Source organism: Polyangiaceae bacterium (genome assembly GCA_015075635.1).
GTDB lineage: Bacteria > Myxococcota_A > Polyangia > Polyangiales > Polyangiaceae > JADJKB01.
In genome coordinates this window covers 339328-454670 of sequence record JABTUA010000001.1, presented here as the reverse complement: position 1 = coordinate 454670, position 115343 = coordinate 339328, and the positions used below count along the sequence as shown (strand labels likewise).

The following is a 115343-nucleotide window of genomic DNA, read 5'->3' as shown; positions in this document are numbered from 1 at the left end:
CACGCTCTTCGACAAGAGCACGGGAGAGCACGAGATCTGCGCGGTCAGCGGCGATGGGCAGGACGAGCTGGTGGGCCAGCGTTTCCGCCACAACTCCGGGCTGGTTTCCATGGTCGTCGCGAATCGCCACCCGCTGCCGTACCGCGGCGACTACGATCCGGAGCGACAGGTCGTGTTCTCGCGCCGGCTGACGCCGCCCCCGATGCCGTCGCTCTTGGTGCTGCCGCTGGTGGTCCACGAGCGCGCGCTCGGTACGCTGGTGCTCGGCTCGCAACGGCGCGCGGCCTTCGGCGAGAGCGTGCGGCCTACGCTGGAGGTCCTGGCCAGCCACGTGGCCGTGTCGCTGGCCAACGCCCGGATGTTCAAGCGCCTCGAAGAGATGGCGACCACCGACGGGCTCACGGGCCTGTTCAACAAGCGGGCGCTGGTCGAGATGGCGACGCAGAAGATCAAGAGCTCCACGCGCTTCAAGAAGCCCCTGAGCGTCTTGGTCTGCGACCTGGATCACTTCAAGCGGGTGAACGACAACTACGGGCACGACGTCGGCGACATCGTGATCCGCGGCTTCGGCGACGTGCTCAGGCGTACGAAGCGGGACACGGACATGGTGGCGCGCTTCGGCGGCGAGGAGTTCGTGGTCGTGTGCGAGGAGACCGACGCGGAGGGGGCGGCGCTCCTGGCGGAGCGCATCCGCAGCGAGATAGAGGCTGCCACCTTCCACAGCACGGAAGGCCCGCTCAAGGTCACCTGCTCGGTCGGGGTCGCGACCTTCCCGGCGGCGGGCCGCGACTGGGACGCGCTGTTCAAGGCCACCGACGAGGCCCTCTACGTCTCCAAGCGCGGCGGGCGCAACCGGGTCACGGTGTGGTCGTCGCGGCTCAACGCCGCGGCCTAACGATACGCCCCGGAGCGCTTCTGCGGCGCTAGCCTCCCGGCGACGCCGGTCAGCTGCTCGATCAGGTCGCCGAGCGCGTCGCGATCCGACAGCGCTTCGTCCACGGCGACCTCGAGCTCGGTCGGGGACAAGCTGAGCGCGCTCACGTCCTCGTGGAGCGCGAGCAGCTGCTCGCGCAGCGCCTCGTCGAGCGCGGCCCGGACCTCTTCCTCCGGTTCGCCCATCACCACGAACACCTCGTCGAAGCTCGGGTCTCCGAGCTGGATGTCCTTGTGGCGGAAGCGCTCGAAGCGCGAGCGCTCGGACTCGAGCCCCAGCCGGAGGTCGAGGGACAGCGGCCTGGCGAACACCAGGCAGAGCCCGGTGCGGAACTGCTTGCCGGCTACGCGGTCCACGTGGGCGGTGAGCTCGCCTTCCTCCAAGTCCAGGCGCAGTACGTCGCCGTCCACTCTGCCGCCCAGGCTCTTCGCCAGGTCGCTGAAGCTGTCCAGCACACGCTGCTGGAGCTCCGGCCGGGGCAGCTTCGCGCGCGCCGCCGAGATCGCGGTCGCCGTCTGCACCAGCCAGCTCGCCGCCTCCACGCCGCGCTCGGTGCCGAGGTCGGCACCGACCGCCATCGTCAGCTCGTGGTCGTCGAGCTCGACCCGGAAGCCGCGGCCGACGCCCTTCAGCATCGCCTCGCCCGCAGGACCGTCGAGCAGCGCGCGAGCCTGATCGGCGTGAAGCGCGTCCACGCGGAACTCGTGATCGAAGTCGTCGGAGACGACAGCCTCGCCGGCGCGCCCGCCGAGCGCGCCGCGCTTTCGCACCGAGAGCTCGAGGCCGAGGGAGCGCGGGAAGCGAGCGACGCCCCTGAATTCCACCGGGCTGGTGCCGTCCGGCACTGCGGCGAGCTCCACCCGCAGCTCCCCGACCCGCCCGCTGGCGACGTCCACGTCGTGCTTCAAGCCGTGTTGCTTCGCGGCCTGAGCCAGGACCCTGTCCCCTACCGTGTACACGCGTGCCACGCGTTCGCGGGGAGGGTTCGGCTCGATGGGCGCGTTGGCGCCCTTCTTGGCCACCGCCCACAAGATGGCGGTGAGAGCGCCGACGTAGGCGAGGATGGGCAGAACGACTTCCACGTCACACCTTTCGGAAGGCCATGCCCGCCGCGCGCGCGGCGGCGCCGTCGGCGTCTTCGCGATCGCCGATCACCAGACACTCGTTCGGGGGCACGTTCAGGCGGCGCGCGGCCTCCAGGTACCCGTCGGGGTGGGGCTTGAGCCGGCGCGGGCCACCCGCTTCGCCGCTGGCGACCACTGCGTCGAACAGTCCGGAGGCTTCGAGCGCCGCGAGCTTGGCGCTCGCCGGGTAGTCGCTGACCAGGGCGGTCTTGCCCCCGGCCGCGCGGAAGCTCGAAATCTCGTCCAGCAAGCCTTGGCGTTTGAAGCGTCGGATCCACTTCTGCGGCCGCTCGATCATCCACTCCGTGACGTGGCGCTCGACCAGCACGCGATCGACCGAGAGCGCGGCGGCGGTGCGCTCGACCTGAAGCGAAAACGGGCTCTCGACGTCTTGGTCGAGCTCGTCCCGCAAGAGCTCGTGCTCCCGGCGAAAGCGGCGCAGCGTGCTCACCGCGCCCCAGCCGCCCAGGGCCAGCTCCGCCGCCATCGCGAGCTTGACCCAGCGCGCCGTGTAGAGCGTGCCGTCCAGATCCACCAGCCAGGCTCGCGCGCTCATCGGCGGAGCTCCGCGATGCGCCGGAGCTCCGGGACGGTGACGCCCAACCGTTCGGCCTTCGACAGTGCGCGGCCGAGGCGCGCTGGTGCGCTCCTGCCGGTGCAGGCGTGCCCGGGGTCGGCGGCGATGGCCGCCTCGAGGCCGGCCAGCAGCGGGGCTTCGGCCAGCTCGGCGCCGGTCTGGGCGCGCTCCAGCCGGAGCACTTCCCTTGCCACCGTGAGCGCGAGCGGCCGGTGGCGTTCCCAGAGCTCGCCCACAGTGCCGCCCTGCTCCATGCCCGCGATGTTGGTGGTCAGGATGTAGAGGTTCTTGCGCGTGAGCTCGAACAGGAGCTCCGCTTCACTCTCGACCGTGCGGGTGACGACACCGACGGCGCCGAGCGCGGCTGCGAGCAGGTCGGCGCGCGGCCCGAACAGCACGGTGGGCAAGAGCTCCTTGAGCAGGCTGGTCGGCTTCTTCTCGAACCACACCACGGCCAGCGTCGGATCGACGATGTCGTGAGCGAGCCAGCTCGCGGGCAGGAGCTCGTTCTGAAGGAGCCCCACGCACCCCCGCCAGCCCGCAGGCATGCTGCGGAGCACGCCGTCGAGATCCGTCTCGCCCACCGCGACCAGCGCCAGATCCGGCGCCGGGACGGTGCGCGCGACCTCCTCCAGTCGCGTGCTTCGCGTCACCGGGAACACGGGGTGGCCAGACTTCAAGAAGCCGCGGGCGAAGACCGCACCCAGCTCGCCGATTCCGACCACGACCACGGCGCCCATGCGGCGCCGAGTCGTAGCACGGCTCAGGCTGCGGCGGTGCGGTAGGGGCCCTCGTTCTTCACCTTCTTGGGGAAGAAGCCGGCCCCGCGCGTGGCGATCAGCGCGCCGATGCCGACGAGCACCACCCCCGCCGTCACGAAGCCGCCGATCCACGGCAGCCAGGACGCGATCAGGAACACGACGCAGCCGACGGCCAGGTGAACGTAGGGGCTCTTGCTCTTGTGGTGGGCGAGCGCGGCGCCGATGGTGGTCAGCGTGGCGCAGATGCCGGCGTAGGCGCCGATCACGCCGAGCAGGAGCGCGACGATGGCGATCGGGATGCCGATGACGGTCACGCACAGGGCCAGGAAGGCGAGCGCGGCGACCAGCGAGCCGACGATGCCGAGCGCGAACGTCCGCATGGGGCGAGCGGCTACCTCGCCCTGCATGGCGTCCATGCGACCGGTCGCCAGCGCCAGGAGCACCGTGCCGAACACGAACAGGAGCGCGGTGCGCGTGACGCTGCCGCCGAAGTCGCTGACGCGATCGACGAACGTCGGCCTCTTGTCGCGGTCGCCGCGGCCGAGCTGGATGCCGATGTTGCCGTCGCCGCGGCGGGCCTTGCCCCCGACGACGTCGACCTTGCCTTCGACCTCGGCGCCGTCTTCGGCATCGAAGGACCCGCCGACCACGCTGACGTCGCCCTTCACCCGCGCGCCCTTCTTCACCACCACGGAGCCGCCCATCACCGACACGTCGCCGGTAACGACTCCGTGCACCTCGGCGGACCCGCCCATCACCACCAGATCGTGGACGACCTCGCCGGCTTCGACTCGGGTGCTACCGCCGGTCACGACGCGATCTTCGGCCTTCGACTCGTCGACCTCGACCTTGGCGGCCGGCGGCGCTTGGCTCGGCGCCGGCGCGGCCGCGGCGCTCGGGGCGGGGGCGGGCTCCGCCATGGCGGTCACGGTGGGCTCCGGCGCCGGCGCGTCGGCGGCGCGCGCGATGGAGATCAGCTTGCCGTCGCGCTTGGCCACGTAGCGCGCGTCGGACAAGAGCAGCTCGAGCACCTTGTCCGCCGGTTGGTCCTTGACCTCCACGTCCACCGGCGCCGACGGCGGTGACTCGATCACCACGCTCCAGCCCGCCTTCTGGGCCAGGCGCTTCACGGCCTCTGCCCGGGGCAGCTCCTTGACCGAGAGCGAGACCTTGGGCTCGTCTGCGGGCCAGTTGCCCTCGCGCAACACCTCGGCGCCGGCGGTGCCGGCCAGACACAGGACGGCGACAGCGGTGAGGACTCGACGAGAATTCATGCGCGTGCTCCCTTCCACTCCGTGCGGCGCGGCACCTGGCGCGCGACCAAGAAACCCAACGAACCGAGCACCAGCGTCGCGGCCACCCAGACCACGAGCAGCGACGGACCCGCGTTCGACGCGGCTTTGATCAACGAGCCGAGCACGCGGAGCGCGATCGGCGTGCTCTGGACCAGCGCGCGGGGAAGCTCGGTGAGCCAGAGCGGCAGGTCCCAGAGCGCGGGGACAGCGCCGACACCGGCCAGCACCAGGCCGACCACGACCGCCCAGGCCGGGAAGGGCTCCGGGGCGCGCACCGGCAACGGGTTCTCGAGCAAGGCCTCCGAGACGGAGACGCTGAGCAGCGCGAGCTGCCCGAGCCGCGCGGTGCAGGCGTCGCAACCCTCGGCGTGCTCCTCCGCCGCTGCCGATAGAAGCGCGCGCTCGCCGTCGGCGAACGCGGTCAGCGCGAGCTCGCTCAGGTGTCCGTCGGACTGCCAGAGCACTTGGTCCGAGAGTCGGTCGTCGCTTCTCATGCGAAGTTCCCTTCGTCCCCCAGGGCGTCGGCGATGGCGCGCCGAGCGCGCGAGATCCAGGTGCAGACCGTGCCGATGGGCACGTCGAGCTTGGCGGCGATCTCGCGGTAGGCGAGGCCGTCAAGGTGGAACATCTCGATGGCGCGCCGGTGCTCCTCCGGCAGCTCGGCCATCGCCGCCCGGATGGAGGCCAAACGTCGCGCGCGCTCGAGTCGCACGTCCACTCCCGGAGTGGAGTCCGGGACCCGGTCCAGCGGGTCGTCGCCGTCCGGCGTGGGCTGGGCGATGCGCGCGCGCGCGCGGGCTCGGACCCTGACCGCGTCGAGCGCGACATGGCGCGCGATGCCCAGCAGCCAGGGACGCAACGGTTCACCGGGGCGCAAGCGCTCCTGGCCCTCCAGCGCGCGCTTCAGCGTTTCGTTCGTGCAGTCTTCGACGTCCGGGTGCATGCGGCTCTCGCGAAGGACGCTCGCCGCCACGGCGCGTACCAGGGGGCGGAGCTCTTCGGCCCGGATCCCGAGGTCGCCGGCTGGCGCAGGAAGTCCCCTTCGGGCCTCGGTCGGTGCCATCCGGACGGCGAGCATCCTCGCCCTTCTTTCGCGGCTCGGGCTCGGATTATTTCGCGGCCGGGCTCCGCGCGGCGACCAGCGGGAAGGCCGGGTTGAAATGGGCCCTTTTTGGCGTGATCACCCGGACGATCTCGCGTTCATCGAGCTCCGACGGGCGACCGGGGATGGCTCCCCGGGCATCGACTAGGCCAAAGAGCACGGGCCGGCCGGGCTCCGCGGCCGGCTGAGGGCCCGCCACGCCCCAGGCACCGCTCGCGAGCTCGACCACCGTCCCGACCGGAACGTAGCCGATCGCGTCCGCCAGGAGCCGCACGGCGACGGTGTCCGCGCCGGGCTTCGACGCGAGCTCGCGGAGGGCGTCGAACGGTGACAGCTCCGCGTCGTAGGTCCTGGGCGCCGTGCGCATGAGGAGAGCGCGACACGCGAGCAGCACGCGCGACGAGAGCCGCGGCTCGTGCTCCCCTTGGTACAGCGCGCCGAGCCGTGGTCGCTCGAGCCAGGCGACCTCGAAGGCGGTGAGCGCGGCCGCTTCCCTGAGCGGCGAGCGCTCGCCGCCCACGGCCAGGGCAGCGGTGGCCGCGGGGGCCAGGTGGTTCAGCGAGTCGGGCAGCTCGCTGAACACGTCCAGATCGATCGCCGAGGCGGTCGCCAGTCGAACGCGTCCCGAGTCCACGAGGAGCGCAGCCAGCGCCATCCCGGTCAGGTCCTGCTCGCGCGTGGACGCCCGACGCGCGACGCGCACGGCCAGGCACGCGGACTGGACCGCCAGCGCCGCGTCGTCGCGCGCCGCTGCCGCCAGCGCCACGGTGATCGCGAGCGCCGGGTTCGACGCGGAGCGTGCGACGCACGCGGCGACGTGCTCGAGCTCCGCCATGGGAGGGTTGGCCTGCGCGAGCGCGGCGTAGCAGCGCCGGGTCGCGACGACTGCGGCGGCGTAGAGCTCCAGGGCCAACGCGCCGTCGGCGACGCCATCGGGAACCACGCTGTCGCCCTCCTCGCTCACCTGCGCCTCCGCTCCGGCGCGTGGGTTTCGCGTGCGGACGAGGCCAGACGCGCGCGCACCGCCTCGGCGGCAGCGAGCGCGGCGTGACGCACGCGATCGCTGGTGCCGAAGTGCCGCTCCGCGTGGTGGGCGAGCGCGTCGAGCGCCTCCTGGCTGCTGGCGATCTCACCCAGAGTGCTCGCGGCCAGCGCTCGCGTCTCCTCGTGCGCGCCCGTGCTGAGCAGCTTCTTGTGTCCCAGGAGCTCGATGGCGACGCTCTCCGCGCGGGCCGGCGCCAGCACGGAGAGCGCGTGGAAGAGCGAGCGGCGCTCTTCGAACGGAAGCGAGTCCAAGCTCGAGGCTCTCAGTCGCAGCGCGAGGAACGGCGCCGCGACGCGCACCTCGTGGTCCGCCAGCGCGCGCAGCGTCTGGATGCGCGCCGTCCCCGAAGCCTCTTCCAGTCGGGCCTTGAGCTCTCGCCGGAGCCGCTCGCTCGAGGCGCCTTCGCCGAGGCCCAGCGCTTCGATGCGCACCACGGCGTGGTGGCTCTCGGCCGCCATCGCCAGGGCGTCTCGCGCCGCCAGCGTGTCGATGCGCGACAGGATGCGCGCGATCTCGATGCCGAGCCGCGCGTCCGAGGTCTTGGCCAGCTCGCCGAGCGAGGCTTCGTGGCCGGAGAGCTCCGCCTCCAGGTGATGGAGCACCTGCGCCTGGAGCGACATGTCCGAGATCTGCGGCAACGCCACGGCGAGCTCGGCAGCAAAGGTAGGCCCGAGCGCGGGCAAGAGCGACGTCAGCGACTCCAGCGCGTGGGCATCGGAGACGTGGGCACCGAGCCGTGCGTACAGGGCGCGCACCACCCCCGGGACGGCGACGGCCTCGAGCACTCGGCCGCGCTCGGCGGCCAGCATGCTCTTCGGCGCGCGGACGCGGTCGTGCAGCAAACGGAGCAAACGCAGCGTCGTGTGCGGCTCGTGCTCCAGCGTGCTCTGGACGTGCTCGCGCAGCGCCGGACCGAAGGCTTCCAGCGTCGGACCGAGGGCGGGGCCTTCGAGCGAGCTGGCGGTCACGTGGACCAGTCGCTCCGGATCCGGCGCGCGGAGCGCGGCGAGCTCCAGAGCCAGGTCGCTGACGCCGTCGTCCCCAGCGAGCGCTCGCGTGACGCCGGCGACCAAGTCTTGGAATCGCTCCGTCGACGCAGGCGAGCTCCGGGCCGCCTTCCAGGCCTCTTCCAGCGACAGCGCCGAGTCGAAGGCGGACAGCGCTACCAGCCGGTCTCTCTCGGCGGAGAGCGCGTCGCGGTCGGCGCCGTCGTAGGAGGCCAAAGGATCTTGCTCTGCCAGGAGCACGGGGCGGCGGCGCTCGGGACCCGCCTGCGCCGGCGCCACACCGCTGGGTGGCGTGGTGCCGCGGGGTGCCGAGCCAACGACGTCCACTTGCAGCGCGGGAGGCTTCTCGGAGATGGCCGGCGCGTCCTCGACCGGAGGCAGCGTCGGGACCAAACGCGAGCGCGGAGTCTCCGGTGGCAGCGATGCCGGACGCGAAGGCGGCGTCAGGTGGGGGCTCGCCGGGGGTGTCGAGCTCCACCCCGGATCCATTGGCGGGGGCTGCGTGACGCGGGCCGGATCGAACCAAGCGTGGCTGCCAGACTCCGCCGCGAGCGCGCTGCCCAGCGGGTGCGCGTACTGGACCTCGCGCGTGTGCGCGACCTGGCGAAACGCCGCCAGCATGGTCCCGGCGTCGCGAAACCTCCGCTCGGGCTGCGTCGACATCGCGCGCTCGGTCAGCTGGATCAGAGCGTCCGGCGCGTGTTTGGTGACGCTGGCGAGCGAACGCTGCTTGCCCGCGTTGTCGCGCGGAAAGACGCCGCTGGACAGCACGAACAAAAGCGCCGCGATCGCCCAGAGGTCCGCGCCTTCATTCGGCGTCCGCGGATCGTGCCACGGAGCGGTGAAGCTCCGCTCCGGGACCAGGCCGAGCTCGGCCCTGAGACGTGCCTCCCCGAATCCGAGCAGATGCGTCGAGCCAGCGTCGTCGAGCAGCAGATGAGAGAGCGAGAGCGCGCCGTGACGGACCCCGTGAGCGTGCGCCGTTCCGATCAGCTCCAGCGCGTCGCAGCTGATGCGCAGCGCCTCGGACGGCGGGATGCGACCGCGCCGGCGTGCATGGAGCGCCGCCGCGCTCTCGCCGCCGATCAGGCGCGTGGCGATCGCGTACCCGTCCGCGAGCTCCAGGACTTCTAGGGGAGCGACGGCGCGTGGGTGGCCGACCTGGGCGGCCTGCTCCAGCGAGCGCAAGAGCTCTCTCTTGATGTGGGTCGAGAGATCGGGATGGAAGACTTTGACGGCGATCTTCCCGCGGGGATGGCCGTCGGCGGCGTAGACCGCGCCCAGGTCGCCCACGCCGAGCAGCCGGTCGAGGCGCAGGCCGGGAGCAATCTCGCTTCCGACGCGCCCCCGAGCACGCGCGTCCGGCTCTCCGTGCTCTGGTCGTCCCAACCTCGCCCCTCTCGCGAGAGCTCCGTCAGCGCGCTCCGAGAGCTGCCGGCACGAGCTCGAAATACTTGGCGAACGTCTTCATTCCGCCCGAGGCCTGTCCCCAGTCGAAATACTCGTTCGGGGCGTGGTAGCCATGATCGGGCAGCGAGAGCCCGACGAACTGGATGGGGCAGGAGAGGTGCCGCTGCATGGTCACGACGGCGCCGATGCTGCCGCCTTCGCGGACGAACACCGGCTTCTTTCGGAAGCCGAAGCGCAGCGCCTGGGCGGCGGCGGCCGCGAGCGGTCCTGTCGTCTCGCCCCGGAATGGAGCGAGCGCGCTCTGCCCGGTGACCACGACGTCCGGGTTCAGGCGTTTGACCTCTCGGGTGAGCAGCGCGAGGGCCTTCGCTGGAGTCTGGTTCGGCACCAACCGCAAGCTGACCTTGGCCTCGGCGAAGGGGGGCACCACGGTCTTGATACCGGGGCCTTGGTAGCCGCCGGCGATGCCGTGCAGCTCGAGGGTCGGGCGCGACCAGATGGCCTGCATCACCTCGAGCGGATCCGAAGCGCGCAGCGACTTCAGCCCGTAGACCTTCTTGAAGCGGGACACCGAGAAGCCGGAGGCGGCGAACGAAGCGAGCTCCGCCTTCGAAGGCTTCACCACGTCGTCGTAGAACCCTTTGATCTGGACCTTGCCGGTGCCGCCGTCCTGGAGCGCGGCGATCACGTTCGCCAGCTCGACCATGGGATTCCGTGCGGCGCCGCCCGTGAGTCCGGAGTGGACGTCTTGGGTCCCGGTCTCGAGGCGCAGCGTCGCGCCTTGAAGCCCGCGCAGCCCGCTCGAGATCGCCGGCTTTCCGGGCGCGAGCCACACGGTGTCGGACACGACGACGACGTCGCTCCGCAGGCTCTTGGCGTGCTTCTTCAGGAAGCCGTCGAAGTTGGGGCTGCCGATCTCTTCCTCGAGCTCCCAGAGGAACTGGATGTTGACGGGCAGCCCGGAGTCTCGCGCGTGAGCCGCAGCGAACAACACCGAGAGCGCCGGACCCTTGTCGTCGGTGGCGCCTCGCGCGTAGTAGCGGTCGCCCTCGATCGACATGCGGAAAGGCTCTCGCTTCCACTCCTCGCGTTCGGCGGGTTGCACGTCCAGGTGGTTGTAGATGGTCACCGTGGGGTGCTTGGGATCGCTGGTGAAGCGCCCAATCACCACCGGGTTGCCGCGAGTCTCGAGCACCTCCGCCGTGCCGCCCCGCTGCACTACCGCCTTCGCAGCTGCCTCGGCGCCGCGCAGGATGTCCGCCTTGTGCTCCGGCGCCATGCTGATCGTGGGGATCTCGACGAGGCGCCTGAGCTCGGACTCGAACTCCGGGCGCGCGCGGCTCACGAAACGGTCCAGTGCCTTTGGATCCAAGCCGGCTAGCATGGGGCGCATACTAGCCCCGTGCTGCGCACTTTGGCGCAGCGAAAGACGCGGCCGCTCGCGTCAGGCAAAATTTGCGATCATGATCTACGGGCAGTCCCACTTCAGCCCGTTGTCCCAGCGACAGCGGCAGAACGAGCCCTGGTAGGCACAGATCGCGCTCTGATCGTTGCACGCGCTCTCGTCCGTGGGCTTCGTCGTCGGGCAGGTGAGGCACGCCCAGTCGGTGGATCCGAACGAGCAACCACAGGCGTTGTTGCCGTAGTTGCAGGCATAGCCGAAGGTGCCGCAGTTCGAGCCCTCGCTCGGCTGGCTCGTCGGGCACGGGTTGCAGTGCCAGGTTCCGCCCCAGCACGTGCACTGGTTGTTGCCGTAGTCGCACATCGCGCCCGGGGCCGAGCAGTTCGAGTTGTTGGCGGGCTGACCCGAGGGACAGACGCTGGTGCCTCCGCCGGTCCCGCCGGTAGCGCCGCCGGTTCCACCGGTAGCGCCGCCGGTTCCACCGGTAGCGCCGCCGGTTCCGCCCGTTGCGCCGCCGGTTCCACCGGTAGCGCCGCCGGTTCCGCCCGTTGCGCCACCCGTTCCGCCGGTCGCGCCGCCGGTTCCGCCGGTCGCGCCACCCGTTCCGCCGGTCGCGCCGCCGGTTCCGCCGCTCGCGCCGCCGGTTCCGCCGCTCGCGCCACCGGCTCCGCCAGTGGTGCCGCCCGCACCACCCGTTCCGCCGGTCGCGCCGCCGGTTCCGCCCGTGGTGCCGCCTGCGCCGCCGCTGGTAGTTCCGCCGCCGCTGGTAGTTCCGCCGCCGCTGGTGGTTCCGCCGCCGCTGGTGGTTCCGCCGCCGCTGGTGGTTCCGCCGCCGCTGGTGGTTCCGCCGCTCGCGCCGCCCGCGCCGCCGGTGTTGCCCGTGCCACCCGTGTTGCCCGCGCCGCCCGCGCCGCCTGCGCTCGTGCCGCCCCCACCGGTGTTGCTACCGCCGGTGTTGCCTTGCCCGCCGCCGCCGCCGGTCCCGAACTCGAATTCCTCGTAGTCGTTCGTACACGCTGCAGCGAGCGCGAGCGCCGCTGCGCAAACCAAGAGCTTGCGCTTGTAAGTCATGGTCAACCCGTAACCAGAGTCGCACGCGTCCAGGCAAAGAACCAGCAGAGTCCCAACATCCCACTCCGACACACACGCCCGCCGACTACTTCTTCATGGTCGGGGGCGGCAGCGGATCGGGGGGCGGCGGCGGCGGTGGCTTCGGCTTGGTCGTGGGGGGTGGCGGCGGGTCGGGAGGCGGCAAGTAGACGGGACCGGCATCGGGGCGCAGGTCCGGCGGCGGCTCCGCGAACTCGGAGGCGTCGGGCTGTCCGCCGGTCTGCTCGTAGGGAGGGCCCTCGTGCTGCTCGCGCATGTGCGGCGGCGGCAGCGGGTCCGGCGGTGGCGGCGCCAGCGGGTCGCAGGCGAGCGGCGAGAGCGCGATGGCCGCGGCGGCCGCGGCGCTCCAACGAGCCAGCGGTCGAGGTCGCACGACGCCCCGCGCGGCGTTCAGGATGTCCTGGCTCGCCTCGGCGACGCGAGCTTCCAGCTTGGCGTTCGCGCGCTCGATCTCCTCCGCCACGATGCCGGCGAAGTCGTCGAACGCGGCCGGGGCCAGGGAGCGCGGCGATTCGGCGAAGTCCACCAGCTCGCTCAAGCGCGCCACCGAGTCCAAGTTCACCTGCCGGATGGTCTCGAGCGTGCTGGCATGCAGCGCCGGTGTGAGCGCCTTCGGGTAGAATTGGCGCAAGAGGTGCCAGTAGTAGCCGAGCGACAGGTTCGAGTTCATCAGCCCGTCGCAGCGGAAGTTGCGGTCGAGGAAGGCCCGCGCGAACAGACGGAAGGCCCGCTCCGCCGCCGGCTCTCGGATCTCGTAGTCCCAGCCGAACACGTCGCCGATCAGCCGGCCCTCGCGCGCGAGCTTCCGGTGGAGTGGCGTGCCCGGGTAGATCTCGGTGCGGCAGAAGTTCATCGGCACGTCGGCGTTGCGCTTCAGGAACGCCAGACTCTCACGCAGCGACGCGACGCGGGTCTCCGGATCGAAGATCAGCATGTTGAAGCAGGCGTAGACGTCGATGCGGCGCAGGAAGTCGAGCGCCCGCTGGTTCGCGCGGATGTCCACGCCACGGCCCAGGGTCTTGAGCCCTTGGCTCGAGCCGGCCTCGATGCCGATGTAGACGCGGAGCAGGCCGATCTCCCGGAGCACGCGGAAGACCTCGTGGTCGAGGTCGTCCGGGCGCGCCTTGAGCACCAAAGCGACGTCGTCCACGCCGCGGCGGCGGAAGGCGTCGCGGAGGCTCGTGACCCGGCGGAGGTCGCGGCCGGCGTCGCGGGTGAAGAAGTCGTCGTCGTGGAACACCAGCATGCGAGCGCCGCGTTCGCGCCTGAGCCAGGCGACCTCGTCGGCGACGTTGTCCGCGCTACGGGAGCGGTAGCGCTCCCCACCCGCGTCGTCGATGTAGGCGTTGATGCAGCAGAAGGTACAGTGGCCGTAGCAGCCGCGGGTGCCGATCAAGAACGCCGCGGGAACGCCCATGTGGAGCTGTGGCTCGCCCACGCGCTTCGGGAAGCGGATGGCATCCAGGTCCGACGCGAGCGGACGCGGCGGCGCTACCTGGAGCGAGCCGTCCTGCCGGCGGGACACCAGCCCGAGCACGTCGCCGAGCGGCGCCGAAGTGGCCAAGCGCTGGCACAGCTCGACCAAAGTGACCTCGCCCTCGTGGCGCACGACGCTGTCCAGCGCGGGATAGCGTTCGAGCACCTCCCGCTGAGCGAAGGTCGGGAAGTGCCCGCCGGCGGTGATGTGCCCGCTGAAGCCAGCCTGACGCAGCGCCGTGGCGAGCTCGCCGAACTCTTCCGCGCGGCGCTGGAAGGTCATCGACAGCCCGACCACGTCCGGGCGAGAGCGTCGCGCTGCTTCGACCACCTGCGCTCCATCGCCGACGCTCGAGAACGGACGCAGCTCCGCCTCGTGACCGGCCGCTTCCAGCGCGGACGCGAGGTAACGAATCGCCAAGTTCTCCTCGAGCTCCGACCCCACCAACAGCACCCGCATGACCGACCTCCGGCGCGGGCGAGCAGCAAGAGGCATGCCTACTCGAGCAGTGCGATGGTCAGACCCACGAAATCGTAGTCGGTCACGACCCCCACCAAGCTCCCGTCTGCCTCCGTCACCGGCAGGCAGCCGAACCTGTGCTCGCGCAGCAGCTTGGCGGCTTCGAGCAGGGGCGTGTCGGGACGGACGCTGACCACGTCGCGCGTCATGATCTCGGCTACGAAGATGTTGCGCTTCAGGTTGTCGTTCTTGAGCGCGAAATCGGGGTCGAGGTCGCTGACCGAAGCGCGCAGGTAGTCCCGCTGCGAGACGATCCCGACTAGCTTGCCTGCGTCGACCACCGGCAGGTGACGGAACTTGAAGCGCTCCATCCCCTTGCCGATGCGCTCGAGGTTCTCCTCCTCGAGCATGTAGACGACCTTGGCTGTCATGATGTCTCGGACCACCCGCGGTGCCATGCCCGGGTCAGGCGGCAAGCGCCGTGCCGGGCGGTTTGCGGCGCGCGAGCGCCGAGCCGTGCCTCGCAGGGGGTGCGTCAGCAGCCAGTCCGGCCGCAGCGAATGCGCGGAGCCTCAGCCGTCGGCCCCGTCGCAGTCCTGGTCCACGCCGTCGCCGACGCTGTCGGCCGCTCCGGGGTGCACGGACGCAGCCGAGTCGTCGCAGTCGCCGCCTCCGGTGGCCTTCGAGGCGTGACCATCCCCGTCGCCGTCCACCCCATCCACGCCGTCGCAGTTGTCGTCCTTGCCGTTCGCGGGCGCGCCGGAGGAGGCGAGCCTCAGCGTCGTCTGACCGACGATGTAGAAGATGTGAACGCGCCCGTCCGAAGCTCGGAGCATGCTCGCCGAGCTCGCGAACGTCCCCTTGTCCACCGTCACCGTCTTCCAGCTCGAGCCCGCCTGGCGCGCGTGACGGAGGACCGCGGTCGTGCTCGGGGTGCGCACCGCCGCCACATGCGTGGTCGCCCCGTCAATCAGGATGGAGGGCCAGTAGTTGGCGCCGGTCAGCTCGTCGAGCTTCTGGTTCTGCCAGCTGCCGCTCGCGTTGGTCAGGTAGAGCAGCGTGAAGCTGGCTCCTTGAACGGCCAGGTGGCGGTTGCCCGCGGCGTCGAGGGCGAACGCGGGAGAGATGCCGGTGAGCGGCTTCTCGATGGCCCACGTGGAACCTCCGGTGCGGCGGGCGATGGTCAGCGGGTCGCCGGCCACGACGTGCGGCACCCCGGCGGAATCGAGCTCCATGCGGACCGGGTCGTTCCCCACGTCGCTGTTCGAGTTTGGGCTCTCGACCACCCAGCTGCTCCCCGGCTTGGTGGCGTAGCGCAGCGCCGAGACCGACGAGGTCACGCGCTCGGCCCACGCGACGTGCGGCACGCCGTTCGAGTCCAACCGAAGCGCCGACGCATAGTCGGTGTTGGTGTCGCCCGGCTCGATCTCCTCGGTGCTCCAGCTGCCCGCGGACTTCTTGGCGTAGGTCAGCTTGGCGCTCGCGCCGGGGTAGACCAAGTGCGGGCTTCCGCCGGTGTCCACGGCCAAGCCGACGTGCACGATGGAAGCGGTTGCGGTGATTTGCTCGCTGACCCAGCTGCCGCTCGCGTTGGTCGCGTACACCACGTGGGTACCGGAGGAGACGGCGGCGTGCAGCGCGCCACCCGCTCCGGTGACCGCCACCACGCGGTGGCTCGTCGGCATCGCCGTGACGACCGACTGGAGCTGCCACTCGTTGTCTTGTGCCTCGGGGTTCACGGCGGCGTCGCCGTCGTCGCAATCGGAACCCCCCGACGTCTTGGAGGCGAAGCCGTCCTTGTCGGCGTCCACGCCGTCCGCGCCGCTACAGTCCTGGTCCTTGCCGTCGCCGAACGCGTCCGCCGCGCCCGGGTACGTGTCCGCGAGGCTGTCGTTGCAATCGTCGCCTCCGCTGGCCGTGGAGGCGTGCTTGTCCCCGTCCTTGTCGGTGCCGTCCACGCCGTCGCAGCTCTGGTCCTTGCCGTCGCCGACGCTGTCCGGCTTGCCCGGCGCGATGGCGGCGTCGTCGTCGTCGCAGTCGTCGCCACCCGAGGCCGTGGAGGCATGCCCGTCCTCGTCGGCGTCCACGCCGTCCACGCCGTCGCAGTCTTGGTCTTTCCCGTCCCCTGCGGTGTCCGGCGCCCCGGCGTAGACGTTGGGGTCGGCGTCGTTGCAGTCGTCGCCCCCGCTCGGGACCGTGGCGTGCCCGTCTTGGTCGAAGTCCACGCCGTCGATGCCGTCGCAGTTCTGATCGACGCCGTCCCCGACGACCTCCGAGGCATCGGGGTTGCGCTTCGGATCGCCGTCGTCGCAGTCGTCGCCGGCAGAGAAGCCATCGCAGTCGGCGTCGTTCGCGACGCAGGTCCCTGCGTCACCGCCGGTCCCGCCGGTCCCGCCGCTTCCGCCGGAGCCGCCGCTTCCGCCGCCGCCCCCGCAGGCCCAGATCAGCGCGCACGGGAGGACGACCCATGAGCTGCGAACGAAGTTTCTGCGCATGGGTACCGCTCCAAACCGTAACACGAGCACGTCTCGGGCTTCGCCATCTGCCCGAGGCTCCCCCGGGACTTGGCGGGAATCACGGCGTTCCGTGCCGCATGCGTCATTCGACGGATTGAGCGAGTGGCTCGAACCGGACACGAGTGACGCACCGCGCACGGCGCTTGCTCTTCTCCCCGTCCGGCACCCGAAGATGCGACTCCTCCTGGCTCTCGCGCTCACGACCATGACCGGCGCCGCGTCGGCGTCCCCTGTACGCATGGACCTGGCGGAGGCGATGCGCCGCGCCGAGCAGGCGGCTCCGGCCCTGGGTCCGAAGCGGGCGGCGGTGCAGGCCAGCCGGGAGCTCGGACGGGCGGCGGACCAGAAGCTGTCCGTGCCCCCGCGGGTCGAGATCGAGGTCGGCCCGCGCTTCCGCTCCGACCCGAGCCGGGTCGGTGTGGATGCGACCCTCGGGCTCTGGCAGGACCTTCCGCTCGGCGGCCTCGGGGCGTCTCGGCGGCGCTGGGCGTCGGCGGCCGGAAGCGAGGCCGCCGCGCGCCTCGGCGTCACGCAACACGACGTGCGTGCGGAGGCCGCGCTGGCCTGGATCGACGTCCGTCTGGCCCAGGAGCTCGGGAGGATTCGCCGAGAGTCCCTCGAGCACGCGTTGTCCATCGCGAAGCTGGCCGGCGCGCGCGTGCGAGCCGGCAGCGTGCCGCCCTCCGAAGAGGCCACCGCCAAGGCGCTGGTGGGGCGCGCTCGCACCGACGTGCTCGACGCCGAGGGGCGGCGCTTCGTGGCCGAGACCGCGCTCGGTCATCTCACCGGGACCCGCGGCTCGAGTATCGAGGTCGTCGGTCCGCTGGATCTTCCCGACCAGAGGCTGACGCTTCCGCCGCTGCTCGCGCGAACGCGAGGCGGACAACCCGACGTCCTGGCGGCCGACGCGGCGGCCGCGCGCGGCGAGCGCGCCGTGGAGATGACGCGCGCTCACGGCAAGCCGTCGCTCTCGATCGGGCCCAGCGTGACGCGCGAGGCGACGGGCGACTGGCTGGTGCTGGCGCGCGCCTCGTTCCCGCTGCCCTTGGTGAGCCCGGCGCAGGTGGACACCGCGCGCGCCCGCGCCGAAGCCGCGGTGCAGCGAGCCGAGGCCCTCCAGGTGCGGAAGGCCGTGGAGCGCGAGCTCGATCTGGCGCTGCACGAGCGCCAGCACGCGCGCGAGGTCCGAGATGCCCTGCGCGAGGGGGTGATCGGCCCGGCACGAGAAGCGCTCCGGCAATCGCTCGCGCAGTACGAGGCCGGCAGCGTGGACACCGCCTCCGTCTTGGCCGCACGCCGCGAGCTCCTGGCGGCGGAGGAACGCTGGGCCGAGGCCGCCGCCGACGTGCGGCGCGCCGACATTCGTTTGATGCGCCTCCTGGGCGCGAAGGGACCCCGATGACGAAGCTCCTCCTCCTGCTGTCGCTGCTCGTTCTGCTCTCGTGCTCCAAACACGAACCAGAAGCGGTGGGCGTAGCGAGCGAGCCGAAGAAGCGCAGCATCGGGATCGATCAGGCGCTGCTCGACACGGGGCGCATCAGCGTCATCCGTGCGGAGCGCCGCGCCGTGAGCGGGTTCGTCATCGCCACCGGACAGGTCGAGCCCCCACCCGACGGCGCCGCCGCCGTCACCTCTCCCATCGCCGCCCGCGTGAAGGAGATCGCGGTGCGGCGCGGCGACGCGGTCAAGAAGGGCGACAAGCTGGCGGTGCTCGACGCCGGGGAGGTGGCGCGCGTGCGCGCCGAGCTCGCGCGCGCCAAGTCGCGGCGCGTCCACGCCGAGCGGGTGCTCGCGCAGGAAGAGAAGCTCTCGGCCGAGAAGGCCACCAGCGAGCGCGCGTTGTCCGACGCCCGGAGCACGCTCGAGACGGCGCGCGCCGACGAGCGCGGGGCCGCCTCGCTGCTCTCGAGCTTCGGCGCCGCGGGTGGCGCTCAGTTGGTCCTGAAGGCGCCCATCGACGGCACGGTCGTGGCGGTGGACGGCGTGGTGGGCGCGCCGGTGGAGGCGACCGCGCCGCTGTTTCGCCTGGTGGACACCAAGCGGTTGTTGGTGCGGGCGGACGTGCCGGAGAACGACGCGGACCTGGTGCCGGAGGGCGCCAGAGCGACCCTCTCCATCGGCGGCAAGGAGCTCGCGTGCGAGGCCAAGGTCGAGTCCCCCTCGCCCCACGTGGACGCTGCCACGCGCACCGTCCCGTTCCGCATCAGCCTCGGCGAGAAGTGCGGGGACTTCCGCTCCGGCGCGTTCGTGGACGTGGCCATCGAGCGGGCGTCGCAGGACGGCAAGCGACTGGTGAGCTTGCCGCGGGACGCGGTGGTCAGCGTGGACGACGTGCCGATGGTGTTCGTCGCCGTCGAGCGCGGCGAGTTCGAGCCACGCAGCGTGCGCGTCGCGGAGTGGGCCGGTCCTCGGGTCTTCCTGGAGGACGGCGTGAACGAGGGCGAGAGTGTGGTGGAGCGCGGGGCGCTGCTCTTGAAGGGCGAGCTGATGCGCTCGCGGCTGGAGTGAGCCCATGATCGGTCGTCTCGCTCGCTTGGTCGTCGAGTTCCCGCTGCTCACCATCCTGGGTGTGGTCGCGCTGATCGTGGTCGGCGTGAGGAGCTACCAGACCCTGCCCATCGACGCGGTGCCCGATCTGACCAACGTACAAGTGCAGGTCCTCACCAGCGCGCCGGGGCTCTCGCCGACCGAGGTCGAGCGGCTGGTCACCCAGCCCGTCGAGCTGGCGATGACCGGGGTGCCCCACGTCACCCGCATCCGCTCGGTGTCGCGCTCAGGCGTGAGCGCGGTGACGCTGGTGTTCGACGACGACACCGCGCTCGCCACTGCCCGCGAGCTCACGGCGCAGCGCTTGCCGGCGGCCCGCGAGGTCATCCCGCCGAGCGCCGGGCGGCCGGAGCTGGGGCCGCTCACCACCAGCCTCGGCGAGGTCTACCACTTCACGGTGCGCTGGCCCGGCCACTCGCTGCGCGAGATCCGCACGCTGCTCGACTGGGACATCGCCTACCGGCTGCGCTCGGTGCCCGGCGTGGTCGAGGTGAACTCGTGGGGCGGCGACACGCGGCAGATCGAGGTGCGCCTGCTCGAACGCTCGATGCTGGCGAACGGCGTCACCGCGCAGATGGTCGAGGAGGCCGTGCTCGGGGCGGGGCAGAACGTCAGCGCCGGCTTCGTGGAGCGCACCGAAGAAGGCACCTTCGTCCGCGCCGAGGCCTCGTACCGCACCCGCGAGGACGTGGCGCGGCAGGTCGTGGCGACGCGGGCCCACAACGGCACCACGAGGCCGGTGCTGGTGCAAGACGTGGCCGAGGTCGTGGACGGCAGCGCGCCACGCTTCGCCGCCGCGACCGCCGACGGCAAGGGCGAGACCGTCTACACCATGGTGCAGATGATCGCCGGCGGGAACGCGCACCAGGTGGTCGCACGCGTGAAGGACAGGCTGGCGGAGGTCGAGAAGAGCCTGCCCGAGGGCGTGGTGATCGAGCCCTTCTACGACCGATCGGCCTTCGTGGACGAGGTCCTCGGCACGGTGAAAAAGAACCTGCTCGAGGGCGGCGCGATCGTGGCGCTGGTGCTCCTGGTGATGCTCGGCAACCTGCGCGCGGGCCTGGTGGTCGCCTCCGTCATCCCGCTGTCCATGCTGGGAGCCTTCATCCTGATGCGCTACTTCGGCGTGAGCGGGAACCTGCTCAGCCTGGGCGCCATCGACTTCGGGTTGGTGGTGGACGGCTCGGTGGTGGTGATCGAGGGCGCGCTGGCGGCCATGGCCACCCACCACCTCTCGGGCAAACAAGCCATGGGGCGCATCGCCGGCGAGATGGGGCGCGCGGTGACGATGGCGGTGCTCATCATCGCCATCGTCTACGCGCCGGTGCTGCTGCTCCAGGGCGTGGAAGGCAAGATGTTCCGGCCCATGGCGCTGACGGTGCTGTTCGCGCTGGGCGTGGCGCTGATCCTGACCTTCACCTGGGTGCCCGCCATCGGCGGCTTGCTCCTGACGGGCGCGCACCACGACGAACCGCGCATCGTCAAATGGCTGAAGCGCGGCTACCGGCCCGTGGTCACGGCGCTGGTGGACCGCTGGCGGCTCGCGGGCGTGGGCGTGGCCGTGCTGATCCTGGCCGGCGCGCTCGTGGCCAGCACGCGCGGCGCGGAGTTCATCCCCCGGCTCGAGGAAGGGGATCTCGCCATCCAGGTCACCCGGCCGCCCAGCGTGACCCTGGGCGAGGCGTCCCGGGGCACCACCGCCGTCGAGCAGGTGCTGATGCGCTACCCGGAGGTGGAGCGCGTGGTGAGCCGCACCGGCAGCCCGGATGTCGCCACCGACGTGATGGGCCCGGAGCAGAGCGACGTGCTGGTGATCCTGAAGCCGCGCAAGGAGTGGAAGACCGCTGAGGACGCCGCGGGCTTCGCCGAGGTGCTCGGTCCCGAGCTGCACAAGGCGCTGCCGGGGGCCGCCTTCGGCTTCACGCAGCCCATCGAGATGCGCGTGGACGAGCTGATCGGCGGCGTGAAGGCCGACGTGGGCGTGAAGATCTTCGGTGACGATCTGGGCAAGCTGCGCAAGGTGGCCGAGGAGCTGACCCAGGTCATCGGCGCGACCCGCGGCGCCGCCGACGTGCGCGTCGAGCCGATGAGCGGGCTCAGCATGCTGACCCTGACGCCGGACACGCGCGAGATGGGCCGGCGCGGCGTGCGCTCGGCGGAGCTCACCGCCTTCGTCGAGACGCTGAAGAGCGGCCGGCACGCCGGCCACCTGATCGAAGGCGAGCGGCGCTTCGACGTGATGCTCCGCGCGGCCAGCGTGCCCGCCGCGGACGACGGCCCGATCCAGCGCGTGCGCGTGCCGCTCGGCGAAGGCAGGTCGGTGCTGCTCGGCGACGTCACCCGCGTGAGCATGTCCGACGGCCCGGCGCAGGTCAGCCGCGAGCAGGGCCGGCGCCGCGTGCTCATCGAGGTCAACGTGCGCGGTCGCGATCTGGCGAGCTTCGTCCAAGAGCTCCGCACGCGCATCGACGCCGTGAAGCTGCCGCCCGGCTACTACGTGGAGTACGGCGGTGAATACGAGAACCTGGCGAGCGCCAGCGCGCGCCTGGCCGTGGTGGTGCCGCTCACCCTGGCCGTGGTGCTGGTGCTGCTCTACCTGGCGTTCGGCTCGATCCGCCCCGCGCTGCTCATCTTCGTCAACGTGCCGGCGGCGGCAACCGGGGGCTTCGTGGCCCTGGCGCTCCGCGGCCTCGACCTCAGCGTGAGCGCCGCGGTCGGCTTCCTGGCGCTGTTCGGCGTCGCCACCCTGAACGGCGTGGTGCTGCTCGCCTCTGTCCGCAATCGGCAGCTGCACGGCGAGGAGACCCGCGCCGCGGTGCTGGGCGCCGCGGACGAGCGCGTGCGCCCCGTCCTGGTCACGGCGCTGGTCGCCGCGCTGGGCTTCGTCCCCATGGCCATCGCCACCGGCACCGGCGCCGAGGTGCAGCGCCCGCTCGCCACGGTCGTGATCGGCGGCCTGGTGACCGCCTCGCTGGTCACGCTCTTGGCGCTGCCGGCCTTGTACGTGCGTTTCGGCGGCAAGCCGGAGCACGCGGACGGGTCGGAGGGCTGACCGGGTCGGTCAGTCGCAGAGGTTCGGCCCGACGAAGCGCCCGTAGATGCTCTGGGCCGCGGCCCAGACGACCGCGTACCCGCCGGCGCCCCCGGCGATGCTCCCGGTGCGCACGCCGATCCCCGTCCCGAAGGTCTGGGAACCGATCGTGAGCTCGTCGAGCTTCGTGCAGTTCTTCGCGCGCACGAGCTTGATGTCGAAGATGTTGGACGCGCCGGTCAGGGCGGCGACCAGAGCGCCGTCCTTGTGGCTGGCGACGCCCATCACGTACATCTCCGGGTAGCTCGCCAGTGAAGCGGCGGTGCAGACCGTGCTCCCGCCGCCGGTGCGCTCCACGTATTCGATCTTGGCGCTGGAAGCAGTGCTGGTCCTCCAAGCGATGGCGAGGTTGCCCAGGTGCGTCGCGATGGCCGCGTCCTTCGAGACCTGGCCCGTCGGCGCAGGCTTGGGGCTGAGCGCCTGGGTCGAGGACAGGGTCAGCGCGGAGTCGATGCGTGCCCACTCCACCACGTTGTTCGTCAGCTCCCAGGCGAACCCCACGTGGGTGGTCGTGGCTGCCGACACGATCTGGTAACGGAGCCCGGTCGACTCGCTGACGAACTGGGTGCTCGTCTTCAGCGTTCCATCGGCGCCGACGACTCGATAGGCCGCAGGCTGCCCCATGGCGTCTTTCTCGAGGAAGCTCACGATCCAGTCGTTGCCGAACCGCACGACCGACGGACTCAGGTTCAGACCACCAGGCGTTTCGCTCACGTTCACCTTGGCGCCTACCATCGCCGCGTCGCAGTCGAGGCGCTGGAAGAACACGTCGATGGGCAACTCGGTTTGGCGCCAGACCACCGCGCACTCGCTCCCGTGGCAGGCGATGCGCGGCTCGACCGCCTCGCCGGCGACCGTCCCCGACACGTTCTTCTGGAGGCCAACGACCCCGCTGGGCGTCACCGACGCGGCGTAGATCCGCGGGCTGCCCTCGCGGGTGTCGGTCCAGACCATGACGAACTTGGAGCCCCCGGGGCACCACGCGATCTCCGGCGAGTAGTGGTCCTTTCCGGCCTCACCGACGAGTTTCTTCGTGACGCCGCTCAGCGTCAGCCCGTCCTGGAGGTCGTCCTTCCCGTTGCAATTGTTGTCCTTGCCGTCGCACAGCTCCGTGGCGCCCGCGTAGGTGGAGGGGTTCGTGTCGTCGCAGTCGTCGCCGGGATCCGCGGCGCAGTTCGCCTTGTGCTGGTCTCCGTCCGCGTCGTTCCCGGTGACGGCGCAGGTCCCGCCGGGTTCCTTGCAGCCGGCCGTGCAGTTGGCCGGATCGGGGTTGTTGCAGGTCACCGGGGTGCCCGCCTGGCACTTGCCCCCGCTGCACGTCTCCTTGCCGGTGCACGCCTTGCCGTCGTCGCACTCGCTGTCCGTGGTGCACTCCGGCGCGCCACCGGAGCCACCCGACCCGCTGGCGCCGCCTGCCGGCGAACCCCCCGTCCCGCCGGCGCTGCTGCCACCGGTGCCGCCGCCGCCGACTCCTCCGGTGCTGCTGCCACCGGTGCCGCCGCCGCCGACACCCCCGGCGCTGCTGCCAACAGTGCCGGCGCCACCGTCGGTACCCCCGGTGCCACCGCCCGACGACGGCTCGAACTCTTCCCCGCACGCTACTGCGCCCGCTGCCGCCCCCAGCATCAAGCAGACAGCGAACGGAAGGCCCCTCGTGTCACGTCGCACCATGGGCGGCAGCGTACCATCCGCAGCCGGAGAGCGACCAGATCGACTCGACGCCGCCCGGCGATCGCGCCAGGCTCCGCGCATGAAGCGTTGCTTGGTGCTCGCGATCGGCTTGGTTTCGCTCGGCTGCGACGACGAGCGCCTGGACCGGGGCCCGCTTCTCGTCTCCGAGGGCGCCAGCGTGCAGGTCCGGCTCTCGCCGTTTTCGCTGGAGCTCCGGGACGCGGACGGCAAGACGGTGCTGGAGACGACGCGAGGCGAAGGCCGCGACGGCTATGGTGGCCCCGCGGCGACGCTCGACACCCCGGACTTCATCGCCCAGAGCCTGCCCGGCTGGGACGGGTATCGCGCCAACGAGGAGCCCTGGCGGAGCGTGTCCCGCGCGACGCTGCGCGAGTCGGGTGAGAGCTGGGCGTTCCTGGACCTCGAGGGCGACGGCGCGCGTTTGACGCTGCGCGTGAGCGTCGAGGGCGCGCGCGTGCGGCTGTCGCTCGCGATGGATGACCCCGGAGAGCTGAACAAGACCACGCTCGGCTTCCGCTCCGGCCCGGACGAGAGCTTCTTCGGCATGGGCGAGCGCTTCGGCAGCGTCGATCACCGCGGCTGGCCGATCTACAGCTGGGCCGAGGAGGGCGCGCTCGGCAAGGGCGAGAAGACGCCGATCGGGCCGGAGAACCCCTGGCCCAACGGGCCGAGCATGACCTACTTTCCGGTCGCGTTCTTCCTGTCGAGCCGCGGCTACGCGCTCCACGCGGACACGACCTACCGGACCGAGCTCCACTTCGCGTCCGATCGCGAGGACGCCTGGCGGCTGGCGGCGAACACCACGCAGTTCGACGCGACCATCTACGTCAACGCCGATCCGCTGAAGAGCCTCGATCAGTACACCGAGGACACGGGCCGGCCGCCGGTGCCCGCGCAGTGGGTGTTCGGACCGCGCCGCCGCGTCGGCTCGGGCTCGCTGGTGGACGGCGTGCTGGAGTGGCAGCTGATGCGCGACAAGGACGTGGCGTGCACCGCCGTGGACGACGCCGTCCACTTCCTGCCGGCGCTGTCGCACAAGGGCAAAGAGCAGGCCCTCGCGGACTGGACGAAGGCCGCGCACGCCGCGGGTTACAAGGTGATGGCGTACAACAACCCGTACGTCGCCGAGAACCACCCGAACGCCGCCGCGGACTACGCCTACGGCAAGAGCCAAGGTTACTTCGTCAAGGGTCCGGATGGCGAGCCCACGCTCACCGAGTTCATCTCAGGGCAACTGCTCTCGATCGCGGCGATCGATCTGACCAACCCTGCCGCCGTCAGCTGGTACCAGGGACTGCTGAAGCGCACGCTCGACCTCGGGTACGACGGTTGGATGCACGACTTCGGCGAATACACGCCGCGCGACGCCGTGTTCCACGACGGGCGCCGCGGCGACGAGGTCCACAACGAGTACCCGGTCCTGTCCGCGAAGGCGGCCCACGATCTGATGGAGAAGGAGCGCCCGGGCGACTACCTGTTCTTCGTGCGCTCCGGCTACAGCGGCACGCAGAAGTACGTGCCCGCAGTGTGGGGAGGCGACGCCGAGGCGACCTTCGACGAGAGCCAGGGCCTGCCGTCGTCGTTGCGCGGCGGCGTGAACCTGTCGATGAGCGGCGTGCCCTACTGGGGCAGCGACGTGACCGGCTTCAAGTGCATCACCGACGTGCCGCGGGACAAGGAGGTGTTCCTGCGCTGGGTGGAGCTGGGCGCCGTCTCGCCCATCATGATGGAACAGAACGCCTGCGCGAACCCGCTGGGCAAGCAGACCAAGTGGACGCTGTGGAGCGACGCGGAGACCACGGAGGTGTACGCGCGCTACTCGCGCCTGCACACCCGGCTTCAGCCGTACTTCCTGACGCTGGCGCGCGAGGCGAGTGCGAGCGGGCGCCCGCTCACCCTGCACCCGTTCTTGCTGCACCCGGAGGCAGCGGCCGCCCGCGCCGTAGACGACGCCTTCTACCTGGGGCCGGCCCTGTACACTTCGCCGGTGGTGCGTCGCGGCGTGGTGGAGAAGAAGACCTGGCTCCCACCGGGTCGCTTCGTGCACTTCGAGAGCTACCGGCTCTTCACCGGCGATCAGGTCGTGAGCATCCCCGCGCCGCTCGGACAGCTGCCACTTCTCTTGGTCGAGAACCAGATCCTGCCGCTGCTCGATCCCAGCATCGACACCCTGGCGCCCGCCACGGATCCGGACGTGGTCAGTCTCGACGACGTCGCCGATCGCCTGGACGTGAAGGTGGTGCTCGGCCCGCTCGGGCAGGCGCGCCTCGAGCTGGCGGACGGCACGCTGCTCGAGGCGTTCCGCCTGGGCAGCGACTCCGGCAATCCCGCCAAGCTCGTCGAGGTCGCAGAGGCCGATCTGGCGAGCTGTTCCGGCTGCTTCGCGGCGGACGAGAAGGGCGACGTGAAGCGCCTGCGGGTGAGCACCAGTCTCGCTACCGGGTCGGAGCTCAGCTTCGGTGACGTGCGCCTGGTGGTCAGCGGCGGCCCCGAGCGCCGGGTGCGCTGGGAGGTGCTCAGGCTCTGAGCGCCAGACTACAGCCCGGTCGCGTACTTGGCGTCGAGCTTCCACTCCGCGTCGAAGAAGCCGGCCACGGTCGCGCCACCTGCGTCGAAGACCAGGTAGTCGGGCATGCCTGCCCGCGACGAGAACGGCACGTAACGGTGGAGCAAGAGCTCGCTGCCGGCGGTGGCGAAGAGGTAGGCGCGTAGGCGTTCGCCCTTCGGGTACACGAAGGCCAGGGCCGAGTCGCCGAGCTTCTTCTGCCCGACGCTGATCTCGTTCGCGGTCCAGCTGATGGGCAGGCCCGCCGGAGCTGCCACGCCGACGAACACCAGGTTCCGCTCGGCCTCGAGGGCGGGCGTGAGCTTCGAGAGCGGGAGCCCGCAGGCGTGCCCGTTGCCGATGGTGGACCACCAGGAGGTCAAGAGCGCGACGTAGTCGCGGTACACGATCGAACCGGCGTCGTCCCACACGAAGCAGAACGGCCGCTGAAACACCTGGTTCAGCGGGCCGGACAGGTCCGGGCGTTTGCCCGTGGTCGGACCCACGCTGATGGGGCTGGCGCCCACGGCGTGAGCGGTGCCGTCCACGCTGACGCTGGTGATGCCCTTCGTCGCGAGCGCCGCCGCATCGAGAGTGAGCGAGCGCACGTTCTTGGTGACCAGGTCCACCGCGGTGCCGTTGACGCTGGAGGTGACCTCGAAGTTCTGCATCGGGCTCGTCACCGAGAGCACCTTCACGAAGCTGCGCGTCGAGCTGACCCAGGGACCCGGGCTCACGAAGCGGAAGTCGAGCCAGGTCGGATCACGCTGTTTCTGCTCCATCAGCGAGATCATCGGCGCCCAGTCCACGCAGTCCGCGCCTTCTTCATTGGGATCGAGATCCCACCAGTGATCTTGCCCGGGCTCCTCGTGATACGTGAGCTCCTTCACGATCGGGCCGAGCTCCGCGAACATGGTCTGCGCTTGCGAGACGGGCACGTTGGTGTCGGCGCTGCCGTGCAGGATGTAGACGGCGTCGTTGGCGAGGTTCTCCTTGAAGTCGAGGGTCTTGCTGGCGGCGCGCGCCTGGCCGATGGGCCCGCTCGGGAGCGGTTGCCCGCCGTAGGTGTCGAAGGAGATCCAGCCCGCGCTCGGGCCGATCACCGCGAAGCGATCGCTGAAGTGCACGCCCACGTGCCAGCTGCCGTGCCCGCCCATGGAGTGCCCGGTCAGGTGCGTTCGCAGCGGATCGACCGGCAGCGTGGCGAGCGCGTGCTCGAAGGCCTCGAGCGCGTCGAGGCGTCCCCACTCCTCCCAGTCGAAGCCGAAGCGCCGGCGGTTGGTCGCGGCGATCAGGTAGGCCCACGAGGTCGGGCCGTAGGCCTCGGCCTGGCCCTTCGCCTCCACGCCGGCGCCGTGCAGGCTGAGGATCAGACCAGGCTTGGCGCCGGGCGTGCCCTTCGGCTGGAGCACCGCGTAGTACTGGGTCGAGCCGTCCACGTCGGAGCGGCGCGTGCGGCGGTAGCGGTCGCCGTCGGGCACCACCGGGATCTTCAGCTCCGCGTCGTAGCCGTGGGCCAGCGAGGGCGACTCGACCCGGAGCTTGGCGGTGAGCTCCGTCTTGGTCGTCGGCTTCGGCACCAGATCGAACGAGAGCTGGGTGACCGCGGCGCCGGCGAGGTAGGGATGGAGCACGCTCGTGGCCTGGAAGTCCTCGCTCTCCAGCACCTTGGCCGACACGTCGGCCAGCGCGTGATCGGTGAGGTTCAACACCGCGACGCCGGCGGGGCGGTCCTCGGTAGAGCCCGCGACGAAGTCGGGGATGGTGGCGTCCTCCGTGTTGAGGTGGAGCTCGCTGGAGGTGGACCAGAGCTCCACCTGCGGCGCGCCGCGGCGACCGAGCGTGCGGACCACCACGAGCCCCTGGCTGCCCCGCGTGAGCACCGGCACTCGGAGCTGGTGCGAGGCGTAGAAGTCCCCGGGCTGCCGGTAGCTCTTGCCGACCAGGAAGCTCGCCACCGTGTCGCCGCGCGCGAACACGTGATGGCCCTCCGGGACCTGGACCTGTGCGACCGCGTAGGCGAGGTCGCCGTTGACGTCGACGAGCTCGCCGTTCTCCCCGGGCACCACGTCGCTCCAGTCCAGGCCCAGGTACTCGCCGACGGGCGGCATGCTGAAGGAGCCGTCCGAGACCGCGCCGATCACCGTGTCGTCGGCCGAGCTCTGCACGATGGCCATGCGCCACGCCGGGATCGCGACCTTCACCGGCGGGCTCGGCGGCAGCGTGCTCGCGTCGCCTGCGCTTCCGGCGGCGCCGCCGAGCCCTGCTTCGGTGCCGCCGCTGCCGGCCGCACCGCCGGAGGCCGCGCCTCGCTCTTCGTCGTCGCTGCAAGCGCCCGTCGCGACGATGCCCAACACCAGCAAAGCAGAAAGCACCACGCCGCGCATACCCGAGAGGATAACCTGACCGGATGCGCCTTTGGGTTCTCCTGCTGATCCTCTCGTGCCTCGCGCCGCGTCCGGCCCGTGCCTGCGGCGCGTTTCCCTCCGGCACCTGGGTGAAGGCGCCGCCCCGCCTCGGCCTGGAGCGCACGCTGATCGTCTGGGACAGCGCCACCAGGATGCAGCACTTCGTCCGCGAGCTGCGCTTCGCGCACGCGGGCGGCGCGTTCGGCTTCGTGGTGCCCACGCCCAGCCGCCCCAGCGTCCACAGCGTCGAGAAGTCCCCGTTCGACGCGCTGGAGAAGAGCTTCGGCTCCCGGCTGCTCAGCCAGTGGGTCACGCTCGGCACCGTCTCCGGAGTCGGGTACGGCGCGGGTCTCGGCGCCGGGCGTGGCGCCAAGCCGCCGCCGGTGCAGGTCGTCGAGACGAAGCGCGTCGGCGACTTCACCGCATTCATCCTCACGGCGACGGACGAGAGCGCGCTGGGCGCGTGGCTCGAGAAGCACGGCTTCAAGTCCAGCGACTCCGGCAAGGCCTGGATGGATGGCTACATCCGGCTCGGCTTCCACTTCGTCGCGCTGCGCTACGACGGCACGCCGAATGCCGACGAGGAGATGACCAGTCGCACGCTTCGCATCAGCTTCGAGAGCGAGCTGCCGTATTACCCGTACCGCGAGCCCAGTGACGCGCCCGAGCAGAAGAACCGCGAGCTGTCGCTGTGGGTGGTGAGCGACGCTCTCGTGGTTCCCTATGCCGGCGTGACCCACCAGGCCGAGTGGCGCCTGCGCCGTCCCTTCAGCGAGGGCGATCGCTACGTGCCCGCGGTCGGAGAGCTGGAAGAGAGCCTGGGCAAGGAGCTCTCGGGCCTCTTGCCGCGCAGCCGCTTCGTGCAGACCTTCGGGGACTTCAAGCCGAAGCGCCACGGCTGGGAGGACGTGCTGTTCGTGCCGTCGAGCGACTGCGACGACGCCTGCCGGTCGGCGCGCGCGCGCCTCCTGCCCCTGCTCGACGCGCGCCTCGAGGCAGCTCCGAGCGCCGCGGTCCCAGCTCCGTCCGCGAGCGCGAACGCGCTGTCCTGCGGGCTATCGCGCGCGGGCGCGGGAGCATGGTGGCTGCCCGTTGCGGCGCTCTTGTGCCTGCGTCGCCGGCGCTGGGTCGGACTGCTGGTGCTGCTTTGGACCGTTCCGTTGGCCTGCGAGCGTGGCGCGCCGTCCCCCGCTCCGGCGGCGAGCACCTCGGCGGCGCTCGCCGCACCTTCCGCCAGCGCGTCGTTCGCGGCGCTGCCGGAGGCGTTCATCGCGCCGCGGGATCCCGAGGCGCGAAGGCAGGCTGTCCTGGACGTGTTGGCGAACCGCTTCGACGGCTACGTGCCGGTTTGGTCGTTGCCGGAGCCGGGCGGGCTGGGCGCCTCGGAGCACGAGGAAGACAGCGCCTTCACGGAGACCCTGAAGCTGGCTGGCGAGTGCGCCGCGGGGCTGGACGTGGTGGTGACGCTGGAGGCCGACTTGGACGCGAAGGGCGCCGTCAAGAAGGCTCGTGCGCTCGGCCCGCTGCCGAAGAAGACCCGCGAGTGCATCGAGAAGCGCATCTCGGAGACCGTGTTCTCTCCGGAGGGAGGTGAGCGCACGGAGCGCACGCACGGCTACTTCGGTGCGCGCAGCGAGGAGGCGCAGCGCGTCGCGCGGAGCTTCGTCAGCGCTCGGAGCCGGGTCACCTTCGTGCGGCGGCCGCGGCTGCGCACGGCCAACCCGAAGGTCTCCGATGGCCTGCTGGAGGCGATCGTGTTGCGAGTGATCCGCTCGCGCCACGGGCTCTTGGTGGCTTGCCACGCCAAGCACGCGGCGCAGCAGCCAAACCCGCGGGTTCTGCTCCAGCTCAGCATCGACGCGGAGGGGGTCGCGACTGGGATCCGGGCGACCGTCAAGCAGGCGCCAGCCCTGGGGACCTGTGTCGCCGACGCCTTGCGCCCCATGACCTTCCCCAAGCCGACCCGGGCCCCCGTGAGCGTGTCGGTCGAGCTGGTTTTCGCTACGGATTGAGGCGGATCGCGCTGGCCCGCGGGCCGAAGCAGGCACTGAATTTTTTCGGAATAGGTCCCCCGCCGGCGATGTTGACCCAAGTGAACCGCCAAGGAGGTGTCCGAGGGATCACGAACCATCAGTCCTGCGTGGAACATCGAGAACGAGCCGTTGCGCGCCCTCCTCCCGAGCCCGCCCAACCGCATAGAAGGCGCGACCGCCGCTCATGAAGCGGTGAGGCTCCTCTCGCCCGCGCAGAGCTGTCTCCAAAACCCCTGGTGCTCGTCACCAGGGGTTTTTTTTATTTCCAGTCCACCAACAGGCGGCGCGCGCGGCCCTGGTTGCCGGCGCGATCGGCCAGCAGGACCTCGGGGCCCAGCACGGCGGGGGGGATCGTCAGGGGCACGCCCGAGGTGAGGCCCAACAAGCGCCGCGGAGCGCCCAGCTTGCCAGCCGACCAGTCGGCGACCCAGAGCTCCGGTCCGCGCTCGCGTTGCACGAGCAGGAGCACGCGACAATGCGCGTCCTCGCAGTCCACCGCGACGGCACCCGGCGGACCGGCGCTCGCGGATACACCCACCGAGGAGCCGACCGGCCGACCGTCGGCGCCGAGCTCGACGACGCGTGCTTCTGCATCGCCGGGCTCACCGCTCGCCGAGACGCTCTCCTCGATCCATGCCAGCAACGCACCCTTGCCCAGGGCGCTGAGCGCGGGGGAGCGCGAGTGACGCGGAGTCTTTGCGACCACTTGCTCGGCGCCCAAGAGCGAGGCATCCGCGCCCTTGAGCAGCGCGACGTAGATGTCGCCGACGCCCGGGTGCTCCTTGTCCCGAGCGTCGGACCAGGCCACGAGCGCGTCTTGCCCTCGGGGCAAGAGCGCCACCTCGGCGGCGCCACCCGCGGCGCTGGTGATGCGCTTCTCCGGGCCTGCGTTCTGCAGCAAGCGGTTGACCCGGGCGGCGTAGAGCTCCGGATCACCGCTGCGTTCGTCGATCCAGGCGACCAGCCAGCCGTCGCCGACCCCGGTCGCGGCGACGTCCGACTTCTCGCCGGGCGCGCGGGTGAGCATGCGCTGGCGCAGCTTCTTGGCCTTGTCGTCCACCACGGTGACGAAGACCTGGGGCAGCTTGAAGTCCATGGCCGTCCAGGCGAGCAGGGCCTCGGCTGAACCGGAGGCGCTCGGGCCGAGGGCGACGCCTCCGAGCGAGCGCGCGCGGATCGAGATGGTCTCCGGCGGCAGCGATCCGGCCCGGACCTGCAAGAGCGCGCGCGGCGGATCCAGCCGACCATCCGCGGCGGGCTTGGTCAGCTTCTCCCAAGGTGCGGTCGGATCGAAGTAGGTGACCCAGGCCGCGAGGGAGGTCGAGCCGAGGCGCCCGAGCGCCAGATCCGCGAGCGGCTCGGTCTTGGCCACGACCTCGAGGGACGCCACGCGTGGCGGCCCGGAGCGCTCCGCCCGACGCGCCGCCGGGACGAAGCTCGTCGCGCGCGGGGTGGCCCTCACGGCCCAGATCGGCGTCGGGCTCAGCGCCTGCGCCGCCATCACCAGGCACGGCTTGGTCGCGCACGAGAGTCCCCACGCCAGGTCCGGCACCTCGCCGCGCAGCGCGCTGATGCCGAGCGGCTCCGACGCCTTCACCTCGAGGGCGCCATCGAGCTCCACGAAGGTCGGCAGAAGCGGCGCCTTCGCGCAGTCCTCGCCCTTGCGACAGGCGCGAGCCAGCGTGAGCGCAGCGAGCCCGTCCGCCGTGGCCGCCAGCTCCGGCAGCGAGCCGTCGCTGGCCGCGTGGTCGAGGATGGTGCGCGCGGTTCCCAAGCTGCCGTCGGCGGCGACGGGCGCGAGCACGATGGCCCGCCCGGCGGCCGGCCGCTCCAGCAGGTTTTCCCAGGCGAGATACGCGCTGCCGCGACCGCTCTCCGGTGGCACCAACCGCACGAGCACCTGGTCGCCGAGCACACCGGCGAGCGGAGTGGGCGGCAAGGTCAGGTTTCGGGAGCCGTCCAGCCGGGCCAACACCACGCGCGACTCGGCGCTGCCGTGATCCGACCAGGCCAGGAGCAGGCCGCGCTCGCTGCTCACCATGTCGAGATCTGCGGCCGCCGACGCCGCGGCGCTGACCTCCACTCGCTCCGCGGGCGCGCCGTGCTCGTCCAATGTTTGGACCTCGACCTGGCCCTTGTCCCGAACCAGACCAACGGCCGCTCCGCTGCCGAACGCTGCCGCCTGCCAGGCGCTCACGCCTCTGGCGAAAGGCTTCGGCTCGACGCGCTCGCCGCCCACCAGCGCTGCGAACAGATCCGCGCCGCCGGGACCCTTCACGCCCCAGAAGGCGAGGGAGCCACGCGGGGTCGAGACGTGATCGATCCACACCACCTCGCCCTTGATCGCGGCGAGGGGAATCGGCGCACCTCGCGGCTTGCCCCGCGCGTCGAGCTCCAGCGACTCGAGCAAGGTGCCCGCGGTGTCGCTCCGGGTCCAGAGCAGCGTGAAGCCCGCGGCGGCGGGCTCGACCACGGCGAGGCCGACCTCGTCGGGCGCGACCGCGAGGCGCTGCGGTCCGCCGCGATGTTGGCCCCGCTCGTCGAAGGTGACTCCCAGCCACGCGCGTCCTTTCTCGGCGGTCTGCGCCCAGAGCGCGACGCCGCCGGTCGGGGTGATCGCGACGTATGGACCGAAGGTGCCGGCGGGAACGCTGGTGAAGCGCACGCTCTCGAAGGAGCTCGGAGCCGGGCGCGCACTGGAATTCGGAGCCTTCCGCTGCGGGCGCTGAGCTTCGGGCAGCTCTGCGCCGCCGGTGCAACCGAGAGCGAAGAGAGCGAGCACGAAGGCGCTGCGCATGGGCCCGGGAAGCTACGAGCGCGCGCGCCTCTCTGCAACCGGGAAGGAGCGGACCGGTTTCGGCGTTCTGGAACAATCAGCTAGGATCCGACGGTGACGCTGGCGCAACGCCTGCTCGTGGCAACTCTCCTGCTCACCGTCGTCACCACGGTGACGCTGGGGTTCGGTGTGCGCGAGGCTTGGAGGCGTACCGAAGAGGAGCGCTTCCGCGAGCAAGGCGCTGCCGCGTTCCAGAGGCTGGAGCGCCAGCTCGGGACGGCGGTGCGAGACCTGCCGGAGCTGGTGGGGCCTCTGTGCAAGCACGACCCCATGGTGGACAGCGCGCTGGTCGGGCTGAAGGCGCGGGACCTCGACTCGCGCAGGTTGTCGCTCAGCCTGCGCGTGCCCGAGCTGATGAAGGCGTTGCGACTGGACGAGCTCACGCTCGTGACGAGCGAGGGCGAGGTGCTCGGCGCGGGGCATGCCGATGGGCTCACCGGCAAGCGTGACAAGAAGCTGGCAGAGCGCCTGCAGGGCGCCGGCGGCTCCGCGCGCTTGCGCACCGGGGCGCCGCCCCTCGCCGTCGAGGCCGGGTGTCTGGTGCGAGACCAGGAGAACAAGAAGCTCTGGGTCGGGCTGTACGCTGCGCGCCACCTCGATCCGATGCTCCAGGCAACTGCCGAGGCACACGGCGTGCGGCTGTCCTTGTCCAGACCCAGCTCCGGCGGCGACATGATCACGGCGGTCACCATCCAGGAGCTGGGCGGCATGACGCTGTTCGCGAGCCAGTCGCGGGTGCCGCTGGCCCGGGCGCTGCAAGCCTTGGACTCCACCATCATCGTGATCGGCGCGGGCTCGTTCGGCGCGGCTCTCTTGATGGCGATGCTGCTCTCTCGGGGCCTGGCGCGACCCATCGTCAAGATGGCCGCGCAGGCGCGCGAGGTCGCGGTGGGGGAGCCGAAGCCGGTGAAGGGCGAGGGCGGCAAGGAGCTGGTGGAGCTGGCCAACGCCTTCAATCAAGCCATCGCCGACCTGACCCAGCTGCGCAAGCGCCTGGCGGCCACCGAACGCATCGCCGCACGCCGCGAGATCGCCCGGCGCGTGGCCCACGAGATCAAGAACCCGCTGGCGCCGATCCGCGCGGCGGTCGAGACCCTGCGCCGGCTGCGCGCGCGCGACGATCCGGCCTTCGACGAGTACTTCGACGAAGCGACGCGTACGGTGCTCGAAGAGGTGACGCGGATCAGCAACATCGTCTCGGAGTTCACCCGCTTCGCCCGGCTGCCCCCCCCGAACCCTGCGCCCACGGAGCTCGCCGAGGTGGCGAAGAAGGTGGTGAACCTGCACGCGAGCAGCGGCGCGGAGCTCGAGCTCGTCGTGTCACCGGTGCCGATCGTGAACGCCGACGCCGATCAGATGGTGCAGGTCTTGACCAACTTGATCCAGAACGCGATCGACGCGGCGAAGGCGCGGCCCGACCCGCGCGTCACCGTCGAGCTTCGGCCCCACGGGCCCGACAGAGTCGTGCTCTCGGTGCGCGACAACGGACCCGGCGTCCCGCCGGAGCTTCGCGATCGCCTGTTCGAGCCCTACGTGACGACGAAGCCGGAGGGCACGGGCCTGGGTCTCGCCATCGTGCACCGCATCGTCGTCGAGCACGGCGGGGAGATTCTGCACGCCGACGCGGCCGGCGGCGGTGCCCTGTTCACGGTCGTTCTGCCCGTGGCCGGCCCGACGCTGCTCTCCGAGGCCCCCGTGCCTTCTTCGGCCTGAGGGAAGAGTCGAGGGCTCGCCGACGTGTAATCGGGTAGAGCATGACGAGATTTGCCCTCTGCCTGGTCCTGGGTGCCTTGGCCAACGGCTGCACGATTTCGGCCAGCGTGGGCAGCGGACCCGTCGCCCCGGCCGGCCCGAACGTGGCCTACCTGCCGCCCGGCACTGCACATTCGCCCCCTGCCGTGAGCCCGGCCCCGCAGCCTGCCGCGCCGGCCGCTGCACCGATGGCACCGCCAGCGGTCGAGGCCGCTCCGCAGCCCGCCCGGCCGAGCACGGCCCCGGTGCCGCAACCCGCGCCGGCTCGGGCCGACCACTCGCCGCCTCGCCCCGCGGGCCCGCCCGCCGTTCGACCGAGCCACGAAGCTCCCCAGACCAAGCACCCGCCCCAGAAGAAGAAGAAGCTGCGCTTCAAAGACATCTGGGTCGAACAGGCGCATCCCGACTCCGTGCCGCACGCGGAGCCGCCGCCCCGCCGCGTCGTCTCCCAGCGCTGACTCGGGTTTCGGCCTCTCGTGGCCGCCTTTGCTGCTGATCCCTGCGCAGTCCGGCGTTCTTGCCGAGAGTCGACTGACCTTTCTCTTGGCGCCCGCGCGGCGGCCCAATAACCTCGCGGCTCCGGGCGAGCATGAACGGTCTGTCCCAACGTCAGCTTCTGGGTGTGGGGCTTCCCCTGATTGCCGGGATCGTCGCGGCGTTTCTGCGCCAGGACATCGCGGCCTTCGCCCTCGCCATCGGCGGGGCCGGCGCGGTGGGCGCCTGGCTCGCGGCCTCGGGCGGCGCGCCGAGCGGCTTGCTCGACGGGGTGGTGTCCGCGGTGCGGCGGCTGCGCGACGGCAAGCGGCCGGAGCTGCCGGCGGGCGCCGATCCCGCGGTGAAATCCCTGTACGACGAGCTGATCGAGCTGCACGAGAGCGTGAACGAGCTGCAGGCCCGGGAGGAAGAGCGCATCAACGCGGTGGACGAGGCGTCGCGCGCCGTCTCGGACGCGCTGCGCAGCTTGACCGAAGGCGTCGCGGGGCAGATCGACGCCAGCGAGGACACCGCCCGGACCATCAAGGAGTCGGCCTCGTCGCTGCGCGAGATCGCGCAGCACGTCGAGGTCCTGGCGGCGAGCGCCGAGGAGTCCAGCTCTTCGATCTTGGAGATGACGGCGACCAACGAGGAGGTCGCCTCGAACATCGTCGAGCTCGCCTCCAGCGTGCGCGAGAGCGTCAGCAGCATCGAGGAGATGGCCTTCTCGATCAAGGAGGTCGCGAAGAACGTCGACGCGCTGTCGCTGACCGCCGAAGAGACCAGCTCAAGCATGAACGAGATGGACGTCTCCATCGATCAGGTCCAGTCGAACGCCAACGAGACGGCGCGCCTGAGCGAGGAGGTGGCGCAGGACGCTGAGCGCGGCGCCGAGGCCATTCTGAAGACCATCGGCGAGATTTATCGCATCAAGGAGAGCAGCCAGGAGGCGGTGGCGGTGATCTCCAACCTGGGCTCGCGCATCGACGCCATCGGGCAGATCCTCAACGTCATCGACGACGTGGCGGAGCAGACCAACCTCTTGGCGCTGAACGCCGCCATCATCGCCGCTCAGGCCGGCGAGCACGGCAAGGGCTTCGCCGTGGTGGCCGACGAGATCAAGGACTTGGCGGAGCGCGCCGGCGCCAGCACCAAGGAAATCGCGGATCTCATCAAGACCATCCAGTCCGAGAGCCGCAACGCCATCCAGGCGGTGGAGCGCGGCGCTCAGAACGTCGATCGCGGCGTCGAGGTCTCGAACGAAGCGGAGCGCGCGCTCAAGAAGATCCTGGAGAGCTCGCAGAAGAGCACCAACATGGTGCGCGCCATCGCCCGCGCCACGGTGGAGCAGGCCAAGGGCAGCAAGCAGGTGACGGACGCGATCGGGCGCATCGCCGAGACCGTGCAGCAGATCGCCGCGGCTACCGCCCAGCAGGCGCGCGGCTCGGAGCTGGTGATCAAGAGCAGCGACAAGATGCGCTCCATCGCCCAGCAGGTCGAGCGCTCGAGCCAGGAGCAGGCGCGTGGCGGACGCCAGATCACCCAGGCCATCGAGAGCATCAGCCACATGGTCAACCAGATCAACTCGTCGCACCGCTCGCAGACGCGGGGGACGGAGCACGCTTTGGTCTCGGCGTCGCGGCTCGAGGACACGGCGCGGCGCCAGGACGCGGCGCTGCGCGATCTCATCACCAACACCGAGAAGCTGAAGAAAGCGCTGTCCTGAGCCGTGGCCTCTCCGGGGCTCGCGGCGCTCGCAGGGTTTGCCGCGGCGCTGGCGGTCACGCTGGTACGGGCTCGGCTCAGGCGCGCGTTGCCGCGGGTGACGCCGGAGCGGCGAAGGCCGTGGCGTCCCGTCGATCTCTGGCAGCTGCTCTGCTTGGTCGGCCTCTCGCTCGGCGCCCGGCTCTTCCTGCTCGAGTCGCGGCCGGTGGACAACGACGAGCCGGTGGGCCTCGGGCTCGCCTCGCTCGCGGAGTGGGCCCGCGCCAGCGACGCGCGCCTGCACCCGCCGCTGCCCGCGCTGCTCATGACCTGGGTCGGGGGCGCCGGGGAGCTCACCCACGCGCGCTCGGTCTCGGTGCTGGCGGGCGTGGCGACGGTGGCGCTCGCCTACGCGGTGGTGCGCGCTTCGGCGAGTAGCGCCGCGGCTGGGCTCGCCGGTCTGTGGCTCGCGCTGATGCCTGCCGCGCTGCACACCTCGCAGCTCGCGCGCGGCTATGCGCTGTGTGCGCTCGGCGTGCTGGCGGCGCACGCGTGCTTGTCGCGAGCCTTGGCCACGGGAAGGGAGCGCTGGTTCGTCGCCTACTCGCTGGTGGCGGCGGCCACTCTGTGCTCGGAGTACCTGGCGCTGCCGCCGCTCCTGGGCAGCGCGCTCGTGGCGCTCGCGAGCGTGCGCCGGCGCGCGTCGCTCGCGGTGGGTGTCGTCGGCGGGCTCGGCGCTGCGCTCACGGCGACCGCGTTCCTGGCTCCGGTGGCGCTGCCGACGCTCTGGCTCGGGGTCGGCGGCGGACCGCACGCGCCGACCGGCGTGGTGCGCGCCCTCGCCGACGTGCTCGGCCTCTGGTCCGGACCGGCGGCGCCGTTCAATGCGCTCCTGGCGCTGACTTTGATCGTGGCCGGGACGCGTCGAGGCGCCCTCGGACCCAGCGAGCAGCGGGCGCTCGGCGCGCTCCTGGCCGCGGTCCTGACCCTGTTGTGCGCGTCGCTCATCACGGCGGTGCGCGCCCGCTACGTGCTGCACGTCGTGCCCCTGTTCGCCTGCGTCACGGTGGTGAGCGCCCGCGGGCTCGGTCGGCTGGGTGTGGTCGTGGCATCGTTCGTCGCGCTCGGGCACGCGGCCCTGGTTCCGGCCTACTACGCCGGCACCGCGAGCGGGCCGGAGCTCTCCACGGGCCGCCGCACGCCGCTGACGCTGGCGCTGCTCGCGGCTCACCCGCGGGAGCCGGTGGCCGTGGTGCCCGAGTGGTCCATCGCGGAGGCGAGCTGGCGGCTCGAGAAGGCCTTCCCGGGGCGCGACGCCGGCGTGGATTGCCCCGCCGTGCTGTGCCTGCGCGGGCGCCGCACGCTCTACGGCGCGCGTCTCGAGTCGATCCCGAGGCTGCTCGAGCGTGAGCAGCACCTGTTCGTCTGGCTGCGCAGCGACGCGGTGGAAGAAGCTCCGGCCTGCGCGGTGGTGCTGCGCGAGGCGGGCACCACGCTCTTCACCTGCGCGCTTGCGAGATGAGCCTGCCCGTGCGACTCCTTTCCCTCATGTGGCGGGCGACTCTCGCATTGGCGTTGCTGCTCGGGCTCTCGGGCCCGGCGCGCGCCGACGTTCCTCCCATCGATTTCTGCTCGAGCGAAGGCCAGGCCTGCAACAACGCGGGCAACGACGGCAAGAGCGCGGGGGTCTGCAAGAAGTCGATGTGCAACCAGCTCGACAAGTCCACGGGCAAGACCATTCAGCGCGAGTGCCTGCGCTGCGTCGAAGGCGCGGCCCCAGCGAAGAAGCAGGGGTGCAGCACCATGCCGGGCCAGCGCGCGGAGCTCGGCGCGCGCGCCATCTGGTTGGCGGCGGCGCTTCTCTGGCTCGGACGGCGTCGCGCCTGAGCCATGCGCCGGCGGAGCTCGGGTGCCGGCGTCGGCTTCGCCTTGCTCGGCGGCGTGGCGCTCGTCGTGCTCGCGATCGTGCTCGCGCTCCGCGGCCCCGCCGATCCGGCGCCGGTGGCTCCAGCCGCGATTGCCAGCGAGCGCTTCCCCAACGCCTGGCCCGACCCGCCGACCGCCGACGTGGCGGCGCTGCTCGACGGCCTCGGTCCCGGCGCGAGCCTGACCGAGAGCTGGCGCGTGCGCGGCGTGAGCCCGGTGCACGAGCAGCGCATCCTGGTGGACGTCGCGAGCGGCGAGCGAGGCTTTCGCGTGGCGCTGATGCTGAAGGAGCGCGACCCGCGCCGGCCACCCAAGTCGACCGCGCGCTACGCGCTGTTCACGCTCCAGCCGCGTCCCACGGCCGAGTCCCTGGAGGACGCGGACTACTCCGCCGTGCTCGGCGCGCTCGCTACCTTGGTCGAGAAGAACGAGGGCGTGGTGCCGGTGCCTGCGGGGATGTGAGCCTACTTCTTGGCCTTCGGGCGCGCGTCCGGAGTCAGCTCCTTGTTGCGCCAGTACCACTCGTTCTTCTTGCCGCTCGAGTCGGTGTAGCCGACGACCTCGAGCTCGCCCTGGATGGCCGCCGCGCCCTCCGGCACGTGCTCCTTCTTCACGCACGAGAAGGTGATGACCGCCTTCTCGCCGGCCTTCATCGGACCGTCGAAGATGTTCCCGGCGCAGGTCTTGTGGGGCCGCGCCTTGTCTTCGTCCTTGATCTCGAGCTGCTTGCCGGCCTTGTCGTAGAAATAGACGACCAGCTTGCCGTACAAGATGTCCGCCTTCGAGGTGTTGACCACGCGGAACGAAGGACCCTTGTCGTCCATCTTTCCGGTCCAGGTCACCTCCATGGTGCGCGCCGTGCCCTTGGCTTCGCAGGGCTTCTCGAAGGTGCCGTCGCCGGCGGTGCCTTCGGGGCAGTCGTGCTTCGGGGCGGGCGGCGCGGCGCTCGCCGTCGCGCTCGGCTGCGGCGGCGGCGCCGCGACCGTTGCGCTCGGTGCCGGCTTGGCGGCGGGTTTCTCTTCGTCACAGCCGCAAGTGAACGCGGCGGTGGCGGCGATCAACAAGGTCTTCGACACGAGAGTGACGTTCGACATGCGGCGACGGTAGCGGAGCCGTGGCGCGCCGGTCGAGACGAAATGCGGTAGTGTCAGCGGGTGCTGCGCGGCGGCCTGCTCTGCATTGCCCTGGCGTGCGCCCGCTCGGCAAGCTCTGCGGTCCGTTCGATGAGTGCGTCTGGGAGCGCCAGCGCTAGACTGCGCCGAGAGGGAACATGATCCGATCCAGGCCGCCACCCTTTACGACAAACGTGAGGATGCGGCAGGTCCTGGCGGCGTGCGCGGTGGGTATCGGCGCCTTCGCCCGGTCGCCGAGCGCGGAAGCGTGTACTTGTCAGCTGCCACCGCCGCGAGTGCTCCTGGCGTCGGCCAGCAATCTGGCGCCGGCTGCCGGACCCTGGCTGGTCGTCCACTCGGGAAACGCGAGCGTGACGCTGCGCACCGAGCTGGGGGAGGAGGTTCCCTCGGAGACCCTTCGGACCTTCACTAGCCAGAGTCTGTGCGCCTGGACCTTCGACTTGATCAGACCCAGCGCCCCGCTCGACGCCGGCGCGTATTACCGGCTGGCGATTGCGGCGGACCAGGAGTCCGACGAGCGGGAGTTCGAGGCTACTGAACGAGCGCCGAAGATCGTCGAGCGTTCCTTGCGAGTGAGCCTCGAGCACACCGTCTTGGACGAGGAGCTGGGCTGCGCTCAGCCCGAAATCGAACTGAAACACACGAAGGGCAGGTTCCAGGCACAGGTCGAGGCCGACGCGCCCGCGCTGCTCTTCGTGGAGCTGTCCGCGGCGGACTCGAGCTTCGGCCAGTTGGTGTCCGGAAGCGTCAGCCTCGAGCAGGGCATCGCTTCCAGGTTCGCGCTCTCGAACCGCGCGCGTGCGGACATTCCCCAGCTCGATACCACCGCGGACTGCGCCCGCGTGGTGGTGCGCGATGCGCTCGACGCGGTGGTCTTCGACCAGGAGCTCTGCCCGGAGCCAGGCAAGGGCGTCGAGGCGACCAAGACAGTGAGCATTCCGGAGCACCTGGTCCGGGAGGGCCCGGTGGCCGAGGATCAGGGCTGCGGTTGTCGGGCGCCGAGGTCGAATTCAGCAGGGCTCGGCGCGCTCCTGCTGCTCGGGCTCGGCCTGCTCGGGCGCCGGCTCAGAACGGGCACTGGGTCGGACAATTTGTCTGCAAGCAGGTCGAGACGTCGATCAGCGGCTGCGACGAAGCGCAGCTCAGGCAGCTGGACATCAGGCAAGACAGCGGGTCCGCGGCGTTCGCGCAGTAGGTGAGCGCGCAGTACAGACCCTGCGCGCAGTTCTGGTTGGCGAGACAAGGATCGATCTTGTTGCAGCAGTAGGTCTTTGCGCAGCTGTCGCAGGTCGCGTCGCCGGAGCTGATGGTCTGGCAGCTCTTCTGCCAGAAGGCGTCTTGGCAGCCGCTGGAGCCGCCGCCGCTGCCGCCACCCACGCCACCGCTGCCGCCCGTGGTCGAGCCGCCGCTGCGCCCGCGCCGCCGGCCCGCTCGCGCCGCCGGTCGCGCCTGCGCCGCCGGTCGCGCCTGCGCCGGCGGTCGCGCCCGCGCCGCCTGCACCGCTCGCGCCGCCGCTCGCGCCCACGCCGCCGCCGCCCGTGTTGCCGGAGCCCCCGCTGCCCTGCGACACGCAGCTGCCGTTCGGCCCGCACACGTAGCCCGTGGGGCAAGCGCCGCCGTCGAAGCAAGACGCTGCGTCGCCGCCGCTACCCGAGGAACCGCAAGCCAAGACCGAGAGCCCGAGGAAGAAGCTGGAGAGGCGCACGAGCCCGAGGATAGCGCGGAGTCAGGCGCGTCGCGAGAGCCACCACATCGCGGCGATCGAGAGCCCTGCCACGCCGAGCGGCCAAGCGATGCTGGGGGAGATGTCGGGAGGCTCGGCTGGGGGCGTGGTCACGGCGCGCGGCCGCGCGTGCCAGAAGCTGCCAGAGTCGTTCTTCTTCAAGGCTGCCACGAGGGCATCGGCGGCGGCGCGGCCCGCGGCTCGCGCCTCGAGGTCCCGCGCGATGCCGAAGCTCGCGCTCACCTCTTCGCGTGCGTCGCCGCGCTCGGTCAGCGTGAGCCGCGCCTGCGTGCCATCCGGGCCCGCGAGCTCGAGCTCGATGGCTCGGGAACCGATCTTCACGTTCCAGAGCTTCCAACCCGGGACGACCTCGTGCGCCAGCTCGTGAGGGGAGAGCAGCGCCAGGATCTCGCGCTCGCGTCCCGCCTCGATCACTCGCTCTTCGGCTCGCAGCGGGATGGCCGCGAGCAGCACGCCCAGGAAGAGCCGGCGTCTCATCGGCGGATCCTGAACAAGACTACGCGCACCTCGTCCCCAGCGTAGGCGCTCCAGCGCATGCTCGGAAGGGCGGGCAGCGCGCGCTCGGCGACGGGCTCGAGGACCACGTCTCGCTCCAGTGCGGCGCAGACCGGGCCACCTTGGGGCGTGGCGCAGAGCGAGGAACGGAAGTAATACGCCGGAGCGGGGAGCGAGCGAAGGTCGAAGCTCGAGTCGGCGTCACCGAGCGGCGCGCGCTCGTTGCCCTGGTAGAGCGGCAGACGTGCGACCCCCGAGCCGGCGCGCTCCAGGTACGCGACGCGGGCGCCCGGCTCGAGTCGCGGCCTGAGCTCGCGAACGAAGAGCGCCTCCCGTACGTCGGTGGGCAAGCGGGTGAGGCCGAGCCGGTAGGGCACGGCGAGCAGCGAGCCGGCGATCAGCAGAAACGCGAGGCTCGGCCGGAGCTTCCGCTCGCGGCCGACCACGGCGAAGAGACACACGACCGCGGGCAGGAACGTGCGCGGGTGAGCGGCGGCGACGGCAGGGTTGGGATCGCTCAGCAGATCCGTGAGCCGCAGCGCTGCGAGCGTCAGCGCGCCCGTGAGCGCCAGCGCTGCTCCTCGCCAGGAGCGCCGCGCAAGAGCCAGGGCGAGCGCGCTCGCGATCGAACAGAGGAGGACCGCGCTGCCCAGCCGGTCCCAGCGCAGCCGCGTGCCGGGCAGCCACTTCTGGCCGAGCGGACCGCGCAACACCTCGGCGAGCGCGGGACCCGAGGTCAGCGCCACCATCAGGGCGACGAGCCCGAGCCCGAGCGCGGCCAGGCGCAGACGCCGGCGCCACGAGCCGGGACCGAACAGGAGCGGCAGCGGGACGGCGAGCGCTGCGGGCCAGGCGCCGGGGTGGACTCGCAGCGACTGAGCGAGCAGGAGCCCCGCGGCGCAGAGCGGCAGCCAGAAGCGCGGCGAGCGCGGGCGCGGCGCGGCGAGCGCGCAGGCTGCGCTGGCGAGCATGCCGAGAGAGAGAGAGCTCGCGAAGTAGGACTCCGTCGCCGCCAGGCGCCCGAGCAACGGATCGAGCGCGCAGCCGAGCGCGAGCGCGGCGGCGACCCAAGTCCCCGCGCCGAGCCGCCGGGCGACGAGCCACGCAGCCGGGGGAACGCAGGCCGCGAGCACCGACTGCACCAGCCAGACGCCGCGCTCCGGATCCGCGCTGGAGAGCCGCGCAACTGCACCGAACAGCTCGGGGAAGCCTGGCCCGTAGCCGGCGAGCCCGGGGTCCTCGCCGAGTGCGTGGGCGATCCATGCGGGGCCCTGGCCGTTCTGGTGGAAATACGAGCCGCCGAAGGACAGCCAACGCGCGACGCCGGTGACCAGGCCGAGCCCGAGGGCAGCCAGCGCCTCCCGCGTCGGGCGGAGCGTCCGGCCGAACGCGAGCGCGAGCGCTGCGATGGCGGCGAGCACGAGCCACGGCGGCCGGATCGGGCGCAGCGGGGTCGGCTCGGCGCCGGCGGCCGTCCGCTCGAGCGGTAAGCTGGGATCGCGCTCCGCGCAGCTCGCCAGCGTGTCCAGAGTCGCGCGCCTCGCCTCGCTCTCCTTCGACCAGTCGGGGAACTGCCCGACGGGCGAGAGGCCGAGCGCACCGGCGCTGCGGAAGCTCCGCTCGGAGCGCGCGCGGAGCTCCACGTCCAGCCTGGCGTCGGGCGCGCGCACCACCACCACGCCGCGGTGGCAGGCGACGAGCTCGAAGCGCGGCGAGCAGCGTTCGAGCCACGCCGCGATGCCCGGATCGCAGGCGGGCCTGGCGTCGGCGATCCAGCTCTGCGCAAGGACCGCCAGAGCGATCGACGCGGCGAGCCAGCGCTTCATCTACGCGAGGCCGCGCCGCGCGGCGGCCTTCGACAGGTGCGCCATCGCCTCGGTCAGGCCCTCGAGCGTCAGGTGGTGCATGGAGAAGAGCTCGGAGATGCCCTTGGCCGTGCCGCCGCTCCAGTACTGCGGAGGATCGGGGTTGAGCCAGACCGTGCGCTCGAAGCGCTCCTGGATGTACATCAGCCAGTCGAGCCCGGACAGGGTCTGCCCGCCCGCGGGTGAGCCCCAGGGACCGGTGCCCAGGAGCTCGCCCGGTGCCATCGCCGCGTCGCCCACGAAGATCACCTTCCAGCGCGCGTTCAGCTGATCGACGAGACGCGGCACCTCGATGGGGTCCATCAGGCCGTCCGTCGAGTACACGCGCCCGTAGATGGTGTTGTGGAAGTAATAGGTGCGGAGCTCGCGGAAGTTCGAGGCGCGCTTCGCCGCGCTGAACAGCTGCGAGCAGGTGTGCGCGAAGGGGTCCATGGAGCCGCCCACGTCCATGAGCAACAGGACGCGCACGTTGCTGCGCCGGGGCGGGCGGGTGACGATCTCGAGCTCGCCGCCGTTCTTGGCGGTGGCGTCGATAGTGCCGTCGAGATCCAGCTCGTCCACCGCGCCCTCGCGGGTGAACGAGCGCAGCTTGCGCAGCGCGACCTCGATCTGCCGCACGTCCAGCACCAAGTCGGAGCGGTACGGGCGATAGCGTCGCGCGTCCGCCATGCCCATGGCGCTGCGCCCGCCGCGCCCGCCGGAGCCCGAGCGCATGCTGATGCCGGTCGGGTGGTGGCCGCCGGTGCCGAAGGGGCTGGTGCCGCCGGTGCCGATCCAGCGATTGCCGCCCTCGTGGCGCTCCTTCTGCTCGCGCAGCCGCTGCTCGAGCAGCTCGCGCAGCTCGTCGATGTCGAGCTCCTCGAGCGCGGCCTTCTGCTCTTCGGTGAGACCCTGGAGGATCTTCGGGTCTTTCAGCCAGTCCTCCAGCTCCTTCAAGAAGCTGGTGGTCTCGAACACCACGCCTTTGAAGTGGGAGAGGAAGGCTTCGTCGAACTTGTCGAGGTCGCTCTCGCGGTGCACCATCAGCGCGCGCGACACGTAGTAGAAGCCGTCCAGGCTGTTCTCGTGCAGACCCAGCGCCAGCGCTCGGGCGAGCTGCACAGCTTCTTGCGCGCCGACCGGCAGGCGCCGCGCGCGCAGCTCGTACAGGAACGGGACGACGAGCTCGCTCATTCACCCGTCCCTGCGCCGCAGCGCGCGTCTCCAGGAGTGGAGACCACCAGCTCGTAGTCGCCCACCTCCAGGTTCGGGGGCACCACGATGGCACCGTCGTATTTTCCGTCGTCGCCCGCGGACAGCGACTGGATCGGGATCAGCTTGCCGCTCTCGCTCCTGAGCGCGAAGTCCACCCGGACGCCGCGGCAGCCGTCGCCGTCCGACTCCACGCGCCCGGCCACCGCCAGCGGCTCGCCGCGCTTCACGCTACCGTTCTTCAACACGACGCCGAGCTTGGAGGCCGGGCGGTCGTCCACCGGCGTGGTGCCGCCGTCCGCGGCGCCGGGAGCTTGGGCGGGGACCGGAACGACCGCCACGCCGCCGTCGCCCTGCGCGCCGCCGTCGGCGCCGGCAGCCGGAGTGGTGCGGCTCGAGCCGCCGCTCGGCGACATCGTGCGCTGCACCAGATCCTGAGCGCTCTCGGCGCCCTCGGGCCAGGTGAAGGGGTCGCTGGGCGGGGCGTGCATGGGCTGCGACGGATCGCGCTCCGTGTCGAGTCGCTCCGCGGCGCCCCCGAGGTCGATGCGGTGCCAGAGCTGCCCGTCGAACACCTCGACCCAGGCGTGGGCTTCGTTGCGGATCATGCGCGTCGGAAGGCCCAGCGCCTGCGCGGTGATGATGAAGGCGTAGGCGCGGTGCCGGCACACACCCTTCTTGCTCAGCGCCAGCTCCTCGTACAGCGCCGCGCCGGAAGAAAGCGGTCGATCGTCGGAGGGCGCGAAGCTGCGGAAGTGCCCGACCAGCGCGCCGACGGCGGCCGCCGGCGTCATCGCCCGCGAGATGCCGATCTTCTCCAGCACCCGCTCGCCTGCGGCCTTGATGACCTGCGGCATGCGCGGGAGGAAGCGCGACAGCGAAGCGTAGCTGGCGTCCGCCGCGAACGGGCTTCCGAACGTCTCGCGTCCGATGGCCAGCTGGAGCACGAGCCGCACGCGCCGGCTCTCGCTCGAGCGGATGAACCAGTTCTCCGCGCCGTCGCGCTGGAGCTGGAAGCTCACCGGCGGGTTGGTGTGAGCGGAGAGCACACGCGTCCCGGGGCCTACGCTCGGGATGCGTACCGCGGTCTCCGCGACCAGGTCCACGTTCATGTCGGCGTAGAACTGGTCGTCGCCGCTGCGCACGCTGCCCCCGACGTTCAGCTTCACCAGCGCCTTGTCGGCGACGCCGAGCTCGAGCGACTGCTCCACCACGTCGTAGGCGAACAGGCGCTTGAAGGGGGTCACCGCGGGGATGAACGGATCGTCGTAGCTGACCAGGTCGGGGCGCGAGGTGTTGCGATCGATGCGATAGGTCGCGTCGATGGTGGAGGGCGTGGAGCTGCCGCCGTAGGTCTGCTCGTTGTTGCGCGGTGCGCGCAGCGGGTCGGGTGCCTGGGCCACGCCGCTGGGTGTCTCGATGGCCGCCGGGAGCTTGCCGTCGGCGGTGGTCGCGTGCAGGGCCAGATCCTCCGCCGGGTCGGGGTCGAAGTAGGTGTGCAGAACCGGACCAGCGGCGTGCGCGGGCAACGCGATGGCGGCGAGCAACACCAAGAGGAGCTTCGCGAAGCGACGGCTCACCCGGCAGAGCGTAGCACCGGCGGCGAGGGCCGGAAGCTGGCTGTTTCAGCCCATTTTGACCGTCCCAGCCGTCATTGACACGGCATCTTCTGCGGGCGCGGCGCGTGGTACCCCGATCCGCGACGGGATACACTGTCCGTCATGAGGCTCGCGTTCGCGTTGATCGGAGCCCTCGCGGTCGGCTGCTCCCTCGGCAGCCTCGACGACCTGAAGAGCAACGCCTCGAGCGACGGCGGGGCCGGCACCTGGGGCGGCGACGCCGGCAGCTGCAAGAAGAAGACCTGCGGGGCCGCCGGCGCGGAGTGCGGGCAGATCGCCGACGGCTGCGGCGGCACCCTCGACTGCGGCAAGTGCGCCGAGGGCCTCTTCTGCGGCGGCGCGGGCCCCAACAAGTGCGGCGACACGCCGTGTATCGCCAAGACCTGCCAGTCGCTCGCCGCCAAGTGCGGTCTGATCTCGGACGGCTGCGAGAAGGTGCTGGACTGCGGCAGCTGCGTCGCTCCCGACACCTGCAGCGGCACCGGCGTGCCCAACGTCTGCGGCTGTTTGCCCGCGAGCTGTCAGACGCTGGGCGCACAGTGCGGGACGCGGGACGACGGCTGCGGCGGGCAGCTCTCGTGCGGGAGCTGCGCCGCGCCCGACACCTGCTCCGCCGAGGGCAAGTGCGGTTGCCAGCCGACCACCTGCGCCGCGGCGGGAGCGAGCTGCGGCACGATCCCGAACGGCTGCGGCGGCACGCTGGATTGCGGCACCTGCGCGAGCGGACAGTTCTGTGGCGGCGCGGGCCCGAACAAGTGCGGCACAGCGCCCTGTGTGCCCAAGACCTGCGCGGGGGAAGGCAAGGACTGCGGCAGCATCTCCGACGGCTGCGGTGGGACGCTGTCCTGCGGAAGCTGCAGCGGCTCGGACAGCTGCGGCGGCGGCGGCACGCCCAACAAGTGCGGCTGCACGCCGGACACCTGCGGCAGCCTGGGTCGGGAGTGCGGCAGCGCGTCCAACGGCTGCGGCGGGCAGCTCAACTGCGGCAGCTGCACGGCGCCCGAGACCTGCAACGGCAACGGCAAGTGCGCCTGCACCCCCACCAGCTGCTCGGCCCAGGGCGCCGCGTGCGGTGACATCTCGAACGGCTGCGGCGGGACGCTCTCTTGCGGGAGCTGCACCGCTCCCCAGACCTGCACCGCCAACCAGTGCAGCTGCACCCCGAAGGAGTTCTGCGACTACAAGGAGTGCGGCACCGAGCCGGACGGCTGCGGCGGCTACGTGCAGTGCGGGACCTGCTACGGCGGTGGGACCTGCAAGGCCGGCTTTTGCACCTGCGGTGCGAACCCGTGCCCCTAGCTGTGGTAGAGCTTCGGGCATGAGCGCGGGGCGAATCTCGGGCGTGTTGGCGTTGCTCCTGCTGTGTGGCTGCGGTGGGGGTGCGGCGGCCGGCGGCGAGCCGGCGACCGCGGAGAAGGCCGACGAGCCCGCCGAGACCACGACCGCGGAGGAGCCGGCGCCGAAGTCCGCGGCGGGCGGCGAGAGCCCCGCGCCTGCGGAGAGCGAGGAGGCCACGGTCGCGCTCGAAGGCAAGGATCTCGAGGCTGCGATGCAGGCACTGCTCAGCGACCAGGAGCTGCTCGACAAGCTGCACCTCAAGCAGCCGGGGCGGTCGCCGCTCAAGGTCTCCGGTGAGAAGCTCCCGGCGAAGCTCGAGGTCATCGCCGCCTCGCACAACGTGAAGGTCGTGCCCGAGCCGAAGTCGAAGAAAGAAGCCGTGCTCGTCTTCACCAAGGTCGAGCGCACGGGAACGCAGGCGAAGCTCTACTACCGCTACGACATCGAAGGCCTGGAGGGGCGCGCGACCTTGAACCTGAAGGACGGACGCTGGGAGCTCAGCGCCAATCGGGTGTTCGAGCGCTGAGTCACGCTCGCTCCGCGACGCACACCAGCTGAAAGCCCAGGAGCTCCGGCCACACGCCGCACACCGCGGCCTCCGCCGGCTCGACGAAGCGGCGATAGGCGCGGAACGCCGGTGACTCCGCCAGCGTGAGGTGAGCGCCGGCTGCGACGTCCTTCTCGAACAGCCTGCGCAAGACCGGCGCGGCGGACTGCACCAGCGAAGGCGTGCAGCGCTCCTCCACCACGCGAAGATCGCAGTACCGGAGCAGGCCCGCCAGCGAGCGCCGGGTGAAGAAGCGCAGGTGCGTGCGATCGTAGAGCCCCGACCAGGCGTAGTCGAAGCGGCCCGCCAGCGTGCGCAACCGGTTGTACCAGACCGCGTAGTTCGGCACCGAGATCACCAGGCGCGCGTCGCCAAGGCTCGGCGCCCGGGACAGCTCGCGGAGGAAACCCACCGGATCTGGCGTGTGCTCGACGACGTCGGAGAGGATGACGCCGTCGAACGCGCGCGTCTCCCCGCGCGCGAGCCAGGCGTCGGCGAGGCCCACGAAGACCTCGTCCATGACCGCGCGGCTGAGCTCCGCGGCGCGGGCGTTGGGCTCGACGCCGGAGATGAACACGCTCGGGTGCTTCGCCTTGAGCTCGCGGGCGTTGGCGCCGGCGCCGCAGCCGATGTCCAGGATGCGCGCGCCGACGCGTCCGGCGATCACGTGGCGCGACACCAGGTCCACGAGCACGCTGTTCGGGCGCTCCACGTAGGAGTACTCGGTGGCGTCGAGGTCCAGTGGGATCGGCCGCGTGGGGCGCATGGCAGAGCCCCTTAGCACGGCACCCCCGTCGCAGAAAAAGCCGTGCTAACGTCCGCGAGCCCATGCCGGGAAAGAAGGGCGCCATCATCGATCGCGACGCCACGTTGATCGACGTGGTGCGCGACGAAGACAGCGGCGCCATCAGCGTGGCCTTCCACCCGAGCCAGCTGAAGCTCCTGCCGGGCGTGCTCGAGGGCCTCCGCGTCCTCGGTGACGCCGGCTACGTGCTGTGCGTCGCCTCGAACCAGCCGGCCCCGGCCAAAGGGCAGTTCTCTGCCGCGGCGGTGGAGCGCACCAACCGCGCGCTGGTCGAGCTCCTCGAGCGCGAGGGCCTCGCGATCGCCGCTTTCGAGGTGTGTATGCACCACCCGGAAGGCGGCCCGGGCGGCGATCCGGCGCTGGCGGTGGCGTGTGACTGCCGCAAGCCCGCGCCGGGGCTCTTGCTCCGCGCCATCCAGCACGCCGGGCTCGATCCCGCGCAGACCTGGATGATCGGCGACGCCCCGAGCGACGTGCAGGCCGCCCGCGCCGCCGGCGTCCGGGCGGCGCTCGTCTTCCCGCTGAACCGCTGCGAGCTCTGCCCGCTCAAGGGCGGGCCGAGCGTCTCGCCCGATCTGGTCGCCGCGCGCTTCGACGAGATCGCGCGCGCCATCGTCAAAGCGGGCTGACGGTTCAGGGCAGGAAGCGCCGCACCCAGAAGCCGAGCCAGGGCATCACCCAGAGCCTGCCCTCGTACGCGGCCCAGCAGGCGTAGGCGTGGGCGCCGAAGTTCCAGAGCCAGTACCCCGTGAGGGCAACGGCGAGCGACACCACGAGCGCGGTCTGGAGCGGCGACGGCTCGGTGAGCGCGACCGGGACGCCGAGCGCGATCAGCAAAACGGCAAGGGCGGCGATCGAGAAGCCGAGCTGGCTCAGGCTTTGAATCGCGCAGAAGCGCACGAACGGGCGCTGCTTGGCGGTGAACAGGTAGTAGAGCGACGCGGCGAAGAAGATGCCCTGGATGGGCAGGTAGCAGAGCACGCCGGCGAGCTGATCGCTGCTCGAAGCCTGGGGCGCTTCGACGCTCGCGGAGTCCACCGGCAAGCCGAGCCGCGTGCCGAGCCAGCCGGCGAGCTCGCTCGCCTCGCGCGCGTGCTTTGGGACCAGCGGCCCGAGGAGTCTCACGTCGGGAGCGCCCGTCCGCGTCGCGCACAGATGGACGAACGTGCCGAGCTGGCCGGGGCGGGCCACGCGCAGGCCGGACAGCGCCGCGAGCGGAACCGGGGAGGGAGAGCGCGCTCGGGTCAGGACGCCTTGCGCGAAGTCCAGCGTGGTGCGCGTGCGGGCCGACAAGAGCGGCGAAGCGAGCGCGAGCAGCACGCCGGCCGTGAACGACACGCCGCCGAGGCCCGCGAACACCACGCTCGGGGCGGCGACGCCTCGTTCGTCGAGGGAGGCCAGCACCGCCAGGAGCGCGAACGAGAGCGGCAGACTCAGCGCCAGCACGATGCCGCGCCAGAGCCAATGCCAGGCAGGGACTTGGAGCGTGAGCGTGTGCCCACTCAGAGTGGCGTAGTCGCGGAGGAGCACCAGCCGCGGCATCAAGGCGAGACACCGACCTTGCGCCAGGCGACCATCCGCTTCTGGCCGCCGCGCTCCGACAGGACCCGAACCGAGTGCGGTCCCGGCGAGCTGGCCGAGACGCGCACGCTCTGAATCCCGCGTGGCACCTCGACCTCGCCGCTCGGATCGTCGAACGGCGCGGACTCCGGCAGGAACGTGACCCAGTAGCGCTGGCCGCCCCCGCGCTCCAGGATCGAGAAGCGGACCTCCACTTCTTCGCCCACGCCGGCCTGCTCCTTGTCGACTTCGAAGGAGACCTCGGCGGGCTTCAACACCTGGATCAGATCGCAGGCCATCCCCGCGAATCCGGCGCCCATCGCCAGCAGCGTCCGACGCGAAACCGGCATGACGGACAGGCTAGCCGATCCCGGGGTGAATCCCCTCGCCCAACCGTGTCGGATTGCGTATATCTCAGCCCGCCATGGCGCTTTTCTTGGACAGCTCGGATCCGAAAGAGACCGCTGAGATCTTCTCCTGGGGCGTCGTGTCGGGCGTCACGACCAACCCGCTGATCATCAGCCGCGAGGCGCCCGACGCGGACCTGAAGGAACGCATCCTGGAGGTGGTCGCTGCCTCGCAGGGTCACGTCTCGGTCGAGCTCACTACGGAGACGGAGCGCGAGATGCTGGAGGAAGCGCTCGCCTACTGGGACTGGGACCGGAAGCGCATCTGCGTGAAGGTGCCGTTCAGCGAGACCGGCCTCAAGGTGCTGAAGCAGCTCACGGACAGGCAGGTGCCGACCAACGTCACCTGCATGATGAGCTTCAACCAAGCGTACCTCGCCGCCCTCGCGGGAGCGACGTACGTCAGCATCTTCAGCGGACGCGTCAAGGACATGGGCTACGACGTGCGCCCCATCGTGCGCGAGACGCGCGCCATCCTGGACCGCGAGGGAATCGGCTCGAAGATCATCGTCGGCAGCGTGCGCCACATGGCGGACGTGAACGAGGCGCTGATGGACGGCGCGCACATCGTCACCGTGCCACCGCCCATCCTGCGCAAGATGCTGTGGAACCCGCGTACGGAGAGCACGATCCGCGAGTTCAACGACGCCTGGGCCAACCGCAAGAAGAAGTGATCGGCGCATGAACGACAAGGCCGAGCTGCTCGGTGCCGGCGCGCTGATCGTCACGCCCACGTACAACGAGCGCTACAACCTGCCGCTGTTCGTGCGGGCCACGCTGGAGGTGGCGCCGCGCGCGCACCTCTTGATCGTGGACGACAGCTCGCCCGACGGCACGGGGCAGGTGGCGGACGAGCTGGCCAAGAGCGACGCGCGCATCAAGGTGCTGCACCGGCCGGGCAAGCTGGGGCTCGGCACGGCCTACGTGCAGGCCTTCGAACGCGGGCTCGGCGAGGGCTACCAGTACTTCTTCGAGATGGACACGGATCTGTCGCACGACCCGAACTACCTGCCGGCGTTCTTCCAGGCGCTCGCGGAGGGCAACGACGTCGTGATCGGCTCGCGGAACATCCCCGGCGGCGGCGTGGAGGGGTGGGGGCTCGGACGCCACGTGCTCTCGAAGGGCGGCTCGCTCTACTCCCGCATGATCCTGGGCGTGCCGGTGAAGGATCTGACCACCGGCTACAAGGCCTTCAACGCCAAGGCGCTCCGCACCATCGACCTCGCCAGCATCCGCTCGAACGGCTACTCCTTCCAGATCGAGACCACGTATCGTGCCCTGCTCCGAGGCCTGCGCGTCAAAGAGGTGCCGATCGTGTTCGTGGATCGCCGTGCCGGGGAGAGCAAGATGAGCCGCCGCATCTTCGCCGAGGCCATCATGATGGTCTGGAAGCTCAGGTTGGCCGCCCTGCGCGGCGAGATCTGAGCTAGCGTTTCCCGCGCCAAGATGCGGGTCTTCGGGTCGGCGCGGCGAGCTCTGGCGGAGCTGTTCGTATGGCTCCTGCCGCTGGTCGTCGTCGCCGAGTGGGTGGGCACCACCTTCGGCGACACCGTCCTCGCCACGAGCGGTCTGCTCGCGCTGTTCGCCGGTGTGCTTTGGATCGCGCCGCCGGAGCCGGCGCCCTTCGCACCGCCGCGCTGGCTCACGTGGCTGGGGCGCGCGCTCGGGCTCTCCGCCATTGCCGCGGGCCTCTGGCTGATGGCGCGCTGGCTCCTGCCGCTGCTCGCGCCGAAGGAGTACCCGATGCCACCCATCGGGACGCTGCGGCAGCGTGAGCTCTTCATGTACGCGCCGGTGCTCGCGGCCTACCCGGTGGCGCTGGGCGGCCGGCTGCTCCGCGGGCGCTCGAGCGGGCGCGACGTGGAGCGCCTGGGGCTGCTGGTAGCCCTGGTGTTCCTCGCGCACCTGATGGGCAAGCAGCGCGTGCAGTCCCTCCCGGTGCTGCCCTACGCGCGGCCTGATCTGGACACGCTCACCTGGACCGCGGCCATCGTCCTGATCGCGCTCCTGTTCGTGCCGCGCGTCCCGCCGCTGGTGCGCCTCTTGGCGTTGCTCGGGGCGGGGCTCGGCTTGCGCTGGGTGGGGCTCGAGACCTGGAAGATCGATCCGGCCACCCGAGACATGCTGCCCCTGGTGAAGGACGCGCAGGACGCGTTCCTGTCCGGGCTGAACCCCTACGGCTTGCACCAGATGCAGCGCGGGAGCGTGGTGCCGCTGACCTACCTGCCAGGGATGTGGCTGGTCTGGTGCGTCCCGCGCTTCTTCGGCGCGCTCGACTTCCGCGTGATGGGCCTGGTCGCGGATGCTGCGGTGGTGCTCGGCTTGTTCTGGGTCGCGAGCGGTGTGCGCCCGGCGTGGCGCGAGCGGGCGCAGGGCGCGGCGGCGGCCTTCGGTGCGGTCTGGCTGTTCAGCCCCAGCATGGCGTGGAACGGCATCTACGCGGAGCCACACGCCTGGTGGCTGGTGCTCGCGCTCGTCTTGGCGTGCACGCTGCGCAAGAAGTGGTGGCTCGCAGCGTTCTTCCTCGGCGTCGCGCTCGCGACCCGGCACTTCGCCGCGGTGGTGGCGCCGTTCGTGCTGGTCGCACTGGTACGAGATCTCGGCCTCCGCGCGGCGCTGCCGAAGGTAGCCCTCACCGGCGTGGTCTCCGCGGCGCTGCTCGTGCCGTTCGTGGCACAGAACCCCGACGCCTTCTGGTTCGGCACCTTCCGTTGGTTGGTCGAGTACGGTCCGGTGCACCAGGACTGGTTCTGGGAGAAGTTCGGCTTCTCCGGTCCGCTCTACAAGGCCCAGGCCACCGCGTGGATGCCCCGGGCACAGCTCGTGCTCCCGCTCGTGCTGCTGGTCGTCGCGTTCTTCCTGCGCGGCGCCCGTCGCTACATCGCGCCCGCGGGCACCGCTTACGTGCTCCTGATCATGTTCAACGGCATCATCTGGGACAGCTTCTACCTGGGGTGCTCGCTGTTCGCGGCCTTCGCCGCCGCGGGAGGACACCAGCTCGAGCTCGCGCGGAAGCCGGCGATGCCGTCGAGGCGTGTGCTTCGCGTCGCGATCGTCGCGCTGGCTTCGTCCGGCGCCGCCGCAGCCTACGTGTCGTGGACGTTGATCGTGGCGCAGCGCGACGTCGGTCAGCGCGCCGCGCGCGAGCACGTGGCGCGCGCTCTTGCCCCCGGGGACGCTCTGGTGGATCGCGCGGAGTGGGACGTCGCGTTCGTGCGGCCGAAGGCGCTGCCCGCGGGCGCCGCGCGCGACGTGCTGGACCCCGCGCTCGGGCCGTTCGGTGCGCTGGGTCGCCCTCGGGCCTGGTTCGTGCTGCGAGCCGGGCGGGAGAACGAGCTCTTGCGTCAGCTCCGCGCCCTGGGCACGCCGCTCGAGGACCGGCGCTTCGGCTACTATCGCGTGCTCGGCGTGGCGGGGCTCGGAGTGAGCCACACGCTCTCGAGCCTCCCCGGCAGTGCACCCTCCCGGCCCTGTAGGGTCGGCGGCGCGGTACGGGGGATGGCGTGGCTGTCACCCGAACGGGGTAGGCCCGCCACGGTGGCCTGGCGCGGCGCGCTGGGGCGGAAGCTGGTGCTGGTCGGCGGCTTCGAGGACTCCGCCATGATCTGGGGGCGAAAGGCTGCCCGTGCCGAGCTGCGCGTGGATAGTGTGAGGGTCGGCGTGCTGCGGGTGCCGAACCTCCCGGGGGCTCGGTTCGAGGTGATCGAAACTTCCCGCCTGGCCCCGGGAGAGCACGACATCGAGCTCAGCGTCACCACCCGGGACACCAGCGCGCGACCGGTCTGCCTGGATGGATGGGCCCTCCACTAGCGTTTCAACCTGATACACTCGTCGAAGCGTGAGGGGCGACCGGATCTCAGTCCTAGAGGCGGCCTACCACTTGGGCGATCCCGAGCCCGAGTGGCTCGGGCGCGTGGTGGATTCGCTCAGCTCCTGCCTCGATCGAGGCTCGTCGCTGGTGGCCTATGGCTACGACTTCTCCGATCCCGCGCGACCACGCGTCGACCCGGTGATCGACCACGGCATGCCGCCGGGGTGGGCGGACGCGGCCTTGCCCGCTCACCTGGCGATGCCCCACGAGCAGCGCATGGTCATGTACCGCAGCGGACCCTGCACCACGACGCGGGCCGTGTTCGGCAAGCTGCGCGAGCGCTACGTGGTGTCCGACCGCATGCGTGCCGCCTTCGGAGTGCAGGACTTCCTGGTCATCACCGCCGCGAACCCCAACGACACGGGCTGTTCGGTGCTGGTGCCGGCGGCGGATCGCGTCGACATCACGCGTCGCGAAGCGCAGGCCTGGGCGCAGCTCGCCGCGCACGTCGCCGTCGGCCGTCGCCTACGCGCCAGCATCGCGAACGACGTCGCCACGTTGTCGGACCGCGGTGACGCCGTGCTCGAGCCAGGCGGAGAGCTGAAGCACGCGGTCGGCAGCGCGGCCGAAGGGCCCGCACGCGAAGCGCTGCGCCGTGCCGCGCGCGCCATCGATCGCGCGCGCAGCGGGCTTCGTCGCCGCGACGCCGACGAGGCAATGGCGCTGTGGCAGGGTCTGGTGTCCGGTCAGTGGACTCTGGTGGACCACTTCGACTCGGACGGGCGGCGCTTCGTCGTGGCTGTGCGCAACGTGCCGGAGACGCGTACCTCGCCCGGCCTCTCGGAGCTCGAGCGTTGCGTGCTCGGCTACGTGGCTCTGGGGCACCCCTACAAGCTCGTGGCCTACGAGCTTGGAGTCAGCGTCTCGACCGTTTCCGCCGCCGTTGCCGCCATCTGCAAGAAGCTCGGGGTGGCCGGGCGGGTCGAGCTCGCCGGCTTGCTCGGGCAACGGCTCGCTGGCTAGGGGGTGTCCCTATTCGCGCTCCGCTGGCCAACGCCACGCGACTCTTCCGTTCGGTCGAAACGGCCGGCGCCGGTCCACCCCGTCGGGTATCCCCCTCCGGGGACTTCCAAGGGTCGTCGCGCAACGCGTCCCGCCGGCATTCGCACTCGCCTCTCAGTGGCGGAACGTGATCTGATCATGGCAAGACTGCTCGAGTGATCCCGGGGCTCGGCTCACCGCCGAGCGGCTCGCATCGAGCCGCCTTGTCGCCCACCGAACTAGGGACGCCCCCTAGCGCTTCTTCCGCGCCGATCCGAGCTTGGCTGCCAGCTCGGTGCGGCTGGACACTCCCAGCTTCCTGAAAATGGACGCGACCTGATTGGCGACGGTGCGCACGGCGACGCCGCGTCGTTCGGCGATCTCGGCGTTGGTTGCCCCGTGCAGCAGCGCGAGCGTCACGTCGCGCTCCGCCGGGCTGAGCGTTTCGGGAATTCGGAGCTGGTCGGTTGGAAAGCTCAACACCGCGACGTCGCGACCGCCGAGCGCGAAGCGCACCGCGCGCAGCCCGGGAGGTGGAGCGATCTCCGGCGCGCGTCGTGGTGGCTCTTTGCGGCGGCGTCCCATTGGAAGGGGCGCTGACCATACTTGCGAACGTGACCCGTCGCGCACTTCGAAAAAATGACTATGGAGACGCAGGCGGGGGCGCTGGTATTGGGGAGGGGGAAGATGGTGCGCGTTCCGCAGCCCGGTAACGGGCCTGGGGGAGGATCGCTCGGAGATGTAGCGCTGGCTGCGGATCGTGCGAGCTCGGATGCCGACACCGAGGCCTGCGACAAAGCTTGGCGCGACCTGGTGTCGGGCCGGCTGCGGATCATCCAGCGTTTCGACAAGGACGGCCGCAGGTACGTCGTGGCTCGTCGCAGCAAGGGCACGAAGCTCCGGGGAGTCCAGCTCACCGAGCGGGAGCTGTCGGTGGTCGAGCGCCGCGTGCGGGGCGCCCCCTTGAAGGACATCGCCGCCGCGCTGGGCGTCAGCATCTCGACGGTCGCCAAGTCGCTCAAGCGGGCCCTCGGCAAGCTGGGCCTCGAGAACCAGGCGGAGCTGATCGCCGTGCTCGGGGCGAGCCGGGGCACGATGCCGAAGAAATGACCATTTTGCTCGGGGACACCCGGCGTTAGGCTGAAAGATCTCGAGGGGAAAACATGAGGGAGTGGAAACAGATCGGGTTGGCACCAGAGGTCGCGGAGTTGCGGGCTCCGCTCGGGCTCCGGGCGTCGAGCTTCAGTCTCGGAGACGAGGAGTACCTGGTGCTCTCGTACCCGGCGCCGCAGCACGGACTGCCCAAGACGCTCACCGCGACCGAGCGTGAGGTCGCGCGGGGCTTGCTCGGCGGCCTCACCAACAACCAGATCGCTCGTGAGCGCGGCGTCGCCGTGCGCACGGTGGCCAATCAGGTGGCTGCGGTGCTCAAGAAGACTGGGGTCAGCTCGCGGATCGAGCTGGTGCGCAAGCTCGCGACTTGAGCGACGCGCGGGCGCGCCCCGAGCGCGGGCTCACGCTCGGGGCGGCGCGCAGATCCGACTCACCGGGGGCTGACGTGCTGCGCGGCCTTGGGCACCACCGCCTTCATGCCGAGCTCCATGCGATTCTTGAGGTTCTCGAGCAACGTCTCGGCCTCGCGCTCGTTGATCTTGGTGAGGAACGGCTCCGCCAGCTTGTCGAGCAGGCGGCTCGGCAGCGTGTAGTCGACGTCGAGGATCAGCTTCGTGTTGCCGTTCTCGCCGGAGTAAGCCCAGAAGAACGTGCTCGGAATGCCCTTGTCGTTCTTGACCACGACGCGCTGATACTGGATCACCTCGCTGGTGGCCGCGTGTCCTTTGAAGTGGATGCCGCCCATCTTGTACACCCAGTCGAAGCTGTGTGAGCCATCCGCGGAGCGCGCGACGTGGCTGACCTCCACCATGCTCGGCCAGATTTCCAGCAGGTTCTCGGGCTGGGTCATGAAGTCGTAGACCTGGTTGAGCGGCGCGCGAATGCTGATGGACTTTCGGATCTTTGCCATGACGAATCCCTCGCTTGGTACGAGCCCCCCACGGGGCCGGGCCCAAGAGGCAATTCGAGTGCCGCCGGCGAACCGTGCGAGATCACGTCGCACCGGCGCGCACGATCCCGCAGCGAGTGCGGCACGAACGAATCGTCACGCACCCGCTGCACGCTCGCGCGCGCGTGGCCCGAGATGGTGCAGAGCGCGACACGTTGGCGCGAAATGCTTCGGCTCAATCGCCGCTTCGCCGCTCGTACACGTCGAAGTCTTCGATGCTCGTCACCAGACGAAAATCCGCCTCGACGATGCGCGCCAGCTCCGGGAAGTGGAGCAGCGCCTCGGCGGAGTCGTATTCGTCACCGGTCACCCAGCTGAAGCGATCCCCGCGCTGCGTGACGAGCAGCGCGGGCGGGTTCGCGGTGAGCTCCGCGATCAGCTCCTTTCTGGCACGCTCGCGTCCCCAGGACACCCGCTGCGGGACGTCGTAGATGTACCGCGTCGACGCAGCCCGATCGGCCATCCAGTACACGCCGGGCTCGAATCCCCAGATGAAGATCTTCGCGTCGGGCTGCGTGCGCCGCTGCACCTCCAGCGCGACCTGCCTGCTGGCGTCCAGGTTGTAGTCCGCGACCCGGTAGAGCTCCTTGTCCAAGAGCTCGCGCGAGTGGATCGGCCCCATGCGCAAGAGATAGCCGGTGCGCAGCGTGGCTCTGTCCCAAAAACTGCCGAGATCGCGCACCGCGATGCGCATGCTGATGGCGACGCCCACGAAGGCCACGAAGGCCAGAACGCCGCTCGCTCCGGCAGCCAAGGTCCGCCGCCAGAGCTTGTACAGGCCGAGCCCGCCGAGCAGGGCGAGCAGCGGCAGCGACGCCGCGTAGTGGTACTGGAAGAACTTGCCCTGCATCGCGATCCCCGCCAGGTGGATCGCCATCACGCCGAGGATCAAGAACGAGCCTCGCCGCTCGGTCTCGTGCATGGGGCGGATCACGATCGCCGCGATGAAGCCGAGCGCTGCCAAAGCTGAGAAGCGGAAGAACAGCTCCTCCAGTCCCCAGTAGAACATCTCCGGCGCGCTGCGGTTGGTCCAGCCGAGCTTGGTGTACCCCGGTGTGAACTCGAACAGCGTCCAGTAGAGCGCGTCCCACGCGCCGCGCGCCTTGAACCAGAGCCCACACGCCGCGATGGGCACCAGGCTCCCGAGCGCGACCACGACGAAGGGCAAGAGCGCCGCCTGCCATTTCGCCTTTTGGCCCCACTCGTCGCGCGCGAGATACGCAGCGCACGCAATGGCGCCGCCGCCGAGCGGCGGCTTCAGCAGGAACGCGCAGCCGAGCAGCGCGCCGATGGCCGCCCAGCGCCAGAGCCTGCGACTGCGCTTGCCCTCTCGCGTGGTCAGGACCAGCGCCCACACGGTCAGAAAGCCGCCAAAGGTCTCCGGCTGCCCGGTGTGCCAGAACTCGAGCTGGGCGTGGATCAGCGCTGCCACGGCGCCGCCGACCAGCCCGACACGCTTCACGCCGAAGAAGGTCTCCGACAGCCGCATGAACCCGACGATCATGCCGATGAGCCCGGCCACCTCCAGCAGGCGGGGAGCCAGCATGGTCTTGCCGAACAGCGCCTGGGCCAGGGCGTAGACCAGGAAGATGCCCGGCGGCTTGAAGTCCCACACGTCGCGGTAGGGCATCTGCCCGCGCAGGATGCCGTCGGCAACCGTGGCGTAGATGCCCTGGTCGCGCCCGAACGAGAAGAGCAGGATCTGCGCCGCGGACAGCGCGATCACCGTCCACGAAGCCACCACCAGCCAGCCGTCGGGGTCCACCACACGCTCGGGCTGGATCGCCTCCGCGGGCGGCGGCACCGAGGTGCTGGGCATGCGCCGCCGACCGTAGAACAACGCGCACGGCTTGACGAGAGCCGCCGGGCGCGGGATGAGAAGGGCCGAAAGCGCCCCTAGCTCAGCTGGATAGAGCTTCGGACTTCGGATCCGATGGTCGGGGGTTCGAATCCCTCGGGGCGCGCTGATTGCTCACGCAATCATCGCTTCCCGAGGTCTTCGGGCACTTCGCCCTCGCCTTCGGCTCGGGCTCCGGGCACGAATCCCCAGGTCGAGCCAAGCTGGTGGGTCGTTCGCGGGGCGCGCCAACTGCTATCGCAGTTGTCGAGCCCCGAGGTCTTCGGGCACGTCGCCCTCGCCTTCGGCTCGGGCTCCGGGCACGAATCCCCAGGTCGAGCCAAGCTGGTGGGTCGTTCGCGGGGCGCGCTGATTGCGGAGCAGGGCCGCGAGGCAGGGGCGGGCCAGGTGCTCGATGACGGCGGCCCGCGTGCCGGACCCGGGCGCGAGCCCGTCGAGCTGGGCTTGGAGAGCGCGGCGCACGCCGTCCCCGCCTGCGTCGAGCGCCCACGCCAGCGTGCGCCACGCGAGCTCCGCGTGGCGCTCCTCGTCCTCGGCGATGCGAGCCAGCACCGCGCCGAGAACCGGCTGCGTCTCACGCGCCGCCATCTCTCGCGCCACGACGGCGCCGGTGGTCTCCTCGACGCAGCCCTCGTGGAACGTCGCCAGCGCGAAGCTCACGAAGTCGGACTCGACCGTCGCCGGCAGTGCGAGCGCGCCCGGGCCCACATTCCCTGCGCCCGCCGCCCGGGCGACGCCGAATGCCAGCCGTGCGTGATCGACCTCGTCGAGCCCCGCGCGCTGCGTGTCCCGCACGAGCTCCGGCGGCGCCCCGAGCGCGAGCAGCTCCAGCGTCACGCGCGCAAACGTCGCCACCGACGAGTGCTCGAGCTGTCCGATGCGCGTCCAAAGCTCCGCGTCGGCCTCCACGCCCGCGAGCTCCGCGCACCATTCCTCGCGCGCGGACGCAACCGCCGTCACCAGCTCCGCGCCCACGCGGAGCGGACGCCCGACGTACGGTGGCACGCACTGCCGCGGCAAGTCGTAGCAGCAGGCGTCCTTGTGGGTGGCACGCTCTCGCAGCGACACGTTCTTGTGCAAGTCGGCGGTGCATAGCAGGCCGAAGTCGTTGCAGCCCGCGGGCGTGCACGGACACTTGACCTCGATGGCCGAGGGGCACTTCAGCGCGCCCACGCTGGCGTTCGGCGCGCCGATGACCGTGCTGGACGGGACACACTGCACGCTGCCGTGCGTGCACCACTTCTCGGCGCCCGGCGGCAGCTTGTAGCTCGCGTGCCACGCGCCTTTCTGCACGGGCGGCTGCTTCTCCGGAGGCGGCGGCGGCGGAGGCGGCGGAGGCGGTGGCGGTGGCGGTGGCAGCTCGGCGCTGCTGGCGATCACGAGCGGCGCCGAGGCGTCCGCCGCCGGAGGTTCGGGCTCCGGCGCGGCGGTCACCACCGGGTCGGGCGGCGGTGGCTCCGGCGCCTCCGGCTGTGGGCTCGGCGCGCACGCGGCAGGAAGCCCGAGGGTCAGGAGAATGCGTGACCGCAGCCGAAAAACGCTCATGCGTTCATGCTAGCCGAGCGTGCTTGACGTGGAAGACCACCGTGGTAATAGCGGGCCTCCCTGACCGCGGAAACGCGAGCCAGGATGGGTCATTAGCTCAATTGGTAGAGCAGCGGACTCTTAATCCGTTGGCTGAAGGTTCAAGTCCTTCATGACCCACAAGGCCTTCGCCATCACGATGCGTCGCGCTTGCCGCCGAGGTTGAGCTGACGCGGTTCGTCGGCCTCGTCGGCCTCCGAGCTGTCCGCCTGCAGCACCTGGCTGACGACTCGCTCGGTCACCTCTTCGAGGTAGCTTCGAAGCGTGTCGTTGAGCTGGGTGTACTCGGGCCACAGCGTCTCGTCGACGAAACGGCGCGGCACCTTCAGCATGACGGTCGTGTAGCGCTGGCCGCGTCGCCGGTAGGGAGTGAGCTCGTAGCGACGGCACAACGCGAGGAACACCCGACGGGACCACGTGTCGGCCAGGGTGAACTTGTAGTCGACGGGGGGATCGAGCGCGCGGACCTCGGCGAGACGCTCGAGGATGCGCCGCCGTGCCTCCGCGGCCGCGCCGCGCTCGCCGTCGGAGGTCGTACCCGCGAAGAGCGCCTCTATCTTCGCGAGCTTCTCGAGGAGGTGGGATTCGTCCATGTGCGGTTGCTCATCCAGCCGAGAGACTACCGCAACCCGGCGTCGAGCGACGGGAGCTCGGGCTCCACCAGCGCGAGCGTCGCGTGCTCCGGCGAAACGCCGAGGAAGACCGCGCGACCATGCGCGAACGTCACGAGGCGTCGGTGCTGGACGGGGACCGGTGCGTAGTCGGGTTGCTCTTCGCGGACGCGGAAGACACGGTTCGCGACTCCGTCCGGTGCGTACCAGGTGCCGTCGCCCAAGAACGCGGCTCCGGTATCTGGGTCGATGACAATCGGGAGGTCCATCTCCTCCGGCGCGCTCACCGGACCCGGAGAGATCGAGGCGGAATCGACGAACCCTCTCCAAATCGGTGCTCCGTCCTCGGCACGCGACATGCGGAGCTCACCGCGGGTGTTCCACGCGATGCGTGCGGCGGTTGCGTCGAAGCGGGGGAAGGCGCCCATGTTGATCGCGGACTCTCGTGCGTCCGCCTGGAGTCCGGGAGTCGGAACTGGGTAGCGAGAGACGACGCGCCGAAGGTCGCGGCTGAGCGCCACCACTTGGTAGTCGCTGAGCCCGCCCGAGACCGCCCACACGGTGGAGCCGATCACGCGCACGTCAGCGAGCGGAGTCCTGAAGCCCACGCACAGCGCCAGCTTGCGCCCGAGCGTCGTTCGTCCGACGACCTTGCCGCTGGGAACGTCGAAGCTAACGACGTGGTGCTCTCCCCGCGTGCAGTACGAGAGCGCTAGCGTCTCGCCCAATCCGTGAAGAGAGAGCCTCCTGGCATCCACGCTCGGGACGTGGATCACCCTGTGGTGCTTCTTCACGAAGTCGGGGCCCAAGATCCAGAGCTCGATGGGTGACGGATCTTCGTAGCCGGTGGTCGCGTAGGCGAAGCCGGTGCCGGTGCGCGTGAGCGCTCGAGTGTTGCCGACCTGAATCCCGCTCCCGGGGTCGAAGGGGTGAGTCGCTTCGCGGAGCACGCGAGAGCTCGCCGGATCCCATTCGATGAGCACGAATCCGCTCTCGCCGGACCTCGCGAGGATCAACGTACCCTTCGGGAATTCAGCCGAGGGGGAAGCCCCAGCCGCTACGTCCACCGCGTGAAAGGGGAGCTCGGTGACCGTGACCCGGCTGGATGTGGGGTCGATGCGAACGCGGGCAGGGGAGGGCTCGATGGGCGCGGAGCTGCTCGCGGTGGGGAGCGCCGTGGTCGGGGGTGGCGCCGAGTGGGTCGAAGGCGCCGGCAGCTCTCGGCGAGAGCACGCGAAGAGTGCAAGCGACAGGCCGACCGCGATCGCATGCCAGGTGGCCGTACGGTGAGCCATCACACCCCGAAGAGTCCCACGATCGTGTGGTCGTATGCGCCCTTCTTCGACTCGGTGAAAGCCCCTCCGCGCAGACCGTCGAAGTAGCCCCAGGTCTTGGTGCTCTCGTTGAACAGCCAGATCTCCCGGGCGACTCCGCCGAGCGGAGCTCTCCCGCCAGCTCCCCACGACGAGTCCACTTCGAACACGTGAACGGGCCCGCCCTGCAAGAACCCGGCGGGCACCGCCGGGCGTCCGGGGAACGACGGAGGCGGAGCACCGGCGGGGAGCGCGCGATGAGAGTACACGGCGACCTTGTGTCCCGGGCTTCCGCCAAGCACGATCAAGTCGCCGGGGCCCGCCTTGCGAAGGTCCTTGCTCTTGTTCGGCGCCGGGATGCCCTCTTGGAGCCCCAACTTCCTCGGGGCTCCCCGCGCCGCCGCATGCGCCTGGTAGGCGAAGCCTGAGCAGTCTAGTCCGATACCGAAGTCGAACATCAGCTGGCGGACGCGGTCGCGTGAGCTTCCGCCGGAGATCGCGGCTAGGTGCCCGCGGTCGATCAGCGCCTGCGTCACCCGCTGGATCTCCTCGGGCGTGCCCTTGCCGTTTGCGATCACGTCGAGGCGCGGCCCGAGCTCACGGATCAACTCGCGCGGGAGCGCCTTTTTCAAGGCTGCTGCGGCTCGTTCGGACGTCGGCCCATATCCGCCCTGCATCCTGAACGCCGGCGTGACGCGGACGTCGTGCCCGTCGACGCGGTAGGCCGCGTTCGCGGCAGAGAAGAACAGGTCCATGCGCTTCTGCCCATCAGAGCGGACGTCCGGAGCCTGTACAGAAGTGGATTGCTCTGCACGTAGCCGCTTCGCCTGCGCAAGCGCTTGGTCACGCGCGGCGAGCAGAGCCTGCGTGCCCTTCGACATTTCCCGGGGCCGGCCGGACGGTCCCGCAGCTCTTCGGTCCGGGATCGTGTTCTCGTCCGCGGAGATCCGGTCGGCGCGGGCGCGGCTGGCGATGGCGGGGACTGACATTCGGGGCGCCCATCGGCATGCAGGCGCTCCGGGTTGCCAGAAAAGTCATGCGTCACCTGAGCTCCAGCCGGCTCTCCACGTGGGCGTCCACGTCGGCGCGCGTGAAGCGCATGTCGCGATAGGTGCCCTCGACCCAGGACTCGGAGAGGTCCTTGGAGTGCGGGCTGCTCGGGTCGGCGATGTTGCCGAGAGGAGCGTTGAACTGCATGCGCGGGCGGCCGCCGGCGTCGAACTCCACCGCGAGCCGCAGGATGGGGCCCATGCTGGAGCGCCAGCGGGGCGCGAGGGTGGCGCCGTTTGCCCAGGAGTGCGGCGCGACGTTGACGCTAGTCTCGCCGCCGTCGCTCGGGTGCTCGCCCCATTCGAAGCCGGCGCCGAGCGCGTCCTCGAACACCGACACGTGCAGGTCGCCGTAGCTGTAGCCGCTGGGATCCACGCTGCCGAAGCGTGGCTCCAGGAACTCCGTGGCCGTGCGCAAGAGGGCGGTCAGCAAGACCGCGTCGCGGCTGGGCTGGAGCACGCTCGCGGCGATCGGGAAGTCGTCGCGCAGCGCCTGGAGCGCCAGCTTCAGGAGCACGATCTTCTCCAGATCGAGCACCGCGCCGTAGAGCAGCGAGAGGTCGTCCTGGAGCGCCGTGGCCATCACGAAGTGCGCGAAGGCCGTGAACACCACGGCGCCGGGCGAGTCCCGCGTGGAGCGACGATCCCATTTGGCGAGCACGTCCATCAGCGTCACGAGCCGCGGATCGTCGTGGTACTTCTCGAGCTCCGCGTTCGTCGCGGCCGCCGCGAACGCCTGCTCGAGCAGCGGGAGCAGGTCGTCCGCGAGGTTCTCCCGGGTGTCGAGCTGGAGCGCTTGGAGATCCGCGAGCGACACGTTCCCCTGCTTGGTCAGGCGCGTGAGCTCGTCGCTCAGGCGCTTCGCGCGCCAGCCCGGGTCGAAGAGCGCGCCGTAGTACCAGGGGTCGTCGTCGACGCGGCCGTTGGCGGTGAACCCGAAGGGGTCGTTATTGGCGGTGGCGAGCCAGCCGCGGGTTGCCGCGCGACCGCGAGGCAGCTGGCTCCTCGGCAACACGGCGTCCGTCCAGAGCGCGCTCGGATCCGAGCCGTCCATCACCTTCCAGGGCGGGTGTTTCGCCGGGTCGCGCACGGGGACCTCCACTCCGACCCGGTAGGTGATGCCCTTGGCGTCGGCGGCCAGCATGTTGAAGTTCAAGCCGGTCTGCAAATCCACCGCGGCGTCGAGCTCGTCGATGGAGCGGGCGCGATTCAGGCCGAGCAGACGGGACGCGCCGCGGTCGTCGTAGCCGGTCCAGCGCAAGAGCAGCGCCTTGCCGGGAGCGGCCACCGGGAGCGGCGCGATGTCGTTCGGCAAAATCACGCCGAAGCCCGGCACGTCCCGGACCTCGATCACCACCGGATCGCCGCTGCCCACCGGCTGCCCGGGGTCGCGCAGGCCGATGCTCTCTTCTCGAACGCGCAAGGCGATCGCCTCGCCGCCGATGACCACCGTGCTGTCGTCGGGCATGGGCACCTCCCACACGTCCATCACGTCGGCGAAGGCGGTGGTGGGCGACCAGGCCAGCGCGTCGGTGTGGCCGATGGAGACGCCGGGCAGGAACGGGAACGAGAAGCCAGCCACGTCGAAGCTGCCGCCGCGGTCCTTGCTGTTGATGTGCAGCGCGTAGAAGAGGCCCGGGAAGCCGAAGGGAAGGTGAGGATCCCCCGCGAGTTTCGGCCGTCCGTTGTCGGTGAAGCGCCCGTCCACTGCGAAGTTGTTGCTGCCGCCGACGCGCAGCGAGCACAGGCTCCGCCACAGGCGCGACGCACGCGGGGTCTGCTCGAGTCGAGCGCGAGGCACGGCAGGAGCGGGCTGGTCCGGGGCGGCGCCCGAGCCCCCCACCTCCGGCATGTCCTCCGGCGGGACGCCGAACACCGGGTGGGCAGGCAGCGAGAGCGGCACCTTCGGCACGAGCGCCGGCAGGAGCTTCTCCGCCAGGGTCACGAAGATCTCGAACTCGAGCGAGAGGTCGTTGCCGAAGCCGACCATCTTCGCCATCACCAGGACGTCCTTGGCTTCCCACGGCTCCGGCTCGAGCCCGAGCTCGGCGAAGCCGAAGGGCGCGGGCACCGCGCCGCTCCGCACCTCGTCGATGCGGCGGTTCACGCCGGCGACCCAGGCGGTCATGATCCCCCACTCCTCGGGGTTGCCCGCCTTGGTGCGCTCCGCCGCCTGCGCGCCGTGTCCGCTCCAGTCGATCAATCGGGCGAGCTCGTCGTCCCCCAGGCGCTCGACCCCGAACACCTCCGCCGAGCGCCCGTAGGCGCGGCGCCTGGCCAGCTCGATCTGGAGCAGGCGATGGCTGGCGATCATGTAGCCGGCGCCGTAGAACGCGTCGCGATCCGTCGCGCCGTAGACGTGGGGCACGCCGTTGTCGTCCATGACGACCTCGACGGGTTGTGAGGGGAGCGGTCCCTCGCCGAGCACGCGCTCGTCCGTGCCGCAGCCGGAGAGCAGCGCGAGGAGCCCGAGCCCCGCCGTCGTCGAGCGCATGGCTCAGGGTAGCAGACTCAGCCCGACCCCTAGAACCTGCCGAGCCAAGCCGCGCCCGCCGAGCGCGGCCCGACACGTGGAGCGATGGCGGTCTCTCCGCCCGGGCCGCTCGTCAGCACCAGGTAGGCGCCGAGCCCCGTGCCGACGACGCCGACACCGAACGCGACCGCGTTGATGGTGAGGAGGGTGCGGCTGCCGTCGACGAGATCGCGGCCCTCGGCGTTGCAGCGTTTCTCGGGACAGTTGTCCTCGATCTTGCCGTCGCGCGACAGGATCAGGGCGCCGGTGACCGCGGCGGTGGCGAGACCCGCGACGCCGATGCCGCCGATCACGTAGCCCAGGGTTGGGCTTCGTTCCGCCGGGCGTACGGCGCCGGGTTTCGGCATGGGCGCAGCGACCGCGCTTGCGCTGAAGTCCAGAGTCACCGTCTCGTGATCCCCTTCGGCGAGCTCGATTTGGGCGGCCCGCTGCTCTCCACGCGACGCAGCTTCGATCTGATGCGGTCCGGGATCGAGTCGGTGCGGCGCGCCGAGGGCCGAGGCGGCGACGGGCTTGCCGTCCACCCGCAGGACGGCATCGGAGCTCGCTCCTCGCATGCGGACCGTGACGCTGGGGACACGAGCATCGAGGCCCTTCAGCAGCGCCGCGGCGGCGTTCCGCGCGCTGGTCAGCGCGGGCGACTCGCCCGGCGCCGCTGGGATCGCAGCGACCTCGGCGGCCACCTCTCGGGCTTCGACCAGGCGCCCCAGCTTCTCGAGCACGCGGGCGACCTCGATGCCCGTAGTCGTCACCTTCATCAGCGTGTGGGCCTCGCGATACTTGGCGAGGGCGTCGGACAGTTGTTGCTTTTCGACCAAAGCGTCGCCCTGATCCATCAGGGCGCGGGCGCGGACCTTGTCGGCTTCGCTCGGCGCTGCGAACGTCGGTGGCGCGAGGAGCAGCGCCGTCAGCAAGCAGAAGCTGGAAACGACCGGAGCGAACCTCATAGGTGGCCCTTGTCCTGCTCGCACAACGAGAGGTAGCTCGCGCAAGGGTTCTTCCCCTGAAGGCACTGCGAGCAGGTCGAGGACGGTGGCCCGGAGGAGTAGCAACTCGTGTTCCCTCCGGCGCACAGGTCTCCGGAGCCGGAGCAAGCAGACTGGCACGTCGAGGCCGAGCAGCAGTTCTGCACGAGGTTCGTCCACTGCGCGCAACCCGTGGCGCCAGGGCAGAGCAACGGGACCTGCACGTCGGTGAGCCATTCGCCGCAGGTCCTGCAATCCACGCACTGGTCACCGGAGCACATGAAGCTGTCAGCGCAGTCACTCGTTTGCACGCACTTGGTCCGGCAGGCGTTGGTGGCTGGATCGCAGGTGTAGGGGCTGCAGTCGCTGGTGCTCGAAACGCAGACCCCCGAAGGGTTGCAGGTCTTCTGCGTGGAGATGCCGAGCACGCAGCTGTGCCCGCACGGCGAGCCGCTGGGCTTGTTCACCTTCCCACAGCTGCAGGACCAATCGAAGCAATCCCCAGCTGGTCCGCACGCGCTGGTGTCGCAGCCGCCCACGCCGCCGCCGCCGCCTGGCGCGCCGCCGCCGCTCGTAGCGCCGCCGGCACCGCCTTCGACGGCGGCGTCGCCTCCGGAGGAGCCGCCTGACGTGTCGTAGTCGTCGTAGTCGAACGCGACGAAACAGCTCGTGATCGCCGCGCCAGCGAGCGAAGCCGCCAGGGCCTTCCAGGGTGGCCGTGTCATGCGCGCGCGTCCTTCAACCTAGAATCCCCGGTCTTTCTTGGGTCGAGGTGGCACCGGGAGCCTTGGCTTGGCCACGGCAGGCTTGGGCGCGGACGGTGCCGCCGAGGCCGACGGGGCGGGGTCGGGAGCCGTCTCGGGGACCTGCACGAACGGCGTGACGGTCGGCTGAGGCTCCGTCAGCGCGGGGGATCCAGGAGCCGGCTCCGTCTGGCCTTGACTCGCGACGTCGGCCGCGGGCGCCCCGTTGCGCAACGCGAACGCCAAGCCGATCCCGAAGACCGCCAGGAGCAACACGGCCGCCGAGGCAATCCCCCAGACTACCGGAGTGCGGGAGCGGTCGAGCCTCTGGCTCACGGTCGCCGTCATGTGCGTGCCCGACAGCGCGGCGACCGGCGCTTGCTCCGGCGGAGACGGCACTCCGTGCAACTCGAGCAGCGGTGTGCTCACGCGCACGGTCGGGCAGTTGTCGACGCAGTCCAGCTTCGCGGCGGGACACGGCGCCACGTCGGTCTCGGCCTCACCGAATTCCTCCTTGCCGGCGCTGCGACCGGTGGTGAGCGCGAAGGTCTCTGCCATCTCCTTGGCGGTCTGGAACCGCGCGCTCAGATCCTTGACCAGGGCGCGTTGGAACCAGGCGTCCACCGCGCCGGGGATCCCGGGACGCGCGGCGCTCGGCGGCTCGTAGGTCCCCTCATTGATGGCGATGGCCAGCGCGCCTACCGTTTCGCCGACGAATGGCAGCTTGCCGGTCATCGCCTGGTACGCGACGACGCCGAGCGACCAGAGATCCGAGCGAGGATCGACGGTCTTGGCGCTCACCACCTGCTCGGGGCTCATGTAGTAAGGCGAACCGAGCGCGACGCCGGTGGAGGTCATGCTGAGCTCGCTGTCACCACGGCGCTTCGCGATGCCGAAGTCGAGCACCTTGATCAGCCGTTCGCCCTGATCCTCGGAGATGAACACGTTCTCCGGCTTGATGTCACGGTGCACGATGCCCAGCGCGTGCGCGCGGGAAAGCGCCTTGCACACCTGTGTGATCACGTCGCCGACGAACGCGACCGGCAGCGGGCCGGCGCGCTGGATGCGATGGGCGAGGTCCTCGCCCTCGAGCAGCTCCATGACGATGAACGGACAGCCCTCCTGGACCCCGTAGTCGAGGATCTGCACCGCGTGTGGGCACTTCATCTTCGCCGCCGCGGCCGCCTCCTGGCGAAAGCGGGCGACCGCCTCGGGGATCGCTGCGTGCTCGGCGGCGATCAGCTTCACCGCGACCTGCGTGTCGAGGCCCAGGTGATCGGCCAGCCAGACGTGCCCCATCCCTCCCGAGCCCAGGAGGCGAACGAGCCGAACCTTGTCGGCGATCAGCGAGCCCGCTCCTAGCGACATCCCACTCCGAGCCGGATCATAGCCCGAGGTGATGGAAATCAAGCCCGACCTGGGAGGTAGGGGTCGGCACCACACCAGCCCACAACGAGACTAGCTCGCGTCCCCCCGCCAGATCCCCGACTCGCCCCCGAGCCATACCTCGCTCGCGCTCCTGCCGGTGACCACGCGCACCTTCTCAGGCGCGCCTTCGACCCGGCTCCAAATCTCACCGTCGTAGTGCGCTGCGCCGCCGTCGCCGGCGAGCCAGACATCGCTCGCGCTCGTCGCCCACAGGACGCGCGGTCCGGCGACGGGCGAGGTGTGCGCCGACCAGGCCTCGCCGTCGAAGTGGTGAACGAGGCTCGGCTCGGTCTCCGCCAGCCAGATGTCTCCGTCGCCGATCGCCCACAGGTGCGCGGCGCGGGAGAACGTCGGCTTCACGTCGAGAGCGCGCCAACCGTCCTTGTCGTGCAGGCGATGTACGCCCGCGCGGTCGTAGGCCCAGGCCACGCCGTTGCACAGCTCGACGCGGGGTTGCCCCGGCGGCGGCGACAGCATGGTCCAGCCGGTTCGGCGCTTGACGATGCAGAGCTTGTCCGGCGCGCACACCACCTCGGGATCGTCGTAGCCGAGCACGCCGAAGAGCGGCGCCATGGGCACGCTGCCCAGCTTGCCGATCTCGCTGGCGCCGCGTTCCCAGGCGCCTTTGCGGAAGCGCGCATACACGCCCCGTCGCTCGTGTGGCGTGGGGACGAACCCCATCAGGCGCGGCAGGTCGTCGCGGCCGAAGTAGATCTGCACTTCGGGTGTGGCGGCGGGCGGTGGCGGGAGCTTGCGAAGGCCCTTGCCCTCGTCGAGCCAGGCGTCCGCCCCCAGCGCGGCGACGCGGCCCTTCGCGCCGAGCGCCAGGGAGTGCACCGGCGCCTCGAGCACGCGGCGGAACGCCAAGAGCTTCACGCTGGGACCAGCTGTAGGCGGTGCGGGCGCGGGCTCGGCGTTCGCTGTTCCGCTCGGTGGTGGAGCCGGTGTAGGCGACGACGGCGCAGGCGCGGGCGGTGCGGGCTCGCTGGTCGGGCCGGGCGCGTGGGCTGCGCACGCGGTGAGGAGCGATAATCCCAAGGCGCTGACTCGCGACACCGCGCGAAGCTAGCACCGAAGCGTGATATTCTGCTCGAATGGTGCGGTCATCGGCGTTGGGGCTTGCGCTCTTGGCACTGGCCTGCTCGGGAGAGGAGTTTGCATCCGAGGCGAGCGGTGGAGCCGCTGGGGCCGGAGGCGCGTCCGGCGGGAGCGCCGGAGGCGGCGGCGCGAGCGGCGGCACGGCAGGCGCCAGCGGGGCCGGAGGCGCAAGCGGCAGCACGGCCGGCGCCAGCGGCGGGGCCGGCGGCGCGAGCGGCGGCGGCACGGGTGGCAGCGGCGGCACGGGTGGTGGTGGCGGCACGGGCGGTGGCGGCGGCACGGGTGGTGGCGGCGGCACGGGTGGTGGCGGCGGCACGGGCGGTGGCGGCGGAACGACGTGGCCCGACTGCGGGAAGGTGAGCGGCCCGCCGCTGTTGCTCCACTCGACGTTGAACGACTACGCCTCGATCACCAACCTGTTCGTCGGCAACGGTAACGGCGACGCTTTCCCCAACGACGACTTCCACGGCGGCAAGTGCGAGTCCGGGATCATGATCGAGGCGCCGAACGAGCGCGTCGAGTTTCCGCTGAGCGGCAACATCGACTTCGTCAAAGGCACCATCGACTTCTGGTACGTGCCCAAAGCGGCGCACACGGACAACCTGGTCCACAACCTGTTCGCGACGAGCGGCTGGAGCGTGGTCGGTGAGGGTGGGATCAAGATCCGCAAGGCAGACTCGAGCAACTCCAACGAATTCACGGTGTACATCTACGATCCTGCTGGCGCGTTTCACAAGACGTCGGTGCCGAGCACGGCGTACTCGTTCGTGCCGAACAAGCCCGTGCGCATCACCGTGGCGTGGAGCCTTTCGAGCACACCCGGGGCACCGGCCGTGTCGGTCTTCTTCGACAAGGTCGAGGCGACCAAGTACGGGGCGCGCGCCACCCAGCCGATCGTGAAACCGATCGGCAACGCTTCAGGGAAGATCTTCGTGGGCGCGGACAAGGCCACCGACGCGACTCCGGCGAACGGCCTGATCGACGACATCAAGATCTACGGCGCGACACTGGCACCGAAGTAGGCATCGGCTCGCTCTCCCCGAGGGTGCGCGACACGACGTCGATCTCGACCGTGCGCTCGCGGGCGCGCTCAGCGCGCTCCCTTTGCTCCGCCTCGCGGCTCGCGATCAGCTCGCGCCCGCGGACCTCCCACCAGCGCGCGGCGTCGCGCCGGGTCCAGCGCTCCACGTCCCCGAGCTCGTCGAGCACGCCGACCAGCGCGGCCGCGGACGCCGGGCGCTTCGCGGGATCCTTGCTCAGGCAGGCCAGCACCACCGCCTCGAGCCCCGCGGGCAGCGGGCGACCGAGCCGAGAGCTCGGGGGCTGGGGCTGCGTGTGCAGGTGGTGGGCGCACACCTCGAGCAGCGTCTTCGCTTCGAAAACCGTGTGGCCAGTGAGCAAGAAGTACATGACCGCGCCCGCGGCGTAGATGTCGGCGCTCGATCCCTGCGCGCCCGTGGAGTCGATGCTCTCCGGCGCCAGGTAGTGCGGTGTGCCGATCACCGCGTTGGCGTGGGTCTCCGCCACGGCGCTCGGATCGCGCAGCTGCTTGGCGAGCCCGAAGTCCAGCACTTTGACGAAGTCCGAGAGCCCGCCGCGCTCGCACAGCATCAGGTTGGCCGGCTTGATGTCGCGGTGGATGAGGCCGACGGAGTGGGCCTCTGCCAGGGAGCCGAGCACCTGGCGCATCAGGAAGACGACGCGCCCCGGCGGCAGCGGTCCCTCGGCGCGGACCAGGTGCTCGAAGTCGATGCCGTCGATGTACTCCATCGCGTAGTAGAGGACGCCATCCGGAGTCCGCCCGTAGTCGTAGACGGCGATGGTGTTGGGGTGGGTCAGCTGACTGGTGAGCTGCACCTCGCGCTCGAAGCGCGCGAGCCCCGCGCTGTGGCCGTGCTCCTTGCGCAGGAGCTTGAGCGCCGTGGGACGCCGCAGCATGGCGTGGGAGGCGCGATAGACCACTCCCATGCCACCCTCGCCGAGCTTGCTCTCCAGCGTGTACTGCCCGAGCTGCTCCACCTTCGCGACCCGCCGGCGCAACCCCGCGATGGTCTGGGCGCCTTGAGCCACGACGGCGCCGAGCAGGCTGAGCAGGGCGCCGACCAAGAGCACGAACGAACGACCCGCGGAGCCGGGATCCGCGGTGCTGACGTCCAGCGTCCAGTTGCGGTCGGCGAAGGCGAACGACTTCTGAAAGCTGGCTCGAGCGCGGGCGGCCGGCCCTGCTTTCTCGTACAGGACGCGCTCCTCTGCCGGCGCCGAGTCCTGGTCGTAGAGAGTGAGCGCGTACCTCGCCGTGTCGTAATCCCTGAGCGCGCGCTCGACGACCGGGCGCAGGCGAAAGACCTCCACGCCCGCTCCGAGGTACTCGAGCGCGCCGCCGGCGCGGGTGCGGTGCACGGGTTGAAAGACGGCGATGGAGTGCACGCCGGGAGCGTCCTCGACCAGACGGATGCGCCCGGAGGCGACGGCGCGCCCCGAGCTCTTGGCCCGGTCGTACGGGTCGAGCCGGATCGGATCGGAGGCGATGTCGAAGCCGAGCGCCTTGGGCTCCGAGGGCTCCATGTAGAAGATCGGCACGTGCCTGGGCCGCGGTTTGGCCGGAACCATGGCTAGCGACGGGCCGACCTCGGTGAACTGGAAGTCCGCCACACCTTCGGCGCGCGCGCGCGCTTCCCACTTCGCGCGCTCGGCGCCCGGCACCTCCGGCAGCCACTCCAGGGCGTAGATGGCCGGGTGGCGCTTCAGCGTAGGTGCCACGAAGGCGCGGAACTCGCTGCGCGTGACCTCTTCGGAGCTGGCGAACAGCGCGGGCAAGGACTGCAAGGCCTCGAGCGGCACGTCCAGCCCGTTGACCAGCGCCGCGGAGACGTCGCTCGCCTTTCGCTCGAAGTCCGCCTGCCAGTCGGCCCGGGCCCGTTCGCGCGCCACCCAGAAGGCGGCCGCCGAGACGGCGAGCCCGGCCGCGAGCACGATCAGGCCCGGAGCGCGCCGCGCGAGCGGTGCAGTGCGTTCGGTGGTCGCCTCGGTCATGGCTCGGAGCGTCAGCCGCGGCGCATGCCCGAAGCGCGGACCTGGTGCTCGAGATCACTGAACCGCTGCGCGAGGGCCCGCACTAGAGCGCCCGTCCAGCCGTCGATGCCCAGCCCTTCGGCCAAGGTCTGCTTGTCGAGCACCATCAGCGTGACCTGATCCACGGCCACCACCGTTGCAGCGCGCGGCTCGTAGAGCAAGAGCGCCATCTCGCCGAAGACGTCGCCAGTGGTCATCGTGGCCAGGGTCTCCTCGGTGCCGTCGACGCTGCGATAGGCGCGGCAGGTCCCGCTGGCGATCATGTACGCGGCGTCGCCGACGTCGCCCTCGCGGATCACGATCTCCCCCGGTGCAAAGCTCTTGGTCGGCAAGTACAGGCCCCCGCGCAGGAAGCGCCGCACGTCGTTCATCAGCTCGCCCACACTCTGGTAGCGGTCGGCTGGCTTGGCGGCGATGGCGCGGGTCACGATCTGCCGGATGCGCTTGGCGATGGGCAGCGTGCCGATGGCCTCGTCGATGGGCACGGTCTGACCGGCGCGCGCGCGGGCCAGGATCTCATCGGGCGGGCGCAGCGGGCCGTAGGGCAAGCGTCCGCTCACCAGCAGGTACAGGATGGCGCCCAGGCCGAACACGTCGGTCTGCTCGTTCATCTCGTGCGGATTGCCCCGAGCCTGCTCGGGCGCCATGAAGGGCGGGGTGCCGACGGCGCCTTTGGCCTCCATCTGTGCGTTCGCGCCCGACGCGGGCTTGCTCCTGCTCAGGCGCGCCAGGCCCCAATCCATCACGTAGACCTGGCCGAAGTCGCCGACCATCACGTTGTCTGGCTTCAGATCGCGGTGGATTACCCCGCGGTCGTGCGCGTAGGCGATGGCCTCGCAGACCTTGAGGAAGATCTCCAGGCCTGCTTCCAGCCGCTCGCTCGTACCAGGCGGCCGTCGCGGGTCCTTGAGCCACTGCGTGAGCGAGACGCCCTTCACGAGCTTCATGGTGAAGTACGGCACGCCACCAGCGCCGAAGCCGAGCTCGTAGACCGGCACCACGTTCGGGTGCTCGAGCTGACCGGCGATCTGCGCCTCCGCCACGAAGCCGTCGCGGTAGAACGGGTGCTGCGCCAGCTCCTTGCTCAGGCGTTTGAGCGCGACCTTGCGCAAGAGGTAGCGGTCGAGCGCTGGGTGAATGCGGCCCGCGACTCCCCGCCCGAGCTCCGGCTGGATGAACAGGGCCTCCGGTGTGGGGACGCCCTCGCGCTGAATGAGCGCTGCATCCACCCCGTGCGCGCCAGCGACCGGAATCGCCTCGTCGACCTGGACCGGCTCGGACTCTGACGCCATGCGCGCCAGGCTATCCGAACTTCCTGCATCCGAGCTACCCTCGGGCATGGCACTGCCGCGCCTACAGCTGTTCGAGTTCAACGATCTCGATTGGGTCGGCTCGGACGTCCGGGACACCGTCGTCGAGTCCTTGAGCCGCGGCCTGTCGTGGGGGCGCACGCTCACGGGTCTGGTGGACCCCTTCGCGGAGTTTCTCGAGGCCGCGGGTACGGACAGCGTGCTCGACCTGTGCGCGGGCGCGGGCGGGCCGGCGCAGATCCTCACCCAGGAATTTCGGCGCGCGGGTCGCGAGCCGCCGGAGCTTTTGCTCACCGACCTGTTCCCGCGCGAGCGCGCCTGGCAGCGGCTCGTGGCGGAGGAGCCGAAGATCCAGGCGCACCTCGGCGCCATCGACGCTACCGCCATCCCGTCCGAGGTCGGCGCCGGACGCGCGCGCGCCATCATCAACGCCTTCCACCACTTCCCGCCGGTGCTCGCCCAAAGCATCCTGGCGGACGCCGTGCGCGCGCGAGCGCCCATCTGGGTGTCGGAGCCGTTCGAGCGCAACCCGCTCATGTTTCTCTCGTTCGCGCCGTTCGGCCTGGCGGCGCTGCTCGCGAACCCGGTGCTCACCCCCGAGCGCACGCTCGGCAAAGCCGTGCTCTCCTGGGGCGTCTTGCCGCTCACGCTGGGGATCAGCGCCTGGGACGGCTTCGTCAGCACGCTCCGCGTGTACGAGCACCCGGAGCTGCTCGAGATGGTTCGCCCGTTCGCCGCCGACTACCGCTGGGAGCTCGGCACGTATCGCTACGCGCTGGGCGGCAAGGGCTACTACTTCTGGGGCGTGCCCTTCTGACCCGCAGCTTTCAGCGCCTTGGCGTGCTCCGGGGCCGAGTATTGGCGCCAGCCCTCGCTCTTGAGCTGCTCGTAATACGCGACGTACGCGCTGGTGCACTCGCGCGGCGTGGGGAAGCTCTTCTTCTCCGACTTCGAGCCGCGCGTTCCGGTCAGGGTCTCCTGCATCACGTCGATGGCCTGGGGCCACTTGCGCAAGCAGAGTGAGCGGGCGCCGGCCTCGTCGATGAAGTAGCGCCAGGTGTTCGACGGATCGGTCGAGCAGTCCGGCCACTCTTCCAGCGCGGAGCCGCCGCGTGGGCGCTTGGCTGCGGGCTTTGGCTTGTCGGCCAGCGGTTTGGCGGCGACGATGCGCGCCGGATGCCCGGCCGCCTTCATGGCGGCCAGCGTGATGTTCACGCGCGACCGGTGCACCGTGCCGATGGCCCATTGGTCCGAGCCGGCGTCGAGGTTGAGCAGGACCACGCCCAGCGCCTCGACTCGCGCGGCGACGGCCTCGATGACGCGCTCGGTCGGTAGGTCGCTCAGGGTCTCGTAGTCCAGCGAGTCGGCCCAGGAGAAATCGAGCTTCGAGGGGGCCCTCAGCTTTCGCAGCTCTGCGATGACGACTGCCGCGGGGGCCTTGGGGTCGAGCAGCGCGACCCGCGCCTCGGCGGCGAGCCCGTCGATGAGTGCCAGGAAGGGCAGCTTGGGTACCGGCGCTGTGACGCCGCGGCGCGCGAGCTCCTTGGCGTGAGTCTTCGCGTATTTCTTTGGATCTTCGACGGCGAGCCGGACCCGCGCCCGCACCTTGGTCGCCTCGGGTGCCAGCGTCTCGGCGGCCTTGACGACGAGCTCGCCCTTGGACGGAACAGGGGGTCTCCCTGCCGCCGGCTTCGTCGCTGGCTTCTTCGTGCCGGCCGGCTGGTTCTTCGGCGTCGTCTTCTTCATGCGCAGTTTCCCGAGAGCCGACGCCACATGGCAGAGGCCGAGGCCCGGCGCAAGCTCCGATCACTGGCACTGGCCGCCGACGCAGCTCTGCCCGGTCGCGCATTGTTTACCGCAGGCACCGCAGTTGGCCGTGTCCGTCTGCAGATCCTTGCAGCCTGGCGGGCCCTTGCAGCAGACCTGGCCCGGCACACAGGCCGCGCCGCCGTTGCACGAGCAGACCTGGTTCGCGCCGACCTTTCTGCAGGCTTCGCCGGCCATGCACTCCGTGCCGGTGCAGGTGCAGCGTCCGTTCCCGTTGCAGGTGGCCGTCCCGCTGCCGCCGTCCTTGCATTGGTCGGGGCTGGTGCAGCGGCAGACCAGATTCGAGCAGGAGAAGCCGGTGGTGAAGCCCTGTGTGGTGCAGTTGTTCGCGCAGCTCCCGCAGTGCTGGTTGTCGCTCTTCGACAGATCCTGCTCGCAGCCGTTCGCGTTCTGGTTGTCGCAGTTGGCAAACACCCCGGTGCACTGGTCCACCTGACACACGGGTCCCGTTCCCCCGCACTTGGCGCTGGCGTTGGCCAGCGCGCAGGCCGCGCAGCTCGGGCCGCTGCAGCCCGTGGCCGGGTCCGTCACCTGCACGCAGCTCGTCCCGCAGAGCTTCTCGCCGTTCCCACAGCCACCACCGGTTCCGCCAGTGGCCGCGCCGCCGCTGCCGGCCGCGCCGCCGCTGGTGGTGCCGCCGCCGCTGGTGGTGCCGCCGCCGCTGGTGGTGCCACCGCCGCTGGTGGTGCCGCCGCCGCTGGTGGTGCCGCCGCCGCTGGTGGTGCCGCCGCCGCTGGTGGTGCCGCCGCCGCTGGTGGTGCCGCCGCCGCTGGTGGTGCCGCCGCCGCCGCCGCTCGTGCCCGCGCTCCCGCCGGAGCTCGTGCCGGCGCCACCGCCCGTGCCCGAGCTGTCGAACTGGCCGTAGTCGTAGGTGCAGGCGATGACGCCCGCGAGCGGTAGCACGAAGGCGAGCGAGCGCGAGACGAAGGTGTGTTTCTTCATCAGAACTGACCGCTGAGTGACGCGAACCCTGGCGCGACCCGCACCCGCATCGTCGCAGCTCGCTCGTTCTTCTTCGAGCTCCCGGACAAGAGGAAGAGCGTCGTGCCCGCGCCGATGCCGACGATCCCGACTGCGAGCCCGATATTGGCGACGGTCTGGTAGCGGCGTCCGGCGTCGATGTCGTCTTGCCGCCCTGGTCCGCAGCTCCCGTTGGTGCAGCTCGATTCCAGGTCGTCGAACTTGGACTTGTTCATCAGGCCGAAGACCGTGAACGTGGCCAGGCCCGCCACCCCGACCCCGCCCGCGACGTAGGCGTAGGGCCGGAGCGAGCTGGGCTTGCCCAGATCGTTCGTCGCAGCGGCACCGGACGCCGCCGGGGTCGGTGCTTCGGGTTTGGGCGTCGGCGACGGCTCGGACTCCGCGGGCAGGTCGAGCTGCACCTTCTCCGACTCACCTGCGGCCACGGAGAGCTCGCGGCGCACCGAGCGGCCGTCCGGCAACGCCGCCACCACGACCACGCTGCCCGGCGTGACCACGACGGGTGCCGCGTGCTCGAGCACCGTCAGCGTGCGGGGCCCGACGTTGATCTTCGCCTCCTTCAACGCGTCCGAGAGCACCAGCTCCACACGCCCGACCTTCGGCTCGAGCGAGGCGAGCTCGGCCTCGGCAGCCTTGAGCGTCGGCGCGTACTTCTCGTCGGCAGCCGCTGCGCTCTTGGCGTCGCTCACCGCGCCGACCAGCTCGTAGTAGGCGTCGTCGAGCTTGCCGAGGGCGGCCAGCGAGCGCGCGATCATCAGCCGCGAGTTCGGGCTAGCGACGATCTCGTAGGAGGCTCGGTAGGCCGTGATGGCCTCCGAGTAGCGCTTGGCGTCGAACAGGCCGTCGGCCGCCTCGAAGGTGCGTTGAGCCGCCTTCAGCTGCTCCTTGCTGGCCTTCTCGATGGGGACGCCAGCCGCAGCCGCCGCCTGGGCGACCAGCAGACCAACGGCCAGGAGCGTCACTGCCAGCCTGCGAGCCATGTCCGCAGACGATAGCACCCTGGCTCGATCAGATCCCCTTGGGCCGGAAGCCCTTCGGTTCTTTGGGCCTGGGCTCCGGTCGCTCGTCGCGGGGTCTGGGCCGCGCGGCAGAGGCGCTCGGCGCCGGTTCGGCGCTCGGCGCTGCGCTGGGCTCGACCGGGGGGCGCTCGGTGGCGCTGGGCTCCAGCGTCGGCGCGGTCGCGACGGGCCTCTCGACGCTGGGCGTGCTGGTCGCTGCGGGGGGCCCTGCCTCGCCCGAGCCGCCGGAGCGGGAGAGCACGGCGATCAGGATCGCGGCGACGCCGACCGCCACGACGATGAGCGGTGCGAAGCGCCGCAGACTCGACGGCTTTGCATGGATGGGCTCTTCCGGAACGCTGACGCCCGAGCTGGTGGACTCCCGCGCCGGTGGCTCGAGCTTCGCCGAAGCGGGCACGGGGGGCGGCGGCTTCGACGAGCCACGCTGGCTACCGATGCGCGGGGTCTCCTTCGCAGACAGACCTTCGGGTACGGGCAAGGCGACCGGCGTCAGCTTGCGGCGCGGCTTGGTGGGTGCCTCCTGTGTGGCAAAGGAGTCGAGCGAGGCGAGCGCCGGCATCACCACCGCGACCGGCGCATCCGGTGCCGCGGGCCGGGCGGTCGCGCGGGTCGACTCCGGCGAGAAGCTCAAGCGCCCCTCGCTCATCTGCGTCAGGGTGGCGCGCCGCGCTTCGAGAGTGTTCCGCGCCAGACGCTCCAAGGTCACGACCACCTGCTCCGGCGGCGCGATCAGATCCCGGGGTAGCTCGTCGAACGCCTCGCGGAAGGCCGAGAGCGACGGGAAGCGCTGCTCCGGATCCCGAAACAGCGCACGACCCACCAGCACGACCAGCGAGGAGGGCAGCGGCGCACCCTGCCGCGGCAGAGTGTCGAGCGGCGGAATGGGCCCTGACAACACCAGCCTGCGGAGCTCGGTCTCGGCTTCGGTGTCGCTCGGGGCCCGCGAGCGGAACAGCGGTCGATTCGCCAGCATCTCCCAGAGCAGCACGCCGAGGCTGTACACGTCCGCGCGCTCGTCGCGCCTCGGCGGGACGCCCAGCTGTTCCGGCGCGCGATACGGAAGAGCGGCGTAGCGGACGGCGGCGTCGCCCAGGGCTGCCAGGACCCCAGGCTCGGTCAGCATGGTCTCGCCGAAAGCTGCCACCGCCAGCCCGTCCGGGACCAGGCCCCCGAACGGTTCGGGCGCGCTCGGATCCTTCCCAAAGTGGTCGCGCGTCGCGATCAGCGCGTCCGCCGCGTCCCTCACGATGGCCAGCGCGGCGCCCGGCGGGATGGGGCTCTTGGCGTTGATGGCCTGCTTCATCAGCGCGGCGAGCGACTCGCCGTCCACGTGCTCGCTGACGATCACGAGCTCGTCATCGCGTTCGAGCACCTCGAGGACCGCGGCAACCTTGGGGTGTCGCAGCGAGCGCGCGCTCTCCGCGGCCCGCGCCGAGAGCTTGCGCAGGGCGGGCGCCGTGCCTCCGAAGCGGATCCGCCGAATGGAGACCACTCGGCCCTGCTCTGGCCCGTCGGTGGCGGCACCGGCCCAGAGCTCGCCCAACGGCCCCTGCCCGAGCGAGAGCGCCAGCTCGTAGCGTCCGATGTGGGCTGGTTCTGCGGGCGAGCTGGTCATGCTGGGCGCCAGCCCCCTAGGCTATCAGGCCGCGTCAAATGCCGCGCGGGCGAAAGCTCTCTCGGGGCTTGGCGGGGCGGCTCTGCGGGCGTGGCTCGCGCTTGCTCCCCTGGGGCTCGGCGCGAGGCGCTCCAGCGTCGGCGGCCTCGCTCGGGATTGGTGGTGGGTCGCTCCGAGCGCTCACGGTGGGCTCGGCGCTGGCACTTACGCTCACGGGCGCGACGCTATCCTCCGGCGTGGCGCTCGACACCGAACGCGGCGGTTCCTTCGGGCGCAACCAGATCACGGCCGCGCCGAGCACGAGCGCTGCAGCCAGCGCGCTGCTCAGCCACAGCCGCCGCCTCTGCCGCCCAGCCTGGCTCGCGGTCAGGCTCAGCCCCTCGACGGAGCTCGTGTTGGACTTCGCGCTCTCGGCGTCCACCCCCAGCGGGGAGGCGAGCGTGGCGCGCGGGTCCCTCGGGGGCCGATCGCTCGGGCCGACCACCATGGGCTGGAGCGAGGTAGGCGGCTCCGAAACGCGAGCGAGCCACCCGGCGCGCAACGAGACGTGAGCGGCGTCTTCGCTCACGCCTTGCCCCAGCAACCACTCTGCCAACGCGCTGCCGAGCTCCCGCGCGCTGCCGAAGCGGCGAGACGGGTCCTTGCTCAGACCGCGCTCGACGATGGACGCGAGCAGGTCGTCGCCGGCGCCGAACGCGCTCAGGCTCGGGCACTCGTCTTCGATGATCGCGCGCAGCACAGCGTGGTAGTTCTCACCGCTGAAGGGCAGCGTCGCGGTCATCAGCTCGAACAAGACCACGCACAGGGCCCAGAGATCCGTGCTCGCGCCGACCTCCGCGCCGCGGGCCTGCTCCGGCGACATGTACACCGGGCTGCCCATGATGGCGCCGTGGGTGGTGCGCCGAACGGCGATGGCTTCCGCCAGCGCGATGCCGAAGTCGAGGACCTTCGGCTGCATGCGCCCCCCCACGCGGGCCAAGAACACGTTCTCCGGCTTGATGTCGCGGTGGACGATGCCGGCCTCGTGCGCGACGCGCACGCCGTCGATGACCGGCAAGAGCAGCGACACGGCCTCGACCGATGGCACGCGCCCGCGGCGTGCCATGTGGTCGGCCAAGCTCTCCCCGTCGAGCAGCTCCATCGCCACGAAGGGATCCCCGCGTTCCGTTCGGCCGCAGTCGTGCACGCGCACCACGGCTGGGTGCTGCAAGCGCGCGAGCATGCGAGCTTCTGCCAAGAGCCGCTCGGCGGCGTGGGTTTCGGAGAGCTCGGGACGCAGGAGCTTGAGTGCGACGTGCACGTCGAGATCCACGTTGCGCGCGGCCCACACCGTACCCATGCCGCCCTCGTCGAGCTTGCGCACGAGCTGGTACTTGCCGGCGATGCGGTCTCCCGACCGGTAGCGTTCGCTGTCCGTCACCACTGACCCCCGACGAAGAAGGCGGCCGAAGCGCGCGGAGCATAGCGCAAACGCCGCCAAAAGCCCCAGGAACGGATGGCCAGGGCGGAGCCGGGGCCGGTTTGTGGCAAGCCACTGTCGGCATGCTGTTCGAGCTCTTCGTCATCCTGGCCCTGGTGCTGGTCAACGGACTCTTCGCCGGGGCCGAAATCGCGGTGGTGGGGGTGGACCGAATGCGCCTGAGCCAACTGGTCGAGGCCGGGGGCACGCGCGCCCGGGCCCTCGCGGCGCTGCGGGCTGGCCCGGAGCGCTTTTTCGCCACCGTGCAGATCGGGATCACCGTGGTAGGCGCCACGGCGGGCGCCTTCGGCGGCGCCACCTTCGCCCGGGACCTGACCCCCGTGCTGGCCCCGTTCGTTGGGGGTTACGCCGAGGAGGTCGCGCTCGGCGCCGTGGTGGTGCTGATCTCGTTTCTCTCGCTGGTGGGCGGCGAGCTGGTGCCGAAGTCGCTCGCCCTTCGCAGCCCCGAGCCTTACGCGCTGCTCGTGGCGCCGGTGTTGCTCTGGCTCTCGTCGGCGGCGCGCCCGCTGGTCTGGGTACTCACCGCTAGCTCCAACGCCGTGCTCAAGCGGTTCGGCGACAGCACCAGCTTCAGCGAGAGCCGCCTCTCACCCGAGGAGCTCCGCACCCTGGTCGAGGAGGCCGCCGAGTCCGGCACCCTGGACCCGCGCGTCGGAGAGATCGCCTCTCGTGCCCTCGACTTCGCCAAGCTCACCGCCGGACACGTGATGATCCCGCGCACGCGCGTCGTCGGCATCGAGCGCCGCGCTTCCACGGAGCAGATCCGGAACATCGTGCTCGAGCACGCGCACTCTCGGCTGCCGGTCTACGACACCGACCTCGACGTCGTCGTCGGCTACGTGCTCTACAAGGACCTCTTGCCGCTGGCCTGGGCAGGCAGGCTCCTGGTGCTCGAAGACCTGATCCGGCCGGCGTACGTCGTGGACGAAAGCATGGAGGCGTCTCAGCTCCTGCACGAGATGCGCGCGCGTCACGTGCAGCTGGCCGTGGTGCTCGCGGCGGAAGGCGGGACGGCGGGCATCGTCACGTTCGACGACCTGGTGGAGGAGCTGGTGGGCGACGTGTTCGGCGAGCTGCACCGCACCGCCCCCGACTCGATGAAGCCCGCCGCCGACGGCTCGATCGTCGTGCTGGCGGAGGTGCCGACCCGGGACCTGAACCGGAGCTTCGACCTGGCCCTCCCCGAAGGCGAAGGCTGGTCCACTCTGGGAGGCTTGTGCCTACGGGAGGCCGGTCGGGTGCCGCTGCCCGGCGAGTGCCTGACCCTCGAGGACGGCACCCAGCTCTTCATCGAGGAAGCGTCCGAGCGCGCCGTGGAGCGGGTCCGGGTCGTGCCGCCCAAACCGGCGCAGTGATTGCCGGACGGGCCACCCGGTCCGAACGGACTGCGGGCTCCATCCAGACGATTCGCGGGTCTTTGTTGGTGGCACGCTCGATGCTCGGTGTGCCCGCATGGCACTCGTGCGCGCTGGGTTCGGGCTGGCTCTGATCCTCGTGGCGGCCACCGCCGGGGCCTGGACCCCGAAGCCCGTGGCCAACGATCCCCTGGTGCGCATGCCCGGTACGCAGCCCATCCAGGGCGTCCTGCTCGAGGCCCCCAACAAGTGCCTGAACTGTCACGACGCCTATGACCCGAAGGTGAACATCGGCGCGCACTGGCGCGGTTCGATGATGTCCCAGGCGATGCGTGACCCGATCTTCCTCGCCACCTTCACGGTGGCGTTGCAGGACTCGATCTGGGCCCTGGGCAACGCCAACGCCGGCGACCTGTGCTTGCGCTGTCACACCCCGGACGGCTGGCTCGCCGGACGCTCGGATCCGCCCAACGGCAGCCTGCTCACCAGCGGCGATTTCGACGGCGTCACCTGCGACAGCTGCCACCGCATGGTGGACCCGTACTTCGAGCAGACGTTCGCCGGGACGCGCGAGGGCAACGACTGGCTGGGCTACTGGGACGAGACCAACCTGACGGCTCGACCCTCCGCGACCGAAGCGCAGACCACGCGCCTGGCCGACCGCGTGCAGGTGGGCCCGCTGACGTTCTTCAACGGCAAGCCCTTCTACGACACGTCGAGCTGGCTGCCGGTGATCGCCGCCTGGAACGAGAACGGCTCCGGTCAGTTCGTGATGAGCGCGATCAACGACAAGCGCGCCTCCTTCGCCGACACGAACGAGAAACACGGGCGCCTCTACAGCCGCTACCACAAGAGCCGCTACATGTGCGGCGTGTGCCACGACGTGTCCAACTCGGTGATGGCCAACCTGGCCTTCGCCAGCACGCCTCCCGGGAACGGCACGACCGTGCTCCCGACCGAGCAGAACCCGGCGTACGCTTACGCGCACGTCGAGCGCACGTTCAGCGAGTTCATGCTGAGCGACTTCGGCAACGGAGCAGGCGCACCGGGCAGCGGGGCGTTCGCTCCCAACGTGTTCAAGACCTCGCGACCCGGGAACGCCATCGCGACCTGCCAGGACTGCCACATGCCCGACGCGGTCGGCGCCGGCTGCGACAAGCCAGGCACGCCGATCCGCCCGACCGGCAGCCAGGAGCACCCGAAGAGCGGCCAGCCGCTGCACGACCTGACCGGCGGCAACACGCTGATGCCGTGGCTCCTATCGAGCGCCGTGGCGGGCTCCAGCAACTACGACGCGACCAACGCCACGCTGCTGAACCAGGGCTTCAACGTGCTCACGCTGAGCATGACGCTGGGGCAGCCGCCGGACCCCGCTGCGCTCCTCGCGGGCATCGTGCGCGCGACCCAGAGCCTGCAGCGCGCGGCTAGCATCGAGAACGTCAGCTACGGCGCCGGGACCGGCGCCCTCGGCTTCCGCATCCGAAACCACACCGGACACAAGCTCATCTCCGGCTACCCCGAAGGCCGGCGCATGTTCGTGAGCATCCGCGGCTACGTCGGCGGCAACGTGGTGTCGGCAGTGAACCCGTACGACGCGACGGCGGCCACCTTGAAGGGGCTACCCGGTTCGCCGAACAGCCCACCCCTCGGCAGCGGCGAGTCCTACGCCGACGCGTTGGTCTACGAGGCCAAGCTCCAGAGCACGCTCACCGGCGAGAGCCACACCTTCCACTTCGCGCTGGCCACCGGTCGGGCCAAGGACAATCGCATCCCGCCGCGCGGCTTCCGCATCGCGCAGGCGAGCGCCCGGCTCGCGGAGCCGGTGTGGAACGGCGTCTCCACGCCGAGCTACTTCAGCGCCGCGGAGTACGGCGGTGGCTACGACGACGTTGCCCTGACGCTGCCGCAGAACCTGGATGGCGTCGAGGTCAGCCTCTACTACCAGTCCACCAGCCGCGAGTACGTCGAGTTCTTGCGCAACGAGATCAAAGGCAACAGCGTCAAGACGCTGGCCTCGCCGACCCCGTCCGGAGAGCCGCAGGCGTACATCGTTCAAACCGATCCCTATTTCGCCAAGCTCAAGGCCTGGGGCGACACGATCTGGCAGCTCTGGGACCACAACAAGAGCGTGCCGGGCGCGGCCCCGATCCTGATGGCGCAGGCGGTGTGGGGCACCGTTGCCAACCCCTGCGCCGGCGCCGGATCCAACGGCACGCCCTGCAACGACGGCAGCCTGTGTACGACGAACGACCTGTGCGCCAGCGGCGTCTGCGTCGGAACGGTCGTGCCCTGCACGGGGCTCGATCAGTGCCACCTGCCGGGAGCCTGCGATCCCACTACCGGTGCGTGTTCGAACCCGGCCAAGGCCAATGGCACCGCGTGCTCGGACAACGACGCCTGCACGCTCACGGATACCTGTCAGAGCGGCGCGTGTGTCTCAGCCGGCAACGTGACCTGCGTCGCGCTCGACCAGTGTCACCTCGCGGGCGTGTGCGATCCGGCGACCGGCCTGTGCTCGAACCCGGCGAAGCCGGACGGTTCGGCGTGTGGCGGAGGGAGCTGCGTGGCCGGGATCTGCGTCGCGACGGACGCCGGCAGCGGCGGCAGCGGTGGCACAGGAGCGAGCGGTGGCACAGGAGCGAGCGGTGGCACAGGAGCGAGCGGCGGCGCGAGCAGCGGCGGTGCAGCCGGAAGCGGCGGCGCGAGCAGCGGCGGCGCGGCGGGCAGCGGCGGCGCGAGCACTGGCGGCGCGGCGGGCAGCGTTGGCGTAGCCGGAAGCGGCGGCGCAGCCGGAGGCGGCGGCGCGAGCAGCGGAGGCGCGGCGGGCAGCGGCGGCACGGCGGGCAGCGGCGGTGCGAGCACCGGCGGAGCTGGCGGGGCACCGAGCGGTGGCAACGGCGGCACCGCAGCCACCGGCGGGGCTCCCGACGGCGGTCCGAGCACCGGCGGTCAGGCGCCGGCGAGCGGTGACGACGGCGGTTGTGGCTGCCGGATGCGCCCAACGCCGCGCTCGGATGCCTGGCTGCTGTTGGCGATGGCGCTGGGCTTGGGCCTGCGCCGCCGCACCCGCTGACTCAGCGCACCCTGGCGCGCAGCCCGTAGTGGTCGGACAGGCTCATGCTCTGGGGTTTGCCCTCTACGCTGACGGTCGCAGGCGTGTTGGCGAAGACTGCGATGTCTCGCGCCTCGAGCCCGCGCACCAGCACGTGATCGATCAGCCGCGGCGAGGACGTATCGGACCGGAAGCTGTTGTCTGGGCACAGCGTGCACGGCGGCGCTTCGGCCTGGAGCGCGGGGCACTCGAGACCCGACTCGAGCAGCGGCGTGAAGTGCGCCGGCCACTCTCCGCTCAGCCCCGCCTGCTCCGGTCCGGTGTTCAAGTCGCCGAGCACGAGCACTGGTCCCGAGGGCGCCTTGGCTTGGATGTAGGCGAGGAGCTCGGCGACCTGTTGGGCGTGCTCGCCTTCCCAGCTGCCGTGGGGCCCCTGGTAGCCGATGCCGTCGAGCTCGGAGCCGAAGTGCGTGCAGAACACGTGCACCGGCTCGCCGCTCGGTCGCGGCAGCTTCGCGTACAGCACCGCGGCGCGCACGAAGTATGCGCTGAGCGCCAGGGAGTCCGTCTCGAGCGGTTCGGTGCGCAGCAAGAGCCCCGGATCGTGCTCGCCCCCGTAGAGCGCCGTGTCGCCGCCACCTGCGCTCGGGTCCACGCAGGCTGCGTACAGCTCGTCCACGGGCTTCGCGATGTTCTGGATCAAGCAGTCGGCGCAGCCGCCGCTCAGCGAGTTGGTCTCTGCGCTGCACTTGTCGAGCGCGCAGCCCAAGAGCTCCGACCCGGAGGCGGTCGAGCACTCGACCTTGACGCAGTCGAGCAACGGGCCCGCTTCGGCCGCCGTGCACTTCGGCTCGTCACCCGGATTCGGTGGTCGGCGCACGGCGTGGGGCAGCTCCGCGGCGACGGTGGCGACCAGGTTCTGCCAGTGGTCGCCGAGCCAGTACTCTTGCACGCAGAGCACGTCCAGGCTGGCCGCCTCGCTGGCGAGGGCTGCCGCCACCACCGGCTCGCGTTCGGTCACCCAGTCCTCGTAGTGGAGCGCGAGCCCGGAGTTGAAGGTTCCGACGCGGAGCTCGCTCGCGGTGACCTCCTCCGGCTCGGCATCGCCGCAGCCCGGTGCCAGAAGCGACAAGAGCAACATCCCGAATCCCAGCTGGTGCGTTCGCATGCCGCCCGAGGTGTGCATTCGCCGTGCCACGGCCAATTTGCCCAGATCGCGACCTCGACCGTGCAGCGCGCCGCACAGGTGTGCGCTCAGCGCGCGCGCTTGGCTCGAGCCCTGGGCTCGGCGCCCTGGGTCTTCGCCAAGGGCGGGGCGGCGTCCGCCGAGGCCAAGGGCGGCTCGCCCGCCGCCGGAGGCGGCGCGGCCAGTCGGAGCGAGATCTCCTCGCGCGCGTCCTCCCCGAGCTCGGGGCAGAGCAGCAGGATGCGGCCGAGGAGGTTGCCGGTCTCGAAGTAGCTGGCCGCGCACTCCGCGTGGATGAAGCCGATGGGCTCCATCCGGCCCTCGTCGAAGATGCCGAGGGACAGCCGCCAAGCGCCGCTCTCGATCAGCTGCCGGCAAGAGCGGCAGCGGGCCCGTCCCGAGGGCGAGCGCTCCGCGCGGAGGAGCCGCGTCGTGCGCGGGTGCGCCACGCCGACTTCTGCCACTTGCTCGAGCCGAGCGCGGTCGGGGACCCGCTCGGAGAGCAACGGCAGGATCTTCTCGCTGCGCATGCAGGCGGCGCAGACCAGGTGAAACCAGAAGGTCGCGTCGCCCTCGCCGAACGGGTTCGGCAGGACCTCGCCGAAGCGCAGCTCGCCCTTCTCGATCTTCTCACCGCAGCCGCGACAGCGAGCGCGCGCGCTGGTCGCCGGTTCGAGCAGATCCGCCACGCGCGAAATTGAACGGCGCTCGAGCGGCGCCGGTCAACAAAGCGTCACGCGCCGTCGCACGGGCCGAATCCTTCCATTCGACCCGTGCGAGCTCTGGGCGCAGGTGCGCCGCGCTCAGTTGCAGTAGAACTGGCCGCCGATGCAGTAGCAGGTCGTGTTGCCGTAGCTGCACGCGGTGGTCTGCGGCAGCGTGCAGCTCGCGCCGGGGTTCGGCTCCTGGCCCGGACAACCGTTCGGGTTCGGCGCGTTGCAGTTCCAGTCGCCGCCGAAGCAGGAACAGAACGTCGTGCCGTAGGTGCACTGCAGGCCGGACTGCTGCGACGTGCACTGGGAGTTGTCGGCCGGCGCCGTTCCCGGGCAGGTCGGGCAGTTCCAGGTCTGGCCGAAGCACAGGCATTTGTCGGCGCCGTAGGTGCAGCGCGAGCCGCCCCCCTGGCACTGCGAGTCCTCGGCCGGCTTGGTCGCGGGGCATTGGTTGCACTGCCAGTCCGGCCCGCCTTGGCCCACGACGCAGGTGCACTGCTCGTTGCCGTACGGACAGTTCAAGCCCACCGAGGTGCAGTTCTGGCCGTCTTGCGGTGCCTGACCCGGACAGGTTCCTGGTGCGCCACCAGTTCCCGCGCCGCCAGTTCCCGCGCCACCGGTTCCCGCGCCGCCCGCGCCCGCGGTGCCGCCGCCCGCGCCCGCGGTGCCGCCGCCCGCGCCCGCGGTGCCGCCGCCCGCGCCCGCGGTGCCGCCGCCCGCGCCCGCGGTGCCGCCTCCGCTGCCGCCGGTCGACGCGCCACCCGACGAGCTGCCGCCGGTCGACGCGCCACCCGACGAGCTGCCGCCGGTGCTGCTGGACTCCTTCTCGTCGTCGCCGCCGCAGGCGCCGACCAAGACCACCGCGCTGATCACACACAAACCGCCAAGGATTGTTCGCATAGCCATTTTTCGCCCTCGCCTGCGCTCACGGTAGCATGGGATAGGTGCGTTCCAATGCGCTTCGCCTGGATTGGCCTCGCCGTGGTCTCTGCTTCAGCCTGCGCGTCGGACGCCAGCTCGACCGCCGGTAGTACCGCCAGCGGTGGATCGGCAGGCGCTGAGGGAGGCAGCGGGGGCCAGACCATCGGTCAAGGTGGTAGTCCCGCCGACACCGGCACCGACGCGCCCGCCTGCCAGCTCCAGAAGCCGTACTCGTCTCAGGACGCGGCCTGCAACGCGTGTGCGGAGGCGGAGTGCTGCGCTCTGATCAACGTCTGCTACTCCGACCCCGACTGCGACGACGGCTACGTGAACTGCATCCTCGCCTGCGCGCTCTTGCCGGGCGACGCGGGCGACGCGGGAGTCGAGAGCTGCATCGCGGACTGCGCGGCGCAGCACCCGGCCGGCAGAGACGAATACGACGCCGCCATCGGCTGCGCGGACGCCAAGTGCGCGGGTTCGTGCAGCTAGCTCACCGACGGCGTCGTCGCAGCACCGCGAGGCCCGCCAGAGCCAGGGCGAGCCAGGCGCTCGAGCCGCTGCTCGAGCGCGACACGCCGCAGCCGCCGGAGCTGCCGGAGTCGCTGGTCTGCTGGGGATTGCCGCCGCTTCCCGCGCTGGTGCCGCCGCCACCCGCGGGTGCGCCGCCGACCGCGCCGGCTCCGCTGCTGCCGCCGCCTGCCGGGGGAGCGCCACCGGCGCCGGCGCTACCGCCGCTGCCGCCGCTACCAGTCGCGCAATGGTTGCTGCAGGCGCTCGTGCACGAGCTGTTGCACACGCAATACGCGACCGACTCGTAGGCGTCCCAGCCCAGCGCGTTGGTCGTCTTGCAGTCGGCCAGGCAGGCGGCGTCGGTGCAGGCATCGGCGCAAGCGAGCGCGGCCTTGCAGGCGTTGGTGCCCAAGCAGTCCGACACCACCGTCGGGCACTCGCTGTTGCGGCACGTCTCGCAGGCGGTGCCACCGCCGAGCGGAGCGCACGCCTTCACCGGCTGGGTGAACATCGGGAAGCTCATGTCCTGGCAGACGTACCCCGTGGGACACGAGCTCGAGGTGCAGAAGTCGGTGCAGTAGCCGGCCGGCGCGCACAAGAACGACTGGCACTGCGCTCCGGTCGTGCACGGGCCCTCGCCGGTGGCCTTGGGAACGATGGGCGTGCCCGTGCCGGTCTCGAGCGTGGGCGAGGCGGCCGCGGCGGCGAAGGCCTGGTTGATCAGATCCTTGTGGTAGTCCAGGCGCACGTATTTGGCGGTGGCGTTCGGATCGGTGCATTTGGACACGCGTGACGCGATGCCGATCACGGCGCCGCCCGCCGACAAGATCGGGCCGCCGGAGTCCCCCGAGCAGACCGCCTGTCCCGTGGCCAGCTCGCCTTCGCCGGTGAGCTCGTTCCAGTCCTTGCCCACGCTCCGCACCGGCACGTTGGCGCGCATGCGCCGCTTGCCGGAGCCCTGGGAGTTGTCGTTGATGGCGCCGTAGCCGACCGCGGTCACCAGCTCGCCGATCTGCGGCGGGTAGTCGCGGCGAATCTTCAGCGGCGGGGCGCTGGTCACCGCCTTGTTGAGCACCAGGAGCGCGATGTCGTTGTTGCAGAGGTTCTTGCTCTGCACCGTGAAGAGCTGCGCGCCCACGGCCACCGGCGTGCCCCAGAACTGCGGGCTCTGACCCGTGAACACCTTCAAGTTCGCCGCGGCGTAGTTGTTGCCGACGTGGTCGCCGTTGGTCGAGTTGCCGTTGATGTCGCAGCCGATGCCCTGGGTGACGTTCTGCGCGACGCAATGGCGCGCCGTGAGCACCAGGTTCGGCGCGATCAGCGAGGCCGTACACGAGCCGCCCGGGTTGGCGAGCATGACGACGTTGGTGTGCGTCGTGTCGTCCACGCCGCCGACGATCTCACCGGAGGTCGTGGCCGGATCGGGCTCGGCGGGGCGTTCGCCCGAGCAGGCCGCGAGGATGAAGGAGAGCCCAAGCAAGCGAACGTGTCGGTTCATCGTGGGTACCGCTCGAGAAAGGACGACTCCCCCCGGACTCGTGCAGTGTCGCATCAAGCACCGCCTGCAACCAGGTAGGTAGGTTGCGCACCTTGGCGCCATTTCGTCCGCGGTATCCGAGCTGCGCTACCATGCGAGATCGTCATGGCGAAAACCTCGCGAATCCGCGCGCGCGTCACCGGTTGCCTGGTCATCGCCGCGCTGCTCGGCGCGCCCGCGGGCCCGGCCTGGGCGGCACCCACCAAGCAAGAGCTCGCGAAGGCGCGCGCTCGCTTCCAGCAGGCGACGGAGCTGGAGCAGGCCGGCAACTACACGCAGGCGCTCGAGGCCTTCCGTGAAGTGGGGCAGGTGCGCATGACGCCGCAGGTGCGCTACCACATCGGCTTCTGCGAAGAGAAGCTGGGCAAGCTCTTGACCGCGCTCGGGGGCTACGAGCTCGCGATGCAGGAAGCCGCCAGCGTGGACCCGAGCTTCGTGAGGGAGGTCGAGGAGCGCATCGTGCAGCTCAAGGCGCGCATCCCCAAGCTCACGGTCACGCGTGGCAAGAGCGCCACCAGCGGGCGCATCGAGATCGACGGCGTCTCCGTCGGCGAGAACAGCCTGGGCAGCCCGATGCCGTTCGATCCGGGGCCGCACCTGGTCGAGGTGAAGCTGGGTGAGACGACCCGCTTCTCCGAGACCGTCAGCCTGGCGGAAGGCGACGCCAAGGAGCTGGTGATCGAGTTCCCCGCGGAAGCCCCGGCTCCCGCGGGCGCCGTCGAGAAGCCGGCCGAGAAGGATCAGGGACCGGCGAAGAAGTCCGGCGGCGCGCTGCCCTGGATCATCGGTGGCGTCGGCGTCGCGGGCCTGGCCGCTGGAGGAGTGTTCTTCCTGATGAAGCAGGGCAAGGTGAGCGAGCTCGAGGACGCTTGCGGCCCGGGTGGCAACAGCTGCCCGCCGGAGAAGCAGAGCACCTATGACGACGCCAAGACCTACAACACGCTGTCCATGGTCGGCGTGGGCGTGGGCGTGGTCGGCGTCGGGATCGCAGCCACGATGCTGCTGACCCAGAAGTCGTCGGCTCCCAAGGCCGGCTACTACGTAGCGCCCGCAGTCGGTCCGGGCAGCGGTGGCGTGGCCGCTTTCGGCCGCTTCTGACTCCGGTGTCTTTCTACGCCCCGAGTTCGCCGCCACGCCCGGCATTCTTCAGGGTTCTTGTCGGGACGCTGACAGGACACGTCCGGCGACAACTCCCACCTGGCGGGGGGAGTGCGCCGGCCTCGCCGGCATTCTCGTGGGTCTCGGCCTCAGTGGCGGATCGCGATCTGCTCACGCCAAGACAGCGAAAGTCGAGTCTGAGTCAGTTGCAGGTGCCGCTGGACAGCGACAGGTCGTCGATGTTCCAGCCGCTCATGATCCAGGCCAGGAAGTTCCCCGACTTGCCGGTCTTGTGGCTGAAGCGCACGCGGAAGTTGGCGTTCTTGTGCGCGGTGACGTCGTACTCGTGACGGGTCCAGGAGTTGTCGGTGATTAGGACCTTGCCGGAGGTCGCGTTCGTCCACAAGACGACCCAGCTCGAGCCGTTGTAGACCTCGACGGTGTCCGTCACGAACGGATCCCAGTCGATGTTGAGCCAGCGCCAGAAGGTGAGCCTCACGGTCCCCGACGCGGCGCTCAGGTTGATCACCGGGCTCGTGATGTAGTTCGGCCCGTTGATGGGGTTGGCGTAGTTGCCCCCGAGCACGATGCCGGCCACGCCGTTGTCGCTGGTAGTGGAGTGGTCGCTCGCCGGGTCCGGGAAGCCCTGCTGCTGGCCGGTGCCGGCGGAGGTCGGCCCGATGGCCCACTCGCCTTGCAGCGTCCAACCCTTGGCATTGTCCGAGAAGTCTTCCGAGAAGTAGATGGTGCCGCCGCTGCACGCGCTGGAGGCGCAGCCGCAGGTCCCGTCCGAGCCGCACTTGGTGCCGCAGCCGCCGCAGGCGTTGGGGTTGGTCGCGGTGTTCGCCTCGCAACCGTTGGCCCCGTTTAGATCGCAGTCGAGAGTGCCGGAGCCGCAGCTGGCACAGACCGAGTTGTTGCAGTACTGGTTCGCGCCGCAGGCGTTGGAGCAGCTGCCGCACTTGTTGTGACTCGTATTGAGGTTCGTCTCGCAGCCGTTTCCGGCATTCCCGTCGCAGTCGGCGAAGCCGGAGGGGCAGGCCGAGATGCACGACCCGCCCACGCAGTTCGGGGTGGCCGGAGGGCAGGTCGTGCCGCACGCGCTACAGTTCTGCGAGTTGTTCGTGAGGTTGACCTCGCAGCCGTCGATGCGCGGGTTGCTGTTGCAGTCCGCGTAGCCGCCGTTGCAGGCGATGGAGCAGTTGCCGCCGCTGCACGACGGCGTGCCGTTGTTCGGGCTGCACGCCGAGCCGCAGCCGCCGCAGTTCGGTACCGAGGTGTTGACGTTGATCTCGCAGCCGTCCGCGTTCAGTCCGTTGCAGTTGCCGAACCCGGTCAGACAGGTAGCCACCGTGCACTGGCCCGTGTCGCAGCTCGGGGTGGCGTTCGGCAACGCGCAGTAGGAGCCGCAGGCGCCGCAGTTCTCCAGCGTGTTCAGCGGGGTCTCGCAGCCGTTCTTCGGATCGCCGTCGCAGTTGCCCCAGCCGGTGGCGCAGACGGGCGTGCACACGGCTGCGATGCAGCTGGTCGAGCCGTGGGCGTTCGTGCACGCGATCCCGCAGCCGCCGCAGTTGGCAGTCGAGGTGTTGGTGTTGGTCTCGCAGTCCGCGGGGTTCGAGTCGCAGTTGGCGGTCGGCGGCGCGCAGCCGGAGAGCACGCAGCTGCCGTTCTGGCAGACCTGGCCGGTGCTGCATGCGTTGCCACAGGTGCCGCAGTGTTGCGGGTCGGTGTTGCTGTTCTTCTCGCAGCCGTTGGCCGCCTGTAGGTCGCAGTCCTTCCAGGGCGCGGCGCAGGAGCTCAAGGTGCATATGCCGGAGTTGCAGGTGCCCGCCCCGTTCGGGAAATCGCACTTGTTGCCGCAGCCGCCGCAGTGGTCGCTGCTGGTCAAGGTGTTGATTTCGCAGCCGTTGGCCGAGGCCTTGTCGCAGTCGGCGAAGCCGGCCACACAGCTGCCGACCGCACAGGCGCCGTCCTTGCAGATCTCGTTGCTGTTGAGCAGGTCGCACACCAGGTTGCAGGTGCCGCAGTTGCCGACGCTGGTCTGCAGGTTCACCTCGCAGCCGTTGGCCGGGTTGCTGTCGCAGCTCTCGAAGCCGGGCTTGCAGGCGCCCGTGCCGCAGTTGCCGTTGACGCAGGTCGCCGCGGCGTTCGCCGGCTCCGGGCAGGCGTTGTTGCACGCGCCACAGTGGAGCGGGTCTACCCCGGGGGTCGTCTCGCAGCCGTCGCTGGCGTTGCCGTTGCAGTCCGCCAGGCCGAGGTCGCACTTGTCCACCTTGCACACGCCGGCCTCGCACTTGCCGCTGCCCCCGACGGGCTTGCAGGGCGTCTCGCAGGCGCCGCAGTGATCGACGTTCGAGCTCGGGTTCACGCACTCCTTGGCGCAGCACTCGAAGCTGCTCGGGCAGGTGGCCGAGGTCGCGCACCCCGGGATGCAGCTGCCGCTCGCCGTGTCGCACACCGTGCCCAGCGGGCACTCAGGGTCTGCGCTGCAGCCGACGCACAAGTTCTTGCTGGTGTCACAGGTGAGAGTCGTGGCGGCGTCAGCGGGCGCCGCGTCCGGATCACCGGCGTCGCCGCCGGCGCTGGCGTCCGGAGCCAGGCCGGCGCAATCCTCGTCGTCGTTGCAGCCGATCTTGCACACCGTGCCGGCGCAGTAGGTGCCCTTCGGGCAATTGTCGCTCGCCGGCAGGCACTCCACGCACTTGCTGTTCGGGATGTCGCAAACGGGGAGCGTGGGAGTGGCTGCGCAGTCGGCGTTCGAGGTGCAGCCGGTCGGACCGCTGTCGCCATCCGTGGTCACGTCGTTGCCGGAATCGCCCGCGCTCCCGCCGGTGCTGCCGCCGGCGCCCGAGGCGCCGCCCGTCGCCGCACCACCGTCCGTTCCGCCTGTTCCATCTTGAAACCCGAACTCGGGCACGCCGCACGCGGAGAAGTAGAAGGTAACCGCTCCGCCCACCAGTGCGCCCCGGAGAACGCGCGCAAAAGACCGCATGATGATCCGAAAACTATCACGCCAGGGGGTGAGGGTCGGGTCAAACCGGCGGCCCACTCGGGCCCACCTCTCCACACCTCAGACTCGGGGTCGCCCCCTCGGCAAACAGCGGTTGGCGACGATTCCCAACTGCGCGATCTGCTCACGCCAAGACAGCGAGGGTCTCCCTAGAATCCCGGATCGTGCTTCCAGCCGGTCGTGGGCTTGGTCGTGGGCGCAGGCTTGGCCGTGGGCGCGGCCTTCGGTGCGACGGCGCTGCCGGTGTTGCGCGGGCGTTTGCTCGTCGTCGGCTCGGCCTCCGCGGTCGCGGCGGGCGCGGGCTCGGCGCTCGCGACCGGCTCGGCGGTGGCGACGACGCTGGGTTCGGGTGCCGGCGACGCGGCGGTGGGTTGCTCGGTGGGAGCCGCCGCAGGCTCTGCTGCCGGCGCCTCCGGCTTGCGCGTCAGCAAGAACACGAGCCCGCCCAACAGCGCGACGGCCACCACGCTCGCGCCCGCGAACAGCGGCCATCGGCTCTTCTTCGGCAGCTCGGCCGGGGTGAGCTCGATCCCCTCGCCGGGGGTGGGGGCCAGGGCGCGCGAGCCTGTCGGCTCGACCGAATCCGGCATCGACGGCGGCCTCGCGATGCCGCTGACGCCGCTCAGCTCCGCCGTCGTCGTGGAAGCGGACACGCCGGAGACGCCGCTGCCGGCGGTCTGCATGGACGGCGGGGGCTGAGAGTCGAGCAGCTCGCGCAGCGTCTGCCCGGGGACTGGGGCGGCGGCGGCGCGTTTGTCGGCGGTCTCGAGCGCGGCGGCGAGCGCGCGTGCCTGCTGCTCGCGGCGCTCGCCGAACAGGCTGCGCACGAACGAGGCCGCCTCCTCGTCGGTGCTCGCCCGCAGGTTGCGCGGCAACGCCTGGTCGAGGGCGCGCGCGAAGTCGTTGGCGGTCGGGTAGCGCTTGGCTGGATCCTTCGCCAGCGCCTGCATCACCACGCGCTCGAGCATCATCGGGTAGGTGGGGACCAGCCGATGCGGGTTCACCGCCGGCTTGGGATCGCAGATCCGGTACAGCGTGGCCGCCTCGTTCTCCTGCCGGAACGGGTGCTTGCCAGTCGTGAGCAGGTAGAGCACCACGCCCATCGCGAACACGTCCACGCGACGATCGATGGTCTTGGCCTTGATCTGCTCGGGCGCCATGTAGGCGACCTTGCCTTTGACCTGACCCGCGCTGGTGGAGCCATCGCCGTGGGCCGTGGCCTTTGCCACGCCGAAGTCCACGACCTTGGCCACGCCGTCGTAGGTGACCAGGATGTTCTGCGGCGACACGTCGCGGTGCACCAGGCCGACCAGCTGCCCCTTCGCATCGCGCAGCTCGTGCGCGGCGTGCAACCCGGCGCAGGCTTGCATCACGATGCGGACGGCGACCGGCAGCGGAATCCCGCCGGACTGCTTCGCCTCCTTCATCAGTTGGTGGAGCGGGATCCCGTCGATCCACTCCATCACCATGAAGAGCACGCCGTCCTGCTCGCCGAGGTCCAGCGTCTCCACCACGTGGGGGTGTCGGACCTGAGAGGCGAGCGACGCCTCGTCGAGGAACATCTGCTCGAACTGGGCGTCCTCGCTCAGCTTGGGCAGCATGGTCTTGACCGCGACGATCTTCTGGAAGCCGCGCGTTCCCTTGAGCCGCGCGGCCCAGACCATGGCCATGCCGCCGCTGGCGATGGGCAAGAGCAGCTCGTAGCGGCCCAGCACGTGTCCCGCGCCGACGTCACCGGCGAAGGTTGCGCTGCTGGGGACCGTCACGGCGGACACTCGACTCCAAAGTGTCGCAGACCGAGACGCAGTGCTCAACTAATCGCGGTCAGGTGTGAGCCACACACAGCCACCCACTTCAGGCCACCTTGAGCGCGCTCAGACCACCAGCCGAAGCCCAGCCGGGAGCTCCTCACCGAAGAACTCCGCGCGCTCGCGGTCTTCCACCGGAAGCACCTCGCGTACCGCCCGGACCCAGTCTGAATCTGCGTTCACCTTTTCGAGTGCCTGCGCCACGCGCTCGCGGAGCTCGCCGCTGACGTCGCGCGTGCGGTCGCCCGTCGCGCGGGCCAAGAGCATCGCCGCTCGGGGCGCGGTCGGGACCTCGCTCCATTTCTCGCGCAGCAAATGATCGAGCCAGCTCTCCGCGACGCGCGTCGCGACGGCGTGGTGCACGCTGGCATAGGCCGGCGCGCGCGCGCCCAGACGCCCGATGGCGGCCCAGAGCCGCGGGTTCTGCTCGGTCCAGGTGCGCTCGATCAGCCACTCACCGAGCTTGGCGCGCCGCTCCGGCGCGACGCGTTCGAGGGACGAAGCGAGCTCCAGCATCTCGTCGAGTGCCTGGGGCTTCATCCCTTTCGGCTTCTTCCCGGCGTGACCTGCAGGTGCCAGGAACGGATCGACACGATCGCGGATGTGCGTCTGCAGGTTCTCGGCGAGCCCGCCAGCGACGCGCCGCCAGGCGATCCAGAACTGCTGCCAGCCGCGGGCTTCCTCCTGGAACACCAGACCCTGTTCGAACAGCGGCGAGAGCGCGCGAATGCGACCGGGATCGAGCGGGTGACCGTACCCGGGGCGCAGGCAGTAGCCCACCAGCATCCAGAACACGCGCTCGTGGTCGAGCGAGCGACGCCGCGCCTTGGCGAGCGGCGCGACCACGTCGTAGAGCGCGCGGCACAGCTCGCCGCCCCAGGTGTTGCGCTCGCCCAGGATCCGCGTGAGCTCGCGCCAGAGATCCTTGACCTCGCGCTCCTTGACGGCGGACGCCGCCTTGCCGAACACGCGCTCGATGGCCGTGCGCGCCTCGTCGAAGCGCGCGCTCGCGGGGCGCACGCTCGGTCGTGGTCGCTCGGAGACGCGCGCCTCGTTGCTCGTGGCGCGCGCACGCAGCTCGAAGGCCAACGCGAACCGACGCGGCTGCTGCTCGTCGCGCTCGATGCACGAAAGCTCGAGTGTGCCCACGGGCGAGAGCTCTCCGACCAGCGCGACCTGGACCTCGTCGCCGCTGCCCTCGGCGTCGAAGCTCGACGCGACCGGCGAGAGCAGCGAGAAGCGCTCGTCGTCGAGGCGCACGATCTCTCCCGGCGCGTGAACGGCGTGATCCGCCGCGAAGAGCTCGAAGCGCACCGGCCGGCCCACGCGCAGCGCGAGCGGCAGCCCGGCTGCCACGTGCCGCTCCCCCTCGCGGGCGCCTCGGGGCACCACGCAAACAGCGCGCTTCTCGGCGCCCTCGATGCCGACGTAGAAACCCTGCGCCGAGCCGCCGCCGATCAAGAGGCCGTGTCCGGCCAGGGCCAGCCCGTACGCCACCGCGCCGCGCGCCACCGCCAAGTCCGGATCGCGCTCCGGCAGTCGCTCGCAGCTCGGCTCGCCCCAAGAGCGCACCACCTCGAGCACGCGCTCGGCGGTGCGCTCGGCGCGGAACACGCCGCCGTTGAAGAGCACGGCGCGGATGGGGGTCTCGGCGGGCGCGTGGCTCGCCACGAACGCGGCCAGGTGTCGGGTGATGGCAGCGTCGTGCTCGTAGGGCAGGCCGAAGGCCCGAAGCCCCGAGCGACCGCGCTTCGGCGAGTCGGTGCGGGAGCAAGGCGGGAAGAAGCCCTCGAGCACGACGCGGTTCACCTCGTCCTTCTCCAGCTCGGTCCGGAGCGTGCTGCCGACCAGCGCGGAGCCGGACCCGGCCAGCGCGATGGCGGCGCACTCGCCGGCGCCCGGCGCGAGCAGCGTCTCCTTCGCGGCGCGGCAAGCCAAGACGAGCTCGGCGAAGCGCCGCGCGTCCAGATGTGCGGGCGGCGCCACCAAGCGCGACTCGCACAGGTGAGCCAGCGCGAGATCCATGTTGTCGCCGCCGAGCAGGAGGTGGCGTCCCACCGCGACGCGTTCCACGGCCAGCGCTCCAGCGGCGTCGCGGCTCACGCGGATCAGCGTCAGGTCCGTGGTGCCGCCGCCGACGTCGCAGATCAAGATCAGCGCAGGCTCGCCCGCCGGCCCCGAGAGCTCCCCGAGGCGCTGCAAGCCGAGGTGCGCCATGGCGTCGTAGAACGCCGCCTGGGGCTCTTCGAGCAGTCGTGGCGTGAGCCCGGCGTCTCGCGCGGCCTGCACCGTGAGCAGGCGCGCGGTCTGATCGAACGAAGCGGGCACCGTCAGCACGACCTCTTGCTCGGCCAAGGGCCGCCCCGGGTGTGCCTGGTCCCAGACGCGCCGGATGTGCGCCAAGAGTCGCGTGCTGGCCTCCACCGGAGACAGCCGAGGCAGCTCGCCGTCCTCGTCGGAGGCGCCCCACGGCAGGATGGCGGCGGTGCGATCGACGGCCGCGTGACACAGCCAGCTCTTGGCCGACGACACCACCCGCCCCGGCACCTCGCGCCCGCGCCGGCGCGCGACCTCGCCGATGGCCCAGGGCGCGTCGCCGAACGGATCTTCCGCAAGCTCTCCGGGCAGCGGCGCGTACAAGAACGACGGCAAGAGCGCGCGGGCCTGGCGTTGACCCATCGTCACGAGCTGCGGGATGGGGAAGACCTCGACCTCCGCGCCGGCCTCGCGCTTCGCCCAGGCGACGACGCCGTGGGTCGTGCCGAGATCGATGCCGACGCACAGCTCGCGCATCAGCGACTGCCGTAGTTGTTCGCGGACTTCTCTTCGTTGCGATCCGTGGCCGGGGGCGGCTCGGGGGAGAGCGCGCCGATGCGGGAGAGGAGCTCCGCATCGAGCGCGAGCTCCGCCGCGGCCAGGCAGGGCTCGAGCTGCTCGAGGTTCCGCGCGCCGATCAGCGGCGCGGTCACGCCGGGTTGCGCCGCCACCCAGGCGATGGCCAGCGTCGCCGGGTGATGGCCGAGCTCCGCCGCGAGCGCCGTGAAGGCGTCCGCGATCTCGAGGTTCGACGGCGCACCGTAGCGCGTCTTGTACATCGCATTCTCCTGCAAGCGACCGCGCTCCGGTGCCTTGCCCACGCCGTATTTTCCGCTGAGCAGGCCACCAGCCAGGGGGCTGTACGTGAGCACGCCCAGGCCTTCGGCGCGCGCGTGAGGCAGGATCTCCACCTCGGCCTGGCGCTTCAGGAGGTTGTACATCGGCTGCGAGGCCACCACCGGCGCCCACCCCGCGCACGTCGCCACGCCCAGCGCTTTCGCCGTCTGCCAGGCGGAGAAGTTGCTGACCGCCGGGTAGAGGATCTTGCCCTGCCGGACCAAGGTCTCGAGCGCGTGCAGCGTCTCTTCGAGCGCGGTCACGTCGTCGAAGCGATGTAGAAAGAACACGTCCACGCGGTCCGTGCCGAGACGCCGGAGGCTCGCCTCCACGGCGTGCGCCAGGTGCAGACGCGACGAGCCGCGGGCGTTCTGGTCGGCGCTGGTCGGGAAGTACGCCTTGGTCGAGATCACCACCTCGTCGCGGCAGCCCGCGACCAGCTTGCCCAAGATCTCCTCGGAGCGGCCCTTCGCATACACGTCGGCGCAGTCGAAGAAGTTGATCCCGGCGTCCCGGCAGCGTCCGAACAACGCCGCGCTCGTCGCCTCGTCGGCGTCGCCGCCGAAGGACATGGTCCCGAACACGAGCTTCGAGATCCGGACGCCCGTCTTGCCCAAGAATCGGTACTCCATGGCGGAGCGGATCTGTATCATGCCCGCTCGGGCGATCATGCCAGGCGAGAGCGACCCCACGACGCGGGACCGGCCCGCCGCCGCCGACGCGGCGCCCACCGTCGCGCTCACGCCCGGGGCCTCCGCCAGCAGCACCACGCCGGAGCTCTTGCCGGCCACCACCGGCGGCTCGCTGCGCACTGCCGAGGCCACGCTGATCCTGGCTCGCGAAGAGGCCACCCGGACCCGCGCGCTCCTGCGCCTGGTCGGCCCGCTCTCCGCCCTGGGTCTGGCCGCGCTCTTGGTGCCGGCGAAGGAGGCGCCGTTTCGCGGCACCGCGGCGGCGGTGTTCGCAGCCACGCTCGCGGTCACGCTCTGGCTCTTGCTGCGCTTCCGAAACCTGGAGCGCTTCGATCCGCGGCTGGCGCTCCTGCACGCGATGTTCTGCGTGGCCTCGGTGCTCACCGCCGCGCTCTATGTCGGCATCTTCTCTCCCACCATCATGGGCGGCTGCGTGGGAGTCTACTTCTTCGCACTGAGCGACTCGAAGCTCGGCGCCTGGCTGGTCTACGCCACGCTCGCGGGCGGCTACGCCGTGCTCGCCGCCCTGGGCATCGCCGGGCTGCTCCCCCTCGACCGCGCCATCGTCGGCATCGAGAGTCCTGACCTGCGCGGGCTCGTCGCGCTCACGCTGATGGCGGAGATCTTCCTCGCGCTCACCTTCGGGATGGCCCGCAAGAGCCGGCAGGCCACCCGCGAGGCGTTCGAGCGGCTGGAGCGCGCGGCCATGCAGATCCGCCAGCGCGAGGCGCTGCTCGACGAAGCCCGGGCAGATCTCGACGCCGCTCGCGCCGCGAACCTCGGACGCTTCAGCGATCGCACCGTGGGCGACTACGCAGTCGGCGAGATCATCGGCCGCGGCGCCATGGGCGAGGTGTACCGAGCAGAGCAACTGTCCGCCAAGCGCGCCGTCGCGCTCAAGTTCCTGAACCCTGCGGTGCTCGGCGACGCCGAGATGCTCGAGCGCTTCTTCCGCGAGGCGAAGGTCGCGTCGGCGCTCCGGTCGCCGCACGTCGTCGAGGTGCTGGGGATGGGGCGCGCCGAGGACGGTTCGCCCTTCATCGCCATGGAGCTCCTGCGGGGCATGGACCTGGCCGAGCGCCTGCGCGAGCAGAAGCGCCTGGAGCTGTCGGAGGTGATCGAAATCCTGGCGCAGGTGGGCGAGGCGCTCGCCGCCGCCGATCGCGCCGGCATCGTGCACCGCGACATCAAGCCGCAGAACCTGTTCTTGGTGGACGACTCCCCGCGCCGGCTGTGGAAGGTGCTGGACTTCGGCGTGTCCAAGGTGCGCGAGCTGACCAGTCAGCTGACCCAGGGCGCCATCATCGGCACGCCGAGCTACATGTCCCCGGAGCAGGCGCGCGGGCTCGACGTCGATCACCGCAGCGACGTGTTCTCGCTCGGCGTGATCGCGTATCGCTGCCTGACCGGGCGCCCCGCGTTCACCGCGCCGGACAGCGTGCTCACCGTCTACAACGTGGTGCACGTGCAGCCGAGCGCTCCCACGGACGTCGCGCCGCACCTGGGCGCTGACGTGGAGCGAGTCCTGGCGCTCGGCCTGGCCAAGGACCGAGAGCGGCGCTTCTCCAGCGCGAGCATGCTCGCGGCCGCCCTGGCGGACGCGGCACGGGATCGCCTGGACGCTCGGCTGCGCGCCGACGCCGACGCGCTGATCGCCACCGAGCCCTGGGGCAGCGAGGTCGGCACGCCCCGACGCTGAGCTCTGCTATGCTGCGAGGAGGATGAAGCTCCGGCTCATGCTGTGGTGGTCCCTCGGCCTGTCGGCGCTGCTCCTCCACGCCTGCGGCGGCAAGGTGGACGACGTCCCCTCGCGCTGCGAGCCCGGCTCCGTGAGGGTGTGCGGCGGCAGCGGCGTGGCCGGCCCCTGCTACCAGCAGTGCCTGCCCAGCGGCGACGCCTTCTCGGATTGTGTGTGCAGCGGCGGTGGTCCGGGTGGAGGCGGCTCCGGCGGCTATCCGACCGGTGGCACCGGCGCCTACGGCGGCTATCCGGTCGGCGGCGGCGGCTACCCGACGGGAGGCGGCGGCGGTCTGCCCTGCGGGAGCTGTCCCGACTACAAAGTTGCCGGGCTGATCAACCTGCCGGCGTGCTGCGCGCCGGACGGCAGCTGCGCCGCCCAGGTGGACAGCACCGTCGCGGCGCTCGTCGGCATGAGCCCCGGCTGTTACCCGACCAACCAGCCGGGCGCGCCCGACCCAGGCTGCCCTGCGCTGACGTACACCAACCCGCTCGATGGCGGTCCCGGCTACTTCCCTGGTTGTTGTGGCGCGAAGACGGGCACCTGTGGCGTGACGATCGATCTCACCTCCGTCCAAGGTCCCGTCTTCGGCTGCACGGACGTCGGCGCAGGCGGCGGCGGGCCCCAGAAGTGCGGGGGGCCGAGCGGCAATTGCGACCTCTGCGTGCAGGTGAAGTGCGCGGCCGAGATCAGCAAGTGTATGCAGACTCCCGCCTGCGCCGCGATCATCGCCTGCGCCGGCGCGTGTACGGACCAACCCTGCGTGGACAAGTGCATCTTCACGAACCCAGCGGGTCAGCCGGTGTTCCAGGACTTCATGACCTGCGTCGGCCAGTATTGCGCGCCGGACTGTCAGTGACCCTCGCGCGCGACGGACCTCGCCGAAGCGGTCAGTTCTTCTTGGCCTTGTCCACGGCCTTGCCCACTTGGTCCAGGGCCTCGTCCTTCTTGTGCTTGGCCTTGTCGGCGACCTCCTCGGCGCCGTGCACGACCTTCTGCACGGCCTCCTGAGCGCTGTGGACGATCTTCGTGGCGATCTCCTTCACGGCGTGACCCGCCTTCTGCGCGGTCTCTTGAACCCGGTGACCGCCCTTCTGGGCCAGACCTTCGACCTTCTCGCCGGTCTCTTCGATCACGTCGCCCGCCTTCGCGGCGACATCGGTGAGCTGAGCGCCGGCCTTCTTCACCACGTCCTTGCCCTTGGTCTCGGCGGAGGAGATCTTCGAGCTGATGTTCTTGGCTTCCATCGGGTGCTCCTTCCCATGTCGCTCGACGTTCATCGCAATCGAGCGGCCAAACGCTCATGCGCGGTATGGGCTCACCCAGGTAGCAGGATGTGTGCCGCCGGCCTCCCCGCGGGGAAATCCGCAGGGAAACGCGCCCGGCCGCACGCAGCGCCTGCGCGCGCAGCGGAGCTCTGCGAACCGTGTGCGCTACTCGAGAGCGCGGTCGCCAACGCGCTACAGGGTGTCGTGTTGGGGCGCGTGGCCCGCGACGACACTACGGGAAGCTCACGCCGCCGATCGGATGCGGGTTGAAGGCGACCTCCCAGCGGAACCCATCTGGATCGGTGAAGTAGCCGCTGTAGCCACCCCAATCACGCGTCTGGGCGTCGTAGGCGGTCGCGCCTGCGGCGCGCGCGGTCTCGAGGACCGCGTCGACCTCCGCTGGCGACGCGACGTTGTGAGCGAGGGTGAACGGCATCGTGCCGCCGCGAGTGACCTCCCCGATCTCGGCGCGCGCCGCCGACTCCGCCCAGAGCGACAACACGAGCTTCTCGCCGACATGGATCATCAGCACCTCGCCGCCGGCCTCGAGGGCAGCGGACCAGCCGAGGCCGTCCAGGTAGAAACGGCGTGCGCGATCCAGGTCGGCGACGACGAGCGTGACGAAGTTGATTCGGGCTTCCATGGCGGCATTGTACGCACGTCCCCGAGCTCGACGATGCTCGGCGCTCGGCGGGTCAATTCCGCACGCCGAGCTCGAGCTTCCAGCGCTCATTCGGCTCGCGCGGCTCGCGGGGCACCGCTTCGAGCAAGAGCGTTCCCACCGGCGTGATCTGCGCCGCCAGCTCCACCGGGACCACGTCGCCTTCGCGGCGGCCCTCGGCGGGTAGCTCGATCTCGATGGGTGACAGCTCCTCCAGCTCGTCCGGTGTCCAGCGCTCGAGCTCGGTGCCGGCACGATCGTCGCGGCGCACGCTGGAGCCGAAGAAGCGAAAGCGCACCGGCTCGCCGACGACGAGGCCGAGCTCGTGGGGGGGTAGCTCGGCGTGCGTGCCTTCTTCCATACCGAAGGGCGCGACGCAGAGCGCGGTGATCGGCGGCTCGATGCCCGGCACGGCGGGCGCCGGGCTCTCGATGCCGACGTAATACGCGCGCGCCGTGCCGCCGCGGATCTTGAGGCCTTTGCCGCGGCGGACCAGGCCGAAATACGCGGCGCCGCGCGCGACCGCGAGGTCTGGATCGGCGCCCGGCAAGACGCGCGGTGCGGGCGCACCGTCGGCCTGGAGCCAGTGCCCGAGCGCCTCGAGCAAGCGCGCGCGGAGCGCCTCGCCCTTGACCACGCCGCCGTTGAACAGCACCGCACTCGGGTGGAGCAGCGCGCCGTGTCGCGCGCCGAAGCCGGCCAGCTTGTCCGTGGCCTCGACCTGGCGGGTCAGGAACGCGGCCAGGTGCTTGGTCACGGCGGGATCGGCGGCGTAGGGAAGGCCGAGCTGCGTGAGCCCGACGCGCGCGCGGGTCGCCGGGCGAGCGCTCGCGGGCACCACCGGGAAGAAGCCGTCCACCAGCACCCGCGCGACCTCTTCCCGAGTGAGCTCGCTCTTCAGCGTGTTGCCGAGCAGGGCCGAGCCGCGCCCGGCCACGGCGATGGGCGCGCTCGCCGCGCCCGCATCGGACAGGAGCCGCTCCTTGGCGCCGCGGCAGGTGTGGGTCAGCGCGGCGAGCTGCCAGCGGTCGAGCTCCTTTCCCTCGGCTCGGAGCTTCTGCGCCACCACGTGGGCCAGGGCCAGATCCATGTTGTCGCCGCCGAGCAGGATGTGATCGCCGACCGCGATGCGGTGCAGCTCGAGCAGACCGTCGCGCTCGACCGTGGCGATGGCAGAAAAATCCGTGGTCCCACCGCCGACGTCCACCACCAACACCACGTCGCCAGGACGCAAGTGGGTGCGCCAGCCCTCGCCGCTGTCGGCGATCCAGGCGTAGAGCGCGGCCTGCGGCTCTTCGAGCAGGGTCACGTTCTCGAGCCCAGCGGCGTAGGCGGCCTCGACGGTCAGGTCCCGCGCTGCGGCGTCGAAGGAGGCCGGCACCGTGAGCATCACCTCCTGCTCGCCGAGCGACACACCGTGCTTGGCCAGGAAGGCCTCCGCGAGGTGATCCAGGTAACGAAACGAGGCCTCCACCGGCGAGATCTTCTCGATGTCGTCGGGGGCGCCCGGGGGCAAGATCGGACCGCGCCGATCGACGCCGTCGTGGCAGAGCCAGCTCTTCGCGCTCGAGACCACCCGCGCCGGCGACTCCGAAGCTCGAGTGCGCGCGTGCTCGCCGACGGCGAAGCGGCGCGCCGCGTCCCACGGCAGCGCGAGCGCACCCTCGGACTCGTGGGCGAAGTACAGGAACGAGGGCAGGAGCACGCGCGCTTCGAGCGTGCCGGTCGCCACGAGCTGCGGCAGCGCCAGCACCTCTGGCTCGCGCCCGCCCTCGAGCGCGACGGCGGCGAGGGCGGTGTGCGTGGTGCCGAGGTCGATGCCGACGGCGAAGCGCGCGCTCATAGCTCGACTTCCGCCGGGTAGAGCAGGTTCGGGTCGTGCCCCTCGACCAGGCTCGGCAGCTCGAGCTTCTTCACTTGCCAGCCCTTGTGGCGGAGGGTGCCGCGGTAAGGCGGTTCGCCCTGCACGTTGCCGGTGAGCTTCACTCGGCTCGCATCGAAGCCCGCGGCGAGCGTGAGCTTCGCGCCCTCCTCTTCGCTCCGCACGGGCTCGACCTGGCAGTGCGCGACGAGCGCCTTGCGACAGCCCTCGTGGACCACGCGCGCCGCCGCGCCGATGTCGGAGTCGGAGAAGCCGGCGACGTCTTGCTTCAGGAAGTCCACCAGCCGCCCCTCGCGCTGCAGCAACGCCAAGAGCTGGAGCGCGGGCACGATGCTCGAGGGCTCGTCCGGCTCCGGCTTCGGCTCCGGCTCCGGCTCGGGGGCTGGCGGCAGCTCCGGCGCGGCCCCGAGAGCCGCGCGCACCCGCGCGGCCAGCGCGCCGTCGAACAGCACGCGAAAGAAACAGGTGAAAGCCAGCACCAGGCGTGCGGCGAAGGGCAGGGCGTCACTCACGGCGCGCGTAGCATAGTAGTCTCCGGTTTCATGTCGACGCCGCTCTGGCAGATCATCCCGGTCCTGGAGGCGCTGGCGCCGCTTCGCTACGCGGAGGAGTGGGACAACGTCGGGCTCCTCATCGAGCCGCGCCGCGAGGAGCACCCGGTCAATCGCGTGCTCCTGACCATCGATCTCGGCGAAGACGTGCTGGACGAAGCCGCCGAACGCGGCGCCGAGCTGATCGTCGCCTATCATCCACCCATCTTCTCGGGCGTGAAGCGCCTGACCCGAGCCAGCGCCGCCGAGCGTGTCGTCGTCGAGGCCTTGCGCGCGGGGATCGCGGTGTACTCGCCGCACACGGCCCTCGACGCGTCCCCCGGCGGCGTCAACGACTGGCTCGCGGACGCGTTGGGGCCCGGGGAGCGTGAGCCCTTGGCGCCCGCTTCCGACGGCAGCCCGGGCACTGGCATGGGACGGAGCGTCACGCTGAAAGCGCCGCTGACGCTGGACGCCATCGTGGCGCGGGTGAAGGACCACCTCGGTCTCACCCACGTGCGCGTCGCGTCCTCGCCGCGCCACGACGCCGGGGGCACCATTGCTCGGGTCGCGGTCTGTGCCGGTTCCGGCGGAACGCTGTTCGCCCGCCTATCCGCGCCGGAGCTCTATCTGACCGGGGAGATGCGACACCACGAGGTGCGCGCGAAGGTCTCGGCCGGCGCCAGCGTGATCCTCTGCGACCACACCAACACCGAGCGCGGCTTCTTGCCGAGCTTCGCCCGGCGCCTGGCAGAGCGCGTGCCCAGCATCGACGTCACCGTGTCGGCGCGGGACCGCGACCCGCTGCGAGTGGTCTGATGTAGGCGTTGATTTCGATCAACTCGGAGGCCACCCGGACCCGCGTAAAATTGGCGGGCCATGCAATTTCAGCAGCTGACGGTGAACGCGCGTGCCGCGCAGGTGAACCTCGAGGTCGAGCGCATCGCGAACCGCATCGTGCGCTCCTGGGACGAGGTCGCCGAGCGCCTGCACCTGGGCGGGAGGGCAGCCAAATACGACGACGTGCACTACGAGTTCGTGGGCGGCGCCGCCGACGCGCTCCGCAAGAAGCACTACGACAAGAGCCTGCGCCTGCTCTGGAAGGGCGAGGCGGCGCTTCCCTGGTCGAGCTTCCGCGACTGCAACGAGCACGAGCGCGAGTTGATCGATTTGGCGGAGAGGAACCTGACCGACGAAGAGCGTGCGATCCGCGGCCGCATCACCAGCGCCGAGTTCAAGGCGCTGCTCGACCGCGAGTACACGCTGGAGCAGAAGCGCGCCATCGTTGCCATCCTCTCGGCCATCGGCCACGGCGAGGCCTACGCCTGGCTCGTCTCCGCGAGCCTCTTGCCGGAGGTCCACAGCACCGGCGCGAAGGCCGCGCTCACCATGCAGATCCTGGAGGAGGCCAAGCACTTCGTCGTGATGCGCGAGCTGATGCTGGCCTTCGGGGTCGAGATCCCGCGCCAGAGCGTGTGGGAGTACTTGCTCCTCGAGGGCGCGCTCAAGGCCAAGGGCCTCGACAAGTTCTTCGGCATGAACGTGCTGGTCGAGAGCATCGCGCTCAGTATCTTCGGTGTGCTCTCGACGCTGCCGGGTCTCGACGTGCTCAGACTCTTCCACCTGGACGAGAGTCGCCACACGGCGCTTCCCGCGAACTACTTCAAGGAGTTCCCGCTCTCGAAGTGGCAGAAGCGGAGTCCCCTCGGGCGCGTGCGCCGGCTCAAGATGGCGCTGCCGGCGCTGCCGCTCATCATGTTGCTGGAGGCGGATCTCGCCGTGCTCGGCATCGACGCCTTCGACTTCGCCGGCTCGGTGATGCGCAAGGTCACGCACCTGTCCGAGCGCGCCGGCTTCCTGAAGCCTGTGGATGCCGCGGGTCAGACCCGCTTCTTCAACCAGGTCTTCAACGCCTACTGCAAGGCCACGCGCCCGGGGCACAGATACAAGGACTTCATGCTCTCCGAGACCACCGCCGGCGAAGCGGAGCTCGCGGTGGAGCGCGAGGCGTTCGGCGACGTCAGCACGGCGGCGTGACGCAGCTCCAGAAGCCACTGCCGTCGCAGGTGCAGGTGCTCGCGCACCAGCTGCCGTAGGTGCAGATCTGACCCGGGCTCCCGCACTGGCCCGAGGGCAAGGACGGCGGGCACGGGCCCACCGGCGGGGGCGGGTTCGGGCCCCCGCACACGCTCGCTTCGATGCAGTAGCCGGTGTACTGCCCGCCTTGCACCTCGTGCGCGCCGCCGTTCGGGCACATCGGCATCGGGACGGGCGGCCCGCAGGTGGGGCCGCAGATCTCCTTGGTCACGGGGTGGCACTCGGGCGGGCAGAACGCGTCCTCCGGGCAGTCCGAAGGCAGCGCCTCGACGCAGCCTGGAACGAACTGGCACGCGCTCTCCGGGCACTCGGCACGGCCGCCATTGCACGCCCACTGCGGCGTCTGCCCGCAGTGCCCGATGGCACCAGGGACGCAGTTCGAGAGCTCGCGGTCGATGCACTCGTAGAACTGCCAGCTCATGCAGTCGGCGCACATGCCGGTGGGCTGGCACATCGGGCAGCACTGGTCGTCGTACACCGGTGCGCAGCGCGGGAACGCGGTCAGGCAGCCGACCTCACCCAGCGTCGAGCAGGGCGCGCCGGTGTCCACGGGGCCGCAGCCCGAGACGCCTCCGGCTCCGCCGAGCGGCGCGCCACCGAAGCCGCCGGCTCCAGACACCGCGCCTGCGCCGCCGCTACCGCCTGCGCCGCCGCCGCTCCCGCCGCCATCTGCCGCCGCGAGCCGTGAACGACTGCCGCAGCCGGCGATCAGCAGTGCGCACCCGAGGAACCACGCGAGCTTCATGCCGCGGAGCATGCCACGCGATGCGGGCGCGCGTCAGCGGCAACGCTTGCCGGCTCACTCCTTCGCGCGGCCGAAGATCTTCGAGCCCGGCGGGACGCTGGCCGTGACCCAGACGTTGCCGCCGACGGTCGCGCCCCGGCCGATGACCGTGTCGCCACCCAGGATGGTGGCGCCGGAATAGATGGTCACGTCGTCCTCCAGGGTCGGATGCCGCTTCTCGCCCGCCCGTTCGCGTCGCGTGCTGAGCGCGCCCAGGGTGACGCCCTGGTAGATCTTCACGTTGTTGCCGATGACGCTGGTCTCGCCGATGACCACGCCGGTGCCGTGGTCGATGAAGAAGCGCTCGCCGATCTGCGCGCCCGCGTGGATGTCGATGCCGGTCTCCGAGTGCGCGTACTCGCACAAGATGCGCGGGATCATCGGCACCTTCTCCTGGTAGAGCACGTGCGCGACGCGGTGCGCGGTGATGGCCTGGATGGCGGGATAGCTGAACACCACCTCTTCGATGCTCTTGGCCGCAGGGTCGCCGTCGAACGCGGCGACTACGTCGCCGTTCAGCAAGCGGCGGAGCTCCGGGAGCTGCTGGAACAGGCGCAGCACCACCTCTTCGTTCCAGCCCTCCGGGCGGTGCACCGGCGCCTTGCCGAAGCGCTCCTCGTAGGTGACCGCCCGCGCGATCTGCTCCACCAGGATCTCGTACGCGGGGTAGAGGTGCTCGCTCACGCTGTAGCGCAGGTTGTCCCGCGAGAGCGGTCGCGTGGCGTAGAAGCCCATGTAGATGGCGGGGCGCAGGTGACAGAACGCGTCGATCACCGCGCGCTTGTTCGGCAGCGCGGCGCTCTCGAGGTTGTTGATCTCCTCGGGGCCGTCGTAGCTCTGGACCACGCCGTCGATGGCGGCTTCGAGCTCGGGGACGCGAATCAGAGGGCGAGCCATGGGGTGGCCGGTGGGCTGGCTCGGCCGCGCGGCACGGGCCGCGGAGCGAGCGCTTTTCTCTCGGGCGGGTTCTAGCATCGTCGCAGCAAGGGGGGAGTTGGGAAAGAGCGCACAACATTGGGCTGCCCGGCGAAAACGCCAGGGGAACGTTGCGGGACGCGGCGCGGGCGGCCATAACCGGCCTCGTGCCGATCAGCGACGAGCGTCGGGGGGAGGCCCTGCTCGTGCTGGCTGCGCTCGCGTTCAGCGCCATGAGCGTCCAGGTGAAGCTCGCGGGCCGAGAGCTTCCGGTGGCGATGCTCGTGCTGGCCCGAGGGGTCGTCACGCTGCTGATGAGCGTGACCTGGCTCTCGCTCCGGCGGATCCGCCCCTGGGGCACCAACAAGCGTGGTCTGGTGCAGCGCGCGCTGTTCGGCACGGGCGCGCTGGGTTGCTACTTCTACGCCGTGAACGCGCTGCCGCTCGCCGAAGCGACGGTGCTCCACTACCTGAACCCGGTGTTCGTCGCGGTGATCGCCTCGCTCTTCCTGGGTGAGCGAACCGACGGCCGTCTCGTGCTCGCCATCGTGCTCAGCCTGGCCGGCACGGTGCTGGTGGCGCGGCCGGGCTTCGTGTTCGGAGGCGCGACGCCGCTCAGCCACCTGGGCGTCGCGGTCGCGCTGGGCAGCGCGCTCCTGAGCGCCTGCGCCTACGCCACCGTGCGCGTTCTGGCCAGGACCGAGCACTCCGACGTGATCGTGTTCTACTTCGCGCTGTTCGCCGCGCCCACCGCGCTGCCCTTCGCGCTGGCGAGCTGGGTCTGGCCGTCACCAACCGGGTGGCTGCTCTTGCTGGGCTTGGGCGTGGCGACTCAGGCCGGGCAGACCTTCATGACGCGTGGGCTCGCGTTGGTGCCCGCCGCGCGCGGCACCACCATCGGCTACGTGCAGATCGTGTTCGCCGCGACCTGGGGCGTGCTCCTGTTCCACGAAGAGCTCAGCGGCTTCACGCTGCTCGGGGCCGGGCTCGTGGTGCTGGCGGTGTTGCTCTTGCTGCTCCAGCGCCAGAAGCCCGCCTAGGGGTTGGCCTTGCGTGCCGAGAGCGGCATGGCCATTCTACGCGCCATGCCGAGCGAGCCGCCCAAGGACGATGCGCCCCCCGCCGAAGAAGAAGCTCGACCGACCGCGTCGAAGGATCTGACGGACGGGCTGCACCTGATGCTCAGCGCCGCGAAGAAGGCGCTGAAGAACGTCGATCCGAACCGCATCGAAGAGGTCGGCCGGCGCGCGATCAAGAACCTGGAGAACGTGGACGCACGCAAGGTGGGCAGTCTCGGCCGCAAGGCGGCGAAGAACCTGGATCCGCGCAAGATCGAGGAGGTCGCCGAGGAAGCGGGCCGCGAGCTCTTGAGCGTGATGGAGCGCGTGGCGGAGCGCGTGGAGCGCATCGCCAGCGGCGCCATTGCTGGGGCGAAGGAGGGCGCGAAGGAAGGCTCGAAGAGCAGCCCGCCGCCCCCGGCTGAAGCGAAGGGCGAGGAGAGGACCGAAGCGCCCGCTGAAAGGAACGCCGCCGACGAAAAGCCCAAGGTCCGCATCGGCGATTGAGCCGGCGGGGCCGGGCCCGCCGGTGGTCGGCTGCGCCCCGCCGCGCCGAACCGCGATTTCGCGGGGATGACGCCTGGCATGCGAGCTGCACTCTGCCCGTCCGTGCCTACTTGGCCCCAGCATTCGGGGTCCGATAGCGTAGGCGCTCGGAGGTTCGTCGTGATGCGCTGCTCGTTCGTTTCGGTGTTCGCGTTTTCGCTCGTGGGTTGCGTGGTGCACGCCGCTGGTGAAGGTCAGATGAAGGCTCAGGGCCAAGGCCAGGGCCAGGCCCAGGCGGGGCCGGGTGGCGAGGCGCAGCCAGGTCAGCCCGCGGCGCAGCCGGGAGCCGAGCCCGCGGCGGGCGGCGCGGCGGTGGCCATCACGCTGGGCGACGGCTGCCCGGGTGGCAACTGCAAGCTAGCGTGCGCTGCCAATCAGAGCTGCAACGCCAGCTGCACCGGCGGCAACTGCAAGCTGGCCTGCGCGACCGGCTCGACCTGCTCGCTCTCCTGCACCGGCGGCAACTGCGAGGTGAGCTGCGCCAAGGGCGCCAGCTGCAACAACGACTGCCCCGGCGGCAACTGCAAGAGCGTGTGCGAGGCCGGCGCAAAGTGCGCCGTCAGCTGCATGGGTGGCAACTGCAAGGCCAGCTGCGAGAACCCGGCGGACTGCACGGTGTCGTGCCCGGGTGGCAACTGCAAGGTGAAGTGACTCAGCCCTTCTTCGCTGGCTTGTCGGCGGCCGTCGGCTCGCTTGCCGGCGCCGGCTTCTCCCCCGACTTCGCCGGCGAGAGGTTCGCGAGCCCCGCCTTCACGTCCGGGTGCGTGAGCGGATCCTTCGCGGCCTCGGCGACCACGCGCTTGCCCTCGTCGCCGCCCACGCGCAAGAGCGCTTGGGCCACGGAGAGCACGGCGTTGACCAGCTCCTTCTCGTCCGCGGTGGCGCGGTAGAGCGCGAAGAAGGTCTTCAGATCTCCCAGCTCCGCGGCCGTGGCCAGCTTGGCCAGCGCACGCGCCGCGCGCTCGATGTCGTTCGGCGTGTTGGCGGCGTCGTTCAGGTGGTGCGCCAGGGGCCCGGCGGCCTTGGTCTCGTTCATCGCAGAGAGCGCGTCGGCGAGCGGGCCCACCGGCGGCGAGCGCAGCACGTCGCTCAGGAAGTCGTAGTGCTGCGCCAGCGCCTCCAGCATGTACTCCGCGCCGTTGCGCCGCGACGCCAGGAGCTGGCGCGCGTCTTCGAGCAAGAGCGCGGGCGTGCGGGGGTTGCTGGCCAGATCGACCAGCGCCTTGGTCACCAGCGGCTCCTGCATCGCGCCGAGCTCCCGCAAGAGGAAGCGCTGCGCCGTCGCCATCTCCGTCTCGCGGACCTCGATGGCCTTCGCCAGCTGCTCCGGCAGCGAGCCAGCGGGCTTGCCGGCAGGGATCGCGAAGCCACCGGCCTGCACCACGCAGCCTTGCACGGAGCTGCCGAGGTCGGCTTGGCCTGCGTCGCCGCCGTTCGAGTCCAGGAGCGCGACCTTGCCCGTCGCGTCGCAGAACGCGAAGCCGTTCGACGCCGCGTC

General features: G+C 70.8%; 93 protein-coding genes, 2 tRNA genes and 1 pseudogene (2 of these 96 only partly in view). 36 read left to right on the top strand and 60 right to left on the bottom strand.

Annotation, left to right across the window (positions count from 1 at the left end; all coding sequences use genetic code 11):
- Positions 1-895, top strand: the end of a protein-coding gene (locus tag HS104_02105) for a diguanylate cyclase (GenBank protein MBE7478770.1). 1238 nt of this gene lie to the left of the window's left edge; only the last 895 of its 2133 coding nucleotides appear in the window; the start codon falls outside the window, past its left edge; the stop codon is at positions 893-895.
- Here the strand turns inward: HS104_02105 and HS104_02100 are convergent.
- The 13 genes and pseudogenes from HS104_02100 to HS104_02040 all read right to left on the bottom strand — a co-directional run bounded on the left by HS104_02100 (position 892) and on the right by HS104_02040 (position 16198).
- Positions 892-2016 carry a hypothetical protein gene (locus HS104_02100; GenBank protein ID MBE7478769.1) on the bottom strand — a complete coding sequence of 375 codons (1125 nt, stop codon included), beginning with the start codon at positions 2014-2016 and terminating at the stop codon, positions 892-894. The genes HS104_02105 and HS104_02100 overlap by 4 nt on opposite strands.
- 1 nt (position 2017) lies before the next feature.
- On the bottom strand, positions 2018-2614 hold the full coding sequence (locus HS104_02095; protein ID MBE7478768.1) for an HAD family hydrolase: 597 nt from the start codon (positions 2612-2614) through the stop codon (positions 2018-2020).
- Positions 2611-3375 carry a hypothetical protein gene (locus HS104_02090; protein ID MBE7478767.1) on the bottom strand — a complete coding sequence of 255 codons (765 nt, stop codon included), beginning with the start codon at positions 3373-3375 and terminating at the stop codon, positions 2611-2613. Before HS104_02090 ends, HS104_02095 begins: the two co-directional genes overlap by 4 nt.
- A 23-nt stretch (positions 3376-3398) precedes the next feature.
- Complete coding sequence (locus tag HS104_02085) at positions 3399-4670, bottom strand: hypothetical protein (protein MBE7478766.1); 1272 nt, start codon at positions 4668-4670, stop codon at positions 3399-3401.
- A complete protein-coding gene (locus tag HS104_02080) occupies positions 4667-5185 on the bottom strand; it encodes a hypothetical protein (GenBank protein MBE7478765.1) in 519 nt (172 codons plus the stop codon). Before HS104_02080 ends, HS104_02085 begins: the two co-directional genes overlap by 4 nt.
- Positions 5182-5769: a sigma-70 family RNA polymerase sigma factor gene (locus tag HS104_02075; GenBank protein MBE7478764.1), complete on the bottom strand. Its 588-nt coding sequence runs from the start codon at positions 5767-5769 to the stop codon at positions 5182-5184. Before HS104_02075 ends, HS104_02080 begins: the two co-directional genes overlap by 4 nt.
- A gap of 31 nt (positions 5770-5800) precedes the next feature.
- Entirely contained in the window at positions 5801-6757 is a 957-nt protein-coding gene (locus HS104_02070) for a hypothetical protein (protein MBE7478763.1), read from the bottom strand.
- Positions 6754-9234, bottom strand: coding sequence for a hypothetical protein (locus HS104_02065; protein ID MBE7478762.1), 2481 nt, complete (start codon positions 9232-9234; stop codon positions 6754-6756). Before HS104_02065 ends, HS104_02070 begins: the two co-directional genes overlap by 4 nt.
- A 25-nt stretch (positions 9235-9259) precedes the next feature.
- Entirely contained in the window at positions 9260-10648 is a 1389-nt protein-coding gene (locus tag HS104_02060) for a M20/M25/M40 family metallo-hydrolase (GenBank protein ID MBE7478761.1), read from the bottom strand.
- Between the two features lie 444 nt (positions 10649-11092).
- Positions 11093-11422, bottom strand: a pseudogene (locus HS104_02055) (hypothetical protein).
- Between the two features lie 391 nt (positions 11423-11813).
- The gene (locus tag HS104_02050) at positions 11814-13703 is read right to left on the bottom strand and encodes a cobalamin B12-binding domain-containing protein (GenBank protein ID MBE7478760.1); all 1890 of its coding nucleotides are present in this window, start codon (positions 13701-13703) and stop codon (positions 11814-11816) included.
- Positions 13704-13741: 38 nt separating this feature from the next.
- Positions 13742-14161, bottom strand: a complete 420-nt coding sequence (locus tag HS104_02045) for a CBS domain-containing protein (protein ID MBE7478759.1) — start codon at positions 14159-14161, stop codon at positions 13742-13744.
- Positions 14162-14275: 114 nt separating this feature from the next.
- Positions 14276-16198, bottom strand: a complete 1923-nt coding sequence (locus HS104_02040) for a hypothetical protein (GenBank protein MBE7478758.1) — start codon at positions 16196-16198, stop codon at positions 14276-14278.
- 193 nt (positions 16199-16391) lie between these two features.
- Here HS104_02040 and HS104_02035 point away from each other — a divergent pair, with 193 nt between their 5' ends.
- The 3 genes from HS104_02035 to HS104_02025 are packed head-to-tail and all read left to right on the top strand — an operon-like array spanning position 16392 to position 21818.
- Complete coding sequence (locus tag HS104_02035; protein MBE7478757.1) at positions 16392-17621, top strand: TolC family protein; 1230 nt, start codon at positions 16392-16394, stop codon at positions 17619-17621.
- Complete coding sequence (locus HS104_02030) at positions 17618-18727, top strand: efflux RND transporter periplasmic adaptor subunit (protein MBE7478756.1); 1110 nt, start codon at positions 17618-17620, stop codon at positions 18725-18727. The genes HS104_02035 and HS104_02030 overlap by 4 nt, the downstream gene beginning before the upstream one ends.
- 4 nt (positions 18728-18731) lie before the next feature.
- The gene (locus HS104_02025) at positions 18732-21818 is read left to right on the top strand and encodes an efflux RND transporter permease subunit (GenBank protein ID MBE7478755.1); all 3087 of its coding nucleotides are present in this window, start codon (positions 18732-18734) and stop codon (positions 21816-21818) included.
- 9 nt (positions 21819-21827) lie between these two features.
- Here HS104_02025 and HS104_02020 read toward each other — a convergent pair whose 3' ends face one another.
- Positions 21828-23528, bottom strand: a complete 1701-nt coding sequence (locus tag HS104_02020) for a hypothetical protein (GenBank protein ID MBE7478754.1) — start codon at positions 23526-23528, stop codon at positions 21828-21830.
- Between the two features lie 79 nt (positions 23529-23607).
- On the opposite strand from HS104_02020, the gene HS104_02015 reads away from it, so the two are divergent.
- Positions 23608-26076, top strand: a complete 2469-nt coding sequence (locus tag HS104_02015; GenBank protein ID MBE7478753.1) for a hypothetical protein — start codon at positions 23608-23610, stop codon at positions 26074-26076.
- 8 nt (positions 26077-26084) lie between these two features.
- Here HS104_02015 and HS104_02010 read toward each other — a convergent pair whose 3' ends face one another.
- On the bottom strand, positions 26085-28469 hold the full coding sequence (locus HS104_02010; protein MBE7478752.1) for a prolyl oligopeptidase family serine peptidase: 2385 nt from the start codon (positions 28467-28469) through the stop codon (positions 26085-26087).
- A gap of 35 nt (positions 28470-28504) precedes the next feature.
- Here HS104_02010 and HS104_02005 point away from each other — a divergent pair, with 35 nt between their 5' ends.
- Complete coding sequence (locus HS104_02005) at positions 28505-30514, top strand: DUF2330 domain-containing protein (protein ID MBE7478751.1); 2010 nt, start codon at positions 28505-28507, stop codon at positions 30512-30514.
- A 280-nt stretch (positions 30515-30794) separates the two neighbouring features.
- On the opposite strand, the gene HS104_02000 is transcribed toward HS104_02005, so the two are convergent.
- Complete coding sequence (locus HS104_02000) at positions 30795-33332, bottom strand: hypothetical protein (GenBank protein MBE7478750.1); 2538 nt, start codon at positions 33330-33332, stop codon at positions 30795-30797.
- A 93-nt stretch (positions 33333-33425) separates the two neighbouring features.
- Between HS104_02000 and HS104_01995 the strand changes: the two genes are divergently transcribed.
- The 6 genes from HS104_01995 (at position 33426) to HS104_01970 (ending at position 39689) form a co-directional block, all read left to right on the top strand.
- Positions 33426-35084: a HAMP domain-containing protein gene (locus HS104_01995; protein MBE7478749.1), complete on the top strand. Its 1659-nt coding sequence runs from the start codon at positions 33426-33428 to the stop codon at positions 35082-35084.
- A 41-nt stretch (positions 35085-35125) separates the two neighbouring features.
- Positions 35126-35581: a hypothetical protein gene (locus HS104_01990; protein ID MBE7478748.1), complete on the top strand. Its 456-nt coding sequence runs from the start codon at positions 35126-35128 to the stop codon at positions 35579-35581.
- A 131-nt stretch (positions 35582-35712) separates the two neighbouring features.
- Entirely contained in the window at positions 35713-37323 is a 1611-nt protein-coding gene (locus HS104_01985) for a chemotaxis protein (GenBank protein MBE7478747.1), read from the top strand.
- 3 nt (positions 37324-37326) lie between these two features.
- Positions 37327-38823 carry a glycosyltransferase family 39 protein gene (locus HS104_01980; GenBank protein ID MBE7478746.1) on the top strand — a complete coding sequence of 499 codons (1497 nt, stop codon included), beginning with the start codon at positions 37327-37329 and terminating at the stop codon, positions 38821-38823.
- Positions 38824-38849: 26 nt separating this feature from the next.
- Positions 38850-39188, top strand: coding sequence for a hypothetical protein (locus HS104_01975; protein MBE7478745.1), 339 nt, complete (start codon positions 38850-38852; stop codon positions 39186-39188).
- A gap of 3 nt (positions 39189-39191) precedes the next feature.
- Positions 39192-39689 (top strand): hypothetical protein, encoded by a 498-nt coding sequence (locus HS104_01970; protein ID MBE7478744.1) that lies wholly within the window; start codon positions 39192-39194, stop codon positions 39687-39689.
- 2 nt (positions 39690-39691) lie between these two features.
- Here the strand turns inward: HS104_01970 and HS104_01965 are convergent, their stop codons facing one another.
- The 7 genes from HS104_01965 to HS104_01935 all read right to left on the bottom strand — a co-directional run bounded on the left by HS104_01965 (position 39692) and on the right by HS104_01935 (position 47235).
- The gene (locus HS104_01965; protein ID MBE7478743.1) at positions 39692-40321 is read right to left on the bottom strand and encodes a hypothetical protein; all 630 of its coding nucleotides are present in this window, start codon (positions 40319-40321) and stop codon (positions 39692-39694) included.
- A 655-nt stretch (positions 40322-40976) separates the two neighbouring features.
- Positions 40977-41297, bottom strand: coding sequence for a hypothetical protein (locus tag HS104_01960; GenBank protein ID MBE7478742.1), 321 nt, complete (start codon positions 41295-41297; stop codon positions 40977-40979).
- Between the two features lie 128 nt (positions 41298-41425).
- The gene (locus HS104_01955; protein ID MBE7478741.1) at positions 41426-41860 is read right to left on the bottom strand and encodes a hypothetical protein; all 435 of its coding nucleotides are present in this window, start codon (positions 41858-41860) and stop codon (positions 41426-41428) included.
- A gap of 226 nt (positions 41861-42086) precedes the next feature.
- Entirely contained in the window at positions 42087-42581 is a 495-nt protein-coding gene (locus HS104_01950) for a hypothetical protein (GenBank protein ID MBE7478740.1), read from the bottom strand.
- Entirely contained in the window at positions 42578-44425 is a 1848-nt protein-coding gene (locus HS104_01945; protein MBE7478739.1) for a hypothetical protein, read from the bottom strand. Before HS104_01945 ends, HS104_01950 begins: the two co-directional genes overlap by 4 nt.
- Positions 44426-45637: a VWA domain-containing protein gene (locus tag HS104_01940; protein MBE7478738.1), complete on the bottom strand. Its 1212-nt coding sequence runs from the start codon at positions 45635-45637 to the stop codon at positions 44426-44428. It abuts the gene before it with no gap.
- Positions 45634-47235 (bottom strand): transglutaminase domain-containing protein, encoded by a 1602-nt coding sequence (locus HS104_01935; protein ID MBE7478737.1) that lies wholly within the window; start codon positions 47233-47235, stop codon positions 45634-45636. Before HS104_01935 ends, HS104_01940 begins: the two co-directional genes overlap by 4 nt.
- A 141-nt stretch (positions 47236-47376) precedes the next feature.
- Here HS104_01935 and HS104_01930 point away from each other — a divergent pair, with 141 nt between their 5' ends.
- On the top strand, positions 47377-48573 hold the full coding sequence (locus HS104_01930; protein ID MBE7478736.1) for a hypothetical protein: 1197 nt from the start codon (positions 47377-47379) through the stop codon (positions 48571-48573).
- Between the two features lie 19 nt (positions 48574-48592).
- Positions 48593-49138, top strand: a complete 546-nt coding sequence (locus tag HS104_01925) for a hypothetical protein (protein ID MBE7478735.1) — start codon at positions 48593-48595, stop codon at positions 49136-49138.
- A 1-nt stretch (position 49139) separates the two neighbouring features.
- On the opposite strand, the gene HS104_01920 is transcribed toward HS104_01925, so the two are convergent.
- The gene (locus tag HS104_01920; GenBank protein ID MBE7478734.1) at positions 49140-49925 is read right to left on the bottom strand and encodes a class I SAM-dependent methyltransferase; all 786 of its coding nucleotides are present in this window, start codon (positions 49923-49925) and stop codon (positions 49140-49142) included.
- Between the two features lie 62 nt (positions 49926-49987).
- On the opposite strand from HS104_01920, the gene HS104_01915 reads away from it, so the two are divergent.
- Positions 49988-50593, top strand: a complete 606-nt coding sequence (locus tag HS104_01915; GenBank protein ID MBE7478733.1) for an HAD-IIIA family hydrolase — start codon at positions 49988-49990, stop codon at positions 50591-50593.
- Positions 50594-50597: 4 nt separating this feature from the next.
- Here HS104_01915 and HS104_01910 read toward each other — a convergent pair whose 3' ends face one another.
- The gene (locus HS104_01910) at positions 50598-51506 is read right to left on the bottom strand and encodes a hypothetical protein (GenBank protein ID MBE7478732.1); all 909 of its coding nucleotides are present in this window, start codon (positions 51504-51506) and stop codon (positions 50598-50600) included.
- Positions 51506-51874 (bottom strand): hypothetical protein, encoded by a 369-nt coding sequence (locus HS104_01905; protein ID MBE7478731.1) that lies wholly within the window; start codon positions 51872-51874, stop codon positions 51506-51508. Before HS104_01905 ends, HS104_01910 begins: the two co-directional genes overlap by 1 nt.
- Before the next feature lie 74 nt (positions 51875-51948).
- On the opposite strand from HS104_01905, the gene HS104_01900 reads away from it, so the two are divergent.
- Genes HS104_01900 through HS104_01885 form a run of 4 tightly spaced genes read left to right on the top strand, consistent with a single transcriptional unit; the run spans position 51949 to position 56765 of the window.
- Entirely contained in the window at positions 51949-52605 is a 657-nt protein-coding gene (locus tag HS104_01900) for a transaldolase (GenBank protein MBE7478730.1), read from the top strand.
- 7 nt (positions 52606-52612) lie between these two features.
- On the top strand, positions 52613-53356 hold the full coding sequence (locus HS104_01895; protein ID MBE7478729.1) for a polyprenol monophosphomannose synthase: 744 nt from the start codon (positions 52613-52615) through the stop codon (positions 53354-53356).
- Positions 53357-53377: 21 nt separating this feature from the next.
- Entirely contained in the window at positions 53378-55741 is a 2364-nt protein-coding gene (locus HS104_01890) for a hypothetical protein (protein MBE7478728.1), read from the top strand.
- A 28-nt stretch (positions 55742-55769) separates the two neighbouring features.
- Positions 55770-56765, top strand: coding sequence for a helix-turn-helix transcriptional regulator (locus tag HS104_01885; protein MBE7478727.1), 996 nt, complete (start codon positions 55770-55772; stop codon positions 56763-56765).
- 270 nt (positions 56766-57035) lie between these two features.
- Here HS104_01885 and HS104_01880 read toward each other — a convergent pair whose 3' ends face one another.
- Positions 57036-57299: a helix-turn-helix transcriptional regulator gene (locus tag HS104_01880; GenBank protein ID MBE7478726.1), complete on the bottom strand. Its 264-nt coding sequence runs from the start codon at positions 57297-57299 to the stop codon at positions 57036-57038.
- A gap of 171 nt (positions 57300-57470) precedes the next feature.
- Here HS104_01880 and HS104_01875 point away from each other — a divergent pair, with 171 nt between their 5' ends.
- Positions 57471-57893 (top strand): helix-turn-helix transcriptional regulator, encoded by a 423-nt coding sequence (locus HS104_01875; protein MBE7478725.1) that lies wholly within the window; start codon positions 57471-57473, stop codon positions 57891-57893.
- 53 nt (positions 57894-57946) lie between these two features.
- The gene (locus HS104_01870) at positions 57947-58267 is read left to right on the top strand and encodes a helix-turn-helix transcriptional regulator (GenBank protein MBE7478724.1); all 321 of its coding nucleotides are present in this window, start codon (positions 57947-57949) and stop codon (positions 58265-58267) included.
- Between the two features lie 59 nt (positions 58268-58326).
- On the opposite strand, the gene HS104_01865 is transcribed toward HS104_01870, so the two are convergent.
- Positions 58327-58806, bottom strand: a complete 480-nt coding sequence (locus HS104_01865) for an SRPBCC family protein (GenBank protein MBE7478723.1) — start codon at positions 58804-58806, stop codon at positions 58327-58329.
- Positions 58807-59020: 214 nt separating this feature from the next.
- Complete coding sequence (locus tag HS104_01860; protein MBE7478722.1) at positions 59021-60664, bottom strand: glycosyltransferase family 39 protein; 1644 nt, start codon at positions 60662-60664, stop codon at positions 59021-59023.
- 71 nt (positions 60665-60735) lie between these two features.
- On the opposite strand from HS104_01860, the gene HS104_01855 reads away from it, so the two are divergent.
- A tRNA-Arg gene (locus HS104_01855) sits at positions 60736-60809 on the top strand.
- A 128-nt stretch (positions 60810-60937) separates the two neighbouring features.
- Here HS104_01855 and HS104_01850 read toward each other — a convergent pair.
- Complete coding sequence (locus tag HS104_01850; GenBank protein ID MBE7478721.1) at positions 60938-62248, bottom strand: hypothetical protein; 1311 nt, start codon at positions 62246-62248, stop codon at positions 60938-60940.
- 86 nt (positions 62249-62334) lie between these two features.
- Here HS104_01850 and HS104_01845 point away from each other — a divergent pair.
- Positions 62335-62407: transfer RNA gene (locus HS104_01845), tRNA-Lys, on the top strand.
- A gap of 14 nt (positions 62408-62421) precedes the next feature.
- On the opposite strand, the gene HS104_01840 is transcribed toward HS104_01845, so the two are convergent.
- The 8 genes from HS104_01840 to HS104_01805 form a co-directional block, all read right to left on the bottom strand.
- On the bottom strand, positions 62422-62880 hold the full coding sequence (locus tag HS104_01840) for a hypothetical protein (GenBank protein ID MBE7478720.1): 459 nt from the start codon (positions 62878-62880) through the stop codon (positions 62422-62424).
- A 26-nt stretch (positions 62881-62906) separates the two neighbouring features.
- Positions 62907-63914, bottom strand: coding sequence for a hypothetical protein (locus HS104_01835; GenBank protein ID MBE7478719.1), 1008 nt, complete (start codon positions 63912-63914; stop codon positions 62907-62909).
- A 278-nt stretch (positions 63915-64192) separates the two neighbouring features.
- Positions 64193-64966: a hypothetical protein gene (locus HS104_01830; protein ID MBE7478718.1), complete on the bottom strand. Its 774-nt coding sequence runs from the start codon at positions 64964-64966 to the stop codon at positions 64193-64195.
- Positions 64967-65252: 286 nt separating this feature from the next.
- Entirely contained in the window at positions 65253-67754 is a 2502-nt protein-coding gene (locus tag HS104_01825; protein MBE7478717.1) for a penicillin acylase family protein, read from the bottom strand.
- Between the two features lie 29 nt (positions 67755-67783).
- A complete protein-coding gene (locus HS104_01820; protein MBE7478716.1) occupies positions 67784-68740 on the bottom strand; it encodes a hypothetical protein in 957 nt (318 codons plus the stop codon).
- Positions 68737-69483, bottom strand: coding sequence for a hypothetical protein (locus tag HS104_01815; protein MBE7478715.1), 747 nt, complete (start codon positions 69481-69483; stop codon positions 68737-68739). The genes HS104_01820 and HS104_01815 overlap by 4 nt, the downstream gene beginning before the upstream one ends.
- 18 nt (positions 69484-69501) lie before the next feature.
- Positions 69502-70869, bottom strand: coding sequence for a serine/threonine protein kinase (locus HS104_01810; protein ID MBE7478714.1), 1368 nt, complete (start codon positions 70867-70869; stop codon positions 69502-69504).
- Between the two features lie 90 nt (positions 70870-70959).
- Positions 70960-71805 carry a hypothetical protein gene (locus tag HS104_01805; GenBank protein MBE7478713.1) on the bottom strand — a complete coding sequence of 282 codons (846 nt, stop codon included), beginning with the start codon at positions 71803-71805 and terminating at the stop codon, positions 70960-70962.
- Between the two features lie 218 nt (positions 71806-72023).
- Here HS104_01805 and HS104_01800 point away from each other — a divergent pair, with 218 nt between their 5' ends.
- Positions 72024-73049 carry a hypothetical protein gene (locus tag HS104_01800; protein ID MBE7478712.1) on the top strand — a complete coding sequence of 342 codons (1026 nt, stop codon included), beginning with the start codon at positions 72024-72026 and terminating at the stop codon, positions 73047-73049.
- On the opposite strand, the gene HS104_01795 is transcribed toward HS104_01800, so the two are convergent.
- Together HS104_01795 and HS104_01790 are read right to left on the bottom strand one after the other, a co-directional pair.
- A complete protein-coding gene (locus tag HS104_01795) occupies positions 73015-75060 on the bottom strand; it encodes a CHASE domain-containing protein (protein ID MBE7478711.1) in 2046 nt (681 codons plus the stop codon). The genes HS104_01800 and HS104_01795 overlap by 35 nt on opposite strands.
- Positions 75061-75071: 11 nt before the next feature.
- The gene (locus HS104_01790; protein ID MBE7478710.1) at positions 75072-76391 is read right to left on the bottom strand and encodes a protein kinase; all 1320 of its coding nucleotides are present in this window, start codon (positions 76389-76391) and stop codon (positions 75072-75074) included.
- Between the two features lie 46 nt (positions 76392-76437).
- Between HS104_01790 and HS104_01785 the strand changes: the two genes are divergently transcribed.
- Positions 76438-77226 carry a class I SAM-dependent methyltransferase gene (locus HS104_01785; GenBank protein MBE7478709.1) on the top strand — a complete coding sequence of 263 codons (789 nt, stop codon included), beginning with the start codon at positions 76438-76440 and terminating at the stop codon, positions 77224-77226.
- Here the strand turns inward: HS104_01785 and HS104_01780 are convergent.
- The 5 genes from HS104_01780 to HS104_01760 are packed head-to-tail and all read right to left on the bottom strand — an operon-like array spanning position 77202 to position 83271.
- A complete protein-coding gene (locus HS104_01780) occupies positions 77202-78155 on the bottom strand; it encodes a hypothetical protein (protein MBE7478708.1) in 954 nt (317 codons plus the stop codon). The two genes, HS104_01785 and HS104_01780, sit on opposite strands and share 25 nt — an antisense overlap.
- Before the next feature lie 60 nt (positions 78156-78215).
- The gene (locus tag HS104_01775; GenBank protein ID MBE7478707.1) at positions 78216-79178 is read right to left on the bottom strand and encodes a hypothetical protein; all 963 of its coding nucleotides are present in this window, start codon (positions 79176-79178) and stop codon (positions 78216-78218) included.
- Complete coding sequence (locus HS104_01770) at positions 79178-80197, bottom strand: tetratricopeptide repeat protein (GenBank protein MBE7478706.1); 1020 nt, start codon at positions 80195-80197, stop codon at positions 79178-79180. The genes HS104_01775 and HS104_01770 overlap by 1 nt, the downstream gene beginning before the upstream one ends.
- A gap of 28 nt (positions 80198-80225) precedes the next feature.
- A complete protein-coding gene (locus HS104_01765) occupies positions 80226-81851 on the bottom strand; it encodes a hypothetical protein (protein MBE7478705.1) in 1626 nt (541 codons plus the stop codon).
- 34 nt (positions 81852-81885) lie between these two features.
- On the bottom strand, positions 81886-83271 hold the full coding sequence (locus HS104_01760) for a protein kinase (protein MBE7478704.1): 1386 nt from the start codon (positions 83269-83271) through the stop codon (positions 81886-81888).
- Positions 83272-83393: 122 nt separating this feature from the next.
- Between HS104_01760 and HS104_01755 the strand changes: the two genes are divergently transcribed.
- Both HS104_01755 and HS104_01750 read left to right on the top strand, forming a co-directional pair.
- A complete protein-coding gene (locus tag HS104_01755; protein ID MBE7478703.1) occupies positions 83394-84686 on the top strand; it encodes an HlyC/CorC family transporter in 1293 nt (430 codons plus the stop codon).
- 97 nt (positions 84687-84783) lie between these two features.
- Positions 84784-87759 (top strand): hypothetical protein, encoded by a 2976-nt coding sequence (locus tag HS104_01750; GenBank protein MBE7478702.1) that lies wholly within the window; start codon positions 84784-84786, stop codon positions 87757-87759.
- A 1-nt stretch (position 87760) separates the two neighbouring features.
- Here the strand turns inward: HS104_01750 and HS104_01745 are convergent, their stop codons facing one another.
- From HS104_01745 to HS104_01735, 3 genes are all read right to left on the bottom strand, one after another.
- Positions 87761-88906: an endonuclease/exonuclease/phosphatase family protein gene (locus tag HS104_01745; protein ID MBE7478701.1), complete on the bottom strand. Its 1146-nt coding sequence runs from the start codon at positions 88904-88906 to the stop codon at positions 87761-87763.
- A gap of 86 nt (positions 88907-88992) precedes the next feature.
- Complete coding sequence (locus HS104_01740; protein MBE7478700.1) at positions 88993-89613, bottom strand: hypothetical protein; 621 nt, start codon at positions 89611-89613, stop codon at positions 88993-88995.
- A 114-nt stretch (positions 89614-89727) separates the two neighbouring features.
- Positions 89728-90537, bottom strand: coding sequence for a hypothetical protein (locus tag HS104_01735; protein MBE7478699.1), 810 nt, complete (start codon positions 90535-90537; stop codon positions 89728-89730).
- A gap of 54 nt (positions 90538-90591) precedes the next feature.
- Here HS104_01735 and HS104_01730 point away from each other — a divergent pair, with 54 nt between their 5' ends.
- Positions 90592-91047 (top strand): hypothetical protein, encoded by a 456-nt coding sequence (locus tag HS104_01730; GenBank protein MBE7478698.1) that lies wholly within the window; start codon positions 90592-90594, stop codon positions 91045-91047.
- A 1-nt stretch (position 91048) separates the two neighbouring features.
- On the opposite strand, the gene HS104_01725 is transcribed toward HS104_01730, so the two are convergent.
- Positions 91049-92566 carry a S1 family peptidase gene (locus HS104_01725; protein MBE7478697.1) on the bottom strand — a complete coding sequence of 506 codons (1518 nt, stop codon included), beginning with the start codon at positions 92564-92566 and terminating at the stop codon, positions 91049-91051.
- 144 nt (positions 92567-92710) lie between these two features.
- Here HS104_01725 and HS104_01720 point away from each other — a divergent pair, with 144 nt between their 5' ends.
- Entirely contained in the window at positions 92711-93703 is a 993-nt protein-coding gene (locus tag HS104_01720) for a hypothetical protein (protein ID MBE7478696.1), read from the top strand.
- A gap of 202 nt (positions 93704-93905) precedes the next feature.
- On the opposite strand, the gene HS104_01715 is transcribed toward HS104_01720, so the two are convergent.
- The 4 genes from HS104_01715 to HS104_01700 all read right to left on the bottom strand — a co-directional run bounded on the left by HS104_01715 (position 93906) and on the right by HS104_01700 (position 102306).
- The gene (locus tag HS104_01715) at positions 93906-96659 is read right to left on the bottom strand and encodes a hypothetical protein (protein ID MBE7478695.1); all 2754 of its coding nucleotides are present in this window, start codon (positions 96657-96659) and stop codon (positions 93906-93908) included.
- Positions 96660-96862: 203 nt separating this feature from the next.
- Positions 96863-98479: a serine/threonine protein kinase gene (locus HS104_01710; protein ID MBE7478694.1), complete on the bottom strand. Its 1617-nt coding sequence runs from the start codon at positions 98477-98479 to the stop codon at positions 96863-96865.
- 108 nt (positions 98480-98587) lie between these two features.
- The gene (locus HS104_01705) at positions 98588-101314 is read right to left on the bottom strand and encodes a hsp70 family protein (GenBank protein MBE7478693.1); all 2727 of its coding nucleotides are present in this window, start codon (positions 101312-101314) and stop codon (positions 98588-98590) included.
- Positions 101314-102306, bottom strand: a complete 993-nt coding sequence (locus HS104_01700; GenBank protein MBE7478692.1) for an aldo/keto reductase — start codon at positions 102304-102306, stop codon at positions 101314-101316. The genes HS104_01705 and HS104_01700 overlap by 1 nt, the downstream gene beginning before the upstream one ends.
- A 19-nt stretch (positions 102307-102325) precedes the next feature.
- Here HS104_01700 and HS104_01695 point away from each other — a divergent pair, with 19 nt between their 5' ends.
- A complete protein-coding gene (locus HS104_01695) occupies positions 102326-104065 on the top strand; it encodes a serine/threonine protein kinase (GenBank protein MBE7478691.1) in 1740 nt (579 codons plus the stop codon).
- Positions 104066-104087: 22 nt separating this feature from the next.
- The gene (locus HS104_01690) at positions 104088-104963 is read left to right on the top strand and encodes a hypothetical protein (GenBank protein ID MBE7478690.1); all 876 of its coding nucleotides are present in this window, start codon (positions 104088-104090) and stop codon (positions 104961-104963) included.
- A gap of 31 nt (positions 104964-104994) precedes the next feature.
- Here HS104_01690 and HS104_01685 read toward each other — a convergent pair whose 3' ends face one another.
- The 4 genes from HS104_01685 to HS104_01670 all read right to left on the bottom strand — a co-directional run bounded on the left by HS104_01685 (position 104995) and on the right by HS104_01670 (position 108427).
- Positions 104995-105351, bottom strand: coding sequence for a hypothetical protein (locus HS104_01685; protein ID MBE7478689.1), 357 nt, complete (start codon positions 105349-105351; stop codon positions 104995-104997).
- Positions 105352-105604: 253 nt separating this feature from the next.
- Entirely contained in the window at positions 105605-106015 is a 411-nt protein-coding gene (locus HS104_01680; protein ID MBE7478688.1) for a VOC family protein, read from the bottom strand.
- A gap of 52 nt (positions 106016-106067) precedes the next feature.
- Entirely contained in the window at positions 106068-107876 is a 1809-nt protein-coding gene (locus tag HS104_01675; protein MBE7478687.1) for an Hsp70 family protein, read from the bottom strand.
- The gene (locus tag HS104_01670; GenBank protein MBE7478686.1) at positions 107873-108427 is read right to left on the bottom strand and encodes a DUF2760 domain-containing protein; all 555 of its coding nucleotides are present in this window, start codon (positions 108425-108427) and stop codon (positions 107873-107875) included. Before HS104_01670 ends, HS104_01675 begins: the two co-directional genes overlap by 4 nt.
- A 30-nt stretch (positions 108428-108457) precedes the next feature.
- Here HS104_01670 and HS104_01665 point away from each other — a divergent pair, with 30 nt between their 5' ends.
- Complete coding sequence (locus tag HS104_01665; GenBank protein MBE7478685.1) at positions 108458-109264, top strand: Nif3-like dinuclear metal center hexameric protein; 807 nt, start codon at positions 108458-108460, stop codon at positions 109262-109264.
- A gap of 60 nt (positions 109265-109324) precedes the next feature.
- A complete protein-coding gene (locus tag HS104_01660; protein ID MBE7478684.1) occupies positions 109325-110482 on the top strand; it encodes a hypothetical protein in 1158 nt (385 codons plus the stop codon).
- Here HS104_01660 and HS104_01655 read toward each other — a convergent pair.
- Both HS104_01655 and HS104_01650 read right to left on the bottom strand, forming a co-directional pair.
- Positions 110466-111287: a hypothetical protein gene (locus HS104_01655; GenBank protein ID MBE7478683.1), complete on the bottom strand. Its 822-nt coding sequence runs from the start codon at positions 111285-111287 to the stop codon at positions 110466-110468. The genes HS104_01660 and HS104_01655 overlap by 17 nt on opposite strands.
- Positions 111288-111341: 54 nt before the next feature.
- Entirely contained in the window at positions 111342-112223 is an 882-nt protein-coding gene (locus tag HS104_01650) for a serine acetyltransferase (GenBank protein ID MBE7478682.1), read from the bottom strand.
- Between the two features lie 185 nt (positions 112224-112408).
- Here HS104_01650 and HS104_01645 point away from each other — a divergent pair, with 185 nt between their 5' ends.
- The 3 genes from HS104_01645 (at position 112409) to HS104_01635 (ending at position 114496) form a co-directional block, all read left to right on the top strand.
- Positions 112409-113281 (top strand): DMT family transporter, encoded by an 873-nt coding sequence (locus HS104_01645; protein ID MBE7478681.1) that lies wholly within the window; start codon positions 112409-112411, stop codon positions 113279-113281.
- Between the two features lie 27 nt (positions 113282-113308).
- The gene (locus HS104_01640; GenBank protein ID MBE7478680.1) at positions 113309-113806 is read left to right on the top strand and encodes a hypothetical protein; all 498 of its coding nucleotides are present in this window, start codon (positions 113309-113311) and stop codon (positions 113804-113806) included.
- 159 nt (positions 113807-113965) lie between these two features.
- Complete coding sequence (locus tag HS104_01635; protein MBE7478679.1) at positions 113966-114496, top strand: hypothetical protein; 531 nt, start codon at positions 113966-113968, stop codon at positions 114494-114496.
- 1 nt (position 114497) lies between these two features.
- On the opposite strand, the gene HS104_01630 is transcribed toward HS104_01635, so the two are convergent.
- A protein-coding gene (locus HS104_01630; GenBank protein MBE7478678.1) for a PQQ-binding-like beta-propeller repeat protein crosses the window boundary here: on the bottom strand, positions 114498-115343 show its 3' portion. It continues 972 nt past the right edge of the window; 846 of the gene's 1818 nt are visible here — the last part of the coding sequence; its start codon lies off the right edge, out of view; the stop codon is at positions 114498-114500.

Bases quoted from the DNA above. Each gene is read 5' to 3' on its own strand.
- HS104_02095 (MBE7478768.1), bottom strand. From the start codon at position 2,614: ATGAGCGCGCGAGCCTGGCTGGTGGATCTGGACGGCACGCTCTACACG.
- HS104_02090 (MBE7478767.1), bottom strand. From the start codon at position 3,375: ATGGGCGCCGTGGTCGTGGTCGGAATCGGCGAGCTGGGTGCGGTCTTC.
- HS104_02085 (MBE7478766.1), bottom strand. From the start codon at position 4,670: ATGAATTCTCGTCGAGTCCTCACCGCTGTCGCCGTCCTGTGTCTGGCC.
- HS104_02080 (MBE7478765.1), bottom strand. From the start codon at position 5,185: ATGAGAAGCGACGACCGACTCTCGGACCAAGTGCTCTGGCAGTCCGAC.
- HS104_02075 (MBE7478764.1), bottom strand. From the start codon at position 5,769: ATGCTCGCCGTCCGGATGGCACCGACCGAGGCCCGAAGGGGACTTCCT.
- HS104_02060 (MBE7478761.1), bottom strand. From the start codon at position 10,648: ATGCGCCCCATGCTAGCCGGCTTGGATCCAAAGGCACTGGACCGTTTC.
- HS104_02050 (MBE7478760.1), bottom strand. From the start codon at position 13,703: ATGCGGGTGCTGTTGGTGGGGTCGGAGCTCGAGGAGAACTTGGCGATT.
- HS104_02045 (MBE7478759.1), bottom strand. From the start codon at position 14,161: ATGGCACCGCGGGTGGTCCGAGACATCATGACAGCCAAGGTCGTCTAC.
- HS104_02040 (MBE7478758.1), bottom strand. From the start codon at position 16,198: ATGCGCAGAAACTTCGTTCGCAGCTCATGGGTCGTCCTCCCGTGCGCG.
- HS104_02035 (MBE7478757.1), top strand. From the start codon at position 16,392: ATGCGACTCCTCCTGGCTCTCGCGCTCACGACCATGACCGGCGCCGCG.
- HS104_02030 (MBE7478756.1), top strand. From the start codon at position 17,618: ATGACGAAGCTCCTCCTCCTGCTGTCGCTGCTCGTTCTGCTCTCGTGC.
- HS104_02025 (MBE7478755.1), top strand. From the start codon at position 18,732: ATGATCGGTCGTCTCGCTCGCTTGGTCGTCGAGTTCCCGCTGCTCACC.
- HS104_02020 (MBE7478754.1), bottom strand. From the start codon at position 23,528: ATGGTGCGACGTGACACGAGGGGCCTTCCGTTCGCTGTCTGCTTGATG.
- HS104_02015 (MBE7478753.1), top strand. From the start codon at position 23,608: ATGAAGCGTTGCTTGGTGCTCGCGATCGGCTTGGTTTCGCTCGGCTGC.
- HS104_02005 (MBE7478751.1), top strand. From the start codon at position 28,505: ATGCGCCTTTGGGTTCTCCTGCTGATCCTCTCGTGCCTCGCGCCGCGT.
- HS104_02000 (MBE7478750.1), bottom strand. From the start codon at position 33,332: ATGCGCAGCGCCTTCGTGCTCGCTCTCTTCGCTCTCGGTTGCACCGGC.
- HS104_01990 (MBE7478748.1), top strand. From the start codon at position 35,126: ATGACGAGATTTGCCCTCTGCCTGGTCCTGGGTGCCTTGGCCAACGGC.
- HS104_01985 (MBE7478747.1), top strand. From the start codon at position 35,713: ATGAACGGTCTGTCCCAACGTCAGCTTCTGGGTGTGGGGCTTCCCCTG.
- HS104_01975 (MBE7478745.1), top strand. From the start codon at position 38,850: ATGTGGCGGGCGACTCTCGCATTGGCGTTGCTGCTCGGGCTCTCGGGC.
- HS104_01970 (MBE7478744.1), top strand. From the start codon at position 39,192: ATGCGCCGGCGGAGCTCGGGTGCCGGCGTCGGCTTCGCCTTGCTCGGC.
- HS104_01965 (MBE7478743.1), bottom strand. From the start codon at position 40,321: ATGTCGAACGTCACTCTCGTGTCGAAGACCTTGTTGATCGCCGCCACC.
- HS104_01960 (MBE7478742.1), bottom strand. From the start codon at position 41,297: ATGCTCACTGTCTTGGTCGCCTCGACGCCCTTGCCTGGCTCCGGGCAG.
- HS104_01950 (MBE7478740.1), bottom strand. From the start codon at position 42,581: ATGAGACGCCGGCTCTTCCTGGGCGTGCTGCTCGCGGCCATCCCGCTG.
- HS104_01945 (MBE7478739.1), bottom strand. From the start codon at position 44,425: ATGAAGCGCTGGCTCGCCGCGTCGATCGCTCTGGCGGTCCTTGCGCAG.
- HS104_01940 (MBE7478738.1), bottom strand. From the start codon at position 45,637: ATGAGCGAGCTCGTCGTCCCGTTCCTGTACGAGCTGCGCGCGCGGCGC.
- HS104_01930 (MBE7478736.1), top strand. From the start codon at position 47,377: ATGAGGCTCGCGTTCGCGTTGATCGGAGCCCTCGCGGTCGGCTGCTCC.
- HS104_01925 (MBE7478735.1), top strand. From the start codon at position 48,593: ATGAGCGCGGGGCGAATCTCGGGCGTGTTGGCGTTGCTCCTGCTGTGT.
- HS104_01920 (MBE7478734.1), bottom strand. From the start codon at position 49,925: ATGCGCCCCACGCGGCCGATCCCACTGGACCTCGACGCCACCGAGTAC.
- HS104_01915 (MBE7478733.1), top strand. From the start codon at position 49,988: ATGCCGGGAAAGAAGGGCGCCATCATCGATCGCGACGCCACGTTGATC.
- HS104_01910 (MBE7478732.1), bottom strand. From the start codon at position 51,506: ATGCCGCGGCTGGTGCTCCTCCGCGACTACGCCACTCTGAGTGGGCAC.
- HS104_01905 (MBE7478731.1), bottom strand. From the start codon at position 51,874: ATGCCGGTTTCGCGTCGGACGCTGCTGGCGATGGGCGCCGGATTCGCG.
- HS104_01900 (MBE7478730.1), top strand. From the start codon at position 51,949: ATGGCGCTTTTCTTGGACAGCTCGGATCCGAAAGAGACCGCTGAGATC.
- HS104_01895 (MBE7478729.1), top strand. From the start codon at position 52,613: ATGAACGACAAGGCCGAGCTGCTCGGTGCCGGCGCGCTGATCGTCACG.
- HS104_01890 (MBE7478728.1), top strand. From the start codon at position 53,378: ATGCGGGTCTTCGGGTCGGCGCGGCGAGCTCTGGCGGAGCTGTTCGTA.
- HS104_01875 (MBE7478725.1), top strand. From the start codon at position 57,471: ATGGTGCGCGTTCCGCAGCCCGGTAACGGGCCTGGGGGAGGATCGCTC.
- HS104_01870 (MBE7478724.1), top strand. From the start codon at position 57,947: ATGAGGGAGTGGAAACAGATCGGGTTGGCACCAGAGGTCGCGGAGTTG.
- HS104_01865 (MBE7478723.1), bottom strand. From the start codon at position 58,806: ATGGCAAAGATCCGAAAGTCCATCAGCATTCGCGCGCCGCTCAACCAG.
- HS104_01860 (MBE7478722.1), bottom strand. From the start codon at position 60,664: ATGCCCAGCACCTCGGTGCCGCCGCCCGCGGAGGCGATCCAGCCCGAG.
- HS104_01850 (MBE7478721.1), bottom strand. From the start codon at position 62,248: ATGAGCGTTTTTCGGCTGCGGTCACGCATTCTCCTGACCCTCGGGCTT.
- HS104_01840 (MBE7478720.1), bottom strand. From the start codon at position 62,880: ATGGACGAATCCCACCTCCTCGAGAAGCTCGCGAAGATAGAGGCGCTC.
- HS104_01830 (MBE7478718.1), bottom strand. From the start codon at position 64,966: ATGGACCTGTTCTTCTCTGCCGCGAACGCGGCCTACCGCGTCGACGGG.
- HS104_01825 (MBE7478717.1), bottom strand. From the start codon at position 67,754: ATGCGCTCGACGACGGCGGGGCTCGGGCTCCTCGCGCTGCTCTCCGGC.
- HS104_01820 (MBE7478716.1), bottom strand. From the start codon at position 68,740: ATGAGGTTCGCTCCGGTCGTTTCCAGCTTCTGCTTGCTGACGGCGCTG.
- HS104_01815 (MBE7478715.1), bottom strand. From the start codon at position 69,483: ATGACACGGCCACCCTGGAAGGCCCTGGCGGCTTCGCTCGCTGGCGCG.
- HS104_01810 (MBE7478714.1), bottom strand. From the start codon at position 70,869: ATGTCGCTAGGAGCGGGCTCGCTGATCGCCGACAAGGTTCGGCTCGTT.
- HS104_01800 (MBE7478712.1), top strand. From the start codon at position 72,024: ATGGTGCGGTCATCGGCGTTGGGGCTTGCGCTCTTGGCACTGGCCTGC.
- HS104_01795 (MBE7478711.1), bottom strand. From the start codon at position 75,060: ATGACCGAGGCGACCACCGAACGCACTGCACCGCTCGCGCGGCGCGCT.
- HS104_01790 (MBE7478710.1), bottom strand. From the start codon at position 76,391: ATGGCGTCAGAGTCCGAGCCGGTCCAGGTCGACGAGGCGATTCCGGTC.
- HS104_01785 (MBE7478709.1), top strand. From the start codon at position 76,438: ATGGCACTGCCGCGCCTACAGCTGTTCGAGTTCAACGATCTCGATTGG.
- HS104_01780 (MBE7478708.1), bottom strand. From the start codon at position 78,155: ATGAAGAAGACGACGCCGAAGAACCAGCCGGCCGGCACGAAGAAGCCA.
- HS104_01775 (MBE7478707.1), bottom strand. From the start codon at position 79,178: ATGAAGAAACACACCTTCGTCTCGCGCTCGCTCGCCTTCGTGCTACCG.
- HS104_01770 (MBE7478706.1), bottom strand. From the start codon at position 80,197: ATGGCTCGCAGGCTGGCAGTGACGCTCCTGGCCGTTGGTCTGCTGGTC.
- HS104_01765 (MBE7478705.1), bottom strand. From the start codon at position 81,851: ATGACCAGCTCGCCCGCAGAACCAGCCCACATCGGACGCTACGAGCTG.
- HS104_01755 (MBE7478703.1), top strand. From the start codon at position 83,394: ATGCTGTTCGAGCTCTTCGTCATCCTGGCCCTGGTGCTGGTCAACGGA.
- HS104_01750 (MBE7478702.1), top strand. From the start codon at position 84,784: ATGGCACTCGTGCGCGCTGGGTTCGGGCTGGCTCTGATCCTCGTGGCG.
- HS104_01745 (MBE7478701.1), bottom strand. From the start codon at position 88,906: ATGCGAACGCACCAGCTGGGATTCGGGATGTTGCTCTTGTCGCTTCTG.
- HS104_01735 (MBE7478699.1), bottom strand. From the start codon at position 90,537: ATGCGAACAATCCTTGGCGGTTTGTGTGTGATCAGCGCGGTGGTCTTG.
- HS104_01730 (MBE7478698.1), top strand. From the start codon at position 90,592: ATGCGCTTCGCCTGGATTGGCCTCGCCGTGGTCTCTGCTTCAGCCTGC.
- HS104_01725 (MBE7478697.1), bottom strand. From the start codon at position 92,566: ATGAACCGACACGTTCGCTTGCTTGGGCTCTCCTTCATCCTCGCGGCC.
- HS104_01720 (MBE7478696.1), top strand. From the start codon at position 92,711: ATGGCGAAAACCTCGCGAATCCGCGCGCGCGTCACCGGTTGCCTGGTC.
- HS104_01705 (MBE7478693.1), bottom strand. From the start codon at position 101,314: ATGCGCGAGCTGTGCGTCGGCATCGATCTCGGCACGACCCACGGCGTC.
- HS104_01700 (MBE7478692.1), bottom strand. From the start codon at position 102,306: ATGGAGTACCGATTCTTGGGCAAGACGGGCGTCCGGATCTCGAAGCTC.
- HS104_01695 (MBE7478691.1), top strand. From the start codon at position 102,326: ATGCCCGCTCGGGCGATCATGCCAGGCGAGAGCGACCCCACGACGCGG.
- HS104_01690 (MBE7478690.1), top strand. From the start codon at position 104,088: ATGAAGCTCCGGCTCATGCTGTGGTGGTCCCTCGGCCTGTCGGCGCTG.
- HS104_01685 (MBE7478689.1), bottom strand. From the start codon at position 105,351: ATGGAAGCCAAGAACATCAGCTCGAAGATCTCCTCCGCCGAGACCAAG.
- HS104_01680 (MBE7478688.1), bottom strand. From the start codon at position 106,015: ATGGAAGCCCGAATCAACTTCGTCACGCTCGTCGTCGCCGACCTGGAT.
- HS104_01675 (MBE7478687.1), bottom strand. From the start codon at position 107,876: ATGAGCGCGCGCTTCGCCGTCGGCATCGACCTCGGCACCACGCACACC.
- HS104_01665 (MBE7478685.1), top strand. From the start codon at position 108,458: ATGTCGACGCCGCTCTGGCAGATCATCCCGGTCCTGGAGGCGCTGGCG.
- HS104_01660 (MBE7478684.1), top strand. From the start codon at position 109,325: ATGCAATTTCAGCAGCTGACGGTGAACGCGCGTGCCGCGCAGGTGAAC.
- HS104_01655 (MBE7478683.1), bottom strand. From the start codon at position 111,287: ATGAAGCTCGCGTGGTTCCTCGGGTGCGCACTGCTGATCGCCGGCTGC.
- HS104_01650 (MBE7478682.1), bottom strand. From the start codon at position 112,223: ATGGCTCGCCCTCTGATTCGCGTCCCCGAGCTCGAAGCCGCCATCGAC.
- HS104_01640 (MBE7478680.1), top strand. From the start codon at position 113,309: ATGGCCATTCTACGCGCCATGCCGAGCGAGCCGCCCAAGGACGATGCG.